At 62.3% G+C, this 111586-nt stretch carries 109 protein-coding genes, 3 tRNA genes, 1 other RNA gene and 1 pseudogene (2 of these 114 cut by a window edge); 61 read left to right on the forward strand and 53 right to left on the reverse strand.

What is annotated here, in order from left to right; all coding sequences use genetic code 11:
• Positions 1-1261, forward strand: the 3' portion of a protein-coding gene (locus OEG79_RS11765; RefSeq protein ID WP_264145204.1) for a LysM peptidoglycan-binding domain-containing protein. It extends 314 nt beyond the left edge of the window; the window shows 1261 of its 1575 coding nt (coding positions 315-1575); its start codon lies beyond the left edge, outside the window; the stop codon is at positions 1259-1261.
• Here the strand turns inward: OEG79_RS11765 and OEG79_RS11770 are convergent, their stop codons facing one another.
• A complete protein-coding gene (locus OEG79_RS11770; RefSeq protein WP_264145205.1) occupies positions 1262-2704 on the reverse strand; it encodes an HDOD domain-containing protein in 1443 nt (480 codons plus the stop codon).
• 147 nt (positions 2705-2851) lie between these two features.
• Between OEG79_RS11770 and OEG79_RS11775 the strand changes: the two genes are divergently transcribed.
• The 7 genes from OEG79_RS11775 (at position 2852) to OEG79_RS11805 (ending at position 12828) form a co-directional block, all read left to right on the forward strand.
• The gene (locus OEG79_RS11775) at positions 2852-4681 is read left to right on the forward strand and encodes an extracellular solute-binding protein (RefSeq protein ID WP_264145206.1); all 1830 of its coding nucleotides are present in this window, start codon (positions 2852-2854) and stop codon (positions 4679-4681) included.
• Positions 4678-6525, forward strand: a complete 1848-nt coding sequence (locus OEG79_RS11780) for an extracellular solute-binding protein (protein ID WP_264145207.1) — start codon at positions 4678-4680, stop codon at positions 6523-6525. Before OEG79_RS11775 ends, OEG79_RS11780 begins: the two co-directional genes overlap by 4 nt.
• Positions 6525-7598, forward strand: a complete 1074-nt coding sequence (locus OEG79_RS11785; protein ID WP_264145208.1) for a microcin C ABC transporter permease YejB — start codon at positions 6525-6527, stop codon at positions 7596-7598. Before OEG79_RS11780 ends, OEG79_RS11785 begins: the two co-directional genes overlap by 1 nt.
• Positions 7599-7600: 2 nt before the next feature.
• Positions 7601-8620 (forward strand): ABC transporter permease, encoded by a 1020-nt coding sequence (locus OEG79_RS11790; RefSeq protein WP_264145209.1) that lies wholly within the window; start codon positions 7601-7603, stop codon positions 8618-8620.
• A 1-nt stretch (position 8621) separates the two neighbouring features.
• The gene (locus OEG79_RS11795; protein WP_264145210.1) at positions 8622-10235 is read left to right on the forward strand and encodes an ABC transporter ATP-binding protein; all 1614 of its coding nucleotides are present in this window, start codon (positions 8622-8624) and stop codon (positions 10233-10235) included.
• A 28-nt stretch (positions 10236-10263) separates the two neighbouring features.
• Entirely contained in the window at positions 10264-11058 is a 795-nt protein-coding gene (gene fabI, locus OEG79_RS11800) for an enoyl-ACP reductase FabI (protein WP_264145211.1), read from the forward strand.
• Positions 11059-11280: 222 nt separating this feature from the next.
• The gene (locus OEG79_RS11805) at positions 11281-12828 is read left to right on the forward strand and encodes a phospholipase D family protein (protein WP_264145212.1); all 1548 of its coding nucleotides are present in this window, start codon (positions 11281-11283) and stop codon (positions 12826-12828) included.
• Positions 12829-12883: 55 nt separating this feature from the next.
• Here OEG79_RS11805 and OEG79_RS11810 read toward each other — a convergent pair whose 3' ends face one another.
• The 9 genes from OEG79_RS11810 to OEG79_RS11850 all read right to left on the reverse strand — a co-directional run bounded on the left by OEG79_RS11810 (position 12884) and on the right by OEG79_RS11850 (position 21770).
• Positions 12884-14731, reverse strand: a complete 1848-nt coding sequence (locus OEG79_RS11810; RefSeq protein WP_264145213.1) for a SurA N-terminal domain-containing protein — start codon at positions 14729-14731, stop codon at positions 12884-12886.
• Between the two features lie 192 nt (positions 14732-14923).
• A complete protein-coding gene (hupB, locus tag OEG79_RS11815; RefSeq protein WP_003239952.1) occupies positions 14924-15196 on the reverse strand; it encodes a nucleoid-associated protein HU-beta in 273 nt (90 codons plus the stop codon).
• Positions 15197-15331: 135 nt separating this feature from the next.
• Entirely contained in the window at positions 15332-17728 is a 2397-nt protein-coding gene (gene lon, locus OEG79_RS11820; protein ID WP_264145214.1) for an endopeptidase La, read from the reverse strand.
• Between the two features lie 149 nt (positions 17729-17877).
• Complete coding sequence (gene clpX, locus OEG79_RS11825; RefSeq protein WP_264145215.1) at positions 17878-19158, reverse strand: ATP-dependent Clp protease ATP-binding subunit ClpX; 1281 nt, start codon at positions 19156-19158, stop codon at positions 17878-17880.
• 107 nt (positions 19159-19265) lie between these two features.
• The gene (clpP, locus tag OEG79_RS11830) at positions 19266-19907 is read right to left on the reverse strand and encodes an ATP-dependent Clp endopeptidase proteolytic subunit ClpP (RefSeq protein ID WP_037052973.1); all 642 of its coding nucleotides are present in this window, start codon (positions 19905-19907) and stop codon (positions 19266-19268) included.
• A 94-nt stretch (positions 19908-20001) separates the two neighbouring features.
• Positions 20002-21312: a trigger factor gene (gene tig, locus OEG79_RS11835; protein WP_264145216.1), complete on the reverse strand. Its 1311-nt coding sequence runs from the start codon at positions 21310-21312 to the stop codon at positions 20002-20004.
• 127 nt (positions 21313-21439) lie between these two features.
• Positions 21440-21524 (reverse strand) — tRNA-Leu (locus OEG79_RS11840).
• A gap of 55 nt (positions 21525-21579) precedes the next feature.
• Positions 21580-21655: transfer RNA gene (locus OEG79_RS11845), tRNA-His, on the reverse strand.
• Positions 21656-21693: 38 nt separating this feature from the next.
• Positions 21694-21770, reverse strand: a tRNA-Arg gene (locus OEG79_RS11850).
• A gap of 269 nt (positions 21771-22039) precedes the next feature.
• Here OEG79_RS11850 and folD point away from each other — a divergent pair.
• Positions 22040-22894 carry a bifunctional methylenetetrahydrofolate dehydrogenase/methenyltetrahydrofolate cyclohydrolase FolD gene (gene folD / locus OEG79_RS11855; protein WP_264145217.1) on the forward strand — a complete coding sequence of 285 codons (855 nt, stop codon included), beginning with the start codon at positions 22040-22042 and terminating at the stop codon, positions 22892-22894.
• Positions 22895-22954: 60 nt separating this feature from the next.
• Here folD and OEG79_RS11860 read toward each other — a convergent pair whose 3' ends face one another.
• Genes OEG79_RS11860 through OEG79_RS11885 form a run of 6 tightly spaced genes read right to left on the reverse strand, consistent with a single transcriptional unit; the run spans position 22955 to position 28894 of the window.
• Positions 22955-24697, reverse strand: coding sequence for an ABC transporter substrate-binding protein (locus tag OEG79_RS11860; RefSeq protein WP_264145218.1), 1743 nt, complete (start codon positions 24695-24697; stop codon positions 22955-22957).
• Between the two features lie 51 nt (positions 24698-24748).
• Positions 24749-25021 carry a DUF2160 domain-containing protein gene (locus OEG79_RS11865; protein WP_037053054.1) on the reverse strand — a complete coding sequence of 91 codons (273 nt, stop codon included), beginning with the start codon at positions 25019-25021 and terminating at the stop codon, positions 24749-24751.
• A gap of 12 nt (positions 25022-25033) precedes the next feature.
• Complete coding sequence (locus tag OEG79_RS11870) at positions 25034-25834, reverse strand: carbohydrate ABC transporter permease (protein ID WP_264145219.1); 801 nt, start codon at positions 25832-25834, stop codon at positions 25034-25036.
• 8 nt (positions 25835-25842) lie between these two features.
• A complete protein-coding gene (locus tag OEG79_RS11875; protein WP_264145220.1) occupies positions 25843-26706 on the reverse strand; it encodes a carbohydrate ABC transporter permease in 864 nt (287 codons plus the stop codon).
• Complete coding sequence (locus OEG79_RS11880; RefSeq protein WP_264145221.1) at positions 26703-27800, reverse strand: ABC transporter ATP-binding protein; 1098 nt, start codon at positions 27798-27800, stop codon at positions 26703-26705. Before OEG79_RS11880 ends, OEG79_RS11875 begins: the two co-directional genes overlap by 4 nt.
• Entirely contained in the window at positions 27800-28894 is a 1095-nt protein-coding gene (locus tag OEG79_RS11885; RefSeq protein ID WP_264145222.1) for an ABC transporter ATP-binding protein, read from the reverse strand. The genes OEG79_RS11880 and OEG79_RS11885 overlap by 1 nt, the downstream gene beginning before the upstream one ends.
• 260 nt (positions 28895-29154) lie before the next feature.
• On the opposite strand from OEG79_RS11885, the gene OEG79_RS11890 reads away from it, so the two are divergent.
• The gene (locus tag OEG79_RS11890) at positions 29155-30990 is read left to right on the forward strand and encodes a sigma-54-dependent Fis family transcriptional regulator (RefSeq protein ID WP_264145223.1); all 1836 of its coding nucleotides are present in this window, start codon (positions 29155-29157) and stop codon (positions 30988-30990) included.
• Here the strand turns inward: OEG79_RS11890 and OEG79_RS11895 are convergent.
• On the reverse strand, positions 30980-31876 hold the full coding sequence (locus OEG79_RS11895; RefSeq protein ID WP_264145224.1) for a DMT family transporter: 897 nt from the start codon (positions 31874-31876) through the stop codon (positions 30980-30982). The genes OEG79_RS11890 and OEG79_RS11895 overlap by 11 nt on opposite strands.
• Before the next feature lie 134 nt (positions 31877-32010).
• Here OEG79_RS11895 and OEG79_RS11900 point away from each other — a divergent pair, with 134 nt between their 5' ends.
• Positions 32011-32448 carry an Lrp/AsnC family transcriptional regulator gene (locus OEG79_RS11900; protein WP_264145225.1) on the forward strand — a complete coding sequence of 146 codons (438 nt, stop codon included), beginning with the start codon at positions 32011-32013 and terminating at the stop codon, positions 32446-32448.
• Between the two features lie 12 nt (positions 32449-32460).
• Complete coding sequence (gene ampC, locus OEG79_RS11905) at positions 32461-33597, forward strand: class C beta-lactamase (RefSeq protein WP_264145226.1); 1137 nt, start codon at positions 32461-32463, stop codon at positions 33595-33597.
• Between the two features lie 83 nt (positions 33598-33680).
• Here ampC and cysS read toward each other — a convergent pair whose 3' ends face one another.
• Both cysS and OEG79_RS11915 read right to left on the reverse strand, forming a co-directional pair.
• Positions 33681-35066 carry a cysteine--tRNA ligase gene (cysS, locus tag OEG79_RS11910; protein ID WP_264145227.1) on the reverse strand — a complete coding sequence of 462 codons (1386 nt, stop codon included), beginning with the start codon at positions 35064-35066 and terminating at the stop codon, positions 33681-33683.
• Positions 35067-36731, reverse strand: coding sequence for a glutamine--tRNA ligase/YqeY domain fusion protein (locus tag OEG79_RS11915; protein WP_264145228.1), 1665 nt, complete (start codon positions 36729-36731; stop codon positions 35067-35069).
• 159 nt (positions 36732-36890) lie between these two features.
• Between OEG79_RS11915 and OEG79_RS11920 the strand changes: the two genes are divergently transcribed.
• Positions 36891-37388, forward strand: coding sequence for a peptidylprolyl isomerase (locus tag OEG79_RS11920; protein ID WP_264145229.1), 498 nt, complete (start codon positions 36891-36893; stop codon positions 37386-37388).
• Positions 37389-37392: 4 nt separating this feature from the next.
• Positions 37393-38121: a UDP-2,3-diacylglucosamine diphosphatase gene (gene lpxH, locus OEG79_RS11925; protein WP_264145230.1), complete on the forward strand. Its 729-nt coding sequence runs from the start codon at positions 37393-37395 to the stop codon at positions 38119-38121.
• 186 nt (positions 38122-38307) lie between these two features.
• Here the strand turns inward: lpxH and OEG79_RS11930 are convergent, their stop codons facing one another.
• Positions 38308-38985 carry a tRNA-(ms[2]io[6]A)-hydroxylase gene (locus tag OEG79_RS11930; RefSeq protein ID WP_264145231.1) on the reverse strand — a complete coding sequence of 226 codons (678 nt, stop codon included), beginning with the start codon at positions 38983-38985 and terminating at the stop codon, positions 38308-38310.
• Between the two features lie 157 nt (positions 38986-39142).
• On the opposite strand from OEG79_RS11930, the gene OEG79_RS11935 reads away from it, so the two are divergent.
• Positions 39143-40006: a universal stress protein gene (locus OEG79_RS11935; RefSeq protein ID WP_264145232.1), complete on the forward strand. Its 864-nt coding sequence runs from the start codon at positions 39143-39145 to the stop codon at positions 40004-40006.
• A 64-nt stretch (positions 40007-40070) separates the two neighbouring features.
• Here the strand turns inward: OEG79_RS11935 and OEG79_RS11940 are convergent, their stop codons facing one another.
• A complete protein-coding gene (locus OEG79_RS11940) occupies positions 40071-40547 on the reverse strand; it encodes a DUF1289 domain-containing protein (protein ID WP_264145233.1) in 477 nt (158 codons plus the stop codon).
• Positions 40548-40951: 404 nt separating this feature from the next.
• Here OEG79_RS11940 and acnB point away from each other — a divergent pair, with 404 nt between their 5' ends.
• The 7 genes from acnB to OEG79_RS11975 all read left to right on the forward strand — a co-directional run bounded on the left by acnB (position 40952) and on the right by OEG79_RS11975 (position 49123).
• Positions 40952-43552, forward strand: a complete 2601-nt coding sequence (gene acnB / locus OEG79_RS11945) for a bifunctional aconitate hydratase 2/2-methylisocitrate dehydratase (protein ID WP_264148715.1) — start codon at positions 40952-40954, stop codon at positions 43550-43552.
• A gap of 267 nt (positions 43553-43819) precedes the next feature.
• Positions 43820-45031 carry a CmpA/NrtA family ABC transporter substrate-binding protein gene (locus OEG79_RS11950; protein ID WP_264145234.1) on the forward strand — a complete coding sequence of 404 codons (1212 nt, stop codon included), beginning with the start codon at positions 43820-43822 and terminating at the stop codon, positions 45029-45031.
• An 18-nt stretch (positions 45032-45049) separates the two neighbouring features.
• Positions 45050-45628 (forward strand): ANTAR domain-containing response regulator, encoded by a 579-nt coding sequence (locus OEG79_RS11955; RefSeq protein WP_264145235.1) that lies wholly within the window; start codon positions 45050-45052, stop codon positions 45626-45628.
• Positions 45629-45794: 166 nt separating this feature from the next.
• Positions 45795-47138 (forward strand): pyridoxal phosphate-dependent decarboxylase family protein, encoded by a 1344-nt coding sequence (locus OEG79_RS11960; RefSeq protein ID WP_264145236.1) that lies wholly within the window; start codon positions 45795-45797, stop codon positions 47136-47138.
• A 128-nt stretch (positions 47139-47266) separates the two neighbouring features.
• Entirely contained in the window at positions 47267-48490 is a 1224-nt protein-coding gene (alaC, locus tag OEG79_RS11965; protein WP_264145237.1) for an alanine transaminase, read from the forward strand.
• A gap of 186 nt (positions 48491-48676) precedes the next feature.
• Positions 48677-48871 carry a hypothetical protein gene (locus tag OEG79_RS11970; RefSeq protein WP_264145238.1) on the forward strand — a complete coding sequence of 65 codons (195 nt, stop codon included), beginning with the start codon at positions 48677-48679 and terminating at the stop codon, positions 48869-48871.
• 9 nt (positions 48872-48880) lie between these two features.
• Complete coding sequence (locus tag OEG79_RS11975; protein ID WP_264145239.1) at positions 48881-49123, forward strand: hypothetical protein; 243 nt, start codon at positions 48881-48883, stop codon at positions 49121-49123.
• Between the two features lie 42 nt (positions 49124-49165).
• On the opposite strand, the gene OEG79_RS11980 is transcribed toward OEG79_RS11975, so the two are convergent.
• Entirely contained in the window at positions 49166-49891 is a 726-nt protein-coding gene (locus OEG79_RS11980; RefSeq protein WP_264145240.1) for an amidotransferase, read from the reverse strand.
• A gap of 300 nt (positions 49892-50191) precedes the next feature.
• Here OEG79_RS11980 and OEG79_RS21205 point away from each other — a divergent pair, with 300 nt between their 5' ends.
• The 3 genes from OEG79_RS21205 to OEG79_RS11990 are packed head-to-tail and all read left to right on the forward strand — an operon-like array spanning position 50192 to position 50848.
• The gene (locus OEG79_RS21205; RefSeq protein ID WP_276489171.1) at positions 50192-50305 is read left to right on the forward strand and encodes a PA2485 family small membrane protein; all 114 of its coding nucleotides are present in this window, start codon (positions 50192-50194) and stop codon (positions 50303-50305) included.
• 21 nt (positions 50306-50326) lie between these two features.
• Positions 50327-50527 (forward strand): type III secretion system co-regulatory protein PtrC, encoded by a 201-nt coding sequence (gene ptrC / locus OEG79_RS11985; protein ID WP_264145241.1) that lies wholly within the window; start codon positions 50327-50329, stop codon positions 50525-50527.
• Between the two features lie 54 nt (positions 50528-50581).
• Complete coding sequence (locus OEG79_RS11990; protein WP_264145242.1) at positions 50582-50848, forward strand: PepSY domain-containing protein; 267 nt, start codon at positions 50582-50584, stop codon at positions 50846-50848.
• Between the two features lie 84 nt (positions 50849-50932).
• Here the strand turns inward: OEG79_RS11990 and OEG79_RS11995 are convergent, their stop codons facing one another.
• The 3 genes from OEG79_RS11995 to OEG79_RS12005 all read right to left on the reverse strand — a co-directional run bounded on the left by OEG79_RS11995 (position 50933) and on the right by OEG79_RS12005 (position 55792).
• A complete protein-coding gene (locus tag OEG79_RS11995) occupies positions 50933-53092 on the reverse strand; it encodes a 3-hydroxyacyl-CoA dehydrogenase NAD-binding domain-containing protein (protein ID WP_264145243.1) in 2160 nt (719 codons plus the stop codon).
• A 16-nt stretch (positions 53093-53108) separates the two neighbouring features.
• On the reverse strand, positions 53109-54314 hold the full coding sequence (locus OEG79_RS12000) for an acetyl-CoA C-acetyltransferase (RefSeq protein ID WP_264145244.1): 1206 nt from the start codon (positions 54312-54314) through the stop codon (positions 53109-53111).
• A 590-nt stretch (positions 54315-54904) separates the two neighbouring features.
• Positions 54905-55792 carry an AEC family transporter gene (locus OEG79_RS12005; RefSeq protein WP_264145245.1) on the reverse strand — a complete coding sequence of 296 codons (888 nt, stop codon included), beginning with the start codon at positions 55790-55792 and terminating at the stop codon, positions 54905-54907.
• A 253-nt stretch (positions 55793-56045) separates the two neighbouring features.
• Between OEG79_RS12005 and OEG79_RS12010 the strand changes: the two genes are divergently transcribed.
• On the forward strand, positions 56046-56813 hold the full coding sequence (locus tag OEG79_RS12010; protein WP_264148716.1) for a cytochrome c: 768 nt from the start codon (positions 56046-56048) through the stop codon (positions 56811-56813).
• 9 nt (positions 56814-56822) lie between these two features.
• Positions 56823-57224 carry a VOC family protein gene (locus OEG79_RS12015; RefSeq protein WP_264145246.1) on the forward strand — a complete coding sequence of 134 codons (402 nt, stop codon included), beginning with the start codon at positions 56823-56825 and terminating at the stop codon, positions 57222-57224.
• 22 nt (positions 57225-57246) lie between these two features.
• Here OEG79_RS12015 and OEG79_RS12020 read toward each other — a convergent pair whose 3' ends face one another.
• From OEG79_RS12020 to OEG79_RS12035, 4 genes are all read right to left on the reverse strand, one after another.
• The gene (locus OEG79_RS12020; RefSeq protein WP_264145247.1) at positions 57247-58044 is read right to left on the reverse strand and encodes a transglutaminase family protein; all 798 of its coding nucleotides are present in this window, start codon (positions 58042-58044) and stop codon (positions 57247-57249) included.
• Positions 58041-58991, reverse strand: coding sequence for an alpha-E domain-containing protein (locus OEG79_RS12025; RefSeq protein ID WP_264145248.1), 951 nt, complete (start codon positions 58989-58991; stop codon positions 58041-58043). Before OEG79_RS12025 ends, OEG79_RS12020 begins: the two co-directional genes overlap by 4 nt.
• 2 nt (positions 58992-58993) lie before the next feature.
• Complete coding sequence (locus OEG79_RS12030) at positions 58994-60403, reverse strand: circularly permuted type 2 ATP-grasp protein (RefSeq protein WP_264145249.1); 1410 nt, start codon at positions 60401-60403, stop codon at positions 58994-58996.
• A 225-nt stretch (positions 60404-60628) separates the two neighbouring features.
• Entirely contained in the window at positions 60629-61303 is a 675-nt protein-coding gene (locus OEG79_RS12035) for an alpha/beta family hydrolase (protein ID WP_264145250.1), read from the reverse strand.
• Between the two features lie 100 nt (positions 61304-61403).
• On the opposite strand from OEG79_RS12035, the gene ccoN (OEG79_RS12040) reads away from it, so the two are divergent.
• The 14 genes from ccoN (OEG79_RS12040) (at position 61404) to hemN (ending at position 75145) form a co-directional block, all read left to right on the forward strand.
• The gene (gene ccoN / locus OEG79_RS12040; RefSeq protein ID WP_264145251.1) at positions 61404-62843 is read left to right on the forward strand and encodes a cytochrome-c oxidase, cbb3-type subunit I; all 1440 of its coding nucleotides are present in this window, start codon (positions 61404-61406) and stop codon (positions 62841-62843) included.
• On the forward strand, positions 62843-63451 hold the full coding sequence (gene ccoO, locus OEG79_RS12045; protein ID WP_264145252.1) for a cytochrome-c oxidase, cbb3-type subunit II: 609 nt from the start codon (positions 62843-62845) through the stop codon (positions 63449-63451). The genes ccoN (OEG79_RS12040) and ccoO (OEG79_RS12045) overlap by 1 nt, the downstream gene beginning before the upstream one ends.
• Before the next feature lie 5 nt (positions 63452-63456).
• Positions 63457-63636, forward strand: a complete 180-nt coding sequence (locus OEG79_RS12050; protein ID WP_264145253.1) for a cbb3-type cytochrome oxidase subunit 3 — start codon at positions 63457-63459, stop codon at positions 63634-63636.
• The gene (ccoP, locus tag OEG79_RS12055; protein WP_264145254.1) at positions 63633-64559 is read left to right on the forward strand and encodes a cytochrome-c oxidase, cbb3-type subunit III; all 927 of its coding nucleotides are present in this window, start codon (positions 63633-63635) and stop codon (positions 64557-64559) included. The genes OEG79_RS12050 and ccoP (OEG79_RS12055) overlap by 4 nt, the downstream gene beginning before the upstream one ends.
• 345 nt (positions 64560-64904) lie before the next feature.
• Entirely contained in the window at positions 64905-66347 is a 1443-nt protein-coding gene (gene ccoN, locus OEG79_RS12060; RefSeq protein WP_264145255.1) for a cytochrome-c oxidase, cbb3-type subunit I, read from the forward strand.
• On the forward strand, positions 66347-66955 hold the full coding sequence (gene ccoO / locus OEG79_RS12065; RefSeq protein ID WP_013715226.1) for a cytochrome-c oxidase, cbb3-type subunit II: 609 nt from the start codon (positions 66347-66349) through the stop codon (positions 66953-66955). Before ccoN (OEG79_RS12060) ends, ccoO (OEG79_RS12065) begins: the two co-directional genes overlap by 1 nt.
• Positions 66956-66961: 6 nt before the next feature.
• Positions 66962-67150, forward strand: coding sequence for a CcoQ/FixQ family Cbb3-type cytochrome c oxidase assembly chaperone (locus tag OEG79_RS12070; RefSeq protein WP_017677205.1), 189 nt, complete (start codon positions 66962-66964; stop codon positions 67148-67150).
• On the forward strand, positions 67147-68142 hold the full coding sequence (gene ccoP, locus OEG79_RS12075) for a cytochrome-c oxidase, cbb3-type subunit III (RefSeq protein ID WP_264145256.1): 996 nt from the start codon (positions 67147-67149) through the stop codon (positions 68140-68142). Before OEG79_RS12070 ends, ccoP (OEG79_RS12075) begins: the two co-directional genes overlap by 4 nt.
• A gap of 161 nt (positions 68143-68303) precedes the next feature.
• Positions 68304-69719 carry a cytochrome c oxidase accessory protein CcoG gene (ccoG, locus tag OEG79_RS12080; RefSeq protein ID WP_264145257.1) on the forward strand — a complete coding sequence of 472 codons (1416 nt, stop codon included), beginning with the start codon at positions 68304-68306 and terminating at the stop codon, positions 69717-69719.
• A 13-nt stretch (positions 69720-69732) separates the two neighbouring features.
• The gene (locus tag OEG79_RS12085; protein WP_264145258.1) at positions 69733-70251 is read left to right on the forward strand and encodes a FixH family protein; all 519 of its coding nucleotides are present in this window, start codon (positions 69733-69735) and stop codon (positions 70249-70251) included.
• A gap of 8 nt (positions 70252-70259) precedes the next feature.
• A complete protein-coding gene (locus OEG79_RS12090) occupies positions 70260-72656 on the forward strand; it encodes a heavy metal translocating P-type ATPase (protein WP_264145259.1) in 2397 nt (798 codons plus the stop codon).
• 75 nt (positions 72657-72731) lie between these two features.
• Positions 72732-72938 carry a cbb3-type cytochrome oxidase assembly protein CcoS gene (ccoS, locus tag OEG79_RS12095; protein WP_264145260.1) on the forward strand — a complete coding sequence of 69 codons (207 nt, stop codon included), beginning with the start codon at positions 72732-72734 and terminating at the stop codon, positions 72936-72938.
• A complete protein-coding gene (locus tag OEG79_RS12100; RefSeq protein WP_264145261.1) occupies positions 72931-73614 on the forward strand; it encodes a sulfite exporter TauE/SafE family protein in 684 nt (227 codons plus the stop codon). The genes ccoS and OEG79_RS12100 overlap by 8 nt, the downstream gene beginning before the upstream one ends.
• Positions 73615-73762: 148 nt before the next feature.
• Positions 73763-75145 carry an oxygen-independent coproporphyrinogen III oxidase gene (gene hemN / locus OEG79_RS12105; protein ID WP_264145262.1) on the forward strand — a complete coding sequence of 461 codons (1383 nt, stop codon included), beginning with the start codon at positions 73763-73765 and terminating at the stop codon, positions 75143-75145.
• A gap of 48 nt (positions 75146-75193) precedes the next feature.
• Here hemN and OEG79_RS12110 read toward each other — a convergent pair whose 3' ends face one another.
• Positions 75194-75637, reverse strand: coding sequence for a hypothetical protein (locus tag OEG79_RS12110; RefSeq protein ID WP_264145263.1), 444 nt, complete (start codon positions 75635-75637; stop codon positions 75194-75196).
• A gap of 156 nt (positions 75638-75793) precedes the next feature.
• On the opposite strand from OEG79_RS12110, the gene fnr reads away from it, so the two are divergent.
• The 7 genes from fnr to OEG79_RS12145 all read left to right on the forward strand — a co-directional run bounded on the left by fnr (position 75794) and on the right by OEG79_RS12145 (position 81890).
• On the forward strand, positions 75794-76528 hold the full coding sequence (gene fnr / locus OEG79_RS12115) for a fumarate/nitrate reduction transcriptional regulator Fnr (protein WP_264145264.1): 735 nt from the start codon (positions 75794-75796) through the stop codon (positions 76526-76528).
• A gap of 42 nt (positions 76529-76570) precedes the next feature.
• Positions 76571-77119 (forward strand): adenine phosphoribosyltransferase, encoded by a 549-nt coding sequence (locus OEG79_RS12120; RefSeq protein ID WP_264145265.1) that lies wholly within the window; start codon positions 76571-76573, stop codon positions 77117-77119.
• A 55-nt stretch (positions 77120-77174) separates the two neighbouring features.
• Positions 77175-77990 (forward strand): ion transporter, encoded by an 816-nt coding sequence (locus OEG79_RS12125; protein ID WP_264145266.1) that lies wholly within the window; start codon positions 77175-77177, stop codon positions 77988-77990.
• Between the two features lie 165 nt (positions 77991-78155).
• The gene (locus OEG79_RS12130; protein ID WP_264145267.1) at positions 78156-78992 is read left to right on the forward strand and encodes a metal-dependent hydrolase; all 837 of its coding nucleotides are present in this window, start codon (positions 78156-78158) and stop codon (positions 78990-78992) included.
• A gap of 25 nt (positions 78993-79017) precedes the next feature.
• On the forward strand, positions 79018-80559 hold the full coding sequence (locus OEG79_RS12135) for a flavin-containing monooxygenase (RefSeq protein ID WP_264145268.1): 1542 nt from the start codon (positions 79018-79020) through the stop codon (positions 80557-80559).
• A complete protein-coding gene (locus OEG79_RS12140; protein ID WP_264145269.1) occupies positions 80556-81443 on the forward strand; it encodes an SDR family NAD(P)-dependent oxidoreductase in 888 nt (295 codons plus the stop codon). The genes OEG79_RS12135 and OEG79_RS12140 overlap by 4 nt, the downstream gene beginning before the upstream one ends.
• Positions 81444-81641: 198 nt before the next feature.
• A complete protein-coding gene (locus OEG79_RS12145) occupies positions 81642-81890 on the forward strand; it encodes a hypothetical protein (protein WP_264145270.1) in 249 nt (82 codons plus the stop codon).
• A gap of 44 nt (positions 81891-81934) precedes the next feature.
• Here OEG79_RS12145 and OEG79_RS12150 read toward each other — a convergent pair whose 3' ends face one another.
• The 3 genes from OEG79_RS12150 to OEG79_RS12160 are packed head-to-tail and all read right to left on the reverse strand — an operon-like array spanning position 81935 to position 83566.
• Positions 81935-82150, reverse strand: coding sequence for a DUF3820 family protein (locus tag OEG79_RS12150; RefSeq protein WP_264145271.1), 216 nt, complete (start codon positions 82148-82150; stop codon positions 81935-81937).
• A gap of 46 nt (positions 82151-82196) precedes the next feature.
• On the reverse strand, positions 82197-82790 hold the full coding sequence (locus tag OEG79_RS12155) for a 2-hydroxychromene-2-carboxylate isomerase (RefSeq protein ID WP_264145272.1): 594 nt from the start codon (positions 82788-82790) through the stop codon (positions 82197-82199).
• Between the two features lie 44 nt (positions 82791-82834).
• Positions 82835-83566: an SDR family oxidoreductase gene (locus OEG79_RS12160; RefSeq protein WP_264145273.1), complete on the reverse strand. Its 732-nt coding sequence runs from the start codon at positions 83564-83566 to the stop codon at positions 82835-82837.
• Positions 83567-83686: 120 nt separating this feature from the next.
• On the opposite strand from OEG79_RS12160, the gene OEG79_RS12165 reads away from it, so the two are divergent.
• From OEG79_RS12165 to OEG79_RS12190, 6 genes are all read left to right on the forward strand, one after another.
• Positions 83687-84337, forward strand: coding sequence for a YceH family protein (locus OEG79_RS12165; RefSeq protein WP_264145274.1), 651 nt, complete (start codon positions 83687-83689; stop codon positions 84335-84337).
• Between the two features lie 32 nt (positions 84338-84369).
• On the forward strand, positions 84370-84684 hold the full coding sequence (locus OEG79_RS12170) for an I78 family peptidase inhibitor (RefSeq protein WP_264145275.1): 315 nt from the start codon (positions 84370-84372) through the stop codon (positions 84682-84684).
• A 69-nt stretch (positions 84685-84753) separates the two neighbouring features.
• The gene (locus OEG79_RS12175) at positions 84754-85206 is read left to right on the forward strand and encodes a MarR family winged helix-turn-helix transcriptional regulator (protein WP_264145276.1); all 453 of its coding nucleotides are present in this window, start codon (positions 84754-84756) and stop codon (positions 85204-85206) included.
• Between the two features lie 343 nt (positions 85207-85549).
• Entirely contained in the window at positions 85550-85975 is a 426-nt protein-coding gene (locus tag OEG79_RS12180) for an organic hydroperoxide resistance protein (protein WP_264145277.1), read from the forward strand.
• A 58-nt stretch (positions 85976-86033) separates the two neighbouring features.
• The gene (locus tag OEG79_RS12185; protein WP_264145278.1) at positions 86034-86294 is read left to right on the forward strand and encodes a DUF2790 domain-containing protein; all 261 of its coding nucleotides are present in this window, start codon (positions 86034-86036) and stop codon (positions 86292-86294) included.
• Between the two features lie 35 nt (positions 86295-86329).
• Positions 86330-87346, forward strand: coding sequence for an alpha/beta hydrolase (locus OEG79_RS12190; protein ID WP_264145279.1), 1017 nt, complete (start codon positions 86330-86332; stop codon positions 87344-87346).
• A gap of 119 nt (positions 87347-87465) precedes the next feature.
• Here OEG79_RS12190 and OEG79_RS12195 read toward each other — a convergent pair whose 3' ends face one another.
• The 6 genes from OEG79_RS12195 to OEG79_RS12220 form a co-directional block, all read right to left on the reverse strand.
• A complete protein-coding gene (locus tag OEG79_RS12195) occupies positions 87466-88833 on the reverse strand; it encodes an aspartate aminotransferase family protein (protein WP_264145280.1) in 1368 nt (455 codons plus the stop codon).
• Positions 88834-88856: 23 nt separating this feature from the next.
• A complete protein-coding gene (locus OEG79_RS12200; RefSeq protein ID WP_264145281.1) occupies positions 88857-90203 on the reverse strand; it encodes a glutamine synthetase family protein in 1347 nt (448 codons plus the stop codon).
• Positions 90204-90232: 29 nt separating this feature from the next.
• Positions 90233-90790, reverse strand: coding sequence for a helix-turn-helix domain-containing protein (locus OEG79_RS12205; protein WP_264145282.1), 558 nt, complete (start codon positions 90788-90790; stop codon positions 90233-90235).
• 16 nt (positions 90791-90806) lie between these two features.
• Positions 90807-92096: an NAD(P)/FAD-dependent oxidoreductase gene (locus OEG79_RS12210; RefSeq protein WP_264145283.1), complete on the reverse strand. Its 1290-nt coding sequence runs from the start codon at positions 92094-92096 to the stop codon at positions 90807-90809.
• Positions 92097-92214: 118 nt separating this feature from the next.
• Complete coding sequence (locus OEG79_RS12215; RefSeq protein ID WP_264145284.1) at positions 92215-92514, reverse strand: antibiotic biosynthesis monooxygenase family protein; 300 nt, start codon at positions 92512-92514, stop codon at positions 92215-92217.
• A 20-nt stretch (positions 92515-92534) separates the two neighbouring features.
• Positions 92535-92681, reverse strand: a complete 147-nt coding sequence (locus OEG79_RS12220) for a hypothetical protein (protein ID WP_264145285.1) — start codon at positions 92679-92681, stop codon at positions 92535-92537.
• Positions 92682-93005: 324 nt separating this feature from the next.
• Here OEG79_RS12220 and OEG79_RS12225 point away from each other — a divergent pair, with 324 nt between their 5' ends.
• Complete coding sequence (locus tag OEG79_RS12225) at positions 93006-93947, forward strand: AraC family transcriptional regulator (RefSeq protein ID WP_264145286.1); 942 nt, start codon at positions 93006-93008, stop codon at positions 93945-93947.
• Between the two features lie 85 nt (positions 93948-94032).
• Here OEG79_RS12225 and OEG79_RS12230 read toward each other — a convergent pair whose 3' ends face one another.
• The 6 genes from OEG79_RS12230 to ltrA form a co-directional block, all read right to left on the reverse strand.
• Positions 94033-95181, reverse strand: a complete 1149-nt coding sequence (locus tag OEG79_RS12230; protein ID WP_264145287.1) for an acyl-CoA dehydrogenase family protein — start codon at positions 95179-95181, stop codon at positions 94033-94035.
• 66 nt (positions 95182-95247) lie between these two features.
• The gene (locus OEG79_RS12235; protein WP_264145288.1) at positions 95248-95826 is read right to left on the reverse strand and encodes a DUF4157 domain-containing protein; all 579 of its coding nucleotides are present in this window, start codon (positions 95824-95826) and stop codon (positions 95248-95250) included.
• 28 nt (positions 95827-95854) lie between these two features.
• On the reverse strand, positions 95855-96454 hold the full coding sequence (recR, locus tag OEG79_RS12240) for a recombination mediator RecR (protein WP_264145290.1): 600 nt from the start codon (positions 96452-96454) through the stop codon (positions 95855-95857).
• A 252-nt stretch (positions 96455-96706) separates the two neighbouring features.
• A complete protein-coding gene (locus OEG79_RS12245) occupies positions 96707-97033 on the reverse strand; it encodes a YbaB/EbfC family nucleoid-associated protein (RefSeq protein WP_003240957.1) in 327 nt (108 codons plus the stop codon).
• Between the two features lie 26 nt (positions 97034-97059).
• Positions 97060-99165 (reverse strand): DNA polymerase III subunit gamma/tau, encoded by a 2106-nt coding sequence (gene dnaX, locus OEG79_RS12250; protein WP_264145291.1) that lies wholly within the window; start codon positions 99163-99165, stop codon positions 97060-97062.
• Positions 99166-99328: 163 nt separating this feature from the next.
• A complete protein-coding gene (ltrA, locus tag OEG79_RS12255) occupies positions 99329-101062 on the reverse strand; it encodes a group II intron reverse transcriptase/maturase (protein ID WP_264145292.1) in 1734 nt (577 codons plus the stop codon).
• 494 nt (positions 101063-101556) lie between these two features.
• Here ltrA and OEG79_RS12260 point away from each other — a divergent pair.
• The 3 genes from OEG79_RS12260 (at position 101557) to OEG79_RS12270 (ending at position 104361) form a co-directional block, all read left to right on the forward strand.
• Positions 101557-102725, forward strand: a protein-coding gene (locus OEG79_RS12260) for an IS3 family transposase (protein ID WP_264145293.1) whose coding sequence is annotated in 2 segments (ribosomal slippage) — positions 101557-101818 and positions 101818-102725 — 1170 coding nt in all. Because the reading frame shifts where the segments join, the coding sequence is not laid out codon by codon here.
• Between the two features lie 1073 nt (positions 102726-103798).
• Positions 103799-104020, forward strand: a complete 222-nt coding sequence (locus OEG79_RS12265) for a hypothetical protein (protein WP_264145294.1) — start codon at positions 103799-103801, stop codon at positions 104018-104020.
• A gap of 53 nt (positions 104021-104073) precedes the next feature.
• Positions 104074-104361 (forward strand): DUF3509 domain-containing protein, encoded by a 288-nt coding sequence (locus tag OEG79_RS12270; protein WP_264145295.1) that lies wholly within the window; start codon positions 104074-104076, stop codon positions 104359-104361.
• Between the two features lie 255 nt (positions 104362-104616).
• On the opposite strand, the gene ffs is transcribed toward OEG79_RS12270, so the two are convergent.
• From ffs to OEG79_RS21300, 3 genes and pseudogenes are all read right to left on the reverse strand, one after another.
• An RNA gene (ffs, locus tag OEG79_RS12275) (signal recognition particle sRNA small type) lies at positions 104617-104713 on the reverse strand.
• A 104-nt stretch (positions 104714-104817) separates the two neighbouring features.
• A complete protein-coding gene (locus OEG79_RS21295; protein ID WP_413247544.1) occupies positions 104818-105597 on the reverse strand; it encodes a methyl-accepting chemotaxis protein in 780 nt (259 codons plus the stop codon).
• Between the two features lie 126 nt (positions 105598-105723).
• Positions 105724-106452 (reverse strand): annotated as a pseudogene (locus OEG79_RS21300) (MCP four helix bundle domain-containing protein); the annotation flags it as partial.
• Positions 106453-106777: 325 nt separating this feature from the next.
• Here OEG79_RS21300 and OEG79_RS12285 point away from each other — a divergent pair.
• Complete coding sequence (locus OEG79_RS12285; protein WP_264145297.1) at positions 106778-107056, forward strand: HU family DNA-binding protein; 279 nt, start codon at positions 106778-106780, stop codon at positions 107054-107056.
• A gap of 50 nt (positions 107057-107106) precedes the next feature.
• On the opposite strand, the gene OEG79_RS12290 is transcribed toward OEG79_RS12285, so the two are convergent.
• The 3 genes from OEG79_RS12290 to OEG79_RS12300 form a co-directional block, all read right to left on the reverse strand.
• Entirely contained in the window at positions 107107-107616 is a 510-nt protein-coding gene (locus OEG79_RS12290; RefSeq protein WP_264145298.1) for a cupredoxin family protein, read from the reverse strand.
• A 660-nt stretch (positions 107617-108276) separates the two neighbouring features.
• A complete protein-coding gene (locus OEG79_RS12295) occupies positions 108277-108879 on the reverse strand; it encodes a glutathione S-transferase family protein (protein WP_264145299.1) in 603 nt (200 codons plus the stop codon).
• A gap of 48 nt (positions 108880-108927) precedes the next feature.
• Positions 108928-110094 (reverse strand): PLP-dependent aminotransferase family protein, encoded by a 1167-nt coding sequence (locus OEG79_RS12300; RefSeq protein WP_264145300.1) that lies wholly within the window; start codon positions 110092-110094, stop codon positions 108928-108930.
• An 82-nt stretch (positions 110095-110176) separates the two neighbouring features.
• On the opposite strand from OEG79_RS12300, the gene OEG79_RS12305 reads away from it, so the two are divergent.
• A complete protein-coding gene (locus OEG79_RS12305; RefSeq protein WP_264145301.1) occupies positions 110177-110698 on the forward strand; it encodes a MarR family winged helix-turn-helix transcriptional regulator in 522 nt (173 codons plus the stop codon).
• 48 nt (positions 110699-110746) lie between these two features.
• Here the strand turns inward: OEG79_RS12305 and OEG79_RS21305 are convergent, their stop codons facing one another.
• Positions 110747-110893 (reverse strand): hypothetical protein, encoded by a 147-nt coding sequence (locus OEG79_RS21305; protein ID WP_413247505.1) that lies wholly within the window; start codon positions 110891-110893, stop codon positions 110747-110749.
• Positions 110893-111393 (reverse strand): hypothetical protein, encoded by a 501-nt coding sequence (locus tag OEG79_RS12310; RefSeq protein WP_413247506.1) that lies wholly within the window; start codon positions 111391-111393, stop codon positions 110893-110895. Before OEG79_RS12310 ends, OEG79_RS21305 begins: the two co-directional genes overlap by 1 nt.
• Positions 111394-111534: 141 nt before the next feature.
• On the opposite strand from OEG79_RS12310, the gene OEG79_RS12315 reads away from it, so the two are divergent.
• Positions 111535-111586, forward strand: partial view of a LysE family translocator gene (locus OEG79_RS12315; RefSeq protein ID WP_264145302.1) — the start only. It continues 560 nt past the right edge of the window; the window shows 52 of its 612 coding nt (coding positions 1-52); the start codon lies at positions 111535-111537; the stop codon falls past the right edge of the window.

A 111586-nucleotide genomic window follows, 5' to 3' on the forward strand; every position in this document is an offset into this window, starting at 1 on the left:
CGACACCGTCAGCGAACGCAGCGCACCTTATATCCATTACATCGTCGAACGTCTGGCCGAACGAGACATGCCGATGGAGCTTGCGCTGCTGCCCGTGATCGAAAGCGCCTACGACCCACAGGCCTACTCCTCGGCCCACGCCGTCGGCCTCTGGCAGTTCATCCCGTCTACCGGTCGCCATTACAACCTGCGTCAGACCAACTGGTACGACGGACGTCGCGATGTCACCGCCTCGACCCAGGCCGCACTCAACTACCTGAGCCGCCTGCACGAGATGTTCAATGGCGACTGGCTGCTCGCCCTGGCCGCCTACAATGCCGGCGAAGGTCGTATCAGCCGCGCCATCGAGCGCAACGAGAAACTCGGTCTGCCCAGCGACTACTGGAACCTTTCACTGCCCAAGGAAACCGAGGATTACGTGCCCAAGCTGCTGGCGCTATCGCAGGTCATCCTCACACCCGAGGCCTACGGCGTAACCCTGTCACCGATCGCCAACGAGCCCTATTTCGAGCAGATCGCGATCAAGCAGCACATGGACCTGGCCCGCGTCGCCAAGCTGGCCGACCTGGACGAGCAGGAGCTTCGGCAGCTCAACCCCGCCTACAAGCGCGGCATCACCCTCGATGGCCCGAAGCACCTGCTGGTGCCAACCGAGAAAGCCGAACTGCTCAGTGCCAACCTGGCCCTGATGAAGCCACAGGAGCTGGTCGACTGGCAGAGTTATACCGTTCGCTCCGGCGACAGCCTGCATGCCATCGCCAACCGCCATCATCTCTCGGTGAACATGCTCAAGGACGTCAATCGCCTGAGCAGCAACAACCTGAGTATCGGGCAAGTGCTGACCATTCCCGCCAAACCAGGTGCCGCACCGAGCGAACCACTGTATCAGCAGCGCAGTACCGCGCAGAACACTGCAAGCCGCACCTATAGGGTAAAAAATGGCGACAATCTCTGGCAGATCGCGCGCGCCAACCAGGTTGCCGTAAGCGACCTCAAGCGCTGGAACAAGCTGCAAGACAACCAGCTCAAGGTCGGCCAGGTACTTACGCTGGCAGCCGCCGACGGCACCCCGCAGGTTGCCGCCAATACGCGCAGCAGTAACAGCTCACGGGACAAGGCCACCTATTACCGCGTACAGCACGGCGATTCGCTGTACGTGATCGCCAAGCGCTTCAAGATCGACCTCAAGCGCCTGCAAGCCTGGAATCCACGCAGCGACACGCTGCGTCCGGGACAGATGCTGACCCTCTACCTGCCCTGATCAGCGCTTGCTGATGGCCTCCAGGCAGCGCCCCGTCAGCTGGGTGAAGCGTTGAAAGGCCACGAATTGCTCATGCCTCAGTGCGCGCCCGGATAACCGGCTATCGGCATACAACACGCCGATCTCCCGCGTGCCGGCCAGGATTGGCGCAATGAAGAACATGCCATTGCCCAGACTGCGCCGAATCGGCTGGGTCACCAGCTCGGCGAGGTTGTAGCTGGCCGGCACGCCCATCCAGATCGCCTCACGATGACGCAACGCGTAGCTGAATATGTGCGGCTGCTCTGCCTGCTCGGCCGGCAGCACAAAGTCCTCCAGCCATTGCCGGGTCCGCTCTCCCATTACCCGCTTGGCACGAAAGCGGCTTTGCCCGTCAGCCAGCACCGTGAGCATCACCCGCTCCAGCCCGGCGCCAAGGTGCAGACCATTGAGCAGGGTATCGAGCACCAAGCCGACATCGGCCCTGGCACCGACCATCAGGCCAAGGTCCTGCAGCGCCTGCTGCATTAGCAGCAGATCCGGCTGCAACAGCCGCGCCTTGCGCTCTTCCTGCTGCAGGCGGATCTGCTCGGGATCAGTAGTGGGAATCAGCCGGCACAGCGTGCTGGCACCGAATGTCGAGGCCACCTTGACCGCTTCGTCGGCACTGGCCAGCACCTGCTGGAGCGCGCCTTCGGGACTGAGCTCGACGAACGCTGCCATTTTCGCCAGCACCGCCTCCATCTCCGGCGATTCCCAGCCCTGCAGCGCAGCCTCGCTGATGCGCACACCCAACTGCACGGCGTACGCTGCCGGGTCATGCTGGTTGGCGCCGGCATGGGCCAGGCTGACGGTCTCACCCAGGTTCCAGCTTTTCACCAGACCCTGGGTGAGCTGGCGGAAGCTGGTGCCGAGCACCTCGCGCACCACCTCATGGGTTTCCATCCCGGGTTGCGCCAGAGCCGCAGCCAGCTCGTCTGCCTGCTCGCCGCCACAGCCCCAGAATGCCAACTCGCCCAGGTGATGAAGCAAGGCGGCAATAAACACCTCCTCGGTATGTTTGGAGAGCACGTAACCGGCGATGTTGCGCGCCTGCACGGCGGCATGGAAGGAACGCGCGAGCAGCTCCTGCAACTGTTCGCGTGGCGCACGGGTGAGCAGCCCGTCGATCAGGCTCACCGACAGGCCGATCAGACGCACGTTGTCGAAGCCGATCAGCACGATGGCCCGCGAGATGGTCTTGATGCTTTCCTGGGAAGGGTTGTAGTAAACGCTGTTGCCGACCCGCAACACCTTGCTGGTCAGCGCGGCATCACGCAGCAGTACATCGGCCAGTTGCTGTACCGAGGCCGAGTCCTGCTGCGCAAGGCGCTGCAGATCCTGAACCACGGCGGCCAGTGCAGGCAGTTCGGCCTGGTTCAGACGATCGATCCATGACTGCAAACCATGGCTGCGTTCAGGCAACTTCGTACCCTCATAAGGAGTCTGTGCAGTGTATGTCAAAGTGCCGCCAGCGCTCACCCGCCACAGCACTCTTTTTCCTGCCCAGACAAGCTGTTACTGTACGGCCCCAGAAGCCCAAACGCCGCCAAGGATCGGATCTCACGCCCGATGCGTCCCCTCCTCCTGCTGTTCCTCAGCCTGGCCTTGAGCTTTCCCGCCTCTGCGACTATCAGCGAGAGCCACGGCTACGCCCAGTTCGGGACACTCAAGTACCCTGCAAGCTTCAGTCATTTCGACTGGGTCAACCCCGATGCGCCCAAAGGCGGCACGTTGCGCATCATGGCGTCCGGTACTTTCGATACGCTCAATCCCTACACGCTCAAGGGCAGCAGCCCGATCTCGACCGCGCATTTTCTGCAGTACGGCGCCAGCGAGCTGAACGAACCCCTGATGGTCGGCACCGGCGCCTACGACCCCTCGGGCGACGAACCCGCCTCCAGCTATGGTCTGATCGCCAAAAGCGTCGAATACAGCGAGGATCGTAGCTGGGTGGTGTTCAACCTGCGCCCGGAAGCACACTTTCACGACGGCAAGCCGATCACCGCCTACGACGTGGCCTTCTCCTACCGCCTGCTGCGCAATGACGGCCATCCGCAGTACCGCACCAACCTGCAGGAAGTGAAGCGAGTCGACATCCTTGGGCGTCATCGCATCCGTTTCGTCTTCAAGCGCGCCGGCAACCCGCTGCTGATTTTGCGCCTGGGCGAACTGCCGGTGCTGCCGCAGCACTACTGGAAGGATCGCGACTTCAAGAGCACCACCTTCGATGCGCCCCTGGGCAGCGGCCCCTATCGCATCGTCCAGGTGGTCCCCGGCCGGCGTCTGGTGTTCGAGCGGGTGAAGGACTGGTGGGGCAAGGATCTGCCGGTAAACCGCGGCAAGTACAATTTCGACCGTATCGAAGTGGAGTTCTACCGCGACAACCATGTCGCCTTCGAAGCCTTCAAGGCCGGCGAATTCGACTTCTATATCGAGAATCAGGCGAAGAACTGGAGCAACGGCTATCGCTTCCCCGCCGTGACCCGCGGCGAAGTGGTCCGCGCCGAGATTCCCCACCAGATCCCCACGCAGACCCAGGCGCTGTTCATGAACACCCGCCGCGCGCTGTTCAGCGACCGCCGCGTACGCGAAGCGCTGGGACTGATGTTCGATTTCGAATGGACCAACCGCACCCTGTTCAACAATGCCTACGTAAGGGCATCCAGCTACTACCCCAACAGTGAGTTCTCGGCCACCGGCAAGCCCGAAGGCGCCGAATGGCTGCTGCTCTCGCCGCACCGCGACAAGCTGCCGGCACGCCTGTTCAGCGAAGCGCCGACACAACCGGTAACCGATGGCCGCGGCATCCCCCGGGAAACCTTGCGCCGAGCCCTCGGTCTATTGGCCGACGCCGGCTGGAAGACTTCCGGCCAGGAACTGCGCAATGCACGCGGCCAGCGCCTGGAGTTCGAGATCATGCTGGTCAACCCCAGCCTCGAACGCATTCTCCAACCCTATGTCGCCAACCTCGCCAGCCTCGGCATCAGCGCCAACCTGCGCACCGTCGACCGCGCGCAATACAAGCAACGCCTCGACCAGTTCGACTACGACATGATTCTGCTGACCCTGCCGCAAACCCTCAGCCCGGGCCTGGAACAATCGCTGTATTTCCACTCCAGTCAGGTGAACGTCAAGGGCGGCAAGAACTATGCGGGCGTCAACGACCCGGTGGTCGACGAGATGATCGACAAGCTGCTCTCTGCACAGACCCGTGACGAACAGATCGCCGCCACCCGTGCCCTGGACCGGGTGCTGCTCTGGCAGCACTACAGCATTCCCAACTGGTACATCAATTATCACCGCCTGGCGTACCGCAACCGGTTCGCCTTCGTCACCACGCCGCCCTATACGCTGGGGCTGCGGAGCTGGTGGCTGAAGCCCACGGAGAACGCTCGATGACCCACCCGCTGCGCAGTTTCCTGCTCCACGGTAGCAGCATCATCCTGCTCGGCCTGGCCGGCCTCGCCCTCGCCGCCCCCAAACATGCAGTCACGCTCTATGACGAGCCGCCCAAGTACCCCGCCGACTTCACTCACTTCGAATACACCAACCCCGACGCGCCCAAGGGCGGCACCTTCCGCGAAGCAGGATTCGGCGGTTTCGACAGCCTCAACCCCTTTATCAGCAAGGGCGTAGCCGCAGACGAGATCAATCTGATCTACGACACCCTGACCGTGCAGAGCATGGACGAGCCGTTCACCGCCTACGGCCTGGTGGCAGAGAAGATCGAGAAGGCACCAGACAATGCCTGGGTGCGTTTCCTGATACGCAAGGAGGCGCGCTTCCACGACGGCACGCCGATCACCGCCAAGGACGTCAAATTCACCTTCGACACGCTGATGGAAAAAGGCGCGCCGATGTGGCGCGGCTACTATGCCGACGTCGAGCAGGTGGAAGTGGAGTCGCCGCACAGCGTGCGCTTCGTGTTCAAGCACGCCGGCAACCGCGAGCTGCCACTGATCGTCGGCCAGTTGCCGGTCCTGCCCAAACACTGGTGGGCCGAGCGCGACTTCACCAAGGGCGACCTCAAGGCACCGCTGGGCAGCGGGCCTTACAAGGTCGGCCGCGTCCAGCCCGGCCGCAGCATCCGCTACGAGCGGGTCGAGGACTGGTGGGCCAGGGACCTGCCGGTAAGCCGCGGCTTCTACAACTTCGACACCATCCAGATCGACTATTACCGCGACAACACCGTGGCCCTGGAAGCGCTGAAGGCCGGGCATTTCGACTACTGGCTGGAAACCAGCGCGAAGAACTGGGCGACCGCCTACAACACTCCGGCAATCGCCAACGGTCAGTTGATCAAGGAAGAAATCCTGAACCGCAATCCCACCGGCATGCAGGGCTTCATCTTCAACACCCGCCGCCCGCAGTTTCAGGATCGCCGCGTGCGCGAAGCCCTGGGCCTGCTGTACGACTTCGAGTGGGCCAACAAGCGCCTGTTCAACGGCGCCTACTTCCGCACCCGCAGCTACTTCGACAACTCCGAACTGGGCTCGCGCGGACTGCCCGGTGAGGACGAGCTGGCTATCCTCGAACCACTGCGCGGCAAGATTCCGGCCGAAGTGTTCAACGAAGAATTCCGCGTACCGGTCACCGATGGCAGCGGCATCATCCGCGAGCAGCAGCGCCGCGCCTATCAGTTGCTGCAGCAGGCCGGCTGGCGCATCGAGGGTGATCGCATGCTCGACGTCAATGGCCAGCCGGTGAGCTTCGAATTCCTGCTGGCACAGACCGAGTTCGAGCGTGTTCTGCTGCCATTCAAGCGAAATCTGGCTGATCTCGGTATCGAGATGGTAATTCGCCGTGTCGACGTTTCGCAGTACATCAACCGCCTGCGCTCGCGTGATTTCGACATGATCGTCGGCGGCTTCGGCCAGTCCAACTCGCCTGGCAACGAACAGCGCGAGTACTGGCACTCCTCCAGTGCCGACAATCCGGGCAGCCGCAACTTCATCGGCCTGAAGGACCCGGCCATCGACCAGATCGTCGAAGGCCTTATCAACGCCGACTCGCGCCAGGAGCTTATCGCCCACACCCGGGCGCTGGACCGCGTGCTGCTGTGGGGCTTCTACGTGATCCCCAACTGGCATATCAAGACCTGGCGCGTCGCCTACTGGAATCGCTTCGAGCATCCCAAGGTGACGCCGCTCTACGATATCGGCCTGCATACCTGGTGGGTGCGCCCGGGCCTCGAGGAGCCGAGCCAGGTTCAGGAACAGGCTACCGAAGAGGCGAAGCCATAATGCTCGCCTACATACTTCGCCGCCTGCTGCTGATCATCCCGACCCTGTTCGGCATCCTGATCATCAACTTCGTCATCATCCAGGCCGCGCCCGGCGGCCCGGTGGAACAGATGATCGCCAAGCTGGAAGGCTTCGATGGCGCCACCAGCCGCATCGCCGGCGGCGGCGCCGAGGTTTCGGTGGCCGGCTCCAACTATCGCGGCGCTCAGGGCCTCGATCCAAAACTGATCGAAGAAATCGAGAAGATGTACGGCTTCGACAAGTCGGCGCCGGAACGCTTCTGGATCATGCTGAAGAACTACGCCCAGCTGGACTTTGGCTCCAGCTTCTTTCGCGATGCCCAGGTCATCGACCTGATCATCGAGAAGATGCCGGTGTCGATCTCGCTCGGCCTCTGGAGCACCCTGATCATGTATCTGGTGTCCATTCCACTGGGCATCGCCAAGGCCACCCGCCACGGCAGCGCCTTCGACGTCTGGACCAGTTCGGCGATCATCATCGGTTACGCCATCCCGGCCTTCCTCTTCGCCATTCTGCTGATCGTTCTGTTCGCCGGCGGCAGCTACTGGGACTGGTTCCCTCTGCGCGGGTTGACCTCGAACAACTTCGAAGAACTCAGTCTCGGCGGCAAGATTCTCGACTACCTCTGGCACCTGGTGCTGCCGGTCACCGCCCTGGTCATAGGCAACTTCGCCACCCTGACCCTGCTGACCAAGAACAGCTTCCTCGACGAGATCAACAAGCAGTACGTGATCACCGCCCGAGCCAAGGGCCTGACCAATCACCGCGTGCTCTACGGCCACGTATTCCGCAACGCCATGCTGCTGATCATTGCCGGTTTCCCCGCCGCCTTCATCGGCATCTTCTTCACCGGCTCCCTGCTCATCGAGGTGATCTTCTCCCTCGACGGCCTGGGCCTGATGAGTTTCGAAGCGGCGATCAACCGCGACTATCCGGTGGTGTTCGGCACGCTGTTCATCTTCACCTTGCTGGGGCTGGTCGTGAAATTGATCGGTGACATCACCTACACCCTGGTCGATCCGCGCATCGACTTCGAAAGTCGGGAGGGTTGAGCATGAAACTCTCTCCTCTCAATCGCCGTCGCCTCGATCGCTTCAAGGCACACAAGCGCGGCTGGTGGTCGCTGTGGCTGTTTCTCATCCTGTTCGGCCTGAGTCTCGGCGCCGAACTGATCGCCAACGACAAACCGCTGGCCGTGCGCTACGACGGGCAGTGGTATTTCCCGGTACTCAAGCGCTACCCGGAAACCGTGTTCGGTGGCGAATTCCCGCTGCAGGCCAACTACAAGAGTCCGTACATTCAGGAGCTGATCGCGGAAAAGGACGGCTGGATGATCTGGCCGCCGATTCCCTTCAGCTATTCGAGCATCAACTACGACCTGGAAGTGCCGGCCCCGGCACCGCCTTCGGCGAAAAACTGGCTGGGTACCGATGACCAGGGCCGCGACGTGCTGGCACGTGTGATCTACGGATTCCGCATCTCGGTGCTGTTCGCCCTGACCCTGACCCTGGCCAGTTCGCTGATCGGCGTGACCGCCGGCGCGCTGCAGGGTTTCTACGGCGGCTGGGTCGACCTGCTTGGCCAGCGCTTTCTGGAAATCTGGTCGGGCCTGCCGGTGCTCTATCTGCTGATTATCCTCGCCAGCTTCGTACAGCCGAACTTCTGGTGGCTGCTCGGCATCATGCTGCTGTTCTCCTGGATGAGTCTGGTGGACGTCGTGCGCGCCGAATTCCTGCGCGGGCGCAACCTCGAGTACGTACGCGCGGCGCGGGCGCTGGGCATGGGCAACGGGGCAATCATGTTCCGTCATATCCTGCCCAATGCCATGGTTTCGACCATGACCTTCATGCCCTTCATACTCACCGGTGCCATCGGCACCCTCACCGCTCTGGACTTCCTCGGCTTCGGCCTGCCCCCCGGCGCCCCCTCGCTCGGCGAACTGGTCGCCCAGGGCAAGAGCAATCTGCAGGCGCCCTGGCTGGGTATCAGTGCCTTCGCCGTACTGGCGATCATGCTGAGTCTGCTGGTGTTCATCGGCGAAGCCGCCCGCGATGCCTTCGACCCGAGGAAATGACATGAGCCAGAACGAAACCCTGCTGCAAGTTCGCGACCTGGCCGTCGAATTCGTCACGGGCGAGCAATGCCAACGCGTGGTGGAAGGCGTCAGCTTCGACATTCACAAAGGCGAGACCCTGGCCCTGGTCGGCGAAAGCGGCTCGGGGAAGTCGGTCACGGCGCACTCCATCCTGCGCCTTCTACCCTACCCGCTCGCGCGCCACCCCCATGGCAGCATCGAGTATGCCGGCGAAGACCTGCTCAAGCTTGGCGAAGGCCGCCTGCGCGGCATCCGTGGCAACCGCATCGCCATGGTCTTCCAGGAGCCGATGACCTCGCTCAATCCGCTGCACACCATCGAGAAGCAGATCAACGAGGTGCTCGCCCTGCACAAGGGCCTACGTGGCAAGGCCGCCAGCGCGCGCACTCTGGAGCTGCTGGAACTGGTGGGCATCCCTGAACCGAAGAAGCGCCTGAAGGCTTACCCCCACGAACTCTCAGGCGGTCAGCGTCAGCGCGTGATGATCGCCATGGCCCTGGCCAACGAACCGCAACTGCTGATTGCCGATGAGCCGACCACTGCGCTGGACGTCACCGTGCAGCTGAAAATCCTCGAATTGCTCAAGGATCTGCAGAAGCGCCTAGGCATGTCATTGCTGCTGATCAGCCACGATCTCAACCTGGTTCGCAGAATTGCCCATCGCGTATGTGTCATGCAGCGCGGTCGCATCGTCGAACAGGCGTCGTGTGAAGAATTGTTCCAGGCTCCGCAGCATCCCTACACTCAGGAACTGCTCGGCGCCGAGCCCAGTGGCGAACCTGCAGCCAACCCTGCGGGCAAGCCGATGCTGGAAGTGGACGACCTGCGCGTATGGTTCCCGATCAAGAAGGGCCTGCTGCGCCGGACGGTGGATCATGTCAAGGCGGTGGACGGCATCAACTTCAGCCTGCCCCAGGGCCAGACCCTGGGCATCGTCGGCGAAAGTGGTTCCGGCAAATCCACCCTGGGCATGGCCATTCTGCGGCTGCTCGCCAGCCGCGGTGATATCCGCTTCCAGGGCCGGCAGTTGCAGGGCCTGAGTCAGCAGGAAGTACGCCCGCTGCGTCGGCAGATGCAGGTGGTGTTTCAGGATCCCTTCGGCAGCCTGAGCCCGCGTATGTCGGTAAGCCAGATCGTCGGTGAAGGTCTGCGCATTCACGGCATGGGCAACGAGGCAGAGCAGGAACAGGCGATCATCGATGCGCTTTTGGAGGTAGGGCTGGATCCGCAGACGCGGAATCGCTACCCCCACGAGTTTTCCGGCGGGCAACGGCAGCGGATTGCCATTGCCCGGGCACTGGTGTTGAAACCGGCGCTGATCCTGCTGGACGAGCCCACCTCGGCGCTCGACCGTACGGTGCAGCGTCAGGTGGTGGAGTTGTTGCGCGGCTTGCAGGCCAAGTACAACCTGACCTATCTGTTTATCAGCCATGACCTGGCGGTAGTCAGAGCGCTGAGCCACCAGTTGATGGTGGTCAGGCAGGGCCAGGTGGTAGAACAGGGGTCTGCCGAGTCGATCTTCAACGCACCGCAACACCCTTATACGCAGCAGTTGCTGGAAGCCGCTTTTCTGGCCCCGGCAACGGCTCACTGATCCTTGAAACAGGAAGAGGAATAGCACAATGGGTTTTCTAACCGGTAAGCGCGTACTCATCGTTGGCGTTGCCAGCAAACTGTCCATCGCCTCGGGTATCGCCGCCGCCATGCACCGCGAAGGTGCCGAGCTGGCTTTCACCTACCAGAACGAGAAGCTCAAGGGCCGCGTGGAAGACTTCGCCGCCGGCTGGGGCTCTAGCGCCGAGCTGTGCTTCCCCTGCGACGTGGCCAGCGATGAGGAAATCGCCGCGGTATTCGAAGCGCTGAGCAAGAAATGGGACGGCCTGGACTGTATCGTCCACTCGGTCGGTTTCGCCCCGGGCGACCAGCTCAATGGCGACTTCACCGAAGTCACCACCCGTGAAGGCTTCAAGATCGCCCACGACATCAGCGCCTACAGTTTCGTCGCCCTGGCCAAGGCGGGTCGCGAGATGATGAAAGGCCGCAACGGCAGCCTGCTCACCCTCTCCTACCTGGGTGCCGAGCGCACCATGCCCAACTACAACGTGATGGGCATGGCCAAGGCCAGCCTGGAAGCCGGTGTACGTTACCTGGCCGGCAGCCTCGGCCCGGAAGGCACCCGCGTCAACGCCATCTCCGCCGGCCCGATTCGCACCCTGGCCGCCAGCGGTATCGCCAGTTTCCGCAAGATGCTGGCCGCCAACGAGAAGCAGACCCCGCTGCGCCGCAACGTCACCATCGAGGAAGTCGGCAATGCCGGCGCATTCCTGTGCTCCGACCTGGCCTCGGGCATCAGTGGTGAAATCCTTTACGTCGACGGCGGTTTCAACACCACCGCCATGGGCGCAATGGAAGACTGAGAAGGTCGTCCTTGCCAAGCTCCATGCACGGCCTGAGCCTGCATGAATCCGCAACGCCGCACGCTCCCATGGACGTGCGGCGTTGTCGTTTCTGGCTTACCACCGGGATTGTTCAGTGAGTCCGAGAATTCACCTACAGACCGAATCGAAATGCCATCATGAGCCGGCACGCTTCGACGCTGGCGTTGTCCTAGATGAGATGCCTGGAACCGAGGTGGATCAATGATCCCGACACACACATGGCGAGCCTGCCTGATCACTGGCTTATGCAGCCTGATGCTTGGCTGCGCACTGCCACCGCTGGATGGCCGCAGCGAGAGCCAGGCTTTCACCCAGGCCGAAACGGCCGACACAACACTGGGCCAGGCCCTGGGTAGCGAGCGCGACGCTCACCCCGGTCTATCCGGCATCCTGACCCTGGCGTCCGCCCGCGACGCCTTTGCCACGCGCATGCTGCTGACCGAAGCCGCCGAACGCAGCCTCGACATCCAGTACTACATCTGGCGTAACGACATCACCGGGACCCTGTTGCTTGATGCCCTGCTCAGAGCCGCCGAACGTGGCGTTCGCGTCCGCCTGCTGCTGGACGACAATGGCATCGCCGGTCTCGATCAGGTCCTGAGTACGCTCGATCGCCATCCGAACATCGAAGTGCGCCTGTTCAATCCCTTCTCCCTGCGCAAGGCCAAGGCGCTGGGTTACCTGACGCATTTCTCCCGCGCCAACCGGCGCATGCACAACAAGTCATTCACCGCGGACAACCAGGCCACCATCATCGGTGGGCGCAATATCGGCGACGAATACTTCGACGCCAGTGAGGGCGTGCTCTTCGCCGATCTGGATGTACTCGCAATCGGCCCGGTGGTGGCCGACACCTCTGCAGATTTCGACCGATACTGGGCCAGCGATTCGAGCTATCCACTGGAGTTGATCGTACCCCGTCAGCGCAACGCCCCCCAGCCGCTGCACGATCTCGTTGCCGACCTGTCCAGCTCACCTGCAGCCAGCGGCTACGTGAAGACCCTGCAGGAAAGTGAGTTCATCCAGCGCCTGCTGGACAAGCAGCTGCGATTCGAATGGAGCAAGACCACACTGGTCAGCGATGACCCTGCCAAGGGCCTTGGCAATGCCAGTGACGGCGAGATGTTGATCGGCCATCTGGGAGAGATGCTCGACATCCCCGAATCACGGGTCGACCTCGTCTCCCCCTACTTCGTCCCCGGTCAAACCGGCGTCGAAATCTTCACCGGCCTGGTAAAGCGTGGCGTCGAGGTACGTATCCTCACCAATGCGCTGGAAGCAACGGACGTAACGCCCGTACACTCAGGCTACGCGAAACGGCGTCGGGCCCTGCTCGAAGGTGGCGTCAAGCTCTACGAAATGCGCCTGGGCGCGAGCGACGAAGGACACAAGGAAAAAGCCGGCCCCTTCGGCAGTTCCGGCTCGAGTCTGCATGCGAAGACCTTCGCCCTGGATGGCCAGCGCGTCTTCATCGGCTCGTTCAACTTCGATCCCCGCTCGGCCCGCCTCAATACGGAGATGGGTTTTCTCATCGAAAGCCCGAAACTGGCCGCCGCCATCGGTCAGGCATTCGACACCGATATTCCGGCCAATGCCTACGAACTCGGCCTGGACGAAAACGACCGGATCTACTGGCTGCAGCGCCAGGATGGCGAACCGCGCCGGCTCGATACCGAACCCGGCACCGGCGTACTCAAACGCCTGGGCATGCACCTGCTGTCGTGGCTGCCCATCGACTGGCTGTTATGACCCCTTGAACGAAAAAGCCCCGCACTAGGCGGGGCTTTTTCATAGCAAACAACGATCAGAAACGCTCGATGTCGGCATTGGCTTCGAGCTGCTTGCGCAGCGCCGCAAAGTCCTGCTGACCGGCGCGCGAAGCGAGGAAGTTGCGGTACATGGCCAGCTCTTCTTCAGCCAGCGCTTCCTCCGGCACGTTCACACCATCGAGACGCAGCACGACGTAGTCGCCATTGTTCAGCGTCACGCCGGCAAAGGTCGGCTCACCCTCCTTGACTGGCTTGGGCATGCGGAACAGGGCCTGCAGCACCTTCGGCTCGACACCGTCCTGACTGCGGGTAGCCGCTTCCTGAACCCGCCAGTTCGCAGCGTCAGCCTCACCAGCCTCGGCGGCAGCCAGTTGCTTCTCGCCTTCGACCTTGGCTGCAGCGCTGGCGCGCTCCTGCAGCAGGTGACTGCGAATGCTCTCGGCAACCTGCTCCAGAGGCAACTGCTCAGGCTTGTTGTGCTCTTTCACGCGGACGACCACAACGGTGCTCGGGTCCAGTTCGATGGTCGAGCTGTTGGTACCGTCTTCCAGAACTTCGAGGCTGAATGCAGCCTGCAGCACTTGACGATTGGCGGTGATACCGGTAGCCCCACCTTCGCGACCGAAGGCTTCGCTGGTCTTGAGTTCGAGCCCCAGCTCCTGAGCCGGCTGAGCCAGGTCAGACGCTTCGAACGCGGCATCTTCCAGTTGCTTGGTCGCCTCGACGAAACGCTGCTCGACCTGCTGCGCCTTGAAATCACGCGCCAGCTTGTCCTTGAGGCTGTCGAAGCTCGGTACTTCCGGCGCCTGAACGCCCAGCAGCTTGATCAGGTGCCAGCCGAACTCACTCTTCACCGGGGCGGAAACCTGGTCCTGCTGCAGCGCATAGAGTGCTTCTTCGAAAGCGGGGTCATAAACACCAGGGCCGGCGTAGCCCAGATCACCACCTTCGGCTGCCGAGCCCGGATCCTGCGAAAACTCCTTGGCCAGAGCAGCGAAGTCTTCACCCGCATCGATACGCTTCTTGATCTCTTCGATCTTGCTGCGCGCGGCATCATCATCGCCTTCGATGAGGATGTGTGCAGCCTGACGCTGCTCGGTCAGGTTGGCGATTTCGCTCTCGTACAAGGGCTGCAGGTCTTCGTCGCTGACCTCGACCTGCTCGAAGAAACTGTCCTTCTGCAGTTCAACGTACTCAAGCACCACCTGCTCGGGGCTCATGAATTCGCCGGCATGCTCGTCGTAATAAGCCTGAACCTCACTATCACTCAGCTCGACCGCTGTCGGGTCGGCCTTGATGGTGAAGCTGGCAAAGTCACGGGTCTGACGCTCGAGATTGGCGAATGCACGTGCCTCCTGCTCGGTGACGAAGCTGCTGGCACCAATGCCGGCACGCAACTGACCGATCAGCATTTCCTCTTCCAGCATCTGGCGGAATTGCAGGCGGGTGTATCCCATCTGGCGAATGAGCTGATCGAAGCGTCCAGCATCGAAGCGGCCATCTACCTGGAATTCGGGAGTCTGCAGAATCACCTGATCCAGCGAACCCTGCGAAAAGGCGAAGTGAGCGTCATTGGCAGCCTGCAGCAGCAGCTTGCGCTCGATCAGCCCCTTGAGCGAAGCCTCACGCAGCAGCTTGTCATCCAGCAGCGAGGCATCGAAATCACGCCCCAGTTGCTGCAGCAGCTGCCGGCGTTGCATTTCAACGGCCTGATTGAGCTCGCTGAGGGTGATGGTCTCACCGTTCACGTCAGCCGCATTGTTGCGGTTGCTGGTACCTGTGACGATGGCTTCGAAACCGGTAAAGGCCATCAACATCACGATGAGGCCGATGATGATTTTGGCAATCCAACCGCGTGAATTGTCCCTGATGTTTTGCAGCATGCTTCCCCCAGAACGACTGTACAGAGCCACCAGTCGCGCAGTGTGGGTATGTCCAGATAGAAGAAAGGCGCATCCTTGGATGCGCCTTCTCGTAACGCGTTAAGCGGTCAGTGCAGACAAGTCTCCGACCCCTGCTCTGCCTCCTAACAACCGCCAGACAGCGTCCGACGGCGAGGCAAACCCGGAAGACGCTTAGTTAACGGCGTCTTTCAGAGCCTTGCCAGCTTTGAAACCCGGGATCTTGGCAGCAGCGATGCTGATCGGCTTGCCGGTCTGTGGATTGCGGCCAGTGCGAGCAGCACGCTCTTTGACAGCGAAGGTGCCGAAGCCAACCAGTACGACGGAATCACCAGCCTTCAGGGCGCCAGTGACGGATTCAATCACTGCATCCAGCGCGCGGCCAGCAACAGCTTTCGGGATATCAGCAGATGCAGCAATGGCATCGATCAGTTCCGACTTGTTCACTCTAAGTCCCCTTATTTCTGTTGAGTTTGTTTCTTGATTTTTAGTGTAAGCAAAGCGGGTGCTGGATGGCCTGCCGACACAATAAGAGCCGCTTTATAACAAGGGCTCAAAAATTGTGTCAAGGAAGCCCCCCGGCTAATGCGTGCTGATTCGCTCCTTGGAATCAGACTCGCGCTTGTCATCCGTTGCAACCATCTCGGGAGCCGCATCGGGCAAGGGCTCCGGGGCGTATTGCAGCGCAATTTGCAGGACCTCGTCAATCCATTTAACCGGTTTAATCTGCAGGTCCTGCTTAATATTTTCCGGAATTTCTTTCAGGTCACGCACATTTTCTTCGGGAATGATCACAGTCTTGATTCCACCCCGATGTGCAGCCAGAAGTTTTTCCTTCAGGCCACCGATGGCCAGCACCTGTCCCCGCAGGGTGATTTCACCAGTCATGGCGACATCGGCACGTACCGGAATCTGCGTCAGTGCCGAGACCAGCGCCGTGCACAGACCGATACCCGCACTCGGACCATCCTTCGGCGTCGCTCCCTCGGGCATATGGATGTGAACGTCGCGCTTCTCGTTGAAGTCGGCAGGGATCCCCAGGCTTTTTGCACGGCTGCGTACCACGGTCATGGCAGCCGTCATCGACTCGGCCATCACGTCACCCAGCGATCCGGTCTTGATCAGCACACCCTTGCCTGGCACCACAGCCGTCTCGATGGTGAGCAGCTCGCCACCTACCTGAGTCCAGGCCAGGCCGGTCACCTGACCGATCTGATCCTGCTGCTCGGCAAGGCCATAACGATGCTTTCGCACACCGAGGAAATGCTCGAGCGACTCTGCCGTCACTCGTACCTGGAAGCGCTTCTCGCTGATGTGTTCCTTGACTGCCTTGCGGCAAACCTTGGCGATCTGCCGCTCCAGGCTGCGCACGCCAGCCTCGCGGGTGTAGTAGCGAATGATGTCGCGAATGGCCGCCTCATCGAACTCCAGCTCGCCCTTCTTCAGGCCGTTGGCCTTGATCTGCTTGGGCGCCAGGTACTTGATGGCGATGTTGACCTTCTCGTCCTCGGTGTAACCCGGCAGACGGATGACCTCCATACGATCCAGCAGCGGACCGGGGATGTTCATCGAGTTGGCCGTGCACAGGAACATCACATCCGACAGGTCGTAGTCGACCTCCAGATAGTGATCGTTGAAGTTGTGATTCTGCTCCGGATCGAGCACTTCCAGCAGCGCAGAAGCAGGATCGCCGCGCATGTCCTGCCCCATCTTGTCGATTTCATCGAGCAGGAACAGGGGGTTGCGCACGCCAACCTTGGTCATTTTCTGAATCAGACGGCCCGGCATGGAGCCGATGTAGGTACGACGGTGGCCGCGAATCTCGGCCTCGTCACGCACGCCGCCCAGCGCCATGCGCACGAATTTGCGGTTGGTGGCGGTAGCGATGGACTCAGCCAGCGAGGTCTTGCCGACGCCGGGCGGGCCGACCAGACACAGCACCGGCCCCTTGAGTTTCTTCACCCGCTTCTGCACCGCGAGATACTCGAGAATGCGTTCCTTGACCTCTTCGAGACCGTAATGGTCGGCATCGAGGATGCTCTCGGCGCGCGCGAGATCCAGGCGCACCTTGCTCTCGGCCTTCCACGGCACGTTCACCAGCCAGTCGATGTAGGAGCGCACCACGGTGGCTTCGGCAGACATCGGCGACATCTGCTTGAGCTTGTTCAGCTCGGCATTGGCCTTGGCCAGCGCTTCCTTGGTCAGGCCTGCGTTGTCGATGCGCTTCTTCAGCTCGTCGATCTCGTTGTGGCCTTCGTCGATGTCGCCCAGCTCCTTCTGAATGGCCTTCATCTGCTCATTCAGGTAGTACTCGCGCTGGCTGCGCTCCATCTGTTTCTTCACACGACCACGGATACGCTTCTCGACCTGCAGCAGGTCGATCTCGGCATCCAGCAGTGCCAGCACGTGCTCGACACGGGCCGACAAAGAGGTGATCTCGAGAATTTCCTGCTTCTGTTCGATTTTCAGCGCCATGTGCGCGGCCATGGTATCCACCAGGCGGCTGGGCTCATCAATGCTGTTGAGCGAGGACAGCACTTCGGCGGGCACCTTCTTGCCCAACTGAACATACTGTTCGAACTGGCTGAGCAGGCTGCGGGTAAAGACTTCCGACTCACGCTCGGCGGTCTCGCCCTCCTCGATCAGCTGCACTTCGGCGCGGCAATGATCATCGAGTTCGATGAAACGCTCGATGGAACCACGCTGCTCACCCTCGACCAGCACCTTGACGGTGCCGTCGGGCAACTTGAGCAACTGCAGGACGGTGGCAACGGTGCCCACGCGATAGAGATCCTGATCATCCGGATCATCGACGGCCGGGTTCTTCTGGGCCACCAGCAGAATCTGCTTGTCACCCGTCATCGCTGCCTCGAGGGCCTCGATGGATTTCTCACGCCCGACGAAAAGCGGGATGACCATGTGCGGATAGACCACTACATCGCGCAATGGCAGGAGAGGCAATTCGATGGTTGTCTTCATGATTTCGGCTCAGCGGCGGCCATCAGGCCGTAAACAGGTGGGATTACCCTTGGCTTTTAAGATGGGGGTAGCTCCCGTAAAAAACAAGCGCAATGTCCAGAAAAGCGAAGGGGCCCAAAGGGCCCCTTCTTTGCATCGTGTAACAGCCGTTACGCGTCTGGCGCAGCCTTCGCCGGCGGCTCGCTGTTTTCGTAGATCAGCAGCGGTTTGGACGTGCCGTCGATGACGCTCTCGTCGATCACCACCTTGCTCACGCCCTGCTGGGACGGGATCTCGTACATGGTGTCGAGCAGGATGCCCTCGAGAATCGAACGCAGGCCACGAGCACCGGTCTTGCGCTCCAGCGCCTTCTGCGCCACGGATTTGAGCGCATCGGAGCGGAACTCCAGATCCACGCCTTCCATTTCGAACAGCTTGGCGTACTGCTTGGTCAGCGCATTCTTCGGCTCGGTGAGAATCTGCACCAACGCAGCCTCATCCAGCTCTTCCAGCGTGGCGATCACCGGCAGACGACCGACGAATTCCGGGATCAGACCGAACTTGACCAGATCGTCCGGCTCGACCTCACGCAGGGATTCGCCGATCTTCTTGCCTTCCTGCTTGCTGCGCACTTCCGCACCGAAACCGATGCCGCCCTTGGTGGAACGTGCCTGGATGACCTTCTCCAGACCGGCGAAGGCGCCGCCGCAGATGAACAGGATGTTGCGCGTGTCGACCTGCAGGAACTCCTGCTGCGGATGTTTGCGCCCGCCCTGCGGCGGAACCGAGGCAACGGTGCCTTCGATCAGTTTGAGCAGTGCCTGCTGCACGCCTTCGCCCGAGACATCACGGGTGATCGACGGGTTGTCGGACTTGCGCGAAATCTTGTCGATTTCATCGATGTAGACGATGCCCATCTGGGCCTTCTCGACATCGTAATCGCACTTCTGCAGCAGCTTCTGGATGATGTTCTCAACATCCTCACCCACGTAACCGGCTTCGGTCAGGGTGGTGGCATCGGCGATGGTAAACGGCACATTGAGCAGGCGCGCCAGCGTTTCGGCCAGCAGCGTCTTACCCGAACCGGTCGGACCGATCAGCAGAATATTGCTCTTACCCAGCTCGACATCGTCTTTCTTGTCGCGCTGATTCAGACGCTTGTAGTGGTTGTACACCGCTACCGACAGCACCTTCTTGGCACGCTCCTGACCGATCACGTACTGATCGAGGATGGCGCTGATTTCCTTCGGTGCCGGGAGTTTGTGCGCGCTGCTCTCGGCCTGGGCTTCCTGCACCTCCTCGCGGATGATGTCGTTGCACAGGTCGACGCATTCGTCGCAGATGAAGACGGAAGGACCGGCGATCAACTTGCGCACTTCGTGCTGGCTTTTGCCGCAGAAGGAGCAATAAAGCAGTTTGCCGTTGTCCTCACCGTTACGGGTGTCAGTCATTCGATCAATCCAATACGGTAGGCTTGAAACACAAGATGAAGGCAAATGCGGGCATTTTCAAGGGCACAGGTCGCGTCAGTGATGGATGCCCGCAGCCGGTGCCTCATCTAGACCGGCATTTGACGCTTTTCGTGCACGGCATCGACCAGACCGTATTCCACGGCACGCGAAGCGCTCATGAAATTGTCGCGGTTGGTGTCACGCTCGATGGTTTCCAGGCTCTGACCAGTGTGATGAGCCAGCAATTCGTTCAGACGCTCACGAATGAAGAGGATTTCCTTGGCATGGATCTCGATGTCCGAGGCCTGCCCCTGGAAGCCGCCCAGCGGCTGGTGAATCATCACGCGCGAATTCGGCAGGCAGAAGCGCTTGCCCTTGGCGCCGCCAGCCAGCAGGAACGCGCCCATGCTGCAGGCCTGACCAATGCAGGTGGTGGACACATCGGCCTTGATGAACTGCATGGTGTCGTAGATAGCCATGCCGGCAGTCACCGAGCCACCCGGAGAGTTGATGTACAGATGGATGTCCTTGTCAGGGTTTTCCGCTTCCAGGAACAGAAGCTGGGCGCAGATCAGGTTGGCCATGTAGTCCTCGACCTGACCAACCAGAAAAATCACGCGCTCCTTGAGCAGGCGCGAGTAGATGTCATAGGCACGCTCGCCACGAGCGGACTGCTCGATGACCATCGGCACCAAGCCGCCAGCGGCCTGGATTTCAGGCATGTTTTGCATAAAAGGATTGCGGGACATGTCTTGCGCTCACTCCCTAATAGTCATGTCTCAAATACGCATAAGCCAGCACGGAGGCTGGCTTATGGTGGTGTACTCGAACGAGGTTACCAGATCAGTCGGCTTTAGGAGCTTCCGCCGGCTTGACTGCGTCTTCGTAGGAAACCGCTTTATCGGTCACGTTGGCCTTCTGCAGAACAGTATCTACAACTTGTTCTTCCAGTACAACCGAACGCACTTCGTTCATCTGCTGGTCGTTCTTGTAGTACCAGGCAACGACCTGCTCAGGCTCCTGGTAAGCCGAAGCCATCTCTTCGATCAGCTCGCGGACGCGGGCTTCGTCAGGCTTGAGCTCGAACTTCTTGACCACTTCAGCAACGATCAGGCCCAGTACGACGCGGCGCTTGGCCTGCTCTTCGAACAGCTCGGCCGGCAGTTGATCAGGCTTGATGTTGCCACCGAACTGCTGAACAGCCTGCACGCGCAGACGATTCACTTCGTTGCCGATCAGCGCTTTCGGCACTTCAACCGGGTTGGCAGCCAGCAGACCGTCCATCACCTGGTTCTTGACCTTGGACTTGATGGCCTGACGCAGTTCGCGCTCCATGTTCTTGCGAACTTCGGCACGGAAACCTTCCAGACCGCCTTCCTTGATACCGAATAGGGCGAAGAATTCGTCGTTCAGCTCAGGCAGTTGCGGCGCGGAAACGCTGTTCACGGTCACGGTGAACTCGGCGGTTTTGCCGGCCAGATCGAGGTTCTGGTAGTCCTCCGGGAAGGTCGGGTTGATCACGCGCTCTTCACCGGCCTTGGCACCGACCAGGGCGTCTTCGAAGCCCGGGATCATGCGACCGGAACCCAGCACCAGCTGAGTGCCCTTGGCGCTGCCACCGGCGAAGGCTTCGCCGTCGATCTTGCCGACGAAGTCGATGTTCAGCTGGTCGCCATTCTCGGCGGCACGCTCAACAGCTTCGAAACGGGTGTTCTGCTTGCGCAGGATATCCAGCATGTTGTCGACATCGCTGTCAGCCACTTCAGCCTGCAGACGCTCGATGGCGATGGAGTCGAAACCGGCGACTTCGAACTCGGGGAAAACTTCGAAAGTGGCGACGTATTCCAGATCCTTGCCCTTCTCGAAGGTCTTCGGCTCGACAGCCGGAGCACCGGCCGGGTTCAGCTTCTGCTCGACCACAGCCTCGTAGAAGGTCGCCTGGATCAGATCGCCCAGTGCTTCCTGACGAGCGGCATCTTCATAACGCTGACGGATAACGCTCATCGGTACCTTGCCAGGACGGAAGCCAGGAACCTTGGCACGACGGGCAGTCTGTTGCAGACGCTTGTTGACTTCAGTCTCGATGCGCTCGACGGGTACGCCGACGGTCATGCGGCGCTCAAGAGCAGAAGTGCTTTCAACAGAAACTTGCATGGATATTCCTCGTTGCACAGACAAAAGCCGGCTCGAACCGGCCCCGAATTCAAGGCCAAGCATTCTAGAGGGTCAATATTAAGAAGTCACCCTAGAAGCAGGCGTGAATGCGGGAGGATTTGTAAGATGGTGCGGACGGAGAGACTCGAACTCTCACACCTTGCGGCGCCAGAACCTAAATCTGGTGTGTCTACCAATTTCACCACGTCCGCGTGGTTTGAAGCTTAAAACAAAAACGCCAGGCTTTTGGCCTGGCGTTCTGGAATATGGGGTGGACGATGGGAATCGAACCCACGACACCAGGAGCCACAATCCTGTGCTCTACCAACTGAGCTACGCCCACCATATTGCATTGCTTACTCAAATTGCCTGACCGCCAAATGGCGCACCCGGCAGGACTCGAACCTGCGACCATCCGCTTAGAAGGCGGATGCTCTATCCAGCTGAGCTACGGGCGCTTATCCATCTGCTAGCGCAGACTTGAAAGCTTTCGGCTCCGACCACACCACCAGGGTTTGGCTTTTGCCGTCTCACCCAGCGAGTGGCTGTTCCTGAGAAGCGGGGCGAATGTTATAGGCGCCCCCTGAACCCGTCAACATAAATTTTCAAAAAAGTTCAGCTATATAAAGGAGTTACGCGAAAACCGCGGCAACCGCCTTTGCCCCATCGCATGCCCGTGAGAGAATGCGCGTCCTTTTTTCATCCTTATTAATGGTTAACCAGCGCAATGACCGCACAACTGATCGACGGCAAGGCGATCGCCGCCAGCCTCCGCCAGCAGATTGCCCAACGTGTCGCCGAACGCCGCCAGCAAGGCCTGCGTGCGCCAGGCCTGGCCGTGATCCTGGTTGGTACCGATCCCGCCTCCCAGGTCTATGTGTCACATAAACGCAAGGATTGCGAAGAAGTCGGCTTCCTGTCGCGCGCCTACGACCTGCCGACCGAGACCAGCCAGGCCGACCTGCTCGCCCTGATCGATGAGCTCAACGAAGATCCGACCATCGACGGCATTCTGGTTCAGCTGCCGTTGCCGGAACATCTGGATTCCTCCCTGCTGCTCGAGCGCATTCGCCCGGACAAGGACGTGGACGGTTTTCACCCCTACAACATCGGCCGTCTGGCTCAGCGCATGCCGCTGCTGCGCCCCTGCACACCGAAAGGTATCATGACCCTGCTGGAAAGCACCGGTGTCAATCTCTACGGCCTGCACGCCGTGGTGGTCGGGGCCTCGAATATCGTTGGTCGACCAATGGCCATGGAACTGCTGCTGGCCGGCTGCACCGTGACCGTCACTCACCGTTTCACCAAGGATCTGGCTCATCACGTCGGTCAGGCCGATATCGTCGTGGTCGCCGCTGGTAAACCGGGACTGGTCAAGGGCGAGTGGATCAAGGAAGGCGCCATCGTCATCGACGTCGGCATCAACCGCCAGGACGATGGCAAGCTGGTCGGCGACGTGGTCTACGAGACCGCCCTGCCCCGCGCCGGCTGGATCACCCCAGTGCCAGGCGGCGTTGGCCCGATGACCCGTGCCGGCCTACTGGAAAACACCCTGCACGCTGCCGAACACCTGCATAAATAGGCAGCGCAGCACAATGAACAACGGCACCCGAGGGTGCCGTTGTCGTTTCTGCCGTACAGATCAGTTACGCGCCTGCTCCCAGGATTTGAGCAGCTCGTCGTAGGCGATGGTTTCGCCCTTGGGCTTCTCGTTGGCCAGCTTCGGCTTCGGCGCGCCCGGCTGGTCGAACCAGTACTGCGGATCACGCGGCTCGTTCAGCTTCGGCCCGCATTCACCCAGCACACCGGAGCGCTCCAGACGCCCAAGCATGGTGTCCTGCGCTGCAGCCAGACCATCGAGCGCCTGCTGCGGGGTCTTGTCGCCGCTGGCAGCTTCGGCGATGAACTGCCACCACAGCTGAGCCAGGCGCGGGTAGTCCGGCACGTTGGTGCCGGTCGGCGTCCACTGCACGCGCGCCGGGCTGCGGTAGAACTCGACCAGACCGCCCAGTTTCGGCGCCACTTCGCTCATCGCCTCGGAGTTGATGTCCGACTCGCGGATCGGCGTCAGGCCGACCAGGGTCTTCTTCAGCGAAACGGTCTTGGAAGTGACGAACTGGGCGTAGAGCCAGGCCGCCAGACGCTGTTTCTCCGGAGTGGACTTGAGGAAGGTCCAGGAGCCGGTATCCTGATAGCCCAGCTTCATGCCCTCCTCCCAGTACGGCCCCTTGGGCGACGGCGCCATGCGCCATTTCGGCGTGCCGTCCTCGTTCACCACCGGCAGGCCCGGCTTGGTCATGTCGGCGGTGAAGGCGGTGTACCAGAAGATCTGCTGGGCGATAGCCCCCTGCGCCGGCACGGGACCTGCCTCGGAGAAGGTCATGCCCTGCGCTTCCGGCGGCGCATACTGGCGCATCCAGTCGACGTATTTCTGCGTGGCGTAAACCGCAGCCGGACCGTTGGTGTCGCCGCCACGGGCAACGCTGGAGCCCACCGGACGGCAGCCGTCTACACGAATACCCCACTCGTCTACCGGCAGGCCGTTGGGCAGGCCCTTGTCGCCACCGCCGGCCATGGAGAACCAGGCGTCGGTGAAGCGCCAGCCCAGCGACGGGTCCTTCTTGCCGTAGTCCATGTGGCCGTAGACGCGCTGGCCATCGATTTCCTTGACGTGCTTGGAGAAGAACTCGGCGATGTCCTCGTAGGCCGACCAGTTCACCGGCACACCCAGCTCGTAGCCGTAGATTTCCTTGAACCTGGCCTTCAGCTCCGGGCGCTCGAACCAGTCGGCGCGGAACCAGTAGAGGTTGGCGAACTGCTGATCGGGCAGCTGGTAGATCTTCTTGTCCGGCCCGGTGGTGAAGGAAATGCCGATGAAGTCCTCGAGATCCAGGGTCGGCGAGGTGAAATCCTTGGCCTCGCCTTCGATCATGTCGCTGATCGCCATCGCCTTGCCGTAGCGCGCATGGGTGCCGATCAGGTCGGAGTCGTTGACCCAGCCGTCGTAGATGTTCTTGTCCGACTGCATCTGCGTCTGCAGCTTCTCGACCACGTCGCCTTCCTGCAGCAGGTCGTGCTTGAGCTTGATCCCGGTGATCTCGCTGAAGGCCTTGGCCAGCACCTTGGACTCGTACTCGTGGGTGGTGATGGTTTCCGACACCACGCTGATGTTCATGCCGCGAAACGGCTCGGCGGCCTTGATGAACCATTTCAGCTCTTCGAGCTGCTGCTCGGGCGTCAGGGTCGAGGGGTTGAACTCCTCGGCGATCCACTTCTTCGCGGCTTCTTCATAGGCATCCGCCCAGGCCGCACCGCTCAAACCGGACAACGCCAGCAAGGCGGCCAACGCCATGCTATGTCGGGTCTTGTTGTTATTGTCGAACATAGAGACCTCCATCTCAGGATATGGGGAGAGGCATACCGGCGGCAGCCCGGCTCAGCCCCAACGCATGACTGCGCACAACCACAACAGCGATAGCAGCGAGGCTATCCACACGCTCCAGTCGGTCACGCCTATCACCAGCAGGTGCAGATAGGCGCTGCCGAGCAGACCGATAAAAAGCCGATCACCCCGGGTGGTGGCGATCGGCAGAAAACCCTTGCGCTCGACGCACGGCCAGCGCAGCTCGACCAGCGTCATGCCGGCCAGCAGCACGGCGATGCCGGCGAAGAACAGCGCGGTCGGCAGAGTCCAGGCCATCCAGCTCATGATTAACCTCCCTTACACGCGACCGAGGGCGAAACCCTTGGCCACATGGTTGCGAACGAACCAGATCACCAGCATCCCCGGGATGATGGTCAGCACCCCGGCAGCAGCCAGCACGCCCCAGTCGATACCCGAAGCGGACACGGTACGGGTCATCACCGCTGCGATGGGCTTGGCCTCCACCGACGTGAGGGTGCGCGCCAGCAGCAGCTCGACCCAGGAGAACATGAAGCAGAAGAAGGCGGTGACGCCGATGCCGGAGCGGATCAGCGGGATGAAGATCTTCACGAAGAATTTCGGGAAGCTATAGCCGTCGATATAGGCCGTCTCGTCGATTTCCTTGGGCACGCTGGACATGAAACCCTCGAGAATCCACACCGCCAGCGGCACGTTGAACAGGCAGTGCGCCAGCGCCACGGCGATATGCGTATCGAAGAGGCCGATGGACGAGTACAGCTGGAAGAACGGCAGGAGGAACACCGCCGGCGGCGCCATGCGGTTGGTCAGCAGCCAGAAGAACAGGTGTTTGTCGCCGAGGAAGCGGTAGCGCGAGAACGCGTAGGCCGCCGGCAGCGCCACGCTGAGCGAGATCAGTGTGTTCAGGCTGACGTAGTACAGCGAGTTGAGATAGCCCTCGTACCAGCTGCGGTCGGTGAAGATCACCCGGTAGTTGTCCAGGGTGAAATTCTGCGGCCACAGGCTCAGCGCACCGAGAATCTCGGTGTTGCTCTTGAACGACATGTTCAGCAGCCAGTAGATGGGCACCAGCAGGAACAGGAAGTAGATCAGCAGTGCCAGACGTTTGCGCAGCATCATGGTCGGCCTCAGCGGGTTTTGTCGTCGTGGGTCATGGCCGTGTAGAACAGCCAGGACACCAGCAGGATGATCAGGAAGTAGACCAGCGAGAACGCTGCAGCCGGACCCAGGTCGAACTGGCCGATGGCCATCTGTGTCAGGGTCTGGCTGAGGAAAGTGGTGGCGTTGCCCGGCCCGCCGCCGGTGAGCACGAACGGCTCGGTGTAGATCATGAAACTGTCCATGAAGCGCAGCATCACCGCGATCAGCAGCACGCTTTTCAGCTTGGGCAGCTGAATGTGGCGGAACACCGCCCAGTTCGACGCGCGGTCGATGCGCGCCGCCTGGTAATAGACGTCAGGGATGGCGCGCAGCCCCGAGTAGCACAGCAGCGCCACCAGCGAGGTCCAGTGCCAGACGTCCATGATCAGCACCGTGACCCAGGCGTCCATGGTGTTGGATGCGTAGTTGTAGCTGATGCCCAGTGCGTTCAGCGCCCAGCCCATCAGCCCGATGTCTGCGCGACCGAAGATCTGCCAGATGGTGCCCACCACGTTCCATGGAATCAGCAGCGGGATGGCCATCAGGATCAGGCACAGCGAAGCCCAGCGGCCGCGCGTCGGCATGCACAGGGCAATGGCGATACCCAGCGGAATTTCGATCAGCAGCACGCAGGCGGAGAAGATGAACTGGCGCAGCAGCGAGTCGTGCAGACGCGGGTCCTGCAGCACCTGGCGGTACCAGTCGACGCCGACGAAGTAGCGCGTGGCCGGGTCGAAGATGTCCTGCACCGAATAGTTGACCACTGTCATCATCGGCACGATGGCGCTGAATGCCACCAGCAGAAACACCGGCAGTACCAGCCACCAGGCCTTGTTGTTCTGCACCTTCATGGCGTCACCTCCACCAGGTAATCGTCGGCGTAGAGCATCAGCCATTGCGCCGGAAAGCTCAGGTAGACCCGCTCGTGCGGCACCGGCTGATCCTCCTGCAGGCGTGCCTTGAGCACCTGGCCATCGAGGTCGAAGGTGAGGATCTTGTAGGTGCCGAGGTCCTCGACATGCAGCACCCAGCCACACAACGCATCTTCGTAGACACCATCCCAGAGATGCACGAACTCGGGGCGGATGCCCACCTGCAGGCGCCGGCCGTCCAGTCCAGCCAGACGCTGGTTGAGCGCCGCGGGCAGCGGCAGCACGGTATCGGCGAAACGCACACCGCCCTCGCAGCGCTGCACGTCGATCAGATTCATGCCCGGACTGCCGATGAAATAGCCGACGAAGGTGTGCCCGGGACGCTCGAACAGCTCGCGCGGGGTACCGAACTGGACGATCTGCCCGCCATACATCACCGCGATCTTGTCGGCGAAGGTGGAGGCCTCCAGCTGATCGTGGGTGACGTAGACCATGGTGATGTTGAACTGCTCGTGGATCTGCTTGAGCTTGCGCCGCAGCTTCCACTTCAGGTGCGGGTCGATCACCGTCAGCGGCTCGTCGAAGAGAATCGCCGACACGTCGTCACGTACCAGGCCGCGTCCCATGGAGACCTTCTGCTTCTCGTCGGCGGTGAGGTTGCGCGCCTTCTTGTGCAGCAGCGGGTGCAGTTCCAGCACCTCGGCGATTTCGTGCACCTTGCTCATCACCCGCGCTTCGTCCATGCCCTGGTTGCGCAGCGGAAAGGCCAGGTTGTCGAACACCGTCATGGTGTCGTAGACCACCGGAAACTGGAAAACCTGGGCGATGTTGCGCTGCTGCGGCGACAGCGCGTTGACCGCCTTGCCGTCGAACTGCACCTCGCCCTGCGACGGGCTGAGCAGCCCGGAGATGATGTTGAGCAGCGTGGACTTGCCGCAGCCCGACGGCCCCAGCAGCGCGTAGGCGCCGCCCTGCTGCCAGACGTGGTTCATTTCGCGGATTGCATAATCCTCCGGCGCTTTCGGCGTACCGCTGTAGCTGTGCGCCAGGTTGTGCAAACGGATCTCGGCCATCAGGCAGCCCTCCCCTGACGGCGGCTGGGCGCCTGCACCAGCTGCCCGTCGGCAGCGAAGACGAACAGCTTGTGCGTGGGGATGTAGATCAGGATCGGCGTATCCACCGCGTACTCGTGTACCCCCGGCAGATGCAGCACCAGCACGAACTGCTCGTTGCGTACGTGGAGGAAGGTTTCCGAGCCGCTGATCTCGGCCAGCTCCACGGTTACCGCCAGCTCCAGATCATCGTCGTTGGATGGCACCAGACCGATATGACTCGGGCGCACGCCGAAGCGGTACTCGCCCTCGGCGATACCGCGCAGGTCGGGGTTGAGCGGAAAGTGCACGCAATCGGCGAAGCTCACCTCGGCAGCGCTGATGCGCCCCGGCATCAGGTTGATCGCAGGCTCGGAGAACAATTCTGCAGCCAGCACCTGTTGCGGACGGTGGTAGACCTCGGCGGTCCTGCCACTCTGCACTACCCGTCCCTCATGCAGGATGGTGGTGGTGCCGCCCAGGGCCAGCGCCTCGTTGGGCTCGGTGGTGGCATAGATGGCGATGGTATGGCGCGCCTGAAACAGCTCGCGCATTTCCTGGCGCAGCTCTTCGCGCAATTTGTAGTCGAGGTTGACCAGGGGCTCGTCGAACAGAATCAGCGAGGCATCCTTGACCAGCGCCCGGGCCATGGCGGTGCGCTGCTGCTGACCGCCGGACAGCTCCAGCGGGTAGCGCGACAGCAGCTTGTCGATACGCAGCATGCGCGCCGTGGCCTCGACCTTCTCGACGATCCGCTCCCAGGCCATACCGGCCTGGCGCAATGGCGAGGCGATGTTCTCGAACACCGTCAGAGTCGGATAGTTGATGAACTGCTGATAGACCATCGACACGTTGCGCTGACGTACCGGCACGCCGGTGACATCGGCGCCGTTCATCAGCACGCGGCCGCTGCTGGGCCGATCCAGCCCGGCCATCAGCCGCATCAGGCTGGTCTTGCCGGCCAGGGTCCGGCCAAGCAGGACGTTGAAGGAGCCGGGTTCGAAACTCAGGCAGGCATCATCGATATGCACCTGGCCGTCGACGATACGGGTGACGTGTTCGAGCTTGAGCGACATGGCCTGTCCTTTTTCTTGTCGTGCCATTCGATTGCGAACATCGATAGCGACAAGCGTGCCAGTACCCGCTGCAACCGCGTATCTCCCTGATAAAAAATGAGAAACCCACGCACGAGCAATGCCAGGCCGACTTCCTACTGAACACTTTTGAACAGTCGCATGTGAACAACTGAACAATTCGTTCGTTGACTTTGAACAGGCTTGAACGACACTGGATCGATCGCGGCGCAGATCGCGAATCCACAAGAAGAGATCGCACCATGACAGAAGCTGCCCGTGCGCCCGCGCACGACACCCTGATCCAGGAGTCCTGGTCGCGCTGCCGGGACTACGGGCTGACCCACCAGAGTTCGCCCCGCTTCGACCCGCCTTCCGCCGGCGAACTTTCAGCCCTGCTGGAAAGCCGCCAGGCCCTGGTGCAGACCACTCATCAGGAAGTGCTGCCCTACTACGGCACCATACTTTCCAACTCCAACTGCCTGATCATGCTCGCCGACGAGCAGGGTCGGCTGCTGCAGTCCTGGGGTGACCAGCGCTTCATCGAGCCGCGCCAGGCTGCAGGCTTCGTCGCCGGTGCCAGCTGGCTGGAGCGCTACACCGGCACCAATGCCATTGGCACTGCACTGAGTTGCGGCCAGGCCGTGCATATCCAGCACGACGAACACTTTCTCAAGGCCAACCGCTTCATGACCGGTTCCGCCTCGCCGATCTTCGACGAGCAGAGGCGCATGATCGCCGTGCTCGACGTGTCCAGCGACAGCTACCTGCCACCCGCGCACACCCTGGGCATGGTCAAGATGATGAGTCAGTCGGTGGAGAACCGCCTGATCCTCAAGCTGTTCGCCGACCAGTATCATCTGCTCAGTTTCAACACCAGCCTGGACAATCTCGACAGCCCCTGGGCCGGACTGGTGGTCTTCGACGAACGTGGTCACGTGGTCTCGGCCAACCGCCGCGCCGATAACCTGCTCGGCCAGCCCCTGACCTACGGCGCCATCGAACAGCTGTTCGACGTACCGCTGCAGCAATTGCTCAATCAGCCGGACGGCCAGCCGTTCAGCCTGCGCACCAGCGGCCACTTCCGCTTTCACGCACGGGTACGCCGCCCTGCCCGCCCAGCCCCCGTGCAACCTCGCGATTTCCGCCCGCAGGCCACCACGGGCGCGCCGCAGGCCCCCCATCTGCACACGCTGAGCCTGGGCGATGCGCGCATGGACAAGGCCATTCGCCAGGCCGAACGCCTGCTGGAAAAGGACATCCCGATTCTGGTGCAGGGCGAGACCGGCGCCGGCAAGGAGGTTTTCGTCAGGGCGCTACATCGCGCCAGTTCGCGCGCGAACCAGCCCTTCATCGCGGTTAACTGCGCGGCCATCCCGGCGGAGCTGGTGGAATCGGAGCTGTTCGGCTACGAGAAAGGCGCCTTTACCGGCGCCAGCCAGAAAGGCCATGTCGGGCTGATCCGCAAGGCGCACAAGGGCACGCTGTTTCTAGACGAAATCGGCGACATGCCATTGCGCGTACAGGCTCGCCTGCTGCGCGTTCTACAGGAGCGCTGCGTACAGCCGTTGGGCAGCAGCGAGCTGCATCCGGTGGATGTGCGTCTGGTGTCCGCCACCAACCGCCCACTGCGTCAGGATGTCGACAGCGGTCAGTTCCGCGCCGACCTCTACTACCGCATCAGCGGGCTGAATCTGGAACTGCCGCCGCTGCGCGAACGCAGCGACAAGCAGGCCCTGTTCCAGCGACTGTGGGAACAGCACCGTGAGCCCAACCAGCGTGCCGGCATCAGCAGCGAAGTGCTGGAGCTGTTTCAGCACCATCCCTGGCCGGGCAACCTGCGCCAGCTCAGCAGTGTTCTGCGCGTGGCGCTGGCCATGGCCGATGACCAGCCCATCCGCACCGAACACCTGCCGGACGATTTCTTCCTCGACCTACCGGCAGAGACGCCATCGCAGGCGCCGACCGCAGTGGACAACGCTGACCTGGCCAGCCAGTACCAGGCCTGCGGCGGCAATATTTCCTACCTTGCCCGCCACCTCGGCCTGAGCCGCAATACGCTGTACAAGCGCCTGCGTGAACAGGGCGTCAGACCCTGACGGCGCGCCTTGCCCGCAGTCCGAAACGCCACCCCTGCTGCATGCCCGCCGCCGCAAGGAGAATGGCGATGACACCGAGCCACTGCAGCAGGCCCAGCCAATGATCGAATGCCAGCCAGTCGACCAGAATCGCCGCGACCGGATAGATGAACGACAGCGCGCCGGTCAGCGCCGTCGGCAGCTTCTGGATTGCGCCATAAAGCAGCATGTACATCAGCCCGGTATGTACCACGCCCAGAGTCGCCAGACTGGCCCAGGCCACCTCACCCTGCGGCAGTTGCCATTCCATGATGGGGGCCAGCATCAGCACGCCGGTCAGCAGCTGGACGAGCGCGATCAGATGCGGCGGCGTACCGCTGAGGTGTTTGACGATCAATGCGGCTACCGCATAGAGCAGCGCCGCGCCCAACGCCAGCGCGATGCCCAGCAGGTAATTGCTGCCCGCCACCTCACCCTGGCCATGCGCACTGACGATGGCCAGCATGCCGATAAAGGCCAGCACCAGCCAGGCAAGCTTGTGCAGGGTGATGCGCTCCCCCAGAAACAGCGCTCCCAGACCCACCAGCATGAACGGCTGAACGTTGTACACCACAGTACTGACGGCGATGGAGGCCTGTGCATAAGAAGCGAACAGCAGCAACCAGTTACCGACGATGGCCACGCCGCTGAGCACCGCCAGGAGCAGCACACGCCGCCCCAGGAGCTCGGCGCGCAGCAGTCCTAGCCCCGCGCAAACCAGCAGCAATACGCCACCACCTATGAGGCAGCGCCAGAACACCACGTCGACAACAGCCTGGCCGGACACAAGCACGAACCATCCGATGGTGCCCGAGATCAGCATTGCGGCGATCATTTCCAGCGAGCCGCGTTTCAGCTTGTCGTTCATGGCGAGTTCCTCATCGAAAGAGGCCTTCATTATCCGAGGCTGAAACTTCCAGCACCATGGAGAATCTGAGGCAGAATCGCGCTCCAACCTTTTTTGCAACGACAGATTCCGGCTTTTACCTAACGAGGCCTGCAATGACCGATGAAATCGATCAAACCCTGATCGCGGCGCTGATGGAAGACTCGAGACGTTCGCTCAAAGCCCTGGCGCAGATCAGTGGCCTGTCCTCCCCCAGCGTGGCCGAGCGGCTGCGCCGACTGGAGGAACGCGGAGTGCTCAGGAGTTACACCGTGGAGATCGATCCTCGCCATTTCGGCTACCAGTTGCAGGCGATCGTCCGGGTGCGGCCTCTGCCCGGCAGGCTGCAGGAGGTGGAGCGGCTGATTCAGGCCACGCCGCAGTTCACCGAATGCGACAAGGTTACCGGCGAGGACTGTTTCATCGCCCGCCTGCACGTACGCTCCATGGAGCAACTGGACGAACTGCTCGACCGCATCAATGGTTATGCCGAAACCAATACGGCCATCGTCAAGAAGACCTCGGTTCCCCGCCGACTGCCCCCCATGAACTGACAAGGAATGCTCATGCGCCCATCCCTTTGCCCCCTGCTCGTCACACTCGGCCTGTGTCTGGGCATTCAACCGGCACTCGCCGAGCTGCATCAGGCGGTCGATGCCGCCGTAAGGCCGGTGATGCAAATCTATGACATACCCGGCATGGCAGTCGCCATCAGTCACAAGGGGCAGCAGCACTTCTTCGAGTACGGCGTGGCATCCCGCGAAAACGCTCAGACGGTCGACCGCCATACCCTGTTCGAGCTGGGGTCGATCAGCAAGCTGTTCACCGCCACTCTCGGCGCCTACGCCGAAGCGCGTGGCACCTTGAACCTCAGCGACAATGCCAGCCAGTACCTGCCCGAACTGCAGGGCAGCGCGTTCGATCACATCAGCCTGCTGGATCTGGCCACCTACACAGCCGGCGGCCTGCCGCTGCAGTTTCCGGATTCGGTCAGCGATGAACGGCGGATGCTCGGTTACTACCGCAACTGGCAGGCGGTCTATCCGCCGGGTACACGGCGGCTGTACTCCAACCCGAGCATCGGTCTGTTCGGTCACCTGGCGGCCGCCAGCCTGGCCGAGCCGTTTCAGCAACTGATGGAGAAGGAACTGCTGCCGCAACTGGGCATGCAGGAAAGCTATGTGCGGATACCGACCGAACGGATGACACGCTATGCCTGGGGCTACCGCGACGACAAGGCAGTACGGGTAAGCCCTGGTGCCCTGAACGCCGAAGCCTACGGATTGAAGTCCAGCGCCAGCGACATGCTGCGCTTCATCGAAGCCAACCTGCACCCGGATCACCTGCCCGCACCGCTGCGCCAGGCCATCAGCTCAACCCACCGCGGTTATTACCGGATTGGCGACATGACCCAGGCCCTGGGCTGGGAACGTTATGCCTACCCCATCAACCTGGAGAAGCTGCAGGCGGGCAACTCTGCCGAAATGGCGCTGCAGCCTCAGCCATTGGAGCGCTTCAGCGAACCCAAACCAGCTAAGGGCGATCTGCTGCTGAACAAGACCGGCTCGACCAACGGCTTTGGCGCCTACATCCTGCTGCTGCCGGCGCGTGACACCGGCCTGGTGATACTCGCCAACCGCAACTACCCCAATGCCGAGCGAGTACGCCTGGCGCTGCAACTGCTCGAAGCGATCGAGCCGTAAGCGGCTTTAAGCCGGCGCTGCGTGACGCCCTCTGGAAACGACAAAGGCCGCTGAAAAGCGGCCTTTGTCGTTGAGCATGTGGCTTACTCGGCCAGACGCCAGGTGGTGCCGCCCTTACCGTCTTCCAGTACTACGCCCATGGCCGTGAGCTGGTCACGGATGCGGTCGCTTTCCGCCCAGTTCTTGTCGGCGCGGGCCTGCAGACGCGCGGCGATCAGCGCCTCGACTTCTGCGGCATCGACCTTGCCGGCAGCACCGGCCTGGAGGAAGGTCTCCGGCTCCAGCTGCAGCACACCGAGCACGCCCGCCAGCTGCTTGAGTTGAGCGGCCAGCCCGGCAGCGCCCTGTACGTCCGATTCACGCAGGCGATTGACCTCGCGGATCATCTCGAACAGCACGGCGCAGGCTTCCGGCGAGTTGAAGTCGTCGTCCATCGCTGCGCCGAAGCGCTCGACGAAGGCTTCACCACCGGCAGGCGCCGCTTCCGGCAGACCTTTCAGGCCGTTGTAGAAGCGCTCCAGGGCGCTCTTGGCTTCCTTGAGGCTGTCTTCGGAATAGTTGATCGGGCTGCGGTAGTGGCTGGACACCAGCAGATAGCGCACCGCTTCCGGGTGGTACTTCTCCAGCACCTCGCGGATGGTGAAGAAGTTGCCCAGGCTCTTGGACATCTTCTCGCCATCCACACGCACCGCGCCGGCGTGCATCCAGGCATTGGCGTACAGCTTGCCGGTGGCTGCCTCGCTCTGCGCGATCTCGTTCTCATGGTGCGGGAACACCAGATCCGGGCCGCCGCCATGGATATCGAAGGTCTCGCCCAGGCAGCAGGTGGACATCACGGAGCACTCGATATGCCAACCCGGACGGCCAGCGCCCCAGGGCGACTGCCAGCTCGGCTCGCCCGGTTTGACGCCCTTCCAGAGCACGAAGTCCAGCGGATCTTCCTTGGCCTCGTCGACCTCGATGCGCGCGCCGATCTTCAGATCTTCGATCTTCTTGCGCGACAGCTTGCCGTAGCCCTGGAACTTGCCGACCCGGTAGTACACGTCTCCATTGCCGGGGGCGTAGGCGTAACCCTTGTCGATCAGGGTCTGGATCATCGCGAACATGCCGTCGATATGCTGGGTGGCGCGCGGCTCGATGTCCGGGCGCAGCACGTTCAGACGCGCCTCATCTTCATGCATGGCGGCAATCATGCGCTCGACCAGCGCCTCGAACGGCTCGCCGTTCTCGTTGGCGCGGCGGATGATCTTGTCGTCGATGTCGGTGATGTTGCGCACGTAGGTCACGTCATAGCCGCGCTGACGCAGCCAGCGGGTGACCACGTCGAAGGCGACCATCACCCGGGCGTGACCGATGTGGCAGAAGTCGTACACGGTCATGCCGCACACGTACATGCGCACCTGGTTGCCTTCCAGCGGCCGGAAGACGTCCTTGGTCTTGGTCAGGGTGTTGTAAATGCTCAGTGCCATTTACTGCCCCCAGGAATCGCGCAGCGTCACGGTGCGGTTGAACACCAGCGCATCGGCGGTCGAATCCTTGTCCAGGCAGAAGTAGCCTTCGCGCTCGAACTGGAAACGGTCCTCAGCGGTGGCCTTGGCCAGCGACGGTTCGGCGCGGCAGCCGGTGAGCACCACCAGCGAATCCGGGTTAATGTTGTCGAGGAAGCTGCCGCCCTCCTCGGCCTTCTCCGGGTTGGCGGACTTGAACAGACGGTCGTACAGACGCACTTCACACTCGACGCTGCCTGCGGCCGGCACCCAGTGGATCACGCCCTTGACCTTGCGGCCCTCCGGGTTCTTGCCGAGGGTGTTTTCGTCGTAGGAGCAGCGCAGTTCGATGATATTTCCGGCGGCGTCCTTGATCGCTTCGTCAGCACGGATCACGTAGCTGCCGCGCAGACGCACTTCGCCACCGGGGATCAGGCGCTTGAAGCCGTCCGGCGGGGTTTCCTCGAAGTCGCTGGCGTCGATGTAGATCTCGCGGGAGAACGGCAGCACGCGCACGCCCATGTCCTGTTTGGGATGGCGCGGCAGTTCGAGGTTCTCGACCTTGCCTTCCGGGTAGTTGGTGATCACCACTTTCAACGGCTTGAGCACGCACATGGCGCGCGAGGCGTTGGCGTCTAGGTCGTCACGGATGGCGAACTCCAGCATGCCGATGTCGACCAGACCACCAGCGCGGTTGACACCGATCATGTCGCAGAAGGTGCGGATTGATGCCGGCGTGTAGCCGCGGCGACGGTAGCCGGACAGCGTCGACATGCGCGGATCGTCCCAACCCTTGACGTGACCTTCGTCCACCAGTTGCTTGAGCTTGCGCTTGCTGGTGATGGTGTAGTTCAGGTTCAGGCGGGCGAATTCGTACTGGCGCGGCTGCGCCGGCACCGGCAGGTTCTCCAGGAACCACTCGTACAGCGGGCGGTGATCCTCGAACTCCAGGGTGCAGATGGAATGGGTAATACCCTCGATGGCGTCCGACTGACCGTGGGTGAAGTCGTAGCTCGGGTAGATGCACCACTTGTCGCCGGTCTGGTGGTGATGGGCATGGCGGATGCGATAGAGGATCGGGTCACGCAGGTTAATGTTCGGCGAGGCCATGTCGATCTTGGCGCGCAGCGAACGGGCGCCATCCGGGAATTCGCCGGCCTTCATGCGGGCGAACAGGTCGAGGTTTTCCTCGACGCTGCGATCACGGAACGGGCTGTTCTTGCCAGGCTCGGTCAGGCTGCCACGGTACTCGCGCATCTCTTCGGCATTCAGATCGCAGACGAAGGCCTTGCCCGCCTTGATCAGCTCGATGGCCCAGGCGTGCAACTGGTCGAAATAGTTGGAGGCGTAGCGCTCCTCGCCCGCCCACTGGAAGCCCAGCCACTGGACATCGGCCTTGATCGCGTCGATGTACTCCTGATCTTCCTTGGCCGGGTTGGTGTCGTCGAAACGCAGGTTGCACTCGCCACCGAACTCTTCGGCCAGGCCGAAGTTCAGGCAGATGCTCTTGGCATGGCCGATGTGCAGGTAACCGTTGGGCTCCGGCGGAAAGCGGGTCACGATCTTGGCGTGCTTGCCGCTGTCCAGATCGGCCTGGACGATGGGGCGCAGGAAATTGGCAGCTTTTTCGACGGTAGGCTTGCTCATGGTGTCCTTAACAATACTGGCGCGGCACAGGGTAGGCCGCTTCGGGCAAAGTCCGTATCATAACCAACCTGTCAAGGCCCTGACAGGGTGCACACCACCCTGACAGGCGCTGTTTACCCGGAGCCATCGGCTCGAACCTGCCTCTTCACGGATACGATCATGATCAAACTGCACACCAACCACGGCGTCATCACCCTGAACCTGTTCGCCGACAAGGCGCCGGAAACCGTGGCGAACTTCGAGCAATACGTGAAAGACGGCCACTACGACGGCACCATCTTCCACCGCGTGATCGGCAACTTCATGATCCAGGGCGGCGGTTTCGAACCGGGCATGAAGCAGAAGCCGACCCGCGCCCCGATCAAGAACGAGGCCAACAACGGCGTCGCCAACAAGATCGGCACCATTGCCATGGCCCGCACCATGGAACCGCACTCGGCCAGCGCGCAGTTCTTCATCAACGTCGCCGACAACAGCTTCCTCAACCACAGCGCGCCGACCGTTCAGGGCTGGGGCTACGCCGTATTCGGTGAAGTGGTCGAAGGCATGGACGTTGTCGAGAAGATCAAGGGCGTCGCCACCACCATGAAAGCAGGCCACCAGGACGTGCCGGTGGAAGACGTGATCATCGAGAAGGCCGAAATCGTAGCCGAGTAAGTCGATGATCCTGCTGATCTCCGATCTGCATCTGGAAGAGAAACGCCCGGACATCACCCGGGCGTTTCTGCATTTTCTCGCCAGTCGTGCACGCCAGGCCGAGTCGCTTTACATCCTCGGCGACTTCTTCGAGGTCTGGATCGGCGATGACGGCATGACGCCTTTCCAGCATGAGATCGCCCGTGCCCTGCGCGAGCTGAGCGATGCCGGCACCCGCATCCATCTGATGCACGGCAATCGCGACTTCCTTATCGGCAAGTCGTTCTGCCGCGAGGCTGGCTGCACCCTGCTGAGCGACCCACACAAGGTACAGATGGGCGGCGAGCCGGTGCTGCTGATGCACGGCGACAGCCTGTGTACCCTCGATGTCGGCTACATGAAGCTGCGCCGCTGGTTGCGCAACCCGCTGTCGCTGCTGATTCTGCGCAGTCTGCCGCTCGCCATCCGGCAGAGACTGGCGCGCAAGCTGCGTAACGAAAGCCGCGCACAGACGCGGATGAAAGCCAGCGATATCGTCGATGTCACCCCGGAGGAAGTGGTCCGGGTGATGGCCGAGCATGGCGTGCGCACCTTGATCCACGGGCATACCCATCGCCCAGCGGTGCATGAGCTGAACGTGGGCGGCCAAGCGGCACGCCGTATCGTGCTGGGGGACTGGGATCGCCAGGGCTGGGCGCTGCAGGTCGATGAAGCAGGCTTCAATCAGGCGCCGTTCGAGTTGACGCCGGCCTGACCGTAGCCCGGATGAAATCCGGGGCGATCTTCGAAATTGCTCCCCGGATTTCATCCGGGCTACGACCGAAGGGCTCTGCTCCCCTCTCCCGCTTGCGGGAGAGGGGCTGGGGGAGAGGGCGACGGCGGAGGCTGCAACGCCCTCTCCCGCCCTTCGGGCACCCTCTCCCATAAATGGGAGAGGCCATCAGATGGCCGCTTCGCGGCTGCTTTCTATGGGCACACCACTATGGAAACGGAACTGCTCATCCGGCGAGGTGATCAGTTCCTGCTCCACTGCACGTACCACCTCGATACGTGCGTCCACGTCGGCCGCATCGCCATACAGGTAGGCGAGCTTGAGATAGCCCCGGTAGTGGCGCCCTTCGCTCTCCAGCAATCCCGCGTAGAACTTGGCCAGTTCTGCATCCAGACGCGGCACCAGCGCGGCGAAGCGCTCGCAGGAGCGCGCCTCGATAAAGGCTCCCACCACCAGCACGTCCACCAGCCGCTCCACTTCGCCACTGCGCAGCAACGCCCGCAACCCCGCGGCATAACGCGACGCGGAAACATGGCGCACCTCGATGCCGCGTCCGCGGATGATCTTGCTCACCTGCTCGAAGTGCACCAGTTCCTCACGGGCCAAACGCGACATTCTCGCGGTCAATTCGGTCCTGGTCAGGTAGCGCCCCATCAGGCTCAGGGCGGTCTGTGCCGCCTTGTATTCCAGGTTGCGGTGATCGAGCAGGAGGATCTCCTGCTGACGCAGGGCCTCTTCCAGCCAGGCCTCGGGGGTGGCGACTCCGCCAAGAAACTCGAGAATTTCCTGAAGGATCGTTACAGGTTCCTCACCACTACTCGGAACATGCTGGACATTTGACATCATATTTGAAGCGCTCACGGTGCTGGCGAGGTTGAAAATGGCGGGCCATTATACGAGTGGCAGGCCGGACGACCAGCACGCCGTTGATACAGGTCAAGAAGCTGCTGGTCACGAAGTACCTATAGTTGGACATGCGCCATTCACACTCAGGGAAACGACCATGCAAGCGATCCGTAGCATTCTGGTGGTGATGGAACCCCAGCACCCCGAAGGCCTCGCTCTGAAGCGGGCAAAACTGATAGCTGGAGTCACCCAGTCGCATCTGCACCTGCTGGTGTGTGACAAGAAAGGCGATCACAGCGCCTGGCTCAACGATCTCAGCAGCAGCCTTGCTGAAGAAGGCTTCAGCGCTTCCAACCAGCAGGCCTGGCACGACAATCCGCACCAGACCATCATCAGCGTACAGCAGGCCGAGGGCTGTGGCCTGGTGATCAAGCAGCACCTGCCGGACAACCCGCTGAAGAAGGCCATCCTCACCCCCGAGGACTGGAAGTTGCTGCGCTACTGCCCGGGGCCCGTGCTGATGGTCAAGACCGATCGTCCGTGGACCGGTGGCAATATCCTCGCCGCCGTGGACGTGGGTAACGCCGACGGCGAACACCGCACCCTGCACGCCGGCATCATCAGCCACGGCTACGATATCGCGGGCCTGGCCAAGGGCACGCTGCACGTGACCACCGCACATCCGACGCCGATGCTGTCGGCAGCCGACCCGACCTTCCAGCTCAAGGAAACCATCGAGGCGCGCTACCGTGAGCAGTGCCGCAGCTTCCAGGCCGAATACGACATCAGCGACGAGCGTCTGCATGTGCTCGAAGGCCCTGCCGACGTGGTGATTCCGCAAGTGGCCCGCCAACTCGATGCCGCCGTCACGGTAATCGGCACCGTTGCCCGCACCGGGCTCTCCGGCGCGCTGATCGGCAATACCGCCGAGATCGTACTCGACGCACTGGAAAGTGACGTGCTGGTGCTCAAGCCTGACGAGATCATCGCCCACCTCGAAGAGCTGGTGGCGCAACGCTGAGCCAGCTCCCGAAACGAAAATGCCGCTCTGCATGAGCGGCATTTTTCTTTCCCTCCGGGCCGGACTAGACCCGTAGCTCCAGGCCTTCCCGCAGAAACTTCGGCGCGATATAGCGCTCGTAGTGTGCCTCGGAGAGCAGGAAGAACTCTCTGTCGATGGCATCGCGCAGCTCGGGTAGCGCCCAGTTGCGGAACTCCGGCAGCAACACCATGCCGTAGGCCTCCAGCTGGTTGATCATGCGGGCGCCCCGCGCGATCAACTGGTAGGCCCAGCAATAAGGTGACTGCTGCGGCACGAAGCGGATCTGTCGCTGCTCCAGCTGACCGCGCAGGCGCTGTTCGTCGAATACCTCGAGCTTGGCCGTCATCACCTGCACCAACAGCACTTCCAGGCGCGTCCAGACGGCGCGTTTCTCGTCATCGTTGTAGCTGTTCCAGTTGATCACCTCGTGGTGAAAGCGCTTGCAACCGCGGCACACGACATCGCCGTAGACGGTCGAACACAGCCCCACGCAGGGCGTCTTGATGCGCTGATTGGACATGGCGAAACAACATAAACAGCAAAACGGCCTGGCATCTTAGCCCTTTGTCTAATCCAGATCACCCCTGCCAACACAGGGAGATCGGCTTAACTTTATCCGTGCTTTCCAGTAGAATCGGCCCGCCTTTTACGGCGCCAATGTCCGTTGGAAGCTGTTTTCAAAGCGTCACGAGCACAGTCGATCCTGCAGTACGGATGGCGGCGCAGCCACTCGGAGTCCCCCCGAACGTCTGCGTCAGCCCTCATCCGAAACCGTCCTGCCGGCGTAAAACTTTGAAAGCAGCTTCTACAAGAGACTCATGAAACCTCGGCTGATCGGCCCATAAAGCCGGAAAGCGCCTGGTGCGTGAGTTTCTGGATCGCGTCCCGGACAACCCTTTGGGACCACTGATGAGGGTAATAACTGTGCTTGAAGCCTATCGCAAACACGTAGCAGAGCGTGCCGCTCAGGGTATCGTGCCCCAGCCGCTGAACGCCGAACAAACCGCAGGCCTGGTCGAGCTGCTGAAGAACCCGCCGGCTGGCGAAGAAGAATTCCTCGTAGACCTGATCACCAACCGCGTACCGCCAGGCGTGGACGAAGCCGCCTACGTCAAGGCCGGTTTCCTCTCTGCCGTTGCCAAGGGCGAAGCCACTTCCCCTCTGATCAGCAAGCAGCGCGCCGTTGAACTGCTGGGCACCATGCAGGGCGGCTACAACATCGCCACTCTGGTGGAACTGCTGGAAGATGCCACCCTGGGCACCGTCGCCGCCGAGCAGCTCAAGCACACCCTGCTGATGTTCGACGCCTTCCACGACGTCGCCGAGAAAGCCAAGGCCGGCAATGCCAACGCCAAGGCCGTGCTGCAGTCCTGGGCCGATGGCGAGTGGTTCACCGCCAAGCCGGCCATCGCCGAGAAATACAGCCTGGCTGTATTCAAGGTGCCTGGCGAAACCAACACCGACGACCTGTCCCCTGCCCCGGACGCCTGGTCGCGCCCCGACATCCCGCTGCACGCCCTGGCCATGCTGAAAATGGCCCGCGACGGTATCGTGCCGGAGCAACAAGGCGTCGTTGGCCCGCTGAAGCAGATCGAAGAGATCAAGGCCAAGGGCTTCCCGGTCGCCTACGTCGGTGACGTGGTCGGTACCGGCTCTTCCCGCAAGTCTGCCACCAACTCGGTGCTGTGGTTCTTCGGTGACGACATCCCCTACGTTCCGAACAAGCGCGCTGGCGGCTTCTGCTTCGGCAGCAAGATCGCCCCGATCTTCTACAACACCATGGAAGACGCCGGCGCCCTGCCGATCGAGTTCGACGTATCGAACATCAACATGGGCGACGTGATCGACGTCTACCCGTACGCCGGCAAGGTCTGCAAGCACGGCACCGACGAAGTCATCACCACCTTCGAACTGAAGACCCCGGTGCTGCTCGACGAAGTCCGCGCTGGCGGCCGTATCCCGCTGATCGTCGGCCGCGGCCTGACCGAGAAGGCGCGTGCCGAACTGGGTCTGGGCTCCTCCGACCTGTTCAAGAAGCCGGAGCAGCCGGCTGACAGCGGCAAGGGCTTCACCCTGGCGCAGAAGATGGTCGGCAAGGCCTGCGGCGTAGAAGGCGTCCGTCCGGGCACCTACTGCGAACCGAAGATGACCACCGTCGGCTCCCAGGACACCACCGGCCCGATGACCCGTGACGAGCTGAAAGATCTGGCTTGCCTGGGCTTCTCCGCTGACCTGGTGATGCAGTCCTTCTGCCACACCGCCGCCTATCCGAAGCCGATCGACGTTACCACCCACCACACCCTGCCGGATTTCATCCGCACCCGTGGCGGCGTATCCCTGCGTCCGGGCGACGGCATCATCCACAGCTGGCTGAACCGCATGCTGCTGCCTGACACCGTCGGCACCGGCGGCGACTCGCACACCCGCTTCCCGATCGGCATTTCCTTCCCGGCCGGTTCCGGCCTGGTAGCCTTCGCCGCAGCCACCGGCGTCATGCCGCTGGACATGCCGGAATCGGTTCTGGTGCGCTTCAAGGGCAAGATGCAACCGGGTATCACCCTGCGTGACCTGGTCCATGCCATCCCCTACTACGCCATCCAGAAGGGTCTGTTGACCGTCGAGAAGAAAGGCAAGAAGAACATCTTCTCCGGCCGCATTCTCGAGATCGAAGGTCTGGACAACCTGACCGTCGAGCAGGCTTTCGAACTGTCCGACGCCTCCGCCGAGCGTTCGGCTGCCGGTTGCACCATCAAGCTGCCGGAAGCTGCCATCGCCGAGTACCTGAAGTCCAACATCACCCTGCTGCGCTGGATGATCAGCGAAGGCTACGGCGATGCCCGTACCCTGGAGCGTCGTGCCCAGGCGATGGAAGCCTGGCTGGCCAACCCGGTACTGATGGAAGCCGACAAGGACGCCGAGTACGCCGAAATCATCGAAATCGACCTGAACCAGCTCAACGAGCCGGTGCTGTGCGCCCCGAACGACCCGGACGATGCCCGTCTGCTGTCCACCGTGGCCGGCGACAAGATCGACGAAGTGTTCATCGGTTCGTGCATGACCAACATCGGTCACTTCCGCGCTGCCGGCAAACTGCTGGACAAGGTCAAGGGCGGTATCCCGACTCGTCTGTGGCTCTCGCCGCCGACCAAGATGGATGCTCACCAGCTGACCGAGGAAGGCTACTACGGCATCTACGGCAAGGCCGGTGCACGCATGGAAATGCCGGGCTGCTCGCTGTGCATGGGTAACCAGGCTCGCGTTGCTGCCAACTCCACCGTGGTCTCGACCTCGACCCGTAACTTCCCGAACCGTCTGGGCGATGGTGCCAACGTGTACCTGGCCTCTGCGGAACTGGCTGCGGTCGCTTCGATCCTCGGCAAACTGCCGACCGTCGAGGAGTACATGGCCTACGCGAAGGATATCGACAGTATGGCTGGCGACATCTACCGCTACCTGAGCTTCGACCAGATCGCCGACTTCCGCGAAGCTGCGGCCAACGCCAAGATCCCGGTCGTTCAGGCCTGATCCTAGTGTGATGCAAAAAGCCCCGCCCAGTGCGGGGCTTTTTTATGCGTCGGCGCTGCGGCGCCCAAGCCTCTCGTCACTGATCCTTGCCTTGTGGCATATGCCTTGCTTTCGTCACAGGCAAGCGGCCTCTCCATCGACGGAGCCGGCCTCAGCGACAACGGCGTCGCACTCGATTCGGGCACATTCGGCCCCGGATCCAGTGCGACGTTTTTTATGGGCCGCAGACGGCCAAGCAGCGTTTTGCGTGACATTAAGGAAAGCGCCATGAGCGAACACGACATCCCTCGCGACGACGCCCTGACCTGGGCCTGGGGCAGCAGCGCCCCGGAGAAGAGCGTGCTGAACATCGGCTTCATGGCCCTCAGCGACTCCGCCTCGGTGATCGTCGCCGCCACTCAGGGCTTCGCCGAGAAGTACGGACTCAGCATCAGGCTGCACCGGCAAAGCTCGTGGGCCGGCCTGCGTGATCGTCTGCTCAGTGGCGAACTGGATGCCGCGCACTGCCTCTATGGACTGATCTACGGCGTGCAACTGGGCCTCGGCGTCGGCTCGCCTACCGACATGGCCGTGCTCATGGGGCTGAATCAGAACGGTCAGAGCATCAACCTCTCGCATTCGCTGCAGGCGGCTGGCGTGACCAGCGGCGAAGCACTGCGTCAGCACGCGCACCAACATGAGGCACGCCTGACCTTCGCCCAGACCTTCCCCACCGGCACTCATGCCATGTGGCTTTATTACTGGCTGGCCAGCCAGGGCATTCACCCCTTGCGCGACGTCGACAGCGTGGTAGTCCCGCCACCGCAGATGGTCGAACACCTGAAAGCCGAACGCATCGATGGTTTCTGCGTCGGCGAGCCCTGGACCGCCAAGGCAGTCGATGAGCAGCTCGGCTGCACCCTGACCACCATCCAGGCGATCTGGCCGGATCACCCGGAAAAGGTGCTGGGTTGCACCCGTGCCTTCGTCGAGCAGCACCCCAATACTGCGCGAGCCCTGATCATGGCGGTGCTCGAAGCGTCCCGTTTCATTGACGCAAGCGAAGAAAACAAACGCAGCACGGCTCAGTTGCTCAGTGGCAGCGACTATGTCGACGCCCCGCTATCGGCAATCACCCCGCGCTTTCTCGGGCAGTACCAGGACGGCCTGGGCAACGCCTGGCAGGACGAGCACCCGCTGCGTTTTCATGCGGGCGGCCTGGTCAACCAGCCCTATCTGTCCGATGGCATGTGGTTCATGACCCAGTTCCGCCGCTGGGGCCTGCTGCGCAGCGACCCTGACTACCTGGCAGTGGCGCGCCAGGTTCAGCAACTGGCGCTGTATCGGGAGGCGGCAACAGCTCTGGACATCGCCGTACCGGGCGAAATGCGCAGCTCCATCCTGCAGGACGGCAGTTGCTGGGACGGCAGCGACCCGGCAGCCTATGCCCGCAGCTTCCGCCTGCACGCCCTGGCCGAAAGCCCGGCTATCGCCCTGTAATAGCCGGGAGAGCCATCGATGCTGCGTATCCTGCTGATCAACGACACCCCAAAGAAGGTCGGTCGCCTGAAAAGCGCGCTGACCGAGGCCGGCTTCGAGGTGATTGATGAATCAGGTCTGACCATCGACCTGCCCGAACGCGTCGAGGCAGTACGCCCCGACGTGATCCTGATCGACACCGAATCGCCCGGCCGCGACGTCATGGAGCAGGTGGTATTGGTCAGCCGCGACCAGCCACGGCCTATCGTGATGTTCACCGACGAGCACGACCCCGGCGTGATGCGCCAGGCGATCCGAAGCGGGGTCAGTGCCTATATCGTCGAAGGCATCCATGCCCAGCGTCTACAGCCGATCCTCGACGTGGCCATGGCCCGCTTCGAGAGTGATCAGGCTCTGCGCGCGCAGTTGCAGGCCCGCGACGCGCAGCTGGCCGAACGCAAGCGCATCGAGCTGGCCAAGGGCCTGCTGATGAAGATGAAGAGCTGCAACGAGGAAGAGGCCTATACCCTGATGCGCCGCCAGGCCATGAGCCGGCAGCAGAAGCTGATCCAGGTGGCCGAGCAGATCATCGCCATGCACGACATGCTGGGCGGCTGAGACGTCGCGGGCGGTGCGCCTGTACCGCCCGCAAGCGCAACTGTACTGCTGCATGACAGGTCTGCATGAGCACTGTTATGTCCAAGTCCGTTTACGCCTGTATCTGCCGGCACCGTTGCCCACTCGGCTAGCTTAGACAGCACCATCCCCTGCCGAGTACCAGGCCATGAACGAACGCAACCTGCTGGCCGAAGCCGACCAACGCGCCCTCGCCTATTTCGACGCCAGCGGCGAGCGCCGGGTGTTCCCCGATGCTGCCGCCCTCGCCACCTTCGGCCAGCCGCTGCCGGAACATGGCCGGGCCGCCGAACAGGTGCTGCGCGAGCTCGACGAGATCGGCTCGCCGGCCACCGTGACCAGCAATGGCCCGCGCTACTTCGGTTTCGTCATCGGCGCCACCCTGCCCGCCGCCGCAGCCGCCGAACGCCTGGTGCTGGCCTGGGACCAGTGTGCCTCGTCGTTCGACAACTCGCCGGTCGCCGACCGCATGGAGAAGGTCGCCGGGCGCTGGGTCTGCGAGGCCCTGGGCCTGCCGACCGACAGCGCCGTCGGCTTCGGCACCAGCGCCACCGCCTGCACCCTGGCCTGTCTGTCCGCCGCCCGGCGCACCCTGCTGGCGCGCCAGGGCTGGGACTTCGACAACGACGGTCTGCTTGGCGCCCCGGAGATTCGCGTGGTGCTCTCCGAGACTGCCCACATCACGGTGAAGAAGGCCCTGCGCGTGCTCGGCTTCGGCATGAACCGCCTGCACTACGCGCCGGTCGACGAGCACGGCCGCATCGACCCGGCGCGCCTGCCGGCGCTGGACGAGCGCACCCTGCTGATGATCCTCCAGGCCGGCGAGGTCAACACCGGCGAGTTCGACCGCTTTGCCGAACTGATCCCCGCCGCCCGTGCCGCCGGCGCCTGGGTCCACGTCGACGGCGCCTTCGGTCTGTGGGCACGGGCCTCGTCCTCGGCGCACCTGGCCGCCGGAGTGGAACTGGCCGACAGCTGGACCACCGACGGCCACAAGTGGCTGAACACCCCCTACGACAGCGCCATGGCCATCTGCCGCGATGCCGACGCCCTGGCCGCGGCGATGAACAGCGACGCGGCCTACGCCACCGCCAGCCGCGACGCGCAGAAGAATCTGACCCTGGAGTTCTCCCGTCGCGCCCGCGGCGTGGCGATCTGGGCGGCGCTGGCCAGCCTCGGCCGCGACGGCCTGCGCGAGCTGATCGACCGGCATATCCGCCAGGCCGGCGAACTGGCTGAAACGCTGCGAAATGGCGGCTATCGGGTGCTAAACCGGGTAGTGCTCAACCAGATCCTGGTGCGTGGTGATTCGGACGAGCAGACAGTGGCTATCCGCGAAGCAGCGCAAGACTCCGGCGAGGTCTGGTTCGGCCCCACCGTCTGGCAGGGCCGCCCGGCCTTTCGCCTGAGCCTCAGCTCCTGGCGCACCGAGGATCGGCACGTCCACGCCCTGGCCGAGCTGCTGCTGCGCCTGAAGCGCCAGTTGAGCTGACTGCTCCGCTGTTTCGGCGCCAAACTGCACTGGACAAGGCGGCAGCGCGCGCTTATCGTCGCCGCCTGGCTGCAGCAGCAGCCAACGTCGCTCGGACGGTTCCGGGCGCTTACGTATCCGAGGAAATCATGGCCGACAACGCCAAGCGCCGTTTTGCGCGCATCGATCGTCTCCCCCCCTACGTCTTCAACATCACCGCCGAACTCAAGATGGCTGCGCGCCGTCGCGGCGAGGACATCATCGACTTCAGCATGGGCAATCCGGACGGTGCGACTCCGCCGCACATCGTCGAGAAGCTCGTGCAGGTCGCCCAGCGTGAAGACACCCACGGATACTCCACCTCCCGCGGTATTCCCCGCCTGCGCCGCGCCATTTCGCGCTGGTACAAGGACCGCTACGACGTGGAGGTCGATCCGGAAAGCGAAGCCATCGTCACCATCGGCTCCAAGGAAGGCCTGGCGCACCTGATGCTGGCCACCCTGGACCAGGGCGATACCGTGCTGGTGCCCAACCCCAGCTACCCCATCCATATCTACGGCGCGGTGATCGCCGGTGCACAGGTGCGCTCCGTGCCGCTGGTGCCGGGCGTGGACTTCTTCAACGAGCTGGAACGCGCGATTCGCGAATCGATCCCGAAGCCGAAGATGATGATCCTTGGCTTCCCCTCCAACCCCACCGCGCAGTGTGTGGAGCTGGACTTTTTCGAGCGCGTGGTGGCCCTGGCCAAACGCTACGACGTGCTGGTGGTGCATGACCTGGCCTATGCCGACATCGTCTATGACGGCTGGAAGGCGCCGTCGATCATGCAGGTGCCGGGCGCCAAGGACATCGCGGTGGAATTCTTCACCCTGTCCAAGAGCTACAACATGGCCGGCTGGCGCATCGGCTTCATGGTCGGCAACCCGGAGCTGGTCAGCGCTCTGGCGCGGATCAAGAGCTACCACGACTACGGCACCTTCACCCCGCTCCAGGTGGCGGCCATCGCCGCTCTGGAAGGCGACCAGCAGTGCGTGCTGGATATCGCCGAGCAGTACCGTCAGCGTCGCAACCTGCTGGTCAAGGGCCTGCACGAGATCGGCTGGATGGTGGAAAAACCCAAGGCGTCCATGTACGTCTGGGCGAAGATTCCCGATGCCTATGCCCATCTCGGCTCGCTGGAGTTCGCCAAGAAGCTGCTGGCCGAAGCCAAGGTCTGCGTTTCACCCGGTCTGGGCTTCGGCGATTATGGTGACGACCATGTACGCTTCGCCCTGATCGAAAACCAGGACCGCACCCGTCAGGCCCTGCGTGGCATCAAGGCGATGTTCCGCGCCGACGGCCTGCTGCCGGGCAAAGCGGCCAAGGCCGAGTGACCGATGACAGAGGGCGCCGTGAGGCGCCCTTTTCATGACATCTCGGCAAGCTGACAGCTTCAGCGACACCTCAGCCCGCGCCAACCATCAAATCGATCGATAATTACTCTGCAGAGTATCCATTATTCAATCGAAAAGACTTGCGCGATTCTGTGCCCAACCACCGCCTGACCTGGAGCACAGAGTATGTCCCGCCTATCTCGAGCCGCCCGCAACGGCGCTCTCGCCGCTATTGGCCTGTACCTGATCAGCACCTCCACGGTGCTAGCCATCAGTTATGCCACCCTGCAGCCCGCGACACCGACCTTCGCACAACCAGGCCCGTTGCACAGCCTGATCGACCATTTGCCCGCCTTGCTACGCGCCTTTGCGCTGAGTTGAGGGCTGGCCATGAACAGAAGCCAACGTCACCGCCTGCTGCTGCTCGTCAGTCTGTCTCTGCTAACGACCCTGCTGACACTCAGCGGCATCGGCAAAGGATCGGCCGGTGCAGTGGCGCGCAATATCGAATGCAGCCATAAACTGGCCCACCACCTGGACTTGGCAGAAAACCTCAAGCGCCAGCGCAGCAGCCCGCCACCGAACCGAAGCGAACGCCTCTCACCCTGCTTCGTACTCGTCGAACACACATGAAAAAGCCCGGCTGACCGGGCTTTCCTGTCACTCGAATCAGGCTCAGGCCTTGGCATCCTTACCCTGCGCCACGAAGCGCATCATCCACTCTGCCACGGCATTGCCTTGCTGCGTCTGTTTCAGGCTGTCGACGCCCTGCTGGTAAATCTGCTCACCGAGATGCTGCTGGCGCAGATCGAGCAACGCACGCGAATAGTCGTGAACGAACTCCGGATGGCCCTGGAAGCACAGCACCTGGTCTTCGATGTGGTAGGCACCAATCGGACAGAAGTCGCTGGAAGCCAGCAGCGTGGCCTTTTCCGGCAGACGGGTGACCTGATCCTGGTGGCTGATCAGCAATTGCAGCTCGTCCAGCGCCGGGGTCATCCACTCGGGTTTGTTCTCCAGACGGTAGCTGTGTACGCCCACACCCCAGCCCTGTTCGGCACGCTCGGCCTTGCCACCCAGCAGCAACGCCAGCAACTGATGACCGAAGCAGATGCCCAGCAGCTTGTCACCGCGCTTGTAGCGCTCCAGCAGGTACTCCTTGAGCGTCTGAATCCAGGGTTCAGTGCCAAAGGAATCTGCCTTGCTGCCGGTTATCAGGTAGGCATCGAATTTCTCGCTGTCAGGCGGGTAATGCCCCTCCACCACGTTGTAGACACTGAACTCCGCCGCCACCGGCTGTTGAGCGAACAGCTGCTCGAACATGCGGCCATACCCCTGATACTGGTCGACCAGTTCAGGGCGGAGGATGTCAGTTTCCAGGATGCAAATACGCAGTGACATGAGGTTTCCTGTGGTGAACACGGAGGGTGGGTGATTTGTGCGTTTTACTTAACACATGAATCTGCACAAAGAAATAGCCAGGCCTTATTTTCAGACATATTTGCACGCCATTGGGGCTGTGCGGCGCCATGAACAGTCGTCAATTAAATTTGACAAGACAGAAAGACCAGCGCGTCGGATCGAAGCATCATCAGCCGCTTCGATAGTTACCATGCACACCATTCACTTCTGTGATTGCCAGCGCGCGATGAATATCGACGCATCGGGCAGACGCCCTCAACACACAGAAGGAAATCGATCATGAGCATCTACGCCGCACTCGCCAGTTTTGCCGCCGCCTCCGCCTTCCAGACCTCTGCGCCGGTTCGTACCGAGCAGGCTGCAGCCGCAGCCCGCGACGTACGTCCGAGCTGACGCCAGCACAGGAGAACGCCCATGCACAGTCAACTCAGCCAGGACGCCTATGGCGTCACCTACGTTCATCTGCAGGATGGCGACCTGCAATTCGAAACCGAAGCCTCCCTGCAACTCGATGACGGCAGCATGCTGACCCTGCGCATGCCGACTCGTCACAGCGAGATGCTGGCGATCCACGAAGCCGTGTGCATTCGCCAGGGGTGGTGCCAGGCGGCGTGACAGCGCGATGGTCTAGACTCTTCTCGCATCTTCAATGGAAAGAGGAACCAGACCATGTGTACACGCAACCTGATCACTCTGGTCGCCGGTGGTTTGTTACTGGCCGGTAATGCTCTGGCGGATCGCCCCGGCAGCGACTGGATCAGCATCGACGAAGCCCTGAGCAAGGCCCGCGCAGCCGGTTACACCGAACTGCACAAGATCGAGGCCGACGATGATGGCTACTGGGAAGGCGAAGGCCTGAAACAGGATGGCCGCCGCTACGAATTCCGCATCGACGGCAAGAGTGGCCAGGTAATCCGCGACCAGTTGGACGACTGACCCGCGCCAGCAAAAGGAAACGGCCCTTTCGGGCCGTTTCCTTTTGCTCGTCAGAAGTTGGCTACAGAGACATAGCCAAGATGTTCAGAACATCTCGCCCTTGGCGGCTTTTTCCAGCAGCAGCGCCGGCGGCAGGAAGCGCTCGCCATACTGCTCGGCCAGGTACTGGGCGCGGGCAACGAAGTCCTTCACCCCGTACTGGTTGATGAACTGCAGCGCCCCGCCGGTCCAGGCGGCAAAGCCGATGCCGAAGATCGAACCGATGTTGGCGTCGGCAACCGACTTCAACACGCCCTCCTCCAGGCAGCGCACGGTCTCGATGGCCTGGATGAACAGTAGGCGGTCGCGCACGTCTTCCTGGGAGATCTGCGCGTCCGGCTTCTCGAAGCGGGCCTTGAGCTCCGGCCAGAGGTGCTTCTTGCCACCGGCCGGAGCGCCGGCCGCCGGGTAGTCGTAGAAGCCGCCACCGGCAGCCTTGCCCGGGCGCTTGTACTCCTTGAGCATCAGGTCGATCACGGCAAAGGCCGGGTGCTGCGGCGCCTGCTTGCCCTCGGCGGCCAGGTCCTTGATGGTCTGCTGGCGGATATGCTCCATCAGGCTCATCGACACTTCGTCGCTGATCGCCAGCGGGCCCACCGGCATGCCGGCCTTGCGCGCTTCGGTCTCGATCATCGCCGCGCTGACGCCCTCGCCGAGCATGGCGATGCCTTCGTTGGTGAAGGTGCCGAATACCCGCGAGGTGAAGAAGCCGCGGCTGTCCTCGACCACGATCGGGGTCTTCTTGATCTGCAGCACGTAGTCGAAGCCACGGGCCAGGGTCTCATCGCTGGTCCTGGCGCCGCGGATGATCTCCACCAGCGGCATCTTGTCGACCGGGCTGAAGAAATGCAGGCCGATGAACTTGTCCTGCTTCTGCACCGCGGTGGCCAGGCCGGTGATCGGCAAGGTCGAGGTGTTGGACGCGATCACCGCATCGGGCAGCGCAGCGGCTTCGGCAGCAGCGGTGACGCGGCCTTTCAGCTCACGATCCTCGAACACCGCTTCGATGATCAGGTCGCAGCCTTCGAAGTCGGCGTCGCTGACGGTCGGCTTGATCCGGGCGAGGAAGGCATCGCGCTTCTCGGCGGTCATCTGGCCACGGCTGACCTTCTTGTCGAGCAGGCCGGCCGAATAGGCCTTGCCCTTCTCTGCCGCTTCGATGGACACGTCTTTCAGCACCACCTCGATACCGGCGGCGGCCGACACATAGGCGATGCCGGCGCCCATCATGCCGGCGCCGAGCACGCCGACCTTCCTGGTCACGTACTGCGGGAAGCCCTGCGGGCGCGAGCTGCCGGCATTGATCTCGTTGAGCTGGAACCAGAAGGTGCCGATCATGTTCTTCGCCACCTGGCCGCAGGTCAGCTCGGTAAAGTAGCGCGCCTCGATGATCTGCGCGGTGTCGAAGTCGACCTGGGCGCCCTCGACGGCGGCGCACATGATCTTCTCCGGCGCCGGGAAGCAGCCCTTGGTCTTGTCACGCAGCACGCTCGGGGCGATGGCCAGCATCTGCGCCACGGCCGGAGTGCTCGGGGTGCCGCCGGGGATCTTGTAGCCCTTCACGTCCCACGGCTGCACGGCGTTGGGGTTGGCGAGAATCCAGGCGCGGGCCTTGGCCAGCATCTCGTCGGGAGTCTCGGCGAGATCGTGGATCAGGCCGGCCTTGAGCGCAGCGTCCGGGCGTACCTTCTTGCCTTCGGCCAGATACGGCAGGGCCTTCTCCAGGCCGAGCAGGCGCACCATGCGCACCACGCCGCCACCGCCCGGCAGCAGGCCGAGGGTCACTTCCGGCAGGCCCAGCTGCACGCTGGAACTGTTCAGGGCGATGCGGTGGTGGCAGGCCAGGCAGATTTCCCAGCCACCGCCCAGGGCAGCACCGTTGATCGCGGCGACCACCGGCTTGCCCAGGGTCTCCAGGCGGCGCAGCTGGCCCTTGATGTTGAGGATCATGTCGTAGAACGGCTTGGCGTCGGCCTTGGTGACCTTGATCAGCTCGTTCAGGTCGCCGCCGGCGAAGAAGGTCTTCTTGGCGGAGGTGATGATCACCCCGGCGATGGAATCCTTCTCGGCTTCCAGGCGCGCCACGGTGGCGCCCATGGCCTCGCGGTAGGCCGCGTTCATGGTGTTGGCGCTCTGGCCGGGCATGTCCATGGTCAGGACGACGATATTGTCCTGGCCCTTTTCGTAACGGATGGCGTCAGTCATTTTTCTTATCCCCGCCTCAAACTCTTTCAATGATCGTCGCGATACCCATGCCGCCACCTACACAGAGAGTGGCCAGGCCGTAACGCAGGTCGCGTTTTTCCAGTTCGTCGAGCAGGGTGCCGAGGATGGCGCAGCCGGTGGCGCCCAGCGGGTGGCCCATGGCGATGGAGCCGCCGTTGACGTTGACCTTGTCCTCGCTAACGCCCATGTCCTTCATGAACTTCATGACGACGGAGGCAAACGCCTCGTTGACCTCGAACAGGTCGATGTCCTCGACGCTCAGACCGGCCTTGGCCAGCGCCTTGCGGGTGGCCGGCGCGGGGCCGGTGAGCATGATGGTCGGGTCGGTGCTGGTCACGGCGGTGGCGACGATTCGCGCACGGGGCTTGAGGCCCAGCTCCTTGCCCTTGGCCTCGGAGCCGATCAGCATCAGCGCCGCGCCGTCGACGATGCCCGAGCTGTTGCCCGGGGTGTGCACGTGGTCGATGCGCTCGACGTGGCTGTACACGCGCAAGGCGGTGGCGTCGAAGCCCATCTGGCCCATCATCTCGAAGCTTGGCTTGAGCTTGCCGAGGCCCTCAAGAGTGCTGTCGCCGCGGATGAACTCGTCATGATCGAGGATGACGATGCCGTTCTGGTCGGTCACCGGAATCAGCGATTTGGCGAAGGAGCCATCGGCACTGGCGCGCGCGGCCTTCTGCTGCGAACGCAGGGCGAAGGCATCCACGTCCGCGCGGCTGAAGCCCTCGAGGGTGGCGATCAGATCCGCACCGATGCCCTGCGGCACGAAATTGGAGTGAATATTGGTCTCCGGGTCCATCACCCAGGCGCCGCCGTCCGAGCCCATGGGCACACGCGACATGGACTCGACGCCGCCGACCACTACCAGGTCCTCGAAGCCGGAGCGCACCTTCATCGCGCCGATGTTCACCGCTTCCAGCCCCGAAGCGCAGAAACGGTTGAGCTGCACGCCGGCCACGCTGACGTCCCAGTCCGCGACCATGGCCGCGGTCTTGGCAATATCGGCGCCCTGGTCGCCCACCGGCGTCACACAGCCGAGAACGATATCGTCCACCTGACTGGTATCCAGGTCGTTACGCTTGTGCAGGGCATTCAGCAGCCCGGCCACCAGTTGCACCGGCTTGACGCTGTACAGCGACCCGTCCTTCTTGCCCTTGCCACGGGGCGTGCGCACCGCGTCGAAAATATATGCTTCGGTCATGGCGTCCTCGGAGACTAATACGGCGCTGGCGGAACAGGTTGCCCCAGCCACGCATGTTCAGATTGAGCCTGCCTACCATAGCGCCGAGGTGCGGGCGCTCAATGACCGAAGCGCTCAGCGCCATTGACCACTGAGCTCAGACGAACGGTCGTTTGCGGCTAGGGAAGCGCTGATCCCCAGGGAGAGTGTCTGCCTCAAGCCCCGCTATGGGATGGCCAGAAGCCATGCATAGCGTGAAGTTCTAACCGTGATTCGTTAGCAACCAAGTTATCTAAGGACTACTGATGTCAGCCCTAGAGTTAATCCTGTACCCCGACCAAACGGGCACAGGGTAGTCGCTGCCGGGACATGCCGGAGCAGCGAAAAAGAAACCATGTTCAGGCGTCAGGCAGCGGCCTGCCAGACAGTACGGCAAGGACCTGACGCCCCCTATAACAACAAAAGGCATGCAGCCATGTTCAAACAGCCGAAATACCGCCAGGCTGGAGTCATCCTTTTCGCCACCGCGGTCATCCTGATCCTTCCCAATCTGACCCGTCTGGTCAGTTGAACACTACAGCACCCGCCACTGCGCCGACGCCGTAGCGTGCTCAGCGCAGGGCGGGTATCCACCACGCCAGCAGCAACGGAATCAGCCCGAACGCCAGCAGCGTCGAACACAGCACCAGACTGGCGACCTGCTCCGGCGAACGACCTGCGCGTACGGCAAACAGGTAGTTGAACACCGCCACCGGCATGGAGGTCTGCAGCACCAGTACCGCGTGCGCCAGCGGCTGCATCCCCAGCAGCCAGCCGATCAGCCAGCCCAGAGCAGCACCGCAGAGGATGCGCAGCAGACCGAGGACGAAGCCGCTGCCCAAGTGCTGCACGCGGATGCTCGCCAGCGACACGCCGAGGGTGATCAGCATCAGCGGAATCGTCATGCCACCCAACAGGTCGACGGTGTTGGCCAACCAGCGCGGCAGTTGGAAATCGAGAAACAGCACCGGCAGCACCAGTGCCAGGCTGAGCATGATCGGATTGACCAGCAAGGCCTTGACGGAACGTTCCGCCCCCGATAGCAGCATGCCGATGCTGAAATGCCCGACCGACAGTACCAGGAAGAACGCTACCGCCAGGGCCAGTCCTGGCTCGCCGAAGGCGAACAGCGCCATCGGCAGCCCCATGTTGCCGGAGTTGCCGAACAGATAGGCCGGTACCAGTACCTTCCAGTCGATCTTGAACAGTAGGCTCAGCGCCCAGCCCACCAACCCCATGGAGACAGTCACCAGCACGCAGGCCAGCGCCATTTCCGAAAAGGCCTCGAGATCCAGCTCGGCCCGGCTCAGCGTCGAGAGCACCAGGCACGGTGTACCCACATTGAGCACCAGGCGCGCGATGAAGTCGGTCGGATAGAGCCGACCGCTGCGTGCCCAGCCATAACCGATGCCCGCCGCTATCAATACAGGTGCCAGAACGGCAAACAATTCGGCCAGCATCGACTTCTCTCCTGATGATGAGGGCCGCATCCTAGACTGCCCGGCGGGCTCCGACAATGACTTCTCAGGCCGATCATGACCGGTGTTGACGAGCGCCTGAAACCTCACTCATCGGTTCTCTAAATTCCTGCCAGGCACACCCTGCACCTGCTACCCTGCGCGCACTCGCCGCGTCCTTCAGCGTGTGGAGAATGCGCGCCCACCCAGCACTGGAGATCAATACGTGAAAGCACTGTTGTTTGCCCTGATCGCCATGAGCTGCACGGCCACGGCGGCCGAGCTGGAGATTCAGCTGAGCGGCAGCCAGCGCACCTGGAGCAGCAGCGAGTTGCTGAGCCATCCGCAGGCACAGGAAATAGAGATCCCCGCTGACGTGACCTACAACCGCACGATGCATTACCGTGCCGTGCCGGTTAGCGCATTACTGAAGGGTCTGCCCGACGACGCCCACATCCAGGCGGTGGCTCTCGACGGCTTTGCCGCAGAACTGCCCGCCGCCCTCCTGATTGCTGATAAAGGTGCCAAAGCCTGGCTGGCCATCGAAGATCCGCAACAGCCCTGGCCGCCACGGGCCAACGGCAAACCCAGCGCCGGGCCGTTCTACCTGGTCTGGACCGACCCGGCCGCCAGTCGGATCGGTCCGGAGCAGTGGCCCTATCAGGTCGCCAGGATTCGCCAGCTGGCACCGGTGGAACAGCGCTTCCCTGCCCTGCTACCGGCAGCGGATGCCGGCGCAGAGATTCGGGCTGGCTTCGCCGTCTATCAGAAGAACTGCATGGCCTGTCACCGCCTCAACGACGCTGGCGACGCCGAGTTCGGCCCGGACCTGAACGTCCCGCACAACCCGACCGAATACTTCAAGGAAGATTTCCTACGCCAGTACATCCGTGACCCGCAGAGCCTGCGGCGCTGGCCGCAGGGGCGCATGCCCGGCTTCAGCGAGCAGACCATCAGTGCCGATGAACTGGGGCAACTGATCGGCTATCTACAGCATATGGCACAACGCAAGATCATCCGCTAGGAGATCAGCATGCACCGCAGCAGACTGGGCAACATCGTCATCGATTGCAACTCGGGCGACTTGCTGGCAGAAGCCCGATTCTGGAGTCAGGCGCTAGGCTATCCGCTGCCGGAAAAACTCGACGGCGACAGCCCCTTCATCCAGCTGCGGACTCCCGAGGGAGAAGTGCAGGTGATCATTCAGCGAGTGGAGCATGAAGCCCGCGCTCATCTGGACATCGATACCGATTCGATCACCGACGAAGTGGCGCGCCTGGAAGGCCTCGGTGCCACGATCGTAACCCGCAAGGAAACCTGGGTAGTGATGCAGGCACCCAGCGGTCACCGCTTCTGTGTCGGCAGCCCCTATCGCGCCGGCTTCGACGAGCATGCCAATCACTGGCCCGCGATGAGGGCTGAGGGCAAAGCCTGAGCTGACGGGCGAAGCCCCTTCCTTACTGCTGCCGTACCTGCAGCAATGGAGCGACCTGCACCTGGGCGTGCATCTGCTCGCAGCCGCCACCACGGCGCATGCCGCGCACCGGACAGGCATCCAGATAATCCAGGCCGACCGCCAGCTTCAGGTGCCGTTCCGGGCGGGCCAGGCAGTTGGTCACATCGAAGCTGTACCAGGCGTCGCCCAGCCACGCTTCGGCCCAGGCATGACTGGCCAGGTGCTCGGCGTCATCGGTATAGAGGTAACCCGATACGTAGCGCGCCGGCACGCCCAGGCTGCGCGCGCAGGCGAGAAAGGCATGGGTGTGATCCTGACAGACGCCACGCCGACCGGCGAATGCCTCGGCAGCGCTGGTGTCCACTTCGGTGGCGCCGGGCTGGTAGGCGATATGGGCGTTGAGCGCATGCATCAGGTCGATCAGCCCGGTCCGATCCGTGCGGGCCCTGCTCTGCTGCCTGGCGAACTCGCGGATGGCATCGTCAGCCTGGGTCAGGCGTGTGAAGCGCAGAAACGGCAGCGCTGACTGGCGCTCGTGCTCGGCCTCGCAGGTTTCGTCGATATCAACCTGGCCACGGGCGCCAATGACGATGGACTCGTGCGGCTCATCCAGGGTCAGCACGTGCAGGATGTTGCCATAAGGGTCGAGCTGGGCATGCACCGGGCGCGGCAGGTCGAGTTGCCAGCTGAGCACCTGCTGACGCTCGCTGTCGTGCGGGGTCAGGCGCAGGTACTGGATGCTCGCGCGCACCTGATCATCGTAACGGTAGGTGGTGTCATGGCTGATCGAGAGTCTCATGCGACCTCCAGATAGGACGTATGGATGGTGTTGCCCAACTGGCGCACCAGCAGGATGAAGTCGGTGAGCCAGGCGTGCAGGCCTTCATCCAGCACTTCGTCGATGCTGGTGTAACGCAGGCGAGCACCCAGCTCGGCGGCCAGGCGCTGTGCCGGGCGACCGTTCTCGCCGGGCAGGCCGGCGAGCATCAGATTGAGTTCTTCCATGCAGGCGCGCAGCGAACGCGGCACTTCCGGGCGCAGCAGCAGCAACTCCGCGACCTTGCGCGTACGAGGCGAGCCCCGGTAGATCTCCGCGAATGCCTCGAACGAGGACAGCGCACGCAACAGTGCGCTCCACTGGTAGTAGCTGCGCGCGGTGCGCTCCTCCAGCTCGTCGATCTCCTCACCGAGCATTTCGTAGCGCGCGTCGAGCAGGCGCAGGGTGTTGTCGGCACGCTCGATGAAGGTGCCGAGACGGATGAAGCGATAGGCCTCGCCGCGCATGATGGTGCCGAAGGTCGCGCCACGAAACAGGTGCGAACGCTCCTTGACCCACTCGCAGAAACGGCTGATGCCGTAACGGCCCAGGCCCTGTTCGGCGATGCCGCGCATTTCCAGCCAGGTGGCGTTGATGTTCTCCCACATGTCCGCGGTGATCCGCCCGCGTACCGCATGGGCATTGCTGCGCGCAGCCTGCAGGCAGCAGTAGATGCTGCCCGGGTTGCTCGCATCGAGGGCGAAGAAATACAGCATGCGCTCGGCATGCAGGGGGCCGTGGCGCTCCAGATAATCATCCAGGGTGCCGGTTATCAGCAGCGGCATGGCCAGTTCATCGAGGCCATCACCACGGCCGTCCTGCGGCATCAGCGACAGCGAATAGCTGACGTCGAGCATGCGTGCCAGGTTCTCGGCACGCTCCAGGTAGCGCGACATCCAGTACAGATCGGCGGCGGTTCTCGAAAGCATATTCAGTCCTCCACCACCCAGGTGTCCTTGGTACCGCCGCCTTGCGACGAGTTGACTACCAGCGAACCTTCACGCAGTGCCACACGCGTCAGGCCGCCAGGTACCAGACGGGTTTCACGGCCTGTCAGGACGAACGGGCGCAGGTCGATATGACGCGGGGCGATGCCGCGCTCGACGAAGGTCGGGCAGGTCGACAGGCTCAGCGTCGGCTGGGCGATGTAGGCCTCCGGGCGGGCCTTGAGGCGTTCGCGGAAGGCCTCGATCTCGGCCTTGCTCGCAGACGGACCGACCAGCATGCCGTAGCCGCCGGAACCCTGGGTTTCCTTGACCACCAGCTCGGACAGGTTGGCCAGCACGTGGGACAGCTCCTCCGGCTTGCGGCACTGCCAGGTCGGCACGTTCTTGAGGATCGGTTCCTCGTCGAGGTAAAAGCGGATCATGTCGCCGACATAGGGGTAGATCGACTTGTCGTCGGCCACGCCGGTGCCGATGGCGTTTGCCAGCACCACGTTGCGCGAGCGATAGGCCGACAGCAGGCCGGCGACGCCGAGCATGGACTCCGGGTTGAAGGCCAGCGGATCGAGGAAGGCGTCGTCGAGGCGGCGGTAGATCACATCCACCTGACGCGCACCGGCGGTGGTGCGCATGTAGACCTTGTCGTCGCGCACGAACAGGTCGGCGCCCTCCACCAGCTCGACGCCCATCTCGCGGGCGAGGAAGGCGTGCTCGAAGTAGGCACTGTTGAAGCGACCCGGCGTCAGCACCACCACCGTGGGGTTGTCCAGCGGGCTGGAGCTTTTCAACGCGTCGAGCAGCAGGTCCGGGTAATGATCCACCGGGGCCACGCGCTGCGCGGCGAACAGTTCCGGGAACAGGCGCATCATCATCTTGCGGTCTTCGAGCATGTAGCTGACGCCGCTGGGTGTGCGCAGGTTGTCTTCCAGCACGTAATAGCTGCCGTCGCCATCACGCACCAGGTCGACCCCGGCGATATGCGCATAGATATCGCGGTGCAGGTCCAGGCCCTGCATGGCCATCTGATAGCCCTCGTTGGCCAGCACCTGTTCGGCGGGGATGATGCCGGCCTTGAGAATACGCTGGCCGTGATAGAGGTCGGCGAGGAACATGTTCAGCGCCTGTACGCGCTGGATGCAGCCGCGCTCGACGATGCGCCATTCGCTGGCCGGAATGGCGCGCGGGATGATGTCGAAGGGAATCAGGCGTTCGGTGCCCTGGTCATCCCCATAGAGGGTGAAGGTGATGCCGGCGCGGTGGAACAGCAGGTCGGCTTCCCGTCGGCGCTGGGCCAGCAGATCGTCCGGCGTATCTGCCAGCCAGCGGGCAAATTCGCGGTAGTGCGGACGGATTGCGCCGCTCGCGTCATACATCTCATCATAAAAGGTGCGGGCCATGCCGTACTCCTTGTCACCCGGACTTGCAGCCTCTTCTGCAAGGCCCGAGCCAGCACCATTAATCCTTAAATTTCAAACAGTTAAACAACCCATTAGAAGACCGCGCACCATCATGGCGCATGAGAGATGTTTGCCTCATGAGGCTCCGCCCCATTGCGTGGCACAAGGCGCCACGCCTGGCGCAGGCGACTGGCCGATATAGGCAGCGAAAAACGCCCAGCCCGGTCAGTCTGGCCGCAGACGCTCGGCGATGATCTGAACTGCGCTATCGAGGTGTTGCGTATGGCTGAAGCCGGACGCCTTGAGCGGCTTGAGATCGTGATCCGCGGCTTGCAGCCAGTGCACTTCGATGGCCGGTGACAGATCGTAGCCAGCGACGGCCTGACGATTGCCCAGCGCGTCACGCTCCCCCTGAATGATCAGGGTCGGCGTGCGCAGCTCGGCCATATGGACGACTCGTGGTTTTTCCGGCTTGCCGGCTGCGTAGAACGGATAGCCCAGGCAGATCAGCGCAGAGGCGCCCAGTTCGTCGGCCAGCAGGCTGGCCATGCGCCCGCCCATGGATTTGCCGCCGATCGCCAGCGGCCCTGCGACCCGTTGGCGCACCTGGGCATAGACGTCACGCCATTGCTGCAGCAGTTGTGCCTGTGGGTTTGGCGGCCGTTTGCGCCCGTCCAGCCGCCGCTGCGCCATATAGGCGAACTCGAAACGCACCACCCGCACGCCGCGTGCCGCAAGGCCCTGAGCCATGTGCTGCATGAACGGGCTGTCCATCGGCGCGCCTGCGCCATGCGCCAGGATCAGGGTCGCCTCTGCCCCCTGCGGCGCATCGTCCCACAGCCAGGGTAGTCCCGACTCACATTGACCGGCGTCAATAAACCCAGATGGCCCTTTGCTCATGCTTGCCTCGCGTCGATATCCGTGGTGTTCGTGGCCTGCTCATGCCTGCGGCGCCACGGTTATCGGCCGCTCTGCCATAACCGTGGATGGAAGCCCAGACATGAACACAACAACCCGTTCCGCCTACAACTACAGGGTGGTTCGCCAGTTCGCCATTATGACGGTGGTTTGGGGCATCGTCGGCATGGGACTCGGCGTATTCATCGCTGCCCAGCTGGCCTGGCCCGAACTTAACTTGAACCTTCCGTGGACCAGCTTCGGCCGGCTCCGCCCCCTGCACACCAATGCGGTGATCTTCGCCTTTGGCGGCTGCGCCCTGTTCGCCACCAGCTACTATGCGGTACAGCGCACCAGCCAAACTCCCCTGTTCGCGCCCAAACTGGCTGCCTTCACCTTCTGGGGCTGGCAACTGGTGATCCTGCTCGCGGCCATCAGCCTGCCGCTGGGCTGGACCAGCTCCAAGGAATACGCCGAACTGGAATGGCCGATCGACATCCTGATCACCATCGTCTGGGTGTCCTACGCCATCGTCTTCTTCGGTACGGTGATGCAGCGCAAGGTCAGCCACATCTACGTGGGTAACTGGTTCTTCGGCGGGTTCATCCTCACCGTGGCCATCCTGCACGTGGTCAACAACCTGGAAATCCCGGTCACCCTGACCAAGTCCTACTCGCTGTATGCGGGCGCGACCGACGCCATGATCCAGTGGTGGTACGGCCACAACGCCGTGGGCTTCTTCCTGACCGCCGGCTTCCTGGGGATGATGTACTACTTCGTACCCAAGCAGGCCGGTCGCCCGGTCTACTCCTACCGCCTGTCCATCGTCCACTTCTGGGCGCTGATCGCGGTGTACATCTGGGCCGGCCCGCACCACCTGCACTACACCGCCCTGCCGGACTGGGCACAGAGCCTGGGCATGGTGATGTCGCTGATCCTCCTGGCACCGAGCTGGGGTGGCATGATCAACGGCATGATGACCCTCTCCGGGGCCTGGCACAAACTGCGCACCGACCCGATCCTGCGCTTTCTGGTGGTGTCCCTGGCCTTCTACGGCATGTCGACCTTCGAAGGCCCGATGATGGCCATCAAGACCGTCAACGCCCTGTCCCACTACACCGACTGGACCATCGGCCACGTACACGCCGGTGCCCTCGGCTGGGTCGCCATGGTGTCCATCGGCTCGCTGTATCACCTGATTCCGAAGGTGTTCGGCCGCGAGCAGATGCACAGCATCGGCCTGATCAACGGCCACTTCTGGCTGGCGACCATCGGTACCGTGCTGTACATCGCCTCGATGTGGGTCAACGGCATCACCCAGGGCCTGATGTGGCGCGCAGTCAACGAAGACGGCACCCTCACCTACTCCTTCGTCGAAGCGCTGGAAGCCAGCCATGTCGGCTTCGTGGTGCGGGTGATCGGCGGCGCGATCTTCTTCGCCGGCATGCTGCTGATGGCCTGGAACGTCTGGCTGACCGTACGTAGCGCCAAATCGACCGAGATGGAAGCCGCTGCGCAGTTCTCGGTAGAAGGAGCCCACTGATGAAACACGAGATTCTCGAGAAGAATATCGGCCTGATGGCCCTGGTGATGATCCTCGCGGTCAGCATCGGCGGCCTGACCCAGATCGTCCCGCTGTTCTTCCAGGACGTCACCAATGAGCCGGTGGAAGGCATGAAGCCCTACACCGCGCTGCAGCTGGAAGGCCGCGACATCTACATCCGCGAAGGCTGCGTCGGCTGCCATTCGCAGATGGTCCGCCCGTTCCGTGCCGAGACCGAGCGTTACGGCCACTACTCCGTCGCTGGCGAAAGCGTCTGGGATCACCCCTTCCTGTGGGGTTCCAAGCGTACCGGCCCGGACCTGGCCCGCGTCGGCGGCCGCTACTCGGACGAGTGGCATCGCGCCCACCTGTACAACCCGCGCAACGTCGTGCCGGAGTCGATCATGCCCGCCTACCCCTGGCTGGTGGAGCAGAGCCTCGACGGCAAGGACACCGCCAAGAAGATGAGCGCTCTGCGCACTCTGGGCGTGCCCTACAACGACGAGGACATCGCCGGCGCTGGCGAGGCAGTCAAGGGCAAGAGCGAGATGGACGCCCTGGTCGCCTACCTGCAGGTGCTCGGCACCGCCGTGAAGAACAAGAGGTGAGCGCCATGTTCGAGCTTATCGATATCGGCACCCTGCGCGGCCTAGGCACCGCGCTGGTTCTGATCGCCTTCACCGCCGTCACCCTCTGGGCCTACAGCGGCAAACGCCGCGACGCCTTCGCCGAAGCGGCCAACCTGCCCTTCGCCGATGAGCAAAAGCCCGCCGTTTCGAGGATCCAAGCATGACCACCTTCTGGAGCTGGTACATCACCCTGCTGACCGTGGGTTCGCTGGTTGCGCTGTTCTGGCTGATCTTCGCCACCCGCAAGAGCGAAGTGCACAAGAACCCGACCGAGCAGACCATGGGCCACGCCTTCGACGGCATCGAGGAGTATGACAACCCACTGCCGAAGTGGTGGTTCATGCTGTTCGTCGGCACCCTGGTGTTTTCCGTTGGCTACCTGCTGCTCTACCCGGGCCTGGGCAACTTCAAGGGCCTGCTGCCGGGCTATGACGATGGCTGGACCCAGGTCAACCAGTGGCAGCGCGAAATGGATCGTGCCGATGAACTGTACGGTCCGATCTTCGCCAAATACGCCGCCATGCCGATCGAGGAAGTGGCGAAGGACGAGCGCGCGCTGAAAATGGGCGGTCGCCTGTTCGCCTCCAACTGCTCGGTTTGCCACGGCTCCGATGCCAAGGGCAGCTACGGCTTCCCCAACCTGGCCGACAGCAGCTGGCGCTGGGGCGGCGAGCCGGAGACCATCAAGACCACCATCATGCATGGCCGTATCGGCGTAATGCCGGCACAAGGCCCGATGATCGGCGAAGATGGCGTACGTAACGTCGCTGCCTACGTCCTCACCGAGCTGGCTGGCCGCGAGCTGCCGGAAGGCACCGAGGCTGACATCGACGCCGGCAAGCAGATCTTCGCCACCCTGTGCTCCGCCTGCCACACCCCGGCCGGCACCGGCATGCCGGCGATGGGCGCGCCGAATCTGACTCAGCCGAGCGCATTCATCTACGGCAGCAGCTTCGCGCAACTGCAACAGACCATCCGTTATGGTCGCAGCGGCAACATGCCGGCTCAGGGCGATTTCCTCGGCAACGACAAGGCTCACCTGCTGGCCGCCTACGTGCTCAAGCTGAGCCAGGGCGACACCAAGTAACCTCCCGCCTCACCGGCGACCGATTCACGGTCGCCGGTCCCTCCTTATATGTATGCGACCCAGTGTCGCACCTGCCGACCAATAGCCCTGCAATTTCCTTGACCTGGGCTAAGCTGCCTTTCAGTCGCCATTTGTCACAACTCCAAGGCGATCCTTTCTCAGCGCTGCGCAAACTGGTTGCGCCAAAAGCTGCCAGAGTGTCTCCCGAGGCCACCTCGCAAACCTCGTAAAGGCCTCTGAAACCCTATTCGCGTCGGCATGTTGCGTTGCAATGGCTACCTGCTTTCTCCATACTTGCCGCCGATTTTTGCCCCATAAAACTCCATTAACCGTGGAACCCCTAGCATGAGCACAGCAATCAGTCAGACTGCTTATAACTATAAGGTGGTCCGCCAGTTCGCCATTATGACGGTGATCTGGGGGGTCATTGGGATGGGTCTAGGCGTGTTCATCGCCGCACAACTCGTGTGGCCAGAACTCAACCTGGGCCTGCCGTGGACTAGCTTCGGCCGTCTGCGCCCGCTGCACACCAACGCGGTGATCTTCGCCTTCGGCGGATGCGCACTGTTCGCGACCTCGTACTACGTGGTCCAGCGCACCTGCCAGACGCGCCTGATCTCCGACGGTCTGGCTGCCTTTACCTTCTGGGGCTGGCAAGCAGTCATCGTTCTGGCGGTGATCACCCTGCCGCTGGGTTACACCAGCACCAAGGAATACGCCGAGCTGGAGTGGCCGATCGATATCCTTCTGGGTCTCGTCTGGATCACCTATCTCGTGGTGTTCTTCGGCACCATCGTCAAGCGCAAGACCAAGCACATCTATGTGGGCAACTGGTTCTTCGGTGCCTTCATTCTGGTCACCGCGATGCTGCACATCGTCAACAGCGCTGCCGTTCCGGTGACCCTGTTCAAGTCGTACTCGGCCTATGCCGGTGCTACCGATGCGATGATCCAGTGGTGGTACGGCCATAACGCCGTGGGCTTCTTCCTGACCACCGGCTTCCTGGGGATGATGTACTACTTCGTACCCAAGCAGGCCGAGCGTCCGATCTACTCGTATCGCCTGTCCATCGTGCATTTCTGGGCGCTGATCACCCTGTACATCTGGGCCGGTCCGCACCACCTGCACTACACCGCTCTGCCGGACTGGGCACAGTCCCTCGGCATGGCCATGTCCGTCATTCTCCTGGCGCCGAGCTGGGGTGGCATGATCAACGGCATGATGAGCCTGTCCGGCGCCTGGCATAAGCTGCGCACCGACCCGATCCTGCGCTTTTTGGTGGTATCGCTGGCGTTCTACGGCATGTCCACCTTCGAAGGTCCGATGATGGCCATCAAGACGGTCAACGCCCTGTCCCACTACACCGACTGGACCATCGGCCACGTACACGCCGGTGCCCTCGGCTGGGTAGCGATGATCTCCATTGGCTCGCTGTATCACCTGATTCCGAAGGTGTTCGGCCGCGAGCAGATGCACAGCATCGGCCTGATCAACACCCACTTCTGGCTGGCGACCATCGGTACCGTGCTGTACATCGCCTCGATGTGGGTCAACGGCATCACCCAGGGCCTGATGTGGCGCGCGGTCAACGAAGACGGCACCCTCACCTACTCCTTCGTCGAAGCGCTGGAAGCCAGCCATGCAGGCTTTGTCGTGCGCATGATCGGCGGCGCCTTCTTCGTCACCGGCATGCTGCTGATGGCTTACAACACCTACCGCACCGTGCGTGCCGCCAAGCCGGCTGAATACGAAGCGGCTGCGCAGATTCCCGCCGGAGTAGCTCACTGATGAAACACGAAATCATCGAGAAGAATATCGGCCTGATGGCGCTGCTGATGGTGATTGCCGTCAGCATCGGTGGCCTGACCCAGATCGTCCCGCTGTTCTTCCAGGACGTCACCAATGAGCCGGTGGAAGGCCTCAAGCCCTACACCGCCATGCAACTGGAAGGTCGCGATATCTACATCCGCGAGGGCTGCGTCGGCTGCCACTCGCAGATGATCCGCCCGTTCCGCGCCGAAACCGAGCGTTACGGCCACTACTCCGTCGCTGGCGAAAGCGTCTGGGATCACCCCTTCCTGTGGGGTTCCAAGCGTACCGGCCCGGACCTGGCCCGCGTCGGCGGCCGTTACTCGGACGAGTGGCATCGCGCCCACCTGTACAACCCGCGCAACGTCGTGCCTGAGTCGAAGATGCCCGCCTACCCCTGGCTGGTGGAGAACAAGCTCGACGGTCGCGACACCGCCAAGAAGATGGAAGTCATGCGTGGCTTCGGCATCCCCTACACCGACGAAGATATCGCCGGTGCCCGCGATGCCGTGAAGGGCAATACCGAAATGGACGCGCTGGTCGCGTACCTGCAGGTTCTCGGCACTTCCATCAAGAACAAACGGTAAGACGCTATGGACATCGGGATGATTCGCGGCATCGGCACGGCGGTGGTTTTCATCGCCTTCATCGGCGTAGTGCTCTGGGCTTACAGCAGCAAGCGCAAGTCGAGCTTCGACGAAGCTGCCAACCTGCCCTTCGCTGACGATCCCAAGCCCGAGTCCAAGCGCGATCAGGACTCTTCCAGGAGCAATAACCAATGACCACGTTCTGGAGTTGGTACGTAACCATTCTGTCTCTGGGCACCATCTTCGCCCTGACCTGGCTGATCTTCGGCACTCGCAAGGGTCAGCGCCAGGAAACCACCGAAGAAACCGTCGGCCACAGCTTCGACGGCATCGAGGAGTATGACAACCCGCTGCCGAAGTGGTGGTTCATGCTGTTCGTCGCCACCATCGTCTTCGCCCTCGGCTACCTCGCCCTGTACCCGGGCCTGGGTAACTTCAAAGGCCTGCTGCCGGGCTACGACTATGTCGACAACGAAAAGCAGACGCCTTTCGCTGCCGGCGTACAGATCGCTGACGGCTCCATGCGTCACGCAGGCTGGACCGGCGTGCATCAGTGGGAAAAGGAAATGGCGCGCGCCGATGAGCAATACGGCCCGCTGTTCGCCAAGTACGCCGCCATGCCGATCGAGGAAGTGGCCAAGGACGAGCAGGCCCTGAAAATGGGTGGCCGCCTGTTCGCTTCCAACTGCTCGGTCTGCCACGGTTCCGATGCCAAGGGCAGCTACGGCTTCCCCAACCTGACCGACACCGAATGGCGTTGGGGTGGCGAGCCGGAAACCATCAAGACCACCATCCTCAAGGGTCGCCAGGGCGCCATGCCGGCTCAGGGCCCGGCCATTGGCGAAGACGGCGTACGCAACGTAGCCGCCTACGTGCTGACCCAACTGGCTGGCCGTGAACTGCCGGAAGACGCGGAAGCCGATATCGAAGCGGGCCAGAAGGTCTTCGCCGGTACCTGCTTCGCCTGCCACGGCGCTGACGGCAAGGGCACCCCTGCCATGGGCGCACCGAACCTGACCAACCCGGCAGCGTTCATCTACGGCAGCAGCTACGCGCAACTGCAGCAGACCATCCGCTACGGTCGTCACGGCAACATGCCTGCCCAGGAAGAATTCCTCGGCAACGACAAGGTGCACCTGCTGGCTGCCTACGTGTACAGCCTGTCGCACAAGGCACAAGAGCAGTAAGCGCTGATCGACTCTTTTGACAAGGGTCAATGAACGCCCGGGTCGCGACTGCTCGTCGCACCCGGGCGTTGTCTTTCAGGCGTACCATATAGACACCGTGAAACGACCCTGACCGGCACGCATCGGCCCGGGCTGCCAACCAACCGCTTTGGTATGCATTGATGAGCGAAAAGATTCCCGTCCAGGACGTCACCCCTCCCTCCTCTGCCAAGACTGCCAGCGTCGATCTCTACGCCAGCCGCGAGAAGATCTACACCCGTGCATTCACCGGTCTGTACCGCAACCTTCGCCGCGTTGGCGGCGCTGTGCTGTTCCTGCTCTTCTTCGGCACCGTCTGGCTGAATTGGGACGGTCGCCAGGCCGTGTGGTGGAACCTGCCGGAACGCAAGTTCAACATTTTCGGCGCCACCTACTGGCCGCAGGACTTCATGCTGCTCTCCTGGCTGCTGATCATCTGCGCCTTCGGCCTGTTCCTGATCACCGTGTTCGCCGGCCGCGTCTGGTGCGGCTACACCTGTCCGCAGAGCGTATTCACCTGGGTGTTCATGTGGGCGGAAAAGGTCACCGAAGGCGACCGCAACCAGCGCATGAAGCTGGACAAGCAGCCCATGAGCGGCAACAAGTTCGTACGCAAGGCGGCCAAGCACAGCATCTGGATCGGCGTTTCACTGCTGACCGCCATCACCTTCGTCGGCTACTTCACACCGATTCGCGACCTGGTGGTCGAGATCTTCACCGGTGAAGCCAGCGGCTGGGCCTACTTCTGGATCGGCTTCTTCACCCTGGCCACCTACGGCAACGCCGGCTACCTGCGCGAACAGGTGTGCATCTACATGTGCCCCTACGCCCGCTTCCAGAGCGTGATGTTCGACCAGGACACCCTGATCGTTTCCTACGATCCGCGTCGCGGCGAGAAGCGTGGCCCGCGCAAGAAGGACGCCGACTACAAGGCCCAGGGCCTCGGCGACTGCATCGACTGCAAGATGTGCGTGCAGGTCTGCCCCACCGGCATCGATATCCGTGACGGCCTGCAGGTCGAGTGCATCGGCTGCGCCGCGTGCATCGACGCCTGCGACGACATCATGGAGAAGATGAACTACCCGAAAGGGCTGATCAGCTACACCACTGAACACAACCTGTCCGGGCAGAAGACTCGGCTGCTGCGCCCGCGCCTGATCGGATACGCTGTCGCGCTGATCGCCATGATCAGCCTGTTCGGCTGGGCCGTGGCCAATCGCCCGCTGGTGGGGCTGGATGTGCTCAAGGACCGTGTGCTGTTCCGCGAGAACGAGCGCGGCCATATCGAGAACGTCTACACCCTGAAGATCATGAACAAGTCGCAGCGCGACATGACGTACGTGATCACCGCCGACGGCCTCGACGGTCTGGTCTACGAAGGCAAGAACGAAGTGCGGGCGCTGGCCGGTGAGGTGTACTCCTTCCCCGTCGAGCTTTCCATAGCACCGGAGAAGCTGCCCTCGAGCGCCAACAACATCATCTTCCACGTACAATCCGTGGATGACCCCAGTATCAAGACCGACGCCGACAGCCGCTTCATCGGCCCCAGCGTCCGCTGACAACGGAAAGAGCATGTCCGAACAAGCACCTTCGCCGGTAAAACCCTGGTACAAGCAGTTCTGGCCCTGGTTCATCATTGCCCTGCTCGGCTACTCCGTAGTGCAGGGCGTGGCACTGCTCACGCTGGCCTCGAAGAACCCGCCGGGCCTGATCTCCGACGACTACTACGACGTCGGCAAGGGCATCAACCAGTCGCTGGAGCGCGAGAAGCTGGCCGAGCGCCTGCAACTGCACGGCGAACTGGTGCTCGACAACACCACCGGCGTCGCCACCCTGGCACTGCAAGGCAACAGCAAGCCGCAGCAGATCGTCCTCAACCTGATCTCGCCGACCCAGCCGGAACGCGATCGCCGCGTCATCCTGCAGCCGGGCGTAGACGGCAACTATCGCGGCCAGATGGTCGATCAGGTCAGTGGTCGTCGTTTCGTCGAACTGCTCGGCCAGGAAGGCAGCCAGAACTGGCGTCTTTTCGAGGAAGAGAACATCGCCGATGGCCAGACCATCCTGATCGGCGACAATCCCTCCTACTGACCCAGCCGATGCCCGCCCCTACCCCCTGCTACCACTGTGGCCTGCCGGTGCCTGCCGGCAGCCACTTCCGCGCCGAGGTTCTCGGCCAGACCCGCGAAATGTGCTGCCCCGGCTGCCAGGCCGTGGCCGAAGCCATCGTCGCCGGGGGGCTGGAGCATTACTACAGCCATCGCAGCGAAAACTCCGCCAACCCGCAAGCCCTGCCGCAGGCTCTGCCTGACGAGCTGGCACTGTACGATCGCAGCGATGTACAGCAGCCTTTCGTCCAGCATGAAGGCGAGCTGAGCGAAACCCAGCTGCTGATCGAGGGCATCAGTTGTGCGGCCTGCGGCTGGCTGATCGAGAAGCACCTGCGCGGCGTGCCCGGAGTGGCCGAAGCACACCTGAACCTGTCCAACCACCGCTTGCAGGTGCGCTGGCAGGATAGCCGAATTCCCTTGAGCAAGCTGCTCGCCGAACTGCGCCGTATCGGCTACGCCGCCCATCCCTGGCGCGCCGACGAAGCCGCTGAGCGCCTGGCTGCGGAAAACCGCCGGCGCATGCGCGAACTGGGTGTGGCCGGCCTGCTGTGGATGCAGGTGATGATGGCGACCATGGCCACCTGGCCGGAATTCAACATCGACCTGTCGCCGGAACTGGACAAGATCCTGCGCTGGACCAGCCTGTTCCTCACCACCCCCATCGTCTTCTACTGCTGCGGTCAGTTCTTCCGTGGCGCGCTGCGCGACCTGCGCACCCGCCACCTGACCATGGACGTGTCGGTGTCGCTGGCCATCGGCGGTGCCTACGTGGCAGGCATCTGGTCGACCATCACCGGTCAGGGCGAGCTGTACTTCGACGCCGTGGGCATGTTCGCCCTGTTCCTGCTCGCCGGACGCTATCTGGAACGACGCGCCCGCGAACGCACGGCGGCGGCGACCGCACAACTGGTGCAGTTGCTGCCGGCGTCCTGCCTGCGTCTGGAAGCCGACGGCCAGAGCCAGCGCATCCTGCTCAGCGAACTGCGTGTCGGTGAACGCGTGCTGGTGCAACCCGGCTCGCTGATTCCGGCCGACGGGTGCATCGTCGCCGGCCAGTCCAGCGTGGACGAATCGCTGCTGACCGGGGAGTACCTGCCTCTGGCACGTGGTGTCGGCGACGGAGTCACTGCCGGAACGCTGAACGTCGAAGGCCCGCTGACCGTCGAAGTGCAGGCGCTGGGTGATGCCACTCGCCTGTCTGCCATCGTGCGTCTGCTGGAGCGGGCGCAGAGCGAGAAACCACGCCTGGCGGAAATCGCCGACCGCGTTTCGCAGTGGTTTCTGCTGTTCATCCTGGTCTCCGCTGCCGTGGTCGGCGTCGTCTGGTGGGGAATCGATTCCAGCCGCGCCTTCTGGGTAGTACTCGCCCTGCTCGTGGCCACCTGCCCGTGCGCTCTGGCCCTGGCCACGCCGACGGCACTGACCACCGCTACCGGCAGCCTGCACAAACTGGGCATGCTGCTGACCCGCGGCCATGTGCTCGAAGGCCTGAACCAGATCGACACTCTGGTGCTCGACAAGACCGGGACACTGACCGAGGGGCGCCTGACGCTCAAGGCCATCCATCCCCTGCGCGATCTCGACGAAGGCGCCTGCCTGGCGCTGGCCGCCGCGCTGGAGAACCGCTCGGAACACCCGATTGCCCGCGCCTTCAGCCAGGCGCCGCGCGCAGCGGAATCGGTCGACAGCCATCCGGGCCAGGGTCTGCAGGGCAGCGTCGACGGACGCCTGCTACGCATCGGCGAAGCCAGTTTCGTCTGCGCTCTGAGCGGCCAACCCGTACCACCGATTGCCGGCGAGAACGGCCAGTGGCTGCTGCTGGGCGATGAACAGGGACCGCTGGCCTGGTTCGTCCTCGACGACCGTCTGCGCGAGGACGCTCCGGATCTGGTCGCCGCTGCGCGGGCCCGCGGCTGGCATATCCACCTGCTGTCCGGCGACAGCTCGCCCATGGTGAGCGAAGTCGCGCGCCAGTTAGGCATCGACGATGCTCGTGGCGGCCTGACCCCGGATGCCAAACTGGCAGTGCTCAAGCAGTTGCATGGCGAAGGTCGTCGCGTGCTGATGCTCGGCGACGGCGTCAACGACGTACCGGTACTGGCCGCCGCCGATATCAGCGTGGCCATGGGTTCGGCGTCCGACCTGGCGAAAACCAGCGCCGACGCGGTACTGCTGTCGAACCGCCTGGGCAGCCTGGTCGATGGTCTGAGGCTGGCCAGGCGTACACGGCGTATCATCATCGAAAACCTGGCCTGGGCGACGCTGTACAATGGTCTGGTGCTGCCCTTCGCCGCCCTGGGCTGGATCACGCCGATCTGGGCGGCCGTGGGCATGTCGCTCAGCTCGCTGCTGGTGGTGCTCAACGCATTGCGCCTGAGCCGGTAAGCTGCCCACCGTCGCGAGCGGATCGCGCGGAAGCCTAGGATTCGCCCGCCCCCCTGCCCCATACCCGGAGACCGCATGTCCGCCCTCTATATCCTGATCCCCGTCGCCATCGGCCTGGTCGGTTTCGCTATCTGGCTGTTCTTCTGGGCCGTGGACAGCGGTCAGTACGACGACCTGGACGGGCCGGCGCACAGCATTCTGTTCGACGACGAAGATCCGCTGCACAAGGCCGGCATCGAACAGGCCGAGGAGCCTAACAGGCAGGACAAGCCCGATGCTTGAACTGGCACCGCTGCTGGTGTCGGCGCTGATCCTCGGTCTGCTCGGCGGCGGCCACTGCCTCGGCATGTGCGGCGGCCTGATGGGCGCGCTGACCCTGGCGATCCCACCGGAACAACGCGGCAGACGCCTGCAACTGCTACTGGCCTACAACCTCGGCCGTATTCTCAGTTACAGCCTTGCCGGCCTGCTTCTTGGCCTGGCTGGCTGGGCCGTTGCGGGCAGCAAGGCCGAAGTGGTCATGCGCACGCTGGCGGCGCTGCTGCTGATCTCCATGGGCCTGTATCTGGCCGGCTGGTGGAGTGGCCTGACGCGCATCGAGGCCCTGGGGCGCGGCCTGTGGCGGCATATCCAGCCGCTGACGCGGCGTTTTATGCCGGTCACGAGCATTCCAAAGGCAATGGTGCTGGGCGGGCTATGGGGCTGGCTGCCATGCGGTCTGGTCTACAGCACGCTGCTGTGGGCTTCCAGCCAGGGCAATGCCGTGGACAGCGCCCTGCTGATGCTGGCCTTCGGCCTGGGTACCTGGCCGGTACTGCTGGCCACGGGACTGGCTGCAGAACGCATTACCGCCCTGCTGCGCAAACGCGGCGTGCGCATGGCCGGCGGCCTGCTGGTGATCCTGTTCGGCATCTGGACCCTGCCCGGCCCGCACCAGCACTGGCTGATGGGGCATTGACGGCAGCGGCAAACCTCAGCCCGGGTTTTCCGCATCAACATCCGGGCCAGGCCACCGAAGCGCGTCCTACTCGCCCTTGATGCAAGTCAAGGTCGCTCCGTTCCGGCATCCCTAGACTGCCCGCAAAGCCTGTCCAGGATTATTTTCCATGCAAGACGCCATCCAGTGGGATGCCGACCTGATCCGCCGCTACGATCTCGCCGGCCCGCGCTACACCTCTTACCCGACCGCCGTGCAGTTCCACGACGATATCGGCCCTTTCGACCTGCTGCATGCGCTGCGCGATAGTCGCAAGGCCGGCCGTCCGCTATCGCTGTACGTGCACATCCCGTTCTGCGCGCACATTTGCTACTACTGCGCCTGCAACAAGGTGATCACCAAGGATCGCGGTCGCGCCCTGCCCTATCTGGAAAAGCTCGAGCGGGAAATCGAGATGGTCAGTCGCTACGTCGACAAGACCCAGCCAATCGAACAGCTGCACTTCGGCGGCGGTACGCCGACCTTTCTCAGCCACGACGAACTGCGTCGCCTGATGCAGCACCTGCGCCAGCACTTCAACCTGCTGGATGACGACTCCGGTGACTACAGCATCGAGATCGACCCGCGCGAGGCCGACTGGTCGACCATGGGCCTGCTGCGCGAACTGGGCTTCAACCGCGTCAGCCTTGGCGTGCAGGATCTCGACCCCGAGGTACAGCGTGCGGTCAATCGCCTGCAGACTCTGGAGGAAACCCGCGCCATCATCGAGGCGGCGCGCACCCTGCAGTTCCGCTCGGTGAACATCGACCTGATCTACGGACTGCCCAAGCAGACGCCCGAACGCTTCGCCCGCACCGTGGCGGAAGTGATCGCCCTGCAGCCGGACCGGCTTTCGCTGTTCAATTACGCGCACCTGCCCGAGCGTTTCATGCCGCAACGGCGCATCAGTGCCGACGACCTGCCGAGCCCGGCGGACAAGCTGGTCATGCTGCAGAACAGCATCGAACAACTGACACGTGCCGGTTATCGCTATATCGGCATGGACCACTTCGCCCTGCCCGATGACGAGCTGGCCATCGCCCAGGAAGAAGGCACCCTGCAACGCAACTTCCAGGGCTACACCACCCACGGCCATTGCGACCTGATTGGCCTGGGCGTCTCCGCCATCAGCCAGATCGGTGATCTGTACAGCCAGAACGACAGCGACATCGCCAGCTATCAGCAGAGCCTCGGCAATGGCCAGCTGGCAACCCGCCGCGGCCTGCACTGCAATGCAGACGACCGCTTGCGTCGCGCCGTGATTCAGCAACTGATCTGCCACTTCGAACTGGACTTCGCCGACATCGAACAGGCGTATGGCGTGATATTCCGCGATTACTTCGCGGCGCTCTGGCCGGAGCTGGAGCAGCTCCACCGCGATGGTCTGATCGAGCTGACTACAGAGCGGATCGAGGTGCGCCCGGCAGGACGTCTGCTGGTGCGCTCGCTGTGCATGCTGTTCGATCGCTATCTCAACGATCAGGTGCGCCAGCGCTTCTCCCGAGTGATCTGAACAGGCAACTCGGCCCCGTGGCGGATATGCCCGCCACGGGTAAACGCCTTAGCCCATCGCCAGCGTCGCGGCCGTCTGCATCTGAGCATCCGAGAGATCGTTCTCGCGCATCAGCTTGATCAGATTGGCGTTGGCCGCCGTCAGCGCACTGTTGAGCGAAGCCAGTTCGCTCTGCAGTGCTTCCAGCTTCAGGCGCCTGGTTTCCTCATCGAGACTCCGATCGCTCATGATCGCGTCGATCTGCGTCTGCTTCTCGGCGATCTGCGCGCGCAACTCGCGGATCATCTTGAGCAGGTCCTTGATCGCCTGAGGCAGATCGCTGTCGTCGATGTCCCGGTTCTTGTCGGACCTGGCAGACATGCTCTTGCCGATTTCGGACAAGCTCACGCGCAACCCTTCGCGTACTTCTTCCGGGCTGCGCTCGACTGCGGTGAATTGTCGCTGCACACCCAGGGCAAGATGGTTCAACGGCCCGGTCGATGTTATGCGCATAGCGCTGCTGCTCCCTGCTTTGGACTATCGTTCCATCGTCTGCATCGGCGGCGCACGTGCAAACTTGAGCACCCGGTCAGTCAGCATATGGCTGGTCGCCATGCCTGCCCTGCGGTACCCTTACATCCATTGCGTGTATATCCGGGAAGCCCGACGATGTCCGAGAGCATCAAGCTGCGCTCGCAGCACCAAGCCCATTGCAAGGATTGCAGCCTGGCTGCCTTGTGCCTGCCCCTCTCCCTGAACATGGAAGACATGGACGCTCTGGACGAAATCGTCAAGCGCGGCCGTCCGCTGAAGAAAGGCGAGTTCCTTTTCCGCCAGGGCGACGCCTTCGGCTCCGTGTTCGCCGTGCGCTCCGGCGCGCTGAAAACCTTCAGCCTGAGCGACGGCGGTGAAGAGCAGATCACCGGCTTCCACCTACCCAGCGAGCTGGTCGGCCTGTCCGGCGTCGACGGCGAACGCTACCCGGTATCGGCGCAGGCTCTGGAAACCACCTCGGTATGTGAAATCCCCTTCGAGCGCCTCGATGACCTGGCGCTGCAGCTGCCGCAACTGCGCCGTCAGCTGATGCGCATCATGAGCCGCGAGATTCGCGACGATCAGCAGATGATGCTGTTGCTGTCCAAGAAGACCGCCGACGAGCGCATCGCCACCTTCCTGGTCAACCTCTCCGCCCGCTTCCGCGCCCGTGGTTTTTCGGCCAATCAGTTCCGCCTGGCCATGTCACGCAACGAAATTGGTAACTACTTGGGGCTTGCAGTAGAGACCGTGTCTCGCGTATTTACCCGCTTCCAACAGAACAAGCTGCTCGAAGCCGAAGGCAAGGAAGTACATATTCTCGATCCGATCGAGCTATGTGCCCTGGCCGGAGGCAATCTCGACGTTTGAGTTCGCAGGTATTCGCGGGCTCGACGCATTTAGGACCCCACGATGATCTTTGACGAATTCAGCATCAAGACCCTGATCCGCCCGGTACCGGACTTCCCCAAGCCGGGCGTGATCTTTCGCGACATCACCCCGCTGTTCCAGTCGCCGCGCGCCCTGCGCATGGTTGCCGACAGTTTCATCCAGCGTTACGTCGAGGCCGATTTCAGCCATATCGGCGCCATGGATGCCCGCGGCTTTCTGATCGGCTCGATCATCGCCTATGAACTGAACAAACCTCTGGTGCTGTTCCGCAAGCAGGGCAAGCTGCCGGCCGACGTGCTCAGCGAGGCCTATCAGACCGAGTACGGCGAGGCCTTCCTCGAAGTCCACAGCGACAGCCTCTGCGAAGGCGACTCGGTGCTGATCTTCGATGACCTGATCGCCACCGGCGGCACCCTGATCGCCGCAGCCAACCTGGTACGCCGCATGCGCGCCACGGTCTTCGAGGCCGCCGCCATCATCGACCTGCCGGAGCTGGGCGGCTCACAGAAACTGCAGGATGCCCAGATCCCGGTTTTCAGCCTCACCGCCTTCGCGCTAGACGACCGCTGAACGCTCCTGGCCCGGCTGCCGCCGGGCCATTGCATCGATCTCCAGCGATACCTTCATGCCTGAACTCGATTTGACCCCATCCCGTGCCGACTGGCGCCAGCACCTGGCGCGGATCATGGACGGCAAGGCCGTACAGCGTCTGGTTACCACGCTGATTCTGGTCAACGCGGCCATTCTCGGTCTGCTGACCTCGAAGGAAACCGTCGACCAATGGGGCTGGCTGCTGCTGCCACTGGACGCCGCCATCCTCGCCTGTTTCGTCGTGGAACTGACACTGCGCTTCGCGGCCCGCGGTGTCGCGCTTGTGCGCGATCCATGGGCCCTGTTCGACTGCATCGTCATTGCCATCGCCCTGGTGCCGGCCAACGGCCCCTTTGCCGTACTACGCGCATTGCGGGTTCTGCGCGTGCTGCGTCTGGTATCGATCAACCCCAGCATGCGCAGGGTGGTGCATGCGCTGCTCGCCTCGTTGCCGGGCATGGGCAGCATCATCATGCTGATGGGCCTGATTTTCTACGTTGCCGCGGTAATGGCCACACAACTGTTCGGTGAACGCTTCCCCGAATGGTTCGGCAGTCTGAGCGCCAGCCTCTATTCGCTGTTCCAGATGATGACCCTGGACAGCTGGTCGAGCGGCACCGTGCGACCGATCATGGAGGTGTATCCGTACGCCTGGGTGTTCTTCATCCCCTACGTGCTGGTCGCCACGTTCATGATGCTCAACCTGTTCATCGCGGTGATCGTCAACGCCATGCAGGACGCTCAGGAACCCAGCGCCGAGGAGCAGGCAAAGGCGGCGCGCGATCAGGCGATACTCGACGAACTCAGGGCACTGCGTACGGAAATCGCCGAACTGCGACGCAAGCCCTGAAACAAGCGCCATTGCGGGGGTGGAGCCCCCCCTCTGATTCATCACCCGCCTTAAGTTGGCGGCGCAAGACGCCGCCACGTCCGATAGTTACATCGTTCAGTTACATCGTTGGCCCGCAGAGATCCGCAGCGACCGGGGCGCCAACTCCACGAGAGGACTCGAACGATGAGCGCCAGTGCCACCCTGCCCCAGCCGAAATCCAGCTTCCCGGTTCGCCGTATGGACTTCAGCTTCAGCGAAACCCCGAAATACTGGTTCCATGACGATCCGTTCATGAGCCATTTCATGAACAACCTGTCATCACTGTTCCCCTACGGCGAAAAATTCTTCGTCGACAGCGTGCGTGCAGTGCGTGATCAGGTCAGCGAACCGCAGCTGAAGAAAGACATCAGCGCATTCATCGGCCAGGAAGCCATGCACTCCAAGGAGCACGCCGCTTACAACGATTACGCCAATCAGCACGGCATCGATCTGGAGCGCCTGGAGCTGCGCGTCAAGGTGCTGCTGGAGTGGGTGACCCGTTTCAGCAGCAGAAAGCACCGCCTGGCAGCCACCTGCGCACTGGAACATTTCACCGCAACCATGGCCGCGCAGTTGCTCGAGCGTGAAGACCTCACCACGCAGATGAATGACCCGAAGCTGTATCAGCTGTGGATGTGGCATGCCATCGAGGAGAACGAGCACAAGGCGGTGTGCTACGACGTGTACCAGCAAGTCTACGGCGGATACTTCACCCGTACGCTGGTCATGCTGCTGACCACCGTGATCTTTCTCGGGGTGATCGGCTGGTTTCAGATCCATCTGCTGCGCAAGGACGGCCAACTGCTCAACTGGCGCAGCTGGGGCTTCGGCCTACGGAAACTCTTCGGCCTGCGCAACGGCTTCCTCACCAGGCTGATCGGTCCCTATCTGGACTACTATCGTCCCGGTTTCCACCCCAAGGACCACGATACCGAGACGCTGGAGAATCGCTGGCGCGAGCGCCTAGGCTTCAGTATCTGAGCCCAACCCGAGCGGGAGTTCGAGCATGAATGCGTCCGTGTCATCTAGCCGCCATTGCAAGATCGCCATTCTGGGCAGTGGCTTCTCCGGCCTGGGCATGGCCATCCGCCTCCAGCAGCAGGGCGAACGGGACTTTCTGCTGTTCGAGAAGGAGGACGGCGTCGGCGGCACCTGGCGGGTAAACGATTACCCGGGCTGCGGCTGCGACGTGCAATCGCACCTGTACTCCTTCTCCTTCGAACCCAATCCGAACTGGACACGGATGTTCGCCAGGCAGCCGGAAATCAAGGCCTATCTGGAAGGCTGCTGGGAGAAATACCGGCTGCAGGACAAGACCCTGCTGAACACCGAGATGGTGCAGATTCGCTGGGATGAACACGCCGAGCTGTGGCACCTGCAGGACCGCGCCGGCAACCACTACAGCGCGCAATTCGTGGTCTCCGGCATGGGTGCCCTTTCGACGCCTTCGATTCCCAGGCTCAAGGGTCTGGAGCACTTCACCGGCGAGGTGTTCCATTCGCAGCAGTGGAACCACGACTATGACCTGACCGGCAAACGCGTGGCGGTGATCGGCACCGGCGCTTCGGCAATCCAGTTCGTGCCGCAGATTCAGAAGCGGGTGGCACGACTCGACCTCTACCAGCGCACCGCGCCGTGGATCATGCCCAAGCCAGATCGCGCCATCCGCGATGGCGAACGCCAGCGCTTCCGCCGCTTTCCGCTGGCGCAGAAGCTCTGGCGCGGCGCGCTGTACGGCATCCTCGAAAGCCGGGTGATCGCCTTCGCCTTTGCCCCGCGATTGCTGCGCATGGCTCAGGGCATCGCCAAGTTGTACATCAGCAAGCAGATCAGGGACCCGGAGCTGCGCGCCAAGGTCACCCCGGACTACACCATGGGCTGCAAGCGCGTACTGATTTCCAACGACTACTATCCGGCGCTGACCCAGGCCAATGTCGAGGTTATCACCGCCGGCATTGCCGAAATCCTACCGAACGCCGTGCGTACCGCCGACGGGCAGGTGCGCGAAGTCGATGCCCTCATCTTCGGTACCGGCTTCACCCCCAGCGACCCGCTGCCGCGAGGCATGGTGTTCGGTCGCGGCGGTGTCGACCTGCTCGACACCTGGCCCGAAGGCCCGGAAGCCTACAAGGGCACCATGACCGCCGGGTTTCCCAACCTGTTCTTCCTCATGGGGCCGAACACCGGCCTGGGCCACAACTCCATGGTCTACATGATCGAATCGCAGATCACCTATGTGCTCGCTGCCCTCAGGCAACTCGAGGAGGGCCGGTTGCAAAGCCTGGAACCCAAGCGCGAGGCGCAGGACGCCTTCAACTGCAAGATTCAGGGCAACCTCGGCAGCACCGTGTGGAATGCCGGTGGCTGCATGAGCTGGTACCTGCATCCGGTCAGCGGACGCAACTGTACGGTGTGGCCGGGTTTCACCTGGCGTTTTCGCATGCTGACGCGCAATTTCGATCCGTACGCCTACCACTTCAGCCGCCGGCAACCCGCTCACCCGGCGCAGAGCAGTGCCATCCCCCATGATCTGGAGGTCCGCGCATGAAATCCTTCGAAAACAAGGTCGCCGCCATCACCGGCGCCGGCTCCGGTATCGGCCGCGCCCTCGCCTGTCATCTGGCGCGTCAGGGTTGTCATCTGGCGCTGTCCGACATCGATATCGAGGGGCTCAGAGAGACTGCCGAGCAGGCGCGCAAGCTCGGCGTCAGCGTCAGCGAACAGCGCGTAGACGTCGCCGACCGCGCCGCCGTGGAGGCCTGGGCCGAACAGGTCGTCAGCGAGTTCGGCCGGGTCAATGCCATCTTCAACAATGCCGGCGTGGCACAGGGTGGCACCGTGGAGGGCAACGATCACGCCGACTACGAATGGATCATGAACATCAACTTCTGGGGCGTGGTCAATGGCACCAAGGCCTTTCTGCCTTACCTCAAGGCGACTGGCCAGGGGCATGTGATCAATCTCTCCAGCGTATTCGGCCTGTTCTCCCAGCCCGGCATGAGCGCCTACAACGCCAGCAAATTCGCCGTGCGCGGCTTTACCGAGTCGCTGCGTCAGGAGCTGGACATGGCTGCCTGCGGGGTATCCGCCAGTTGCGTGCACCCGGGGGGCATCCGCACCAACATCGCCAGGACCGCACGAATGAACGACAGCCTGGCCAGGATCACCGGCCAGGACACCGAACAGGCGCGTCAGCAGTTCAACGACCAGTTCCTGCGCACCACTGCGGAACAGGCTGCCAAGGTCATCGTAAACGGGGTACTGGCCAACAAGCGGCGCATTCTCATCGGCACCGATGCCCATGCCCTGGACTGGATGCAGCGCAGCATGCCGGCACTGTACCAGCGCCTGGTTACCTTCTCGATGCGTCTGGCAACACGCTTGGCGCCCAAGCCAAGAACCGTGAACAAGGTGGGCGAGGCAGCCGAGTAGAGGTTTCGCCAGCAGGCATCGGGCCGGCCATTGCCAGCCCCTGTGCGTTTGTCGGGCAACACCCGCAGCCGCGGTATCCGGGCTAAGGTAAGGGAACAGACGCACCACTCATCCACGCGGCGCCGCTACCGGCACCCGGCTGGAACCTCGGTGTAGCGTCGACACCGAGGGCGGCGCCTTGGTCCAAGAGGTGACCTCATGAGCGCGCTAACCTGCACCCATCGCGATCACATCATTCACGCCAGCGTGATGGAACACCCCGGCCTGCCAACCCCCTGGGCCGGTGGTTGCCAGATTACCGACCCCGATGGCAACACCAGCAAACGCCAGACCTTGCCGCTGGATTACGCCTTCATGGATGACCTGAGCAAGGCCCAGCATGCCTCTATCGCCCATGGCAAATGGCTGGTGGACCAGAAGCTGGATCACGGTCGCAACTGGCATTGAGACTTTCGCTGCACAAAGCGCCAGTAGCCCGGGCAAAAACCGGCCTACTGGCGCTCGCGCAAGGGATCGAGCAGAGGCTTGAGACCGTTGTGATCGATCTCCTGCATCAGGGCCAACAGTTGCCCCAGTTCCCCCTTGGGAAAGCCCTCGCGGGCAAACCAGTTGAGGTAATGGCCCGGTAGATCGGCAATCAGCCGGTCCTTGTACTTGCCATAAGGCATGCGGCGGGTCACCAGGAGTTTCAGCGCTTCGGGGTTCATCGGTCGCTCGGCTGGGCGGAAAACAGTCCCGCCATTGTGCCAGCCCTCAGTCGGTCAGTGCGTCACGAACGAAATCCAGCCGATCCTGGCCGAAGAACATCTCGTCGCCGACGAAGCAGGTCGGCGCGCCGAACACGCCGCGCTTTACCGCCTCCTCGGTGGTCGCCCTGAGCGTTTCCTTCACCGCCGGTTCGGCAATCTGTTGCTGCAAGACGGCCGCATCAAAACCCGCTGCCTCCAGCACGCCTGCCACCTTGAGCGGATCGCCTATGTTCAGCCCTTCCACCCAGATGGCCTGAAACAGCGCCTGCAAGGCATCAGCGAAACGTTCGGGCTGATGCAACTGCACCGCCACCAGCAGGCGCATCAGGCTCAGGGTATTGATCGGGAAATGCGGATTGAAGCGCATCGGCACGCCGTAGCGTTCGGCATAGCGCGCCAGGTCCCGGATCATGTAGCGGCCCTTGGCCGGGATCATCGCCGGCGAGGCATTACCGGTCGCCTGAAACACGCCGCCCAGGAGCATCGGACGATAGATCAGCTCGACGCTGCACTCGCGGCACAGCGCCGGCAACTGGGTATAGGCCAGGTAGGATGCCGGGCTGCCCAGATCGAAGAAAAACTCCACCGTCTTGCTCATCAGCTTCACTCGCTCGTGTTTTGTGCCTGTTGGCCTGGCGCAGCTTACCAGCGCTCCATCCACGGGCGCAGGTCCAGCTCGAACGTCCAGGCATCGCGGGGCTGAGCATGCAGGAACCAGTAACTCTCGGCGATATGCTCGGGGTCGAGGATGCCGTCCTGATCCTTCCTCGCGTACAGCTCGGGAAAGCTGTCGCGGATAAAGGCGGTATCGATGGCACCGTCCACCACCACATGGGCAACGTGGATGTTCATCGGTCCCAGCTCGCGCGCCATGCTCTGTGCCAGCGCGCGGATACCGTGCTTGGCACCGGCGAAGGCGGCGAATCCGGCAGCACCGCGCAGGCCGGCGGTGGCACCGGTAAACAGAATGGTGCCGCGCCCGCGCGTGACCATGCGCCTGGCCACCGCCTGGCTGGTGAGGAAGCCGGCAAAGCAGGCCATTTCCCAGATCTTGAAATACTTGCGCGCCGTCTCGTCGAGGATGCTGCACGGCACGTTGGCGCCGATATTGAAGACCATCACCTCGATTGGCCCGATGTCACGTTCGATGCCCTCGACCAGCTCGGCTACCTGTTCTTCACGTCGCGCATCGGAAGCAAACCCATGGGCCTCGCCACCTTCACTGCGGATCGCCTCCAGCAACGGCTGCAGTTTTTCCAGGCTGCGCCGAGTGACACAGGCGACGTACCCCTCACGGGCGAAACGCCGGGCAATGGCACCACCGGTGGCGTCACCGGCCCCGATGATCAAAGCGACCTTCCTGTTCTCGTTCATGGCCCCTCCAGCGGCTGATGGCCGTTAGCTTAGCGAAGTCATGCCTGAACACACATCAAACCTGTTGGCCAGGGACGGATGCCGTTAACCTAGGCAGGTTCTTTCTGTCAGGATCGGTCCATGTCGCACACCCCTTCCCCGCTGGTTGGTGAAACCCCATTGCACGCCATCGAAGTGCGTATCCTCGGTTGCCTGATCGAGAAGCAGCTGACCACGCCGGAAACCTACCCGCTGACGCTCAACGCGGTGCAGCTGGCCTGCAATCAGAAAACCAGTCGCGAACCGCTGATGAATCTGGAAACCGGAGAAGTCGGGCGTTATCTGCGCAGCCTGGAAGGCCGAGGCCTGGTGCATCTGGTCATGGGCAGCCGCGCCGACCGCTGGGAACAGCGGTGCGACAAGCAGCTGGAGCTGGTCAAACCGCAGACGGTGCTGCTTGGACTGCTTCTGCTGCGAGGCCCGCAAACCCTCAATGAACTGCTCACGCGCAGCAACCGCATGCATGACTTCGATGATGTCGCCGAAGTCCAGCACCAGCTGGAGCGTCTGATCGGGCGCGGCCTGGCCGTGTTGCTGCCGCGTCAGAGTGGCCAGCGCGAAGATCGTTACATGCACCTGCTGGGTGAGCCGGCCGACCTGGAAAGCCTCCTGGCCAACCGCCCGACCGCTCGCACCGAGGCCGGGGCACCTAACGAAGATCGCCTGGTCGAACTGGAAGCGCGCATCGCCGCGCTCGAAGAGCGCCTGGCCCGCCTTGAAGGCGCCCAATGAACGCTATACCCATGGCAAAGGAGCCCACAGCGTTGAACCTCAAGACTCGTTTCAGCCTGATTCTCGCCGCCGCCCTGTTCGCAGCCGGCTGCAGCAGCACTGCCGAAAAATCCGAACCGGCAACTAAACCTGCCGAGCCGGGCCTGGGCTGCACCTCTTCCGCTGTCCAGCACCTCGAAGGCAAGATCGCGACCCCGGAACTGCTCGAACAGGCGCGTCAGCAAGCCGGTGCCAGCACCGCGCGCATACTGACACCCAGCAGCATGGTGACCTTGGAATACAATGGTCAACGCCTTAACCTCAACGTCGATGATCAGCGAGTGATCACCCGCGTATCCTGCGGTTGATGCCATCAGGTGCGGGCCAGCCCGCACCGCTTGCCGACAACACCCACCACCCTTGCATAGGTCAACGCCATGACGTCCCAAGTGGAACCCTGCGCAGAGCTGATGCTGGATAACCAGCTGTGCTTCGCCCTCTATTCCACCTCGCTGATGATGACCAAGACCTACAAGCCGCTGCTGCAGGCGCTCGGTCTCACCTATCCGCAATACCTGGCCATGCTGGTGCTGTGGGAGAACGAGGGCATCACCGTCAGCGAGATCAGCGCACGCATGCTGACCGACCCGGGCTCATTGACGCCGCTGCTCAAGCGCCTGGAAAGCGAAGGCCTGCTGCAACGCCAGCGCAGCAGTCAGGATGAGCGCGTGGTGCAGCTTTATCTCACGGACAAGGGTCGCGCGTTGCACGAACAGGCCAAGGCACTGCCTGCCTGCATTCTCAAGGCCTCGGCATTGACCCTGGATAAGCTGACCAAGTTGCGTGACGATCTGGTCGAACTGCGCGGCCATCTGCAAGACGCACTCTGATCTTCCTGGCGATACCAGCCTGTCCCCTGGTGCTCTTCGCTGGAGCACCAGTGCATAACCCAGATCCGCACCTTGTCAGCTCACCAGCACTCCGATGGCGCTCGGAAGCCGTTTCTGAGCGCTGACTTCTGCCGACCGAATCGGCAATCTTCTCCGTAGCCCACTGCCACAAGCCGCGCCGCATCTGCTTATTCCTGAAATCTAAGTAGTTATAGCGAAATCTTCCATATATTTATCTTGCGCACTAACCTTTTGCGAAATAAAGTTCACCTCATGGAACCGGTTAGCACACAAAACATTAGCGAGCCAATCCATAACTCCATTACTGACAAGGATCACCGCCATGACTATCGAAAACGTTCTCTACCGTGCAACCGCTGAAGCCTTTGGTGGCCGTGAAGGCCGCGCCGTTTCCTCCGACGGCATCCTGGATATCGCCCTGACCACCCCGAAAGAACTCGGTGGCGCCGGCGGTAACGGTACCAACCCGGAACAACTGTTCGCCGCCGGCTACTCTGCCTGCTTCCTCGGCGCCCTGAAATTCGTCGCTGCCCGCGACAAGCTGAGCATCCCGGCAGACACCTTCATCGAAGGTACCGTCGGTATCGGCGCCATCCCCACCGGTTTCGGCATCGAAGTGGAACTGCGCATCAGCCTGCCCGGCCTGGATCGCGAGGCCGCACAGACCCTGGTGGACCGCGCGCACATCGTCTGCCCGTACTCCAACGCCACCCGCGGCAACATCGACGTCACCCTGACCATCGTCTGACAGATAGCAGCCAGCGCTCGCGGCCAGAGCCCGAGCGCGGCCCGAGAGGAGAACTACCATGAAAACTCGCCCCCTGTTCGCTACCGCCCTGACTGCCCTCGCACTCAGCGCATCGCTCACCACCCTCGCCCACAGCGCCGAGGCCACGCCTTACCGCTATGGCCAGAACCTGGATATCGCCAAGGTGATTTCCATCGACGTGCCCAATAGCCCGCAGTGCGAAGTGGTGACGGCGAAGATGACCTACCGCAACAGCGCGGGTGACGTGGAAGTCCTCCACTACAAACAACTCTCCAGCGTTTGCACCACCCAGAACTGACAGCCCGCCGCCCACTGATAGACAGGAGTTTGACCATGAAAATTTCTCGCACTGTGACTGCCGGGCTGCTCGCCCTGGCCATCAACAGCAGCTTCGCCGCCGGCAGCCCCGGCGTGGAACACAACACCCAAGGTTTCCTCGACGCTCTGGCAGCCGGCGGTGGGCAACCGCTGGAAACCCTCTCGCCCAAAGATGCCCGCGCCGTGCTGGTGGGCGCGCAAGCCAGCGTCGAGGTGGACCTGTCCGGTATCCAGGTGGATACCAAGGTGATCGAGGTGAATGGCCAGACGCTGACCCTCAAGGTGGTGCGTCCTGAGGGTGCTCGCGGCGTCCTGCCGGGCTTCATGTTCTTCCACGGCGGTGGCTGGGTACTGGGTGACTACACGACCCACGAACGCCTGATCCGCGATCTGGTGGTGGGCTCCGGCGCCGCAGCGATTTACGTCAACTACACGCCATCGCCTGAAGCCAAATACCCGACCGCGATCAATCAAGCCTACGCGGCGACCAAGTGGGTAGCCGACAACGGCAGCCAGATCGGTGTCGACGGTTCGCGCCTGGCCGTGGCCGGCAACAGCGTTGGCGGCAACATGGCTGCGGTGGTTGCCATCAAGGCCAAGGAAGCCGGTACGCCGAAACTGCGTGCCCAGGTTCTGCTGTGGCCGGTGACCGACGCCAATTTCAACAACGCGTCCTACAACCAGTTCGCCGAAGGGCACTTCCTGACCCGCGGCATGATGGAATGGTTCTGGGACAACTACACCACCGACGCCAGGCAACGTAACGAGATCTACGCATCGCCGCTGCGCGCCAGCCTGGAGCAGCTCAAAGACCTGCCGCCGGCTCTGGTGCAGACTGCAGAGATGGACGTGCTGCGTGATGAAGGCGAAGCCTACGCCCGCCGCCTGAACGCCGCAGGCGTGCCGGTGACTGCAGTGCGCTACAACGGCATGATCCATGACTACGGCCTGCTCAATGTGGTAGCCGAACTCCCGGCGGTACGTACCGCCCTGGATCAGGCAGCGCAAATGCTGAAGAACAGCCTCAAGTAAGCGACTGAAAAACAAAACCCCGCCACCGGTAAGGTCGCGGGGTTTCGTTTTTTGTGAGGCGGCTTATAGCAGCGGGTTGTTCCTGTCGCGGCTAAAGCCCCTCCCACCGTACTGCGAGATTACGCCAAGCTACGCAGCTGCTCCCAGGTCAGATCCAGACACCTGCGTGCTTTCTCTACCAGCTCATCCACTTCCGCCTGGCTGATCACCAGCGGCGGCGCGATGATCATGGTGTCGCCCACCGCGCGCATGATCAGACCGTTGTTGAAGCAGTGGCCGCGGCACACCATGCCTACGCCCACTTCGCCCGGGAAGCGCTTGCGCGTGGCCTTGTCCTGTACCAGTTCAATGGCGCCGAGCATGCCGACACCACGCACTTCACCCACCAGCGGGTGATCCGCCAGCTCACGCAGACGGCTCTGCAAATACGGTGCCGTTTCCGTTTTCACCCGTTCGACGATGCCTTCTTCCCTGAGAATGCGCAGGTTCTCCAGGCCCACCGCAGCGGCCACCGGGTGGCCGGAATAGGTGAAGCCGTGGTTGAAGTCGCCATGCGCCTCGATCACCTCGAACACCTTGTCGCTGACGATCAGCCCTCCCATCGGCACATAGCCCGAGGTCAACCCCTTGGCGATGGTCATCAGATCAGGCTTGAGGTCGTAGTACTGGCTGCCGAACCACTCGCCGGTACGGCCGAAACCGCAGATCACCTCGTCGGCAACGAACAGGATGTCGTATTTGTCGAGGATTTCCTTGATCCGCGGCCAGTAGGTTTCCGGCGGGATGATCACGCCACCGGCGCCCTGAATCGGCTCGGCAATGAACGCGGCAACATTTTCTTCACCCAGCTCGAGAATCTTCTTCTCCAACTGGTCGGCGGCCCAGATGCCGAACTCTTCCGGCGACTGTTCGCCACCCTCGCCGAACCAGTACGGCTGCGGGATATGGGCGATGCCCGGAATCGGCAGGTCGCCCTGCTCGTGCATGAACTTCATGCCGCCGAGGCTGGCGCCGGCCACGGTGGAGCCATGGTAGCCGTTCTCGCGGCCGATGATGATCTTCTTCGTCGGCTGGCCCTTGCACGCCCAGTAGTGGCGCACCAGGCGCAGCATGGTGTCGTTGCCTTCGGACCCCGAGCCAGTGAAGAACACGTGGTTCATGCCGGCCGGCGCCAGCTGGGAGATGGCGTGGGCCAGCTCCAGCACCGGCGGGTGGGCAGTCTGGAAGAAGGTGTTGTAGAACGGCAGCTGACGCATCTGCCGGGCAGCAGCCTCGACCAGCTCCTCGCGGCCATAGCCCACGGCCACGCACCACAGGCCGGCCATGCCGTCGAGGATCTTGTGGCCCTCGCTGTCCCACAGATGCACGCCCTTGGCCTCGGTGATGATGCGCGGACCGCTCTCGGCCAGCTGCCTGTAATCACTGAACGGTGCCAGGTGGTGGGCCTGGCTGAGGGCCTGCCAATGTGCGGTTTTCGGGTTGTTCATGTCGCCTCCTTCGATCCGGGACATCACAGGTACCAGCGGTATTCGCGCGGGCTGATGTCGTGCATGAAGGCCAGGTGATCCTGGCGTTTGTTCTCGCAATAGACCATGACGAACTCGCTGCCGAGGCCGGTAGCAACGCACTCGCTGGCCTGCATGCGGCGCACGGCGTCGAGCATGTCCTTGGGAAAGTCGACGCCGCTGGCACGGTCGTCATTGAGCGGTGCGATGGGCTCGGCCTTGGCATCGAGCCCGTGTTCGATGCAGGTCAGCAGCGCCGCCAGCACCAGATAAGGGTTGGCATCGGCACCCGGCAAACGGAACTCCAGGCGCAGATTGCGCGCGTCCGACTCCGGAATGCGCACACAGGCGTCGCGATCCTCGAAGCCCCAGCTGGCCTTGCTCGCCGAATTCACCTGGGCACCGAAGCGGCGGTAACTGTTGTGGTTCGGCGCATAGACCGGCATCAGCTCCGGCAGCAACTCCAGACAGCCGGCCACGGCGTGGCGCAACGGGCGCTGCTCATCACGGGCCAGCAGGTTGTCGCCGGCCTCGTCGTAGAGGCTGACGTGGATATGCATGCCGCTGCCCGGATACTGCAGATACGGTTTGGCCATGAAGCTGGCGCGATGGCCGTGTTTGAGCGCCACACCTCGGGTCAAGCGGCAGAACAGCGCCGACCAGTCGGCCGCCTGCATCGGATCGGCGTTGTGGCTGAAGTTGATCTCGAACTGCCCCGGGCCGATCTCGGCGGTGATCACCGTGGTATCGATGCCCTGCAGACGCGCGGTCTGGCTGATGTCATCGAGCACGTCGGCAAAGCGCGACAGGCGCTCGATATGCATGTTCGGCTGGTCATCGGCGTCGCCGCTCAGATCATCGCGCGGGTACTGCGGCAGACCGTCCTTGAGCGCCTTGTCGAACAGATAGAACTCCAGCTCGAAGGCCACCACCGGACGAATACCGCGCGCGGCCAGGCGCTGTACCACGCGCGCCAGCACCTCACGCGGTTCGAACTCGATGGGCGCGTCGGTGCCATCGGAGCTGATCAGCATCTGCCCCAGCGGCTGGCGCTCCCAGTTCACCAGCTTGAGCGTGCCGGGAATCAGCCGCCGCGGTGCATCCGGATCACCATCGTGGAAACAGTAGTCACCGATTTCGTAGAGCCCGCCCTGGGCACCGAGCAGCACGCAGTTCTGCGGCAGCTTCAGGGCGCTGCCGGCGGCGACCTTCTCCAGCATCTCGATGGGATAGCGCTTGCCATAGAAGTGCCCGGGAATGTCTAGGCAGATCAGGTCTACGAAGCGCACCTCGGGGTGGGAATTGCGGAATTGGCGGACTTCGTCGAGCAAATCGACTGGGGTGGCGTTCATTGTGATTATTTCCGGTTCACGAAAAAGGTTCAGGTATAGATCCACAGCACGCGCGCCGGGGTTTCACCCTGGTTGGCATAGCGCAGCCGCGCGTAACTCGGCACCTGGAAGGCATCGCCGGGGTACAGGGTGGCGCTTTGTTCGTCCTCGCCCAGCCATAGTGTCAGCTGACCCTCGATCACGTAGCCGGCCTGCTCCGAGCGGTCGCTCATCTGCCGCTCGCCACTGCTGGCCCCGGGCTCTAGCAGGCTGTCGACCACCATGAAGGCGCCCTGCAACGTCGGCGAGGCCATGATGTCGGTAATGCCACCGCCCAGGTACAGGGTGCGGCGCTCGTCCGGACGAGTGACCCAGTCCAGCGCCTTGGGCTTGGGCAGGTTGTAGAAGTAGGTGGTGGGTACGTCGAGCGCCTCGCTGATGGCCGTCAGGTCCGCCACCGTCGGCCGCGATAGGCCGCGCTCGACCTGCGACAGAAAGCCCACCGAACGGCCGATGCGCTCGGCCAGCTCGTTCAGGGTCACCTTCTTGTGCTTGCGCAGGTCGTGGATCAGGACGGCCAGCGCCGCCATCTCTTCGTGCTTGTCCATCGTCAGAAGCCGCTCATCAGAAATGATCCCGCAGGCGATACCAGGCCTTGCCGATGGCTTCCAATGGAGCTGCCAGGCGTTCGCCAAACGGGAAGTCGGGATTGCGCAGTTGCTGGTACAGCGCCAGTTCGTCGCCATCGCCGAGGATGGCATCGCTGACCGCACGCGCAGCCGCCAGGGTCGGCAACACGCCATGACCGGAGAAACCCTGTAGCCAGTAGCGACCATTCTCACCGCCGATATCCGGGGTGCGGGCGCGGGTAACGTCGATATGGCCGCCCCAGGCGAAGTCGATGGCCACTCCTGCCAGTTGCGGGAACACGCGTTCGAGAAAAGGCCGGGTCGCCGCGGCCATATCCCTGGGCAGGCCGCCGAGATAGGTGCAGCCACCGCCGAACAGCAGGCGGTGGTCCGGTGTGCGGCGGAAGTAATCGAGAACGAACTGGTTATCGGTGATGCAGGCGTTGCGCGGCAACAGCGCCTCGGCACGTTCGGCGCCCAGCGGCTCGGTGGCGATCTGATAGGTACCGACCGGCAGGATGCGTCGCGCCAGGCGTGGCTCCAGGCTGTCGATATAGGTGTTGCAGGCCAGCACCAGCTGCTCGGCCTGCACGCTGCCCTGCTCGGTATGCACGCGGTAACCACCGCCATGGGCGTCCTGGCTCAGCGCACGGCTCTGCTCGAAGATCTGTCCACCGGCGCGGACGAAGGCCTCGGCCAGGCCGAGTGCCAGCTTGAGCGGGTTCAGATGCCCCGCTTCGGGATCGTACAGACCGGCGCGATAACGCTCGCTGGCGACCCACCCCGGCATCTGCTCGCGGGAAACGAACTGCAGCGCACGGTGCCCCCATTTGTAGGCGGCCTGCTCCTGCCATTCGTGCAGCATCGCCACGCGCCTCGGCAGCACCGCCGTCCACAGATGGCCACGGCGGTAATCGCAATCGAAGCCATGGCGCTGTGGCAGCTCACGCAGCTCATGGGCGGCCCAGGTCATGCTGTCCCACAGCCGGCGGGCTCGCTCGATGCCAAGCGCCTTCTCCAGCGGCTGCATATCGCAGGACCACCCCAGGATCGCCTGCCCACCGTTGCGCCCGGAGGCGGCCCAGGCGACGCGGCTGGCCTCCAGCAGAATCACGTGCCGCCCCGCCTCGGCAAGACGCAGAGCAGTATGCAACCCGCTGAACCCGGCGCCGATGACCAGCACATCGCACTGCAACGCCCCCCGCAGCACCGGATGGTGCGTCAGACGGTCTCTGCAGCTATGGGCGTAGTAGCTATCGACATGTTCATTGGAGTGGCGAAACATAGAAACTCATGAAATTTAAAATAATTAATTTCATGAAAATCTATAGAGATAAATTCACAAAGGCAAGTCGGGCAGTTTGGAGATGCCCCCTGCCACATGGATGCTATCTGGCGCGACCTCAGGCGACCTGCTGTTCCAGCTCCACGGCACACTCGAGATGGGTGAACAGCCCCTCATCTATCGCTTGCGCCAAAATCAGGCGCACGCCTTCACTACCGAGGAAAGCGTCTCGCGCTCCAGCGGAGCGCCACTGCCCTTCCACCTGCCAGGTCAGCGGATCACTGCGCGAGGGAAAAATCTGCAGGCGCAGGCAACCGGGCATGTCTCGCCCCACCTCATCCAGTCGAGCCAGGCACTGCCCCAGACGTATCGAGCGATCCTGGCGGGCGCGAAGGGTCATACGGTGAATGATGCTCATGGCAACCTCCTGGAATTGAATCAGTACAGACCTGCAGCATTTCGCTGCAGTACATGGGGCGCTGCTTGCGGTTCGGCGAAAGCGGCATCGCCAAGGGCTCTGGAATCGAGCCAGGCCGTGGCGAGCAGCAAGAGCGTCAGCGGCGCGATCAGCCATTTGCTGGACATGGGGGCTCCCTGATCACTGGTTGGGCACCGCTCAGCGGTGACGGGACTAATGCATGTATTCAGGCCAAGGCAGAGGCTCGGCGCGATGGCTACAGAGATTAGCGAGCAAGTCACCGGGTCGTTAGTCGATTACTGGCATATTCTTGCCTAAAACTGCACAACCACGAATCGAATGGCTCAGACATGAGGAGTGGAACGACTGCTTGAAACACTCTTCATCGCTAGGCATTTGCCCATTACTGGCAAATATTTGCCTAATCCTGCCGACTTCATGACTTGCCTGAAAAACCGGGATAGGCTTCGCTGACTTCCCGGAGGCGCGCCATGCAGTCACACACCGCCACAAACCTCGACACTCCTCTTGCCGAACTCAGCCATGAAATGGCCCGCCTCGTTGAGCGCTTCGTGCCCGAGGACGGCCTGCACCTCACGGCAATTCCCGGCCTCAAGCTGGCACGCGCCACATCGCCCAGCCTGCCGATTCAGACGGTCTACGATCCCTGCCTGTGCATCATCGCCCAGGGCCGCAAGGAGATCCGCCTCGGCGATGAACGCTATGTTTACGATCCACTCAATTACCTGGTGGCCTCAGTGGTGCTGCCGGTAACCGGCCAGGTGATCGAAGCAAGTCCCGAGGCGCCCTACCTGAGCATTGCCCTGGAAATCGACCCGGCACTGATCAGCAGCCTGCTCACCGAGATGCCGCCCATCCCGGCGCCTGACGCGGCGTCGCAACGCGCGCTGTTCCTCGACCGCCTCGACCCGCGCCTGTTGGATGCGGTGATCCGCCTGCTGCGCCTGCTGGAAACCCCTCGAGACATCGCCATGCTGGCGCCTTTGGCGCTGCGCGAAATCTTCTATCGCATGCTGCTCAGTCCACAGGGACATCGCCTGCATGAAGTGGTGATCGCCGACAGCCAGAGTCAGCGCATATCCCGCGCCATCGAGTGGCTGCGCAAGAACTTCGATCAGCCGCTGCGTATCGAGGAGCTGGCCCGCGAGGTGAACCTGAGCCCGTCAACCCTGCATCACCGCTTCAAGGCCGTCACGGCCTTCAGCCCGCTGCAGTACCAGAAGCAACTGCGCCTGCAGGAAGCCCGCCGCCTGATGCTCTGCGACAACCTCGAAGCGGCCGCGGCCAGCTACCGCGTGGGCTATGAAAGCCCCTCGCAGTTCAGCCGCGAGTACAGCCGCCTGTTCGGCGCCCCGCCGCAACGCGATATCGCCCGTCTGCGCCAGGTCACCCAGAGCCAGGTCGCCTCCTGAGCACTCGTGTCCGCAGGAGGCGCTTTGGCGGCAAGCCTTGTGAAGCTGCGGGAGGATCGCGCCGGCAGTCACTCCCGCGGCCCGATCAGAGCCCCATCTGCTTGGAGATGATCTCGTTCATGATTTCCCGCGTGCCGCCGCCGATGGAGAGGATGCGATTATCGCGATACAGCCGTTCGACCCGGCTCTCGCGCATGAAGCCCATGCCGCCGAGGATCTGCGTGGCGTCGTAGACGATGCGGTCGGAAACGTCGGTGGCGAAGTTCTTGGCCATGGAGATCTCCTTGACCACGTTCTTGCCGGCCGCCATCTTCGCCGCCTGGCGATAGGTGAACTCGCGCGACACCTCCAGCTGGGTAGCCATCTCCGCCAGGCGATGCTTGAGCACCTGGAACTTGTGGATCGGCTTGCCGAATGCCTTGCGCTCACGTGCCCAGGCCAGCGCGTCTTCCAGCGCCATTTCCGAGGTGACGTTGGCCATCAGCGCCAGCGCCAGACGCTCGCTCTGGAAGTTGGCCATGATCCCGGCAAAGCCCATGTTCTCCATGCCGATCAGATTCTCCACCGGCACCCGGCAGTCATCGAAGAACAGCTCGGCGGTATCCGAGCACCACCAGCCCATCTTCTTCAGCTTGCGGCCGACACTGAAACCGGGGGTGTCCTTCTCCACCAGCAGCAGGCTGACGCCACCAAAGCCTTCACCACCGGTGCGCACCGCCACGGTGTAATAGTCGGCGCGGGTGCCGCTGGTGATGAAGGTCTTGCTGCCGGTGATGCGGTAGTAGTCGCCATCGCGGACCGCGCGGGTCTTAAGGTTGGCCACGTCGGAGCCGCCACCCGGTTCGGTAATGGCCAGGGCAATGATCTTGTCGCCGGCCAGCACCTCGGGCACCACACGGTCACTAATGTGCGGCTTGGCCCACTTGAGCACCGGCGGCAGGCCGATGTCCAGCGAGCACAGGCTGGAGACCAGGCCGGTGGAACTGCTGCGGATCAGCTCTTCACTGGCGGCAATCTTGGCGAACAGGTCACCCTCGTGACTACCGCCCAAATGCTCGGGGAAGCCGATGCCGAGGATGCCGGCGTCACCCGCCTTCTTGTACAGCTCGCGGGGAAACTCTTCAGCTTCCTCCCACTCATCGATAAAGGGCAGGATTTCCCGCTCGACGAAACGCCGAACGGAATCACGAACCATTTGGTGAGACTCATCGAAATAGGACTGAAGGGCGGCCATGCGGGTACTCCCGTTATTGTTTTCGCCACCCTAACCTAGCGCTTGCTTGGTTTTCAAGCGGGCGTTTCAATTCTGCTCACGCAACGCCTTTCTCACCCGCTCGCCCATTTCGTAGGCCGGCCCTTCAACCGACTGGAAATCACGAGTGTAACGCCGAGCGAATCCATCGCTGCCCCACTCGCGGTATTGCTGCACATGCCAGAGTTCATGCGCCCAGAGCACAGGATCCTCGGCAGCCGCTTGCGCATCGCGAAACACCACCACGTCGATCAGGGTAACGGCCTGCACGTCCGGGTTCTGCAGCATGACCGTTGCGGCGTCCATCTCCTCGGTAATGCCTACGCGAAAGCGCACGGCATCGAGCAACGCCTCGTCATAGAACGGCGCCAGTTGCGCGCGAATCATCAGGGGGATGGGCTCGGTGCCCGCCCGCACCGCTGCCTGGCGCGATTGCAGCAACCAGGCCTCCAGCCGGGCAGCAGCCAGGTTCAGGCCGTCTTCACGGACACGCACCGGATCGGGAACACAAAGACAGGAGCCAGCCAGACACACCTGAATCTGACCACTCGGGCATTGCGCCTGAGCGACCAGAGGCGCGCCCAGCAGGAGCGGCAGAGCGATACGACGCAGGATGTCAGTGATCACAGCCACTCCGAACGGAGGATCTGACAGCTTACAGACTGATCGGACGGCGCCCGGCCAGGGCATGAGCCAGCGTGCCGCCGTCGACCAGTTCCAGCTCGCCGCCCAGTGGCATGCCGTGGGCAATGCGCGAGGCGACCAGGCCCTTGCCCGCCAGGATCTGCGCGATGTAGTGAGCGGTGGCTTCGCCTTCCACTGTGGGGTTGGTGGCCAGGATCACCTCGCTGAAGGCACCGGCATCGATACGTTCGAGCAACTCGGGAATGCCGATGGCCTCCGGCCCCAGGCCATCGAGCGGCGAAAGATGTCCCTTGAGCACGAAGTAACGGCCACGGTAACCGGTCTGTTCCACCGCATGCACGTCCATTGGCCCCTCGACCACACAGAGGAGACTGTCATCGCGCCGCTCGTCGAGACACAGCTGACAGACCTCATCCTCGCTCAGACTGCGGCAGCGCTTGCAGTGCCCCACACCTTCCATCGCCGCATTGAGCGCCTGAGCCAGGCGCTGACCGCCACTGCGATCACGCTCGAGCAACTGCAGCGCCATGCGCTGAGCCGTTTTCTGGCCCACGCCGGGCAGGATGCGCAGGGAATCGATCAACTGACGAATCAGGGGGCTGAAGCTCATGGCGTTCCTACAGGTTGAAGGTCCGGGGGCACCCCTGGGAAACAGGGCATACAGGATGCCCGGATTGCATCCGGGCTAGACACTCACCCATCTGGCTTGCGCGTCTTTAACACCACCCAATCCGGAGGGGGCGATCAGACGGTATGCAATACAAGGCGCGAAAGGCCCCGAGCACCGGAGTTTACGTTTGTAAATGAGGATGCTCGGGGCCTTTCGCAACGCAGTAGTGCGTGCCGGCTGGGCATCACATGCTCAGAAGGGCATTTTGAAGCCGGGGGGAAGCTGCATCCCTGCAGTCATGCCGGCCATTTTTTCCTGGCTGTTCTGCTCGACCTTGCGCACGGCGTCATTGACCGCAGCGGCAATCAGGTCTTCCAGCACTTCCTTGTCTTCCTGCATCAGGCTGTCGTCCAGGGTGATGCGCTTGACGTCATGGCGACCGGTCATCACCACGCTCACCAGGCCGGCACCGGACTGACCGGTAACTTCGGCATTGGCCAGCTCTTCCTGCATTTTCTGCATTTTTTCCTGCATCTGCTGGGCCTGCTTCATCAGGCCTGCCATGCCACCTTTCATCATGTCGGTATCCTCGGTATTCGGGGGTGTTAGCTGGGGGTATCGATAGGTTCGATGCTGTCGTCGCGCACCTTGGCGGCGAACTGTTGAATCATCTGCTGCACCAGCGGGTCGGCATGGATCGATGCCTCGGCGCTGCGCTGGCGTTCCGCACGGCGACGGGCAGCGGCCTGCGCCGGGGTTTCCTGCTCGGGCTTGCACAGTTCGATACGCAATCTGATGCTGCGTCCCTGCTGCTGGTTCAGGGCATCGTTGAGACGGCGCTGCTGGGTCGGATTGAACAACGCACTGTGCGCCGGATCCAGGTGCAGCAGCCAATCGTCGCCATTGGCTTCGATCAGCGTGCAGTTGGCCGCGATGCTGCCGGTCATGCCGCCCAGGCCGAGCTGCGGGAACAGCGCCAGCCATTCTGCTGCCAGTCCGGTAGCGGGTTTGGCTGCCGGCAGGGGTTCTTCGACCACCGGTGTTTCGGCTTCGGGCTGGCCGAAATCGTAGTCGAGCGCTTCGGCGTCCATTTCGACATAGTCGTAGTCGCCGGGTGGCGGCTCATCATCGCCACTGTCCGCATCCGCCACGACCTGCCCCATCGCGCCCGCAACCGGCATCTCGACCGGCGTCGGTTGCAAGGGCGCGGACGGCATCGGCTCGCTCTGAACAGGCGCAGGCGCCTCGACGCGTACCTCGGGCAGAGAAGGAGCATTGATGTCTGTCGGCTGGGCCGGCTCAGTGGTAGCCCACGGCACATCGACCGCAGCCGCCCCGACCGGCTCTGGCTCTGGCTCTGGCTCTGGCTCTGGCGGCAGGCTGGCAGCCGGGGATTCGACTGGCGCAACCGGCTCGCTCACAACCGCAGCGACACTCGGAGCAGGCGCTACAGGGCTGGGCTCAGCCGCAACCACCGAGACAGGCGCAGGCGACGCGGCAACAGGGGCAGCGGCAGAAACCACGGGAGCCGGCATAGCGGTGCCGGCCACTGGGCTTTGTCGGGAATCAGCAGTGGCCTGGCTGATCCCCAAGGGCTTTAGCACGACCTTGGGCGCGTCATCGGCTCCAGCCGGGCGGAAGGCCAGCATGCGCAACAGCACCATCTCGAAGCCACTGCGCGGCTCAGGCGCAAGCGGCAGGTCACGACGGCCGATCAGGCCCATCTGGTAATAGAACTGAACGTCTTCGGCCGGCAGCGCCTGGGCCAGCTGCAGCACGCGCTCACGGTCACCCTGGCCGTTGTCGACCGCTTCCGGCAACGCCTGGGCAATCGCCACGCGGTGCAGCACGTTGAGCATTTCCGAGAGCACGCCGTTCCAGTCCGGCCCCTGCTCTGCCAGGTGGCGCACCGCCTCGATCAAGGCGCGTGCATCGCCTTCGATCAACGCGTGCAGCACACCATAAACCTGGCCGTGATCCAGCGTACCGAGCATGGCGCGCACATCGGCAGCCAAGACCTTGCCTTCACCAAAGGCGATGGCCTGATCGGTCAGGCTCATGGCATCGCGCATCGAGCCGTCGGCAGCACGGCCAAGCAGCCACAACGCGTCGTTCTCGAACGGTACGTTCTCGGCAGTGAGCACGTGGGTCAGGTGTTCGACCACCCGCTCCGGCGGCATGTTCTTCAACGAGAACTGCAGGCAGCGCGACAGCACGGTGACCGGCAGCTTCTGCGGGTCGGTGGTGGCAAGCAGGAATTTGACGTGAGGTGGCGGCTCTTCCAGGGTCTTCAACAGCGCGTTGAAGGAACTGGTGGAAAGCATGTGCACTTCGTCGATCAGGTAGACCTTGAAGCGACCACGACTCGGCGAATATTGCACGTTGTCGAGCAGCTCGCGGGTGTCCTCGACCTTGGTGCGGCTGGCAGCGTCCACTTCGATCAGGTCGACGAAGCGGCCTTCGTCGATCTCCCGGCATACCGAGCAGGTGCCGCAAGGCGTGGAGCTGATGCCGGTTTCGCAGTTAAGGCACTTGGCGATGATCCGGGCGATGGTGGTCTTGCCCACACCGCGGGTGCCGGTGAAAAGATAGGCGTGGTGCAGGCGCTGGCTGTCCAGAGCGTTGATCAGGGCTTTGAGCACATGGGTCTGGCCGACCATTTCGCGGAACGAGCGCGGACGCCATTTTCGTGCAAGAACCTGATAACTCATGGAAAACCGTCATGTGAGGAAAGCAATCGGGTAGGGACAGACCATTACTGGCCCGCCCCCCCCTAAGAACCGTACGTGCGGCTTTCACCGCATACGGCTCAAGCTTACGAAAAACCAAGTAGCTTGGCCGGCAACGTACGAAGTGTTGCGTCGGATTCTACAGCTATAAGCCGCTGAATCGTAGAGTTACCTCTTGGCGCTGGCTGTGAACCAGCGCGTGGCAGTTGGGATGAAGCAGGGTGCGATTACGTAAAGTATCCGAGCCGCCGTCCACACGCCTGATGACGTGGTGATCGTGCCAGCCCGTTTCCTTACTCACCGCTTGCCCGCAAAGGGCACAAAGCCCCTTTTGTCTGCGGAAGATACTGAGTATCTGCCCCCGATAACGCAGCTTGTGCTGCATCCGTTGAACTCTCAATGCCTCCCACTTCAGCTCGTGCTCCACATCATAGGGGTTGTAAGCCCCAGGTAGACGCTTGTGACGCACGATTGCGGTTCCCGCCAACTGGTATAGCCGGCGGTACTGCTTTTCTCCCTTACCATTCTTGTAGGGGTACGCGAACACCCAGTTCTGCCCGCCTATGGATCGGAAGTATTTATTCCTGATCCAATCAGCCGACTTCCTTGGATGCCTCCGTTTCGCCCACCTCCAGATTCGCCAAAAGATCAGATAATCCAGCTTGCTGAAGGTTTGTTTTGCCACGACCGGGGAATGGTATTGTGCCCACCCCTTCAGTACCGGGTTCAGTTGGCCGATCAACGCTTCCTGCGTCAGTGCCCCACTACTTTTGATGATCTCGCGCACCTTCCGATACAACGCCGAGGCGTTCTTCTTCGAGGGCTTGATCAGCAGCTTGGCCTTCCTGCGTGGTGACTTCGGCACGTACTTCCTGAAATTCCACCCCAAGAAATCGAATCCTTGGTGAATGTGCGTGATGCGCGTTTTCTCCCGAGATAACTCAACCCCTCGTACTGACAGGAATTGCTCTACCCAGGGCTTGACCTCTTCCTCCAGCAGCTCTTTCGAGGCCGCCAGGATCACGAAGTCGTCCGCATACCGTACACACTGCACCTTGGTCTTCTCGGCCTTCTTGATGCCTAGCTTCTTCGCCAGATGACGTTTCAGCTGAGTTTCCAGACCGTTCAGAGTGGCATTGGCCAGACAGGGCGAAATAATTCCACCCTGCGGCGTCCCGGCTTCCGTTGCCATGAGTTGTCGCCGGTCGATAACCCCGGCTTTTAACCACTTGCGCAGTACCTTGGTGTCCATCGTAACATTTCGGCATAGCCACTCGTGGTTGATGTTGTCGAAGAAGCCCTTGATGTCCCCCTCCAGAACCCAGGCCGGTGCCACTTCGGGCGCCAGCAGGTGGAAAAGTTCAACCATGGCATCAGCGGTCGATCGGTCAGGCCGGAAGCCATAACTTTTCGGGTCGCTGGTGCTTTCTATTACAGGCTCCAACGCTTGCAGATGCAGCGCCTGCATGGCCCGATCCAACATCGTCGGGATGCCCAGCGGGCGCTCCTCCAGCTTACCGGGTTTCGGTATCCAGACCCGCCGTAGCGGTTTGGGCCGATAACCCCGTTGTTTCGACAGACTTCCCACAGCACGGAGCTTGGCCTGGGGCGATCCCCAGGTTTCTCCATCGACGCCCGGAGTCTTACGACCCCGGTTCTCCGTGACTCGTCGTACAGCCAAACAGCGGCCGTAAAACGAATAGGTCAGCATCCGTTGCAGGCGTTTAACCCTGCGCCAGTTACCTTCCTGTGTTGCCTCCGCAATCTTTAGCTGCGTTTTCCGAACGGCTTGCTGAATGGTGGCCCAATCAAGATCGTGCCAATTCATCACTCCGCCGGAGGGCGCAGACGCGACCGGTGTTGCTGGTTGCGTTTTCATACAGTCCTCCTGAGATGAACGACATTCAGGACGGACTACTCCCCTATGGGCAGTAGTCGCCCATAGGGTCGTTTGGTTATCGCTGGAATCAGCGGCTCTTCTTGCGCTCGTAAACCAGATGCACGTCAGCCAGGGTTGCCCCTGCCGGTGATGTTTCAACCGGTATGCCACCCATTACAGGCAGCCATTCGCTTCTTGCATCCTCCCATTCCCCACACCCATCAGCGCCCCTTGCGGTTTGCCTGCCTGACCATGCTGCTGGTCAGGCGAGTGGTCGGGATTGCCACGTTCCCCGAGTCGCATCTATTCCCCGTTTAGGCTTCGTCTTTCCCCCGGTAGTCGTATTGGTACCGCAGCGCATCATCCCACTGCGCTGTCCGACTACATGCCGATTTTGGCTAAGGCCAATAATTGCCGTAGGCCTATCCGTGTAGTGGTCTACTAACCCCAGACACCCATTTAGGGCGAGAATGCTCGCCATACAGAGGTGTTCGATGAGCAGACAACGACGTACCTTCACCCCGACTTTCAAGCGAGAGGCTGCCAGCCTGGTGCTCGACCAAGGCTACAGCTGTCCCGAGGCCGCCAGATCTCTCGATGTAGGTGAGAGCTTATTGCGCCGCTGGGTTACCCAGTTGCAGCTGGAGCGCGGGGGCGTTACGCCCACTGCCAAGGCGCTCACACCGGAGCAGCAGACCATTCAGGAGCTTCAGGCCCGTATCAACCGGCTGGAGCTTGAGAAGAAAATATTAAAGGAGGCCACTGCGCTCTTGATGGCCGAGGAACACGGGCGCAGACGTTGAAGTCGATTCGGCAGTTGGTAAAGCACTACCCTGTTCAACTGTTGTGTTCAGTCTTCGAGCTACCCCGGTCTTGTTATTACGCCCACTTGGCCCGGCGGCGTCATATCGATGTCCGCCGAGTGAACCTACGCAGTCGTGTCAACGAGCTGTTCAACCAAAGTCGTGGCTCAGCGGGCAGTCGCAGTCTGGTTGCCATGCTGCGGGATGAAGGCGTTAACGTCGGGCGTTTCAGAGTCAGAAGATTGATGAAGGAACAAGGACTGATCAGCAAACAGCCCGGTTCTCATGCGTACAAGAAGGCCACGGTCGAGCGCCCCGACATTCCCAATGTGCTTGATCGCAAGTTCACCGTGGCTGCGCCAAACAAGGTCTGGTGTGGCGACATCACGTATATCTGGGCAGAGGGTCGATGGAGCTATCTGGCGGCGGTCTTGGACTTGTACAGCCGCAGAGTGGTGGGTTGGGCGATGTCCGCCAAGCCTGATGCGGAACTGGTCGTCAAAGCGCTCGACAGGGCTTACGAGATGCGTGGCAGACCACAAGGCGTGCTGTTTCACAGCGACCAGGGCAGCCAATATGGCAGCCGGGGTTTCCGCCAACGGCTCTGGCGCTATCGGATGATTCAGAGCATGAGCCGAAGGGGAAATTGTTACGACAATTCGCCCATGGAGCGGCTGTTTCGTAGCCTGAAAACGGAGTGGGTGCCGACAGTGGGTTACATGACGACAGCGTTGGCCGAGCAGGACATCGGCCGCTACCTCATGCAGCGGTACAACTGGATAAGGCCGCATCAGCACAACGGCTTCGTACCGCCGGCGGTTGCGGAAGAAAAACTCAATTCTGTGTCCGGGAATTGTTGACCACTACACCGTAGTTACGAAGGTTCAGGCGACGATTCACATGCGTTAGCCATGCGGGTTGGGTCATTAGCCTCGTTACGTCCGTGCAATTCGGACGTATAGCGTTCTCCGTCACCGGATAACACCCTCATAAGAGCGAGACATTGTTAATCGAGCTTCACACCCCAGGGTTGGCCCCTGACGCATGCCGATCAAATGAACTGGCAGGTACATGCCAGGCTCGGTGCTTCCTATACAAGCGAAGTTGAGCAATGCGATTCGGAGCTTTTCGCTCCGTGCTTGGTTCAACACCCTACAACGTCTCACGACGGTGAATTGGCTCACTGCCGGACGTGCGAGGGTGAGTTCTGCCCGGAGGGCAAATTCACCCTCGGGTCAGACATTTTTAGTAACAATTCGATGATGGCTGAACGTTACTATCCTGTTTCTGTAACCGCTCATTGACCCATTTTAGGGTTTGAACAGATACAGCTTTTGTTATCCATCCCCGCCAAAACGAAGCGTTTCCAGGGTGTGGATTAACCAGGCTGAGCCGGTTTGTTGACTGCTTTTCTGGCTTAAACCCCCTGATAGCAAGGGATTCAGGTGCCTAGGCGCAGTGACCTAACCAAGTCCGGCACGTTCAACGTGTCGCACAAGTGGGCTAATCCTAGCGGAGCAACCGGCAAATTGCATCCGCCAACCGAGCCCCTTGGAGGCCGTGCATGGACTCGGCAAATAGCGCTGTTCAAATCTTGAACAATGGCGTATCATCCGCTCCGTTCGTACCACGCTGCAAGTCACAAAGGCCATCGCGCCTCCTCGCTGGTTTCCCGGTTCAACGTCTAGCGCACCACGCGCTACCGCCCTCCCAGATCCCACCTGCTGACTGATCAGGCCAACTCACCGCTCGTCGGTGCTGTTTCTCTGCCTGCCTCCGACGTACAGACCACGCCGAAGAACCGTAACAATGGAACTTTATCGTGCTCATAAAGCTCCGAATGGTTTACTTCCTTAGGCCGCGTTTCGGCCGACCTCATGGAGCAATACCACGCGCATCGAAGCGCACTGTTTTAAGGACATACCTAGAAAAAATGAATACTCAACATCAGATCCAGAAAGCCATCAGCACCCTGACTCACGCCTTCGCCCCGTTCGATTGCCGCATCCAGGCCGCGCGCAAGGGCAGCTTCAGTTTTACCCTGGTCGACAAGACCGGCATCGCCCAGTACAGCCAGCGTCTGTACCCCGGCCAGTACTGCGACGAATCGCTGCAGCAGGTCATCGAACGCACCCGCCAGTCGCTGATTGCCTGAACCATCGCCCCGCCCGACGGTCCAAGGAAGCCAACCATCGGGATGGAGTAGATATGGAACTCAACAACCAGCAACTCGTCGACCACCTGTTCAATCCGCTGCGTGCCAGCTTCAGCTCGCCACGCCCGGATGGCAGCATCGTCCTCGCCTTGCTCGACGAGAGCGACAGCACCGTCTACAGCCGCGTTCTGGCCAGACTACAAATGGATGACCAGGACGCCTTCGCGCAAAGCCTTGAAGAGATCCGCCTGGAACTGGCGGTACGTGCAGGCAACATCCCGGCCGACCTGCGCAAGACGCTCAAGGAGCAGGACAGCGTGCTGAATTACCGCAATGCCTGATGCCATCGACGCCGCCGAAGCCCGTGCCACTGCACGGGCTTTTTATTGCGCGCAGGAAATGGGTGGAACCCGGCCTCGGCCCAGGGAAAAGGCGGACGCAGAACTCCGGACACCACAATCCTGAAATAGAAGATCGAGTGTCGAGATAACCAGAGGCAGGAAGGGACGGAGGACACGGTGGATCACCCTTTGGATCATCGGCGTGATCAGAGAGAAAAACCGTCTGAAATCATGGAGATATGTAATGGAGGTGGACCCTACCAGCCACACCCCGGCACTCGATGTCACCGCTGCGGCTGCTCCCTTCCGGGCCTGACCGGGTTCACGGCTGATCAATGCGAGGGGACCGGCAGGGCCACCATAACGCTGCCCACCATTGCGATGGGCCGCGCCATTGTAACGACTAAACGCAAACTTACAACCGCTTCAAACACTTAGATACGTCAGCCGGCCACCTCATACGCGGAAACGCCCCACCAGTTGAGCCAGACCAAGAGACAGCTCGGACAGGTGCTGGCTGGCTTTCGTACTCTGCTCGGAGGTTTGCGCCGCTTCGTTGGACAGGTCGCGAATATCGCTGATGTTGCGTGCGATTTCTTCGGTCACGCTGCTCTGCTCCTCGCACGCCGTGGCGATCTGCGCAGCCATGTCGTTGATCCGCTGCACCGAATCACCGGTCACACTCAGCGCCTGATCCACTCCGGCCGCCTGTTCCACGCTCTGCCGTGCCCGGGCGCTGCCTGAGTGGGTAGCCTTGACTGCGTTCTGTACGCCGATCTGCAGGCGCTCGATCATCTGCTGAATGTCCTTGGTCGAGTCCTGAGTACGCGCGGCCAAGGCCCGCACCTCATCGGCCACCACTGCGAAACCGCGCCCCTGTTCCCCGGCACGCGCCGCCTCGATGGCCGCGTTGAGCGCCAGCAGGTTGGTCTGCTCGGCAATGCCCTTGATCACCGCCAGCACGGCCCCGATGTTGGCTGTCTCCTGCTCCAGCGTCTGAATGGTGTCGGAGGCGCTCTCCACCTCCTGCGCCAGCTGACGAATCGAATCGATGGTGGCACTCACCACCTGCGCACCTTCGCGCGACTGGGTCTCGGCATGGCGCGCCGCATCGGCAGCATTCTGCGCGTTGCGCGCGACCTCGTGCACCGCCACGCTCATTTCGGTAGCGGCCGTGCTGACCTGATCCACTGCGGCGTGCTCGCTGCTGATCAGCCGGTCATTGGCGGCCGCCATCCCCGCCAGGCTCTTGGCCGAATCCGCCACCTCACCGGTTACTCGCCCGACCTCCCTGATCAGTGGCTGCAACTTGTCGAGGAAGCGGTTGAAGGCATGGCTGAGCTTGCCCAGTTCATCCTTGGACAGGACGTCCAGGCGCACTCGCAGGTCGCCATCGCCATCGGCGATCTGTTCGATGCGGTAGAGCAGATTGTGCAACGGGCGCGTCACCAGCAGCGGGAAGCCCACCACCAGTACCAGACACACCAGCAGGCCGATGACGATAATCGCGCCCTGCTGCCAGGCCAGCGCCTCACCCCGTGCGATGGCCTCGGTGCCGACCGCATTGGCGGCACCATCTTCCAGCTCACCCAACTTGTCGATGGCACTACGGGCCTCCTCGAACTGCGCTTCGCTGTCGGCGAAACTCAAGCGGCTGGCCGCATTGGGGTCAGTATTGGCCATTTCCAGGACGCGCAGCGAGGTGGCCTTCCAGCGTTCGAAACCACGGTCGAATTCCGCCACCAGCGCCAGCGCGTCACTGCCAGGCTGCATCGCCGCGAACTTGTGCACCCGGTCATAGGCCTGCTGCAGGTTCTCTGCATGCGCAGCTCGCAGCTCGGCAGCATGCGCGCCGGAGTCCTCGTCAAGCAGGCTGCGCTCGGCAACGAATGCCTGATAGAGATCGCGGTCGGCATTGAGCAACAGGCTGATGGCAGGCAGGTGTCGATTGGTCAGTGTGGTGCTGGAGTCGGCGACCTGGGTGATGCCGCGCATGCCCAGCGCCCCCATAGTTACCAGCAGCACCGCCAGCAACAGAATCGGCACTGCAATCTTCCAACGGAACCCCAGATCGGTGAACGCGCGCAGCATAATGGCACTCCAACATTAGACAGGTATCTGAAGCTTAGTCGAGCCTTGCCAAGTCGCCGTCTGGCTGCAAGAAACAACGCCGGCAGCAATCAGGGCGGTTGCCCCGACAGGCCATGCCCAGCGCCGCGCGGCGCCGGAAACCCGCAGGCCGATGCGTTTTTTGGTCGCACACCGGAACAACAACGAGCGATGCGACACTAAGCCCTATCGGAAGTGTCTGCTGCGGCACTGCCGAGCCGTACCTTTTGTGCTAGCGTTCCCACGTTTTCGGCTGTGCAGCCCTGTCTGCTGCGCCGAACCTCTCACCTGCAAATGGAGTTACATCATGGCAATCACCAAAGACCAACTGATCAGCGACCTGGCCGAGGCCGTATCCCTGCCGAAAGCCACTGTGCGCACCCTGATCGATCAGCTGGGCGAAATTGTCGGCGACGCGCTGGAAAACGACGGTGAGATCACCCTGCCGGGTATCGGCAAGCTGAAAGTGACCGAGCGTCCGGCCCGCACCGGCCGCAACCCGCAGACCGGCAAGAGCATCGAGATCGCAGCCAAGAAAGTGGTCAAGCTGGTGCCTGCCAAGGCCCTGAGCGACGCGCTGAACTGATTCAAGGTCAGGCCGCGCCCCGTCCGGATCGCGGCCTTCCCCTTCCCGACCTATTCGGCCAGCACTTCGATGCTGCCGCGCATGCCGGCCTGATAGTGCCCGGCAATCAGGCAAGCGAACTCGAACTCGCCCGCCCGGTTGAACGTCCAGATCATCTCGCCCCGCGTTTGCGGCGCAACATGCGCCATATACGCCTCGCCATGCGCCATGCCCGGTGCCTTGAGCATCTCGGCAGCATGCTCATCCAGCGTCTGTCGTGTACCCAGGACGAACTCGTGCATCAGCCTGCCATCGTTGCGATGAATGAAGCGGACGGTCTCGCCCTGCCTGACCTGCAATTTCGCCGGAGTGAAACGCATGCTGTCATCCATGCGGATCTCCACGGTACGGTCGACCTGACCGGCCTGCCCGGCGATACCCCAGGGTTTCTGCTGCGGAGCATGCTCCATCCTGCTCATGGCGCCATGTCCGGCGTGGCTGTCTTCATGTGCCTGGGCGTACGAGGTGCTGAGCAGCGCAACCAGTAACAGGGCTGGTGCGCAGTAAGAGGCTCGTTTCATTTATCCATCTCCGATTGTTCGTATCGTTCGCACCCGACTGGGCAGGAACGGCAAGCCGGCCGCTAGAGCCGGCTGTGGTAACGCGGTAAAGCGATTCGATCAACAGGAAGAGAAACGAGGGGGACGCTCGGGTGTATCCGGCACTATCGAGAGCAGTCGCTCATTCGGCAAAGGAGGCGGATGGGCACTATGCATCTGCCCGGCGTGGGCCAAGGGTAGGCCGATCACCACGGCACTGACGCAGAATGCACAGAGGCTGCAGGAAGTGGCACCGACCGGATGATTCGTTCCGGGTATCGAACTGTCCGCGTCCGTGATCGCGGCATGCTCACTGCAGTGAGCGGGCATCTGGTGCGTTGCATCACCGTCGTGCGCCGGCTGGCAGTTTTGCATGGCGAACGCAGCCATTGCCTGAACGGGCAGGGCCAGCATCAACAGGCCTACAAGGGCGGTACGCAGCCATTTACGCATGAAGAAGGACAAGAACCCGTGCAAACCCGGACGCCCGATTATCCACTGCGTCCTGGTCAAAGGCCACCTCCCGGCAGCTTGACGCCAGTGCAAGCGTCATAGCGCAAAGAAAGCCAGGCTTGCTCCACACCAGCTAGAACAGCCCGGCGGCCTGCCGCCAGCTTGGGCGCAGACCGTCGAGATGATTGATCAGCCCTGCATGGTCACGTGACGCGGGTGACTGGCAACGCGCTCGAGCCAGGCGCGGATCGCCGGGAAAGCCTCGAGACTGAAGCCACCCTCCTCGGCTACATGGGTATAGGCATACAGGGCGATATCGGCGATGGAGTAGTTCTCGCCGACCAGATAGGGTGTGTTTTCGAGCTGCTGCTCCATCACTTTCAGGGCCTTGTAGCCGAGCTTCAGGCAGCGCGCATGCTCTTCACGACGCTCTTCGGGCATGCCCTGATAAAGCTTGATGAAACGCGCCACGGCGACATAGGGCTCGTGACTGTACTGTTCGAAGAACTGCCACTGCAGCACCTGAGTCCGCAGGCGCGGCTCGCTGGGCAGGAAATTGCTGTCATCGGCAAGGAAGTTGAGTATGGCGTTGGACTCCCACAGGCAGGTGCCGTCGTCCAGCTCCAGCACCGGAATCTTGCCGTTGGGGTTCTTGGCCAGGAAGGCTTCGCTCTGTGTCTCGCCCTTGAGAATATCGACGTCGATCCACTGGTACGGCTTGCCCAGCAGATGCAGCATCAGCTTGACCTTGTAGCAGTTGCCCGAGCGGTAATCACCGTAGACCTTGAACATCGCGTTGCCCTCCCCGTCAAACCTCGCGGCAATCTCGCCGCCTGAAAATCAAACCGCTGCCGCGCCCTGCGCATCGCGGATCACCGCCGCCAGCCGGCGCAGCCCTTCGCCCAGACGCTCCGGCGACACGTGGCTGAAGTTCAGTCGCAGGTGGCCGGGGTTGGCATCCGGATCGATGAAGAACGGCTCGCCGGGCATAAAGGCGACGTTCTGCGCCAGCGCCGCGTCAAGCAGCGTGCGGGTGTCCAGCGGCTGCTTCAGGGTCAGCCAGAAGAACAGGCCGCCCTGCGGAATTTCCCAGGTCGCCAAATCACCGAAGTGCTCCAGCAGCGCCGCCTGCATGGCGTCACGGCGAATGCGGTAGAAGTCTCGCAACTCGGCCAGGTGGCCGCGGTATTGCTCACTGCCCAGCCACTGCATCGCCTGCCACTGGCCGATACGGTTGGTGTGCAGATCGGCCGACTGCTTCAGGCGCAGCAGATGCGGATAAAGATCCCTGGTGGCGATCAGGTAGCCGACGCGCAGCCCTGGCAGCAGCGTCTTGGACACGGTACCGGTATAGATCCAGCTGGCCTTCTTCATGCGGCTGACGATGGGTGTGGCACTGCCGGTATCGAATACCAGTTCGCGGTACGGCTCGTCCTCGATCAGGGTCACGCCGAACTCGTCGAGCAACGCCGCTACCGCTTCACGTTTGGCTTCGCTGTAACGGGTGCCGGACGGATTCTGGAAAGTCGGGATCAGATAGGCGAAGGCTGGCTTGTAGCTTTCCAGACGCTGGCGCAGAGCTGCGAGCTCGGGACCGTCGGCCTCCTGCGGCACGCTGATGCAATCGGCGCCGAACAGCTGGAAGGCCTGCAGGGCCGCCAGGTAGGTCGGCGCTTCCAGCAGCACTTCGGTGCCCGGATCGATGAACAGTTTGGACGCCAGATCAAGAGTCTGCTGCGAGCCGCTGACGATCAGCACCTGGCTGGCGTCGCAAGGCACACCCAGCGCACGCGCCTCGGCAGCAATGGCTTCACGCAGCGCCGGCTCGCCCTCGCTCATGCCGTACTGGCCCATGCTCGCCGGCATTTCTGCCCAATCCACCTTCGGCAGCATGGGTTCGGCGGGCAGACCACCAGCGAACGACATCACCTCAGGACGTTGCGCCGCAGCAAGAATTTCACGGATCAGAGAGCTTTTCAGGCGGGCGATGCGTTCGGAGAAGGCCATGGAATGTCCTGGGTGCAAAAGTCGTTGGAATTAAGTCAAACTGCTTGACCGAAACTACGCCGCCAACCAGAGATACGTCAATATGACTGACCTAAAAAATTTCCCCGGGAAATTTTTAACGTCGCCTGCCGAGGATGCGCAGGCAGGCCGTCAGGGCTCGCAAGTCATCAGGAATGCCGCTGCTCAGCAGGCTGCAATGGAAGCCTTCTTCTTCGGTTATCAGGCCTTCACTGCCAAGCCCGATGAGATGCTGGCCAAACGCGGCCTGTCACGCGTGCATCACCGCATTCTGTTCTTCATCGCCAAATATCCGGGCCTGAACATGACAGAACTGCTCGGCTATCTGGGCGTGAGCAAGCAGGCGCTGAACATGCCTCTGCGCCAGCTGATCGAAATGAACCTGGTACAGAGCGAAGCAGCCGCAGACGACAAGCGCAAGCGCCTACTCGGCTTCACCGCCGAAGGCGCCAAACTGGAACAGGCCCTGCGCCGCGAACAGGCGCGTCTGCTGCAGCGAGTGTTCGCCGAAGTGGGTGAAGAGGCGGTACGGGGTTGGCTGGCGGTCAACCACGCCCTGGCGCGCACACGCCATGAACGCACCTGAGCCTGGGGCTGCCAGCTGCAATCGCTGGCGCGTGTAGGGGAGCCACGCTCAGCTCGCCTTCGCCCGCACCTCTGCAGCCCCTCTGAAGAACACCAGCATCAGCGTCACACCGGCACCCAGCAGGGGCAGCAGTGCGAGCAGCATCAACAACACACTGGCCAGCATCAGCCCGCCGACGATATCGAGCCAGGCCATTACCTTGAGCGCCGGATAAGGGTATTGCAGCCTGAGCAGACGATTCCCAGCCAGGCGGTGCTGATTCCCGTCAGGCACAGCAACGCCATGTAACTCAGCGTTTGCCAGCCAGGAGCTGTAAACAGCTGCTCGCCGAACAACAGGTCAGCCAGTTCCAGCAACAGGGAACCTGCCAATACGGCCCATACCGGCAGGCTCAGGTTGCGCGCAGCGAAACGGGCTTCGGCAAAGGCCTTCAAGCGCAGCAGCAGGTAGCAGCCGAGCAGTACCAGCATCAGCCCCAGCCAGTCGGTGAAGGTGAACAGCAACTCGGCCTCATACGCTTCCAGCAGCGAGCCGGCGAACAGCAGCCCGACCAGCAGGGCATTGGCCAGCACCGAAACCAGCGCCAGCCAACCCAGCACCTGCAACTGCCTGGCACTCCAGCCAGGCAATGCCTGCTCGCCGGTTCCGTCGAGCAACTCCACCTGCGGTGCACTGTAGGGATTGTCCGGTTGCATCGCCTTAGTCCTTGCGGCAAAAACCCGAGGCTAACCAGCGGCGCAACGCTTGACCAGACTGTACGGCTCAAGCCGGCCATGGCTGTACCGCGACGCCGTTACGGTCGCGCAATAGGCTTTGCCAGTCACGGGAGAACGACCATGTCCACCGAACTGTTGCTCGCCTTCATCGCCTTCGCCTTCGTCACCTCGG

This window comes from Pseudomonas sp. Z8(2022), assembly GCF_025837155.1.
GTDB lineage: Bacteria > Pseudomonadota > Gammaproteobacteria > Pseudomonadales > Pseudomonadaceae > Aquipseudomonas.

Bases quoted from the DNA above. Each gene is read 5' to 3' on its own strand.
- OEG79_RS11775 (WP_264145206.1), top strand. From the start codon at position 2,852: ATGCGTCCCCTCCTCCTGCTGTTCCTCAGCCTGGCCTTGAGCTTTCCC.
- OEG79_RS11780 (WP_264145207.1), top strand. From the start codon at position 4,678: ATGACCCACCCGCTGCGCAGTTTCCTGCTCCACGGTAGCAGCATCATC.
- OEG79_RS11785 (WP_264145208.1), top strand. From the start codon at position 6,525: ATGCTCGCCTACATACTTCGCCGCCTGCTGCTGATCATCCCGACCCTG.
- OEG79_RS11790 (WP_264145209.1), top strand. From the start codon at position 7,601: ATGAAACTCTCTCCTCTCAATCGCCGTCGCCTCGATCGCTTCAAGGCA.
- OEG79_RS11795 (WP_264145210.1), top strand. From the start codon at position 8,622: ATGAGCCAGAACGAAACCCTGCTGCAAGTTCGCGACCTGGCCGTCGAA.
- fabI (WP_264145211.1), top strand. From the start codon at position 10,264: ATGGGTTTTCTAACCGGTAAGCGCGTACTCATCGTTGGCGTTGCCAGC.
- OEG79_RS11805 (WP_264145212.1), top strand. From the start codon at position 11,281: ATGATCCCGACACACACATGGCGAGCCTGCCTGATCACTGGCTTATGC.
- OEG79_RS11810 (WP_264145213.1), bottom strand. From the start codon at position 14,731: ATGCTGCAAAACATCAGGGACAATTCACGCGGTTGGATTGCCAAAATC.
- lon (WP_264145214.1), bottom strand. From the start codon at position 17,728: ATGAAGACAACCATCGAATTGCCTCTCCTGCCATTGCGCGATGTAGTG.
- clpX (WP_264145215.1), bottom strand. From the start codon at position 19,158: ATGACTGACACCCGTAACGGTGAGGACAACGGCAAACTGCTTTATTGC.
- clpP (WP_037052973.1), bottom strand. From the start codon at position 19,907: ATGTCCCGCAATCCTTTTATGCAAAACATGCCTGAAATCCAGGCCGCT.
- tig (WP_264145216.1), bottom strand. From the start codon at position 21,312: ATGCAAGTTTCTGTTGAAAGCACTTCTGCTCTTGAGCGCCGCATGACC.
- folD (WP_264145217.1), top strand. From the start codon at position 22,040: ATGACCGCACAACTGATCGACGGCAAGGCGATCGCCGCCAGCCTCCGC.
- OEG79_RS11860 (WP_264145218.1), bottom strand. From the start codon at position 24,697: ATGTTCGACAATAACAACAAGACCCGACATAGCATGGCGTTGGCCGCC.
- OEG79_RS11865 (WP_037053054.1), bottom strand. From the start codon at position 25,021: ATGAGCTGGATGGCCTGGACTCTGCCGACCGCGCTGTTCTTCGCCGGC.
- OEG79_RS11870 (WP_264145219.1), bottom strand. From the start codon at position 25,834: ATGATGCTGCGCAAACGTCTGGCACTGCTGATCTACTTCCTGTTCCTG.
- OEG79_RS11875 (WP_264145220.1), bottom strand. From the start codon at position 26,706: ATGAAGGTGCAGAACAACAAGGCCTGGTGGCTGGTACTGCCGGTGTTT.
- OEG79_RS11880 (WP_264145221.1), bottom strand. From the start codon at position 27,800: ATGGCCGAGATCCGTTTGCACAACCTGGCGCACAGCTACAGCGGTACG.
- OEG79_RS11885 (WP_264145222.1), bottom strand. From the start codon at position 28,894: ATGTCGCTCAAGCTCGAACACGTCACCCGTATCGTCGACGGCCAGGTG.
- OEG79_RS11890 (WP_264145223.1), top strand. From the start codon at position 29,155: ATGACAGAAGCTGCCCGTGCGCCCGCGCACGACACCCTGATCCAGGAG.
- OEG79_RS11895 (WP_264145224.1), bottom strand. From the start codon at position 31,876: ATGAACGACAAGCTGAAACGCGGCTCGCTGGAAATGATCGCCGCAATG.
- OEG79_RS11900 (WP_264145225.1), top strand. From the start codon at position 32,011: ATGACCGATGAAATCGATCAAACCCTGATCGCGGCGCTGATGGAAGAC.
- ampC (WP_264145226.1), top strand. From the start codon at position 32,461: ATGCGCCCATCCCTTTGCCCCCTGCTCGTCACACTCGGCCTGTGTCTG.
- cysS (WP_264145227.1), bottom strand. From the start codon at position 35,066: ATGGCACTGAGCATTTACAACACCCTGACCAAGACCAAGGACGTCTTC.
- OEG79_RS11915 (WP_264145228.1), bottom strand. From the start codon at position 36,731: ATGAGCAAGCCTACCGTCGAAAAAGCTGCCAATTTCCTGCGCCCCATC.
- OEG79_RS11920 (WP_264145229.1), top strand. From the start codon at position 36,891: ATGATCAAACTGCACACCAACCACGGCGTCATCACCCTGAACCTGTTC.
- lpxH (WP_264145230.1), top strand. From the start codon at position 37,393: ATGATCCTGCTGATCTCCGATCTGCATCTGGAAGAGAAACGCCCGGAC.
- OEG79_RS11930 (WP_264145231.1), bottom strand. From the start codon at position 38,985: ATGATGTCAAATGTCCAGCATGTTCCGAGTAGTGGTGAGGAACCTGTA.
- OEG79_RS11935 (WP_264145232.1), top strand. From the start codon at position 39,143: ATGCAAGCGATCCGTAGCATTCTGGTGGTGATGGAACCCCAGCACCCC.
- OEG79_RS11940 (WP_264145233.1), bottom strand. From the start codon at position 40,547: ATGTCCAATCAGCGCATCAAGACGCCCTGCGTGGGGCTGTGTTCGACC.
- OEG79_RS11950 (WP_264145234.1), top strand. From the start codon at position 43,820: ATGAGCGAACACGACATCCCTCGCGACGACGCCCTGACCTGGGCCTGG.
- OEG79_RS11955 (WP_264145235.1), top strand. From the start codon at position 45,050: ATGCTGCGTATCCTGCTGATCAACGACACCCCAAAGAAGGTCGGTCGC.
- OEG79_RS11960 (WP_264145236.1), top strand. From the start codon at position 45,795: ATGAACGAACGCAACCTGCTGGCCGAAGCCGACCAACGCGCCCTCGCC.
- alaC (WP_264145237.1), top strand. From the start codon at position 47,267: ATGGCCGACAACGCCAAGCGCCGTTTTGCGCGCATCGATCGTCTCCCC.
- OEG79_RS11970 (WP_264145238.1), top strand. From the start codon at position 48,677: ATGTCCCGCCTATCTCGAGCCGCCCGCAACGGCGCTCTCGCCGCTATT.
- OEG79_RS11975 (WP_264145239.1), top strand. From the start codon at position 48,881: ATGAACAGAAGCCAACGTCACCGCCTGCTGCTGCTCGTCAGTCTGTCT.
- OEG79_RS11980 (WP_264145240.1), bottom strand. From the start codon at position 49,891: ATGTCACTGCGTATTTGCATCCTGGAAACTGACATCCTCCGCCCTGAA.
- OEG79_RS21205 (WP_276489171.1), top strand. From the start codon at position 50,192: ATGAGCATCTACGCCGCACTCGCCAGTTTTGCCGCCGCCTCCGCCTTC.
- ptrC (WP_264145241.1), top strand. From the start codon at position 50,327: ATGCACAGTCAACTCAGCCAGGACGCCTATGGCGTCACCTACGTTCAT.
- OEG79_RS11990 (WP_264145242.1), top strand. From the start codon at position 50,582: ATGTGTACACGCAACCTGATCACTCTGGTCGCCGGTGGTTTGTTACTG.
- OEG79_RS11995 (WP_264145243.1), bottom strand. From the start codon at position 53,092: ATGACTGACGCCATCCGTTACGAAAAGGGCCAGGACAATATCGTCGTC.
- OEG79_RS12000 (WP_264145244.1), bottom strand. From the start codon at position 54,314: ATGACCGAAGCATATATTTTCGACGCGGTGCGCACGCCCCGTGGCAAG.
- OEG79_RS12005 (WP_264145245.1), bottom strand. From the start codon at position 55,792: ATGCTGGCCGAATTGTTTGCCGTTCTGGCACCTGTATTGATAGCGGCG.
- OEG79_RS12010 (WP_264148716.1), top strand. From the start codon at position 56,046: ATGAGCTGCACGGCCACGGCGGCCGAGCTGGAGATTCAGCTGAGCGGC.
- OEG79_RS12015 (WP_264145246.1), top strand. From the start codon at position 56,823: ATGCACCGCAGCAGACTGGGCAACATCGTCATCGATTGCAACTCGGGC.
- OEG79_RS12020 (WP_264145247.1), bottom strand. From the start codon at position 58,044: ATGAGACTCTCGATCAGCCATGACACCACCTACCGTTACGATGATCAG.
- OEG79_RS12025 (WP_264145248.1), bottom strand. From the start codon at position 58,991: ATGCTTTCGAGAACCGCCGCCGATCTGTACTGGATGTCGCGCTACCTG.
- OEG79_RS12030 (WP_264145249.1), bottom strand. From the start codon at position 60,403: ATGGCCCGCACCTTTTATGATGAGATGTATGACGCGAGCGGCGCAATC.
- OEG79_RS12035 (WP_264145250.1), bottom strand. From the start codon at position 61,303: ATGAGCAAAGGGCCATCTGGGTTTATTGACGCCGGTCAATGTGAGTCG.
- ccoN (WP_264145251.1), top strand. From the start codon at position 61,404: ATGAACACAACAACCCGTTCCGCCTACAACTACAGGGTGGTTCGCCAG.
- ccoO (WP_264145252.1), top strand. From the start codon at position 62,843: ATGAAACACGAGATTCTCGAGAAGAATATCGGCCTGATGGCCCTGGTG.
- OEG79_RS12050 (WP_264145253.1), top strand. From the start codon at position 63,457: ATGTTCGAGCTTATCGATATCGGCACCCTGCGCGGCCTAGGCACCGCG.
- ccoP (WP_264145254.1), top strand. From the start codon at position 63,633: ATGACCACCTTCTGGAGCTGGTACATCACCCTGCTGACCGTGGGTTCG.
- ccoN (WP_264145255.1), top strand. From the start codon at position 64,905: ATGAGCACAGCAATCAGTCAGACTGCTTATAACTATAAGGTGGTCCGC.
- ccoO (WP_013715226.1), top strand. From the start codon at position 66,347: ATGAAACACGAAATCATCGAGAAGAATATCGGCCTGATGGCGCTGCTG.
- OEG79_RS12070 (WP_017677205.1), top strand. From the start codon at position 66,962: ATGGACATCGGGATGATTCGCGGCATCGGCACGGCGGTGGTTTTCATC.
- ccoP (WP_264145256.1), top strand. From the start codon at position 67,147: ATGACCACGTTCTGGAGTTGGTACGTAACCATTCTGTCTCTGGGCACC.
- ccoG (WP_264145257.1), top strand. From the start codon at position 68,304: ATGAGCGAAAAGATTCCCGTCCAGGACGTCACCCCTCCCTCCTCTGCC.
- OEG79_RS12085 (WP_264145258.1), top strand. From the start codon at position 69,733: ATGTCCGAACAAGCACCTTCGCCGGTAAAACCCTGGTACAAGCAGTTC.
- OEG79_RS12090 (WP_264145259.1), top strand. From the start codon at position 70,260: ATGCCCGCCCCTACCCCCTGCTACCACTGTGGCCTGCCGGTGCCTGCC.
- ccoS (WP_264145260.1), top strand. From the start codon at position 72,732: ATGTCCGCCCTCTATATCCTGATCCCCGTCGCCATCGGCCTGGTCGGT.
- OEG79_RS12100 (WP_264145261.1), top strand. From the start codon at position 72,931: ATGCTTGAACTGGCACCGCTGCTGGTGTCGGCGCTGATCCTCGGTCTG.
- hemN (WP_264145262.1), top strand. From the start codon at position 73,763: ATGCAAGACGCCATCCAGTGGGATGCCGACCTGATCCGCCGCTACGAT.
- OEG79_RS12110 (WP_264145263.1), bottom strand. From the start codon at position 75,637: ATGCGCATAACATCGACCGGGCCGTTGAACCATCTTGCCCTGGGTGTG.
- fnr (WP_264145264.1), top strand. From the start codon at position 75,794: ATGTCCGAGAGCATCAAGCTGCGCTCGCAGCACCAAGCCCATTGCAAG.
- OEG79_RS12120 (WP_264145265.1), top strand. From the start codon at position 76,571: ATGATCTTTGACGAATTCAGCATCAAGACCCTGATCCGCCCGGTACCG.
- OEG79_RS12125 (WP_264145266.1), top strand. From the start codon at position 77,175: ATGCCTGAACTCGATTTGACCCCATCCCGTGCCGACTGGCGCCAGCAC.
- OEG79_RS12130 (WP_264145267.1), top strand. From the start codon at position 78,156: ATGAGCGCCAGTGCCACCCTGCCCCAGCCGAAATCCAGCTTCCCGGTT.
- OEG79_RS12135 (WP_264145268.1), top strand. From the start codon at position 79,018: ATGAATGCGTCCGTGTCATCTAGCCGCCATTGCAAGATCGCCATTCTG.
- OEG79_RS12140 (WP_264145269.1), top strand. From the start codon at position 80,556: ATGAAATCCTTCGAAAACAAGGTCGCCGCCATCACCGGCGCCGGCTCC.
- OEG79_RS12145 (WP_264145270.1), top strand. From the start codon at position 81,642: ATGAGCGCGCTAACCTGCACCCATCGCGATCACATCATTCACGCCAGC.
- OEG79_RS12150 (WP_264145271.1), bottom strand. From the start codon at position 82,150: ATGAACCCCGAAGCGCTGAAACTCCTGGTGACCCGCCGCATGCCTTAT.
- OEG79_RS12155 (WP_264145272.1), bottom strand. From the start codon at position 82,790: ATGAGCAAGACGGTGGAGTTTTTCTTCGATCTGGGCAGCCCGGCATCC.
- OEG79_RS12160 (WP_264145273.1), bottom strand. From the start codon at position 83,566: ATGAACGAGAACAGGAAGGTCGCTTTGATCATCGGGGCCGGTGACGCC.
- OEG79_RS12165 (WP_264145274.1), top strand. From the start codon at position 83,687: ATGTCGCACACCCCTTCCCCGCTGGTTGGTGAAACCCCATTGCACGCC.
- OEG79_RS12175 (WP_264145276.1), top strand. From the start codon at position 84,754: ATGACGTCCCAAGTGGAACCCTGCGCAGAGCTGATGCTGGATAACCAG.
- OEG79_RS12180 (WP_264145277.1), top strand. From the start codon at position 85,550: ATGACTATCGAAAACGTTCTCTACCGTGCAACCGCTGAAGCCTTTGGT.
- OEG79_RS12185 (WP_264145278.1), top strand. From the start codon at position 86,034: ATGAAAACTCGCCCCCTGTTCGCTACCGCCCTGACTGCCCTCGCACTC.
- OEG79_RS12190 (WP_264145279.1), top strand. From the start codon at position 86,330: ATGAAAATTTCTCGCACTGTGACTGCCGGGCTGCTCGCCCTGGCCATC.
- OEG79_RS12195 (WP_264145280.1), bottom strand. From the start codon at position 88,833: ATGAACAACCCGAAAACCGCACATTGGCAGGCCCTCAGCCAGGCCCAC.
- OEG79_RS12200 (WP_264145281.1), bottom strand. From the start codon at position 90,203: ATGAACGCCACCCCAGTCGATTTGCTCGACGAAGTCCGCCAATTCCGC.
- OEG79_RS12205 (WP_264145282.1), bottom strand. From the start codon at position 90,790: ATGGACAAGCACGAAGAGATGGCGGCGCTGGCCGTCCTGATCCACGAC.
- OEG79_RS12210 (WP_264145283.1), bottom strand. From the start codon at position 92,096: ATGTTTCGCCACTCCAATGAACATGTCGATAGCTACTACGCCCATAGC.
- OEG79_RS12215 (WP_264145284.1), bottom strand. From the start codon at position 92,514: ATGAGCATCATTCACCGTATGACCCTTCGCGCCCGCCAGGATCGCTCG.
- OEG79_RS12220 (WP_264145285.1), bottom strand. From the start codon at position 92,681: ATGTCCAGCAAATGGCTGATCGCGCCGCTGACGCTCTTGCTGCTCGCC.
- OEG79_RS12225 (WP_264145286.1), top strand. From the start codon at position 93,006: ATGCAGTCACACACCGCCACAAACCTCGACACTCCTCTTGCCGAACTC.
- OEG79_RS12230 (WP_264145287.1), bottom strand. From the start codon at position 95,181: ATGGCCGCCCTTCAGTCCTATTTCGATGAGTCTCACCAAATGGTTCGT.
- recR (WP_264145290.1), bottom strand. From the start codon at position 96,454: ATGAGCTTCAGCCCCCTGATTCGTCAGTTGATCGATTCCCTGCGCATC.
- OEG79_RS12245 (WP_003240957.1), bottom strand. From the start codon at position 97,033: ATGATGAAAGGTGGCATGGCAGGCCTGATGAAGCAGGCCCAGCAGATG.
- dnaX (WP_264145291.1), bottom strand. From the start codon at position 99,165: ATGAGTTATCAGGTTCTTGCACGAAAATGGCGTCCGCGCTCGTTCCGC.
- ltrA (WP_264145292.1), bottom strand. From the start codon at position 101,062: ATGAAAACGCAACCAGCAACACCGGTCGCGTCTGCGCCCTCCGGCGGA.
- OEG79_RS12265 (WP_264145294.1), top strand. From the start codon at position 103,799: ATGAATACTCAACATCAGATCCAGAAAGCCATCAGCACCCTGACTCAC.
- OEG79_RS12270 (WP_264145295.1), top strand. From the start codon at position 104,074: ATGGAACTCAACAACCAGCAACTCGTCGACCACCTGTTCAATCCGCTG.
- OEG79_RS21295 (WP_413247544.1), bottom strand. From the start codon at position 105,597: ATGGCGGCCGCCAATGACCGGCTGATCAGCAGCGAGCACGCCGCAGTG.
- OEG79_RS12285 (WP_264145297.1), top strand. From the start codon at position 106,778: ATGGCAATCACCAAAGACCAACTGATCAGCGACCTGGCCGAGGCCGTA.
- OEG79_RS12290 (WP_264145298.1), bottom strand. From the start codon at position 107,616: ATGAAACGAGCCTCTTACTGCGCACCAGCCCTGTTACTGGTTGCGCTG.
- OEG79_RS12295 (WP_264145299.1), bottom strand. From the start codon at position 108,879: ATGTTCAAGGTCTACGGTGATTACCGCTCGGGCAACTGCTACAAGGTC.
- OEG79_RS12300 (WP_264145300.1), bottom strand. From the start codon at position 110,094: ATGGCCTTCTCCGAACGCATCGCCCGCCTGAAAAGCTCTCTGATCCGT.
- OEG79_RS12305 (WP_264145301.1), top strand. From the start codon at position 110,177: ATGACTGACCTAAAAAATTTCCCCGGGAAATTTTTAACGTCGCCTGCC.
- OEG79_RS21305 (WP_413247505.1), bottom strand. From the start codon at position 110,893: ATGGCCTGGCTCGATATCGTCGGCGGGCTGATGCTGGCCAGTGTGTTG.
- OEG79_RS12310 (WP_413247506.1), bottom strand. From the start codon at position 111,393: ATGCAACCGGACAATCCCTACAGTGCACCGCAGGTGGAGTTGCTCGAC.